This is a genomic window from Nocardia gipuzkoensis (genome assembly GCF_021183645.1).
Lineage (GTDB): Bacteria > Actinomycetota > Actinomycetes > Mycobacteriales > Mycobacteriaceae > Nocardia > Nocardia abscessus.
Genome location: NZ_CP089225.1, coordinates 2,626,951 through 2,742,293 on the forward strand (window position 1 = coordinate 2,626,951; position 115,343 = coordinate 2,742,293).

114 protein-coding genes and 4 pseudogenes (1 of these 118 running past the window's edge) are annotated in these 115,343 nt (G+C 66.5%); 54 read left to right on the top strand and 64 right to left on the bottom strand.

Features of this window, described 5'->3' with window-relative positions; all coding sequences use genetic code 11:
- The 21 genes from LTT66_RS12020 to LTT66_RS12120 all read left to right on the top strand — a co-directional run.
- On the top strand, positions 1-51 hold the final stretch of the coding sequence (locus LTT66_RS12020) for a hypothetical protein (protein WP_233066827.1). The gene continues 1,044 nt to the left of window position 1, outside the view; only the last 51 of its 1,095 coding nucleotides appear in the window; its start codon lies beyond the left edge, outside the window; the stop codon is at positions 49-51.
- Between the two features lie 44 nt (positions 52-95).
- Positions 96-1,973: a type IV secretory system conjugative DNA transfer family protein gene (locus LTT66_RS12025; protein ID WP_233066829.1), complete on the top strand. Its 1,878-nt coding sequence runs from the start codon at positions 96-98 to the stop codon at positions 1,971-1,973.
- Positions 1,970-2,866, top strand: a complete 897-nt coding sequence (locus tag LTT66_RS12030; protein WP_233066831.1) for a DUF4913 domain-containing protein — start codon at positions 1,970-1,972, stop codon at positions 2,864-2,866. The genes LTT66_RS12025 and LTT66_RS12030 overlap by 4 nt, the downstream gene beginning before the upstream one ends.
- Positions 2,863-3,807 (top strand): hypothetical protein, encoded by a 945-nt coding sequence (locus LTT66_RS12035; protein WP_233066833.1) that lies wholly within the window; start codon positions 2,863-2,865, stop codon positions 3,805-3,807. The genes LTT66_RS12030 and LTT66_RS12035 overlap by 4 nt, the downstream gene beginning before the upstream one ends.
- A complete protein-coding gene (locus tag LTT66_RS12040) occupies positions 3,804-4,733 on the top strand; it encodes a hypothetical protein (protein WP_233066835.1) in 930 nt (309 codons plus the stop codon). The genes LTT66_RS12035 and LTT66_RS12040 overlap by 4 nt, the downstream gene beginning before the upstream one ends.
- 251 nt (positions 4,734-4,984) lie before the next feature.
- Positions 4,985-5,848: an MBL fold metallo-hydrolase gene (locus tag LTT66_RS12045; protein WP_233066838.1), complete on the top strand. Its 864-nt coding sequence runs from the start codon at positions 4,985-4,987 to the stop codon at positions 5,846-5,848.
- A gap of 60 nt (positions 5,849-5,908) precedes the next feature.
- Positions 5,909-6,574, top strand: a complete 666-nt coding sequence (locus tag LTT66_RS12050) for a GNAT family N-acetyltransferase (RefSeq protein ID WP_233066842.1) — start codon at positions 5,909-5,911, stop codon at positions 6,572-6,574.
- 80 nt (positions 6,575-6,654) lie between these two features.
- Entirely contained in the window at positions 6,655-8,148 is a 1,494-nt protein-coding gene (locus LTT66_RS12055) for a flavin-containing monooxygenase (RefSeq protein ID WP_233066844.1), read from the top strand.
- 424 nt (positions 8,149-8,572) lie between these two features.
- On the top strand, positions 8,573-9,370 hold the full coding sequence (locus LTT66_RS12060; RefSeq protein ID WP_233066846.1) for an SAM-dependent methyltransferase: 798 nt from the start codon (positions 8,573-8,575) through the stop codon (positions 9,368-9,370).
- A 24-nt stretch (positions 9,371-9,394) separates the two neighbouring features.
- Entirely contained in the window at positions 9,395-10,987 is a 1,593-nt protein-coding gene (locus tag LTT66_RS12065; protein WP_233066848.1) for an FAD-dependent monooxygenase, read from the top strand.
- Between the two features lie 168 nt (positions 10,988-11,155).
- Positions 11,156-12,475: a cytochrome P450 gene (locus LTT66_RS12070; protein ID WP_233066850.1), complete on the top strand. Its 1,320-nt coding sequence runs from the start codon at positions 11,156-11,158 to the stop codon at positions 12,473-12,475.
- Positions 12,476-12,563: 88 nt separating this feature from the next.
- The gene (locus tag LTT66_RS12075) at positions 12,564-13,535 is read left to right on the top strand and encodes an NAD-dependent epimerase/dehydratase family protein (RefSeq protein WP_051047557.1); all 972 of its coding nucleotides are present in this window, start codon (positions 12,564-12,566) and stop codon (positions 13,533-13,535) included.
- Complete coding sequence (locus LTT66_RS12080) at positions 13,532-14,497, top strand: thymidylate synthase (RefSeq protein ID WP_233066852.1); 966 nt, start codon at positions 13,532-13,534, stop codon at positions 14,495-14,497. The genes LTT66_RS12075 and LTT66_RS12080 overlap by 4 nt, the downstream gene beginning before the upstream one ends.
- Entirely contained in the window at positions 14,494-16,221 is a 1,728-nt protein-coding gene (locus LTT66_RS12085) for a carbamoyltransferase family protein (RefSeq protein WP_233066854.1), read from the top strand. The genes LTT66_RS12080 and LTT66_RS12085 overlap by 4 nt, the downstream gene beginning before the upstream one ends.
- Positions 16,203-17,291, top strand: a complete 1,089-nt coding sequence (locus tag LTT66_RS12090) for a glycosyltransferase family protein (RefSeq protein ID WP_233066857.1) — start codon at positions 16,203-16,205, stop codon at positions 17,289-17,291. Before LTT66_RS12085 ends, LTT66_RS12090 begins: the two co-directional genes overlap by 19 nt.
- 11 nt (positions 17,292-17,302) lie before the next feature.
- A complete protein-coding gene (locus tag LTT66_RS12095; protein WP_233066859.1) occupies positions 17,303-17,821 on the top strand; it encodes a P-loop NTPase family protein in 519 nt (172 codons plus the stop codon).
- A 28-nt stretch (positions 17,822-17,849) separates the two neighbouring features.
- The gene (locus tag LTT66_RS12100) at positions 17,850-18,665 is read left to right on the top strand and encodes a class I SAM-dependent methyltransferase (protein WP_233066861.1); all 816 of its coding nucleotides are present in this window, start codon (positions 17,850-17,852) and stop codon (positions 18,663-18,665) included.
- Positions 18,662-19,357, top strand: coding sequence for a phosphotransferase (locus tag LTT66_RS12105; RefSeq protein WP_233066863.1), 696 nt, complete (start codon positions 18,662-18,664; stop codon positions 19,355-19,357). Before LTT66_RS12100 ends, LTT66_RS12105 begins: the two co-directional genes overlap by 4 nt.
- Positions 19,358-19,503: 146 nt before the next feature.
- Complete coding sequence (locus tag LTT66_RS12110; RefSeq protein ID WP_233066865.1) at positions 19,504-20,157, top strand: histidine phosphatase family protein; 654 nt, start codon at positions 19,504-19,506, stop codon at positions 20,155-20,157.
- Entirely contained in the window at positions 20,154-20,987 is an 834-nt protein-coding gene (locus LTT66_RS12115; RefSeq protein WP_233066867.1) for a phosphotransferase enzyme family protein, read from the top strand. The genes LTT66_RS12110 and LTT66_RS12115 overlap by 4 nt, the downstream gene beginning before the upstream one ends.
- Entirely contained in the window at positions 20,984-22,285 is a 1,302-nt protein-coding gene (locus tag LTT66_RS12120) for a UDP-glucose dehydrogenase family protein (protein WP_233066871.1), read from the top strand. Before LTT66_RS12115 ends, LTT66_RS12120 begins: the two co-directional genes overlap by 4 nt.
- 310 nt (positions 22,286-22,595) lie before the next feature.
- On the opposite strand, the gene LTT66_RS12125 is transcribed toward LTT66_RS12120, so the two are convergent.
- A complete protein-coding gene (locus tag LTT66_RS12125; protein ID WP_233066873.1) occupies positions 22,596-22,916 on the bottom strand; it encodes a DUF6907 domain-containing protein in 321 nt (106 codons plus the stop codon).
- Positions 22,917-23,285: 369 nt separating this feature from the next.
- Between LTT66_RS12125 and LTT66_RS37380 the strand changes: the two are divergent.
- The 3 genes and pseudogenes from LTT66_RS37380 to LTT66_RS12135 form a co-directional block, all read left to right on the top strand.
- Positions 23,286-23,390, top strand: a pseudogene (locus LTT66_RS37380) (helix-turn-helix domain-containing protein); the annotation flags it as partial.
- Between the two features lie 405 nt (positions 23,391-23,795).
- Positions 23,796-24,653, top strand: a complete 858-nt coding sequence (locus LTT66_RS12130; RefSeq protein ID WP_233066875.1) for a hypothetical protein — start codon at positions 23,796-23,798, stop codon at positions 24,651-24,653.
- Between the two features lie 21 nt (positions 24,654-24,674).
- Positions 24,675-25,778 (top strand): hypothetical protein, encoded by a 1,104-nt coding sequence (locus tag LTT66_RS12135; protein WP_233066878.1) that lies wholly within the window; start codon positions 24,675-24,677, stop codon positions 25,776-25,778.
- 82 nt (positions 25,779-25,860) lie between these two features.
- Here LTT66_RS12135 and LTT66_RS12140 read toward each other — a convergent pair whose 3' ends face one another.
- The 11 genes from LTT66_RS12140 to LTT66_RS12190 all read right to left on the bottom strand — a co-directional run bounded on the left by LTT66_RS12140 (position 25,861) and on the right by LTT66_RS12190 (position 32,644).
- Positions 25,861-26,733 carry an SAM-dependent methyltransferase gene (locus tag LTT66_RS12140; protein ID WP_051047311.1) on the bottom strand — a complete coding sequence of 291 codons (873 nt, stop codon included), beginning with the start codon at positions 26,731-26,733 and terminating at the stop codon, positions 25,861-25,863.
- Between the two features lie 203 nt (positions 26,734-26,936).
- The gene (locus LTT66_RS12145; RefSeq protein ID WP_233066880.1) at positions 26,937-27,554 is read right to left on the bottom strand and encodes a TetR/AcrR family transcriptional regulator; all 618 of its coding nucleotides are present in this window, start codon (positions 27,552-27,554) and stop codon (positions 26,937-26,939) included.
- Positions 27,551-27,754: a cold-shock protein gene (locus tag LTT66_RS12150; RefSeq protein ID WP_043737126.1), complete on the bottom strand. Its 204-nt coding sequence runs from the start codon at positions 27,752-27,754 to the stop codon at positions 27,551-27,553. The genes LTT66_RS12145 and LTT66_RS12150 overlap by 4 nt, the downstream gene beginning before the upstream one ends.
- Before the next feature lie 97 nt (positions 27,755-27,851).
- Positions 27,852-28,022 (bottom strand): hypothetical protein, encoded by a 171-nt coding sequence (locus LTT66_RS12155; RefSeq protein ID WP_157227649.1) that lies wholly within the window; start codon positions 28,020-28,022, stop codon positions 27,852-27,854.
- Positions 28,023-28,072: 50 nt separating this feature from the next.
- Complete coding sequence (locus LTT66_RS12160; protein WP_233066882.1) at positions 28,073-28,945, bottom strand: nucleoside hydrolase; 873 nt, start codon at positions 28,943-28,945, stop codon at positions 28,073-28,075.
- 167 nt (positions 28,946-29,112) lie between these two features.
- Entirely contained in the window at positions 29,113-29,706 is a 594-nt protein-coding gene (locus LTT66_RS12165; RefSeq protein ID WP_233066887.1) for a hypothetical protein, read from the bottom strand.
- Positions 29,703-30,119 (bottom strand): hypothetical protein, encoded by a 417-nt coding sequence (locus LTT66_RS12170; protein WP_157227651.1) that lies wholly within the window; start codon positions 30,117-30,119, stop codon positions 29,703-29,705. The genes LTT66_RS12165 and LTT66_RS12170 overlap by 4 nt, the downstream gene beginning before the upstream one ends.
- Positions 30,116-30,652, bottom strand: a complete 537-nt coding sequence (locus LTT66_RS12175; RefSeq protein ID WP_233066890.1) for a hypothetical protein — start codon at positions 30,650-30,652, stop codon at positions 30,116-30,118. Before LTT66_RS12175 ends, LTT66_RS12170 begins: the two co-directional genes overlap by 4 nt.
- Positions 30,649-31,197 carry a hypothetical protein gene (locus LTT66_RS12180; protein WP_233066893.1) on the bottom strand — a complete coding sequence of 183 codons (549 nt, stop codon included), beginning with the start codon at positions 31,195-31,197 and terminating at the stop codon, positions 30,649-30,651. Before LTT66_RS12180 ends, LTT66_RS12175 begins: the two co-directional genes overlap by 4 nt.
- A complete protein-coding gene (locus LTT66_RS12185; protein ID WP_233066895.1) occupies positions 31,194-31,655 on the bottom strand; it encodes a hypothetical protein in 462 nt (153 codons plus the stop codon). The genes LTT66_RS12180 and LTT66_RS12185 overlap by 4 nt, the downstream gene beginning before the upstream one ends.
- A gap of 71 nt (positions 31,656-31,726) precedes the next feature.
- Entirely contained in the window at positions 31,727-32,644 is a 918-nt protein-coding gene (locus LTT66_RS12190; RefSeq protein WP_233066897.1) for a hypothetical protein, read from the bottom strand.
- Positions 32,645-33,362: 718 nt separating this feature from the next.
- Between LTT66_RS12190 and LTT66_RS12195 the strand changes: the two genes are divergently transcribed.
- The 3 genes from LTT66_RS12195 (at position 33,363) to LTT66_RS12205 (ending at position 36,483) form a co-directional block, all read left to right on the top strand.
- A complete protein-coding gene (locus LTT66_RS12195) occupies positions 33,363-34,649 on the top strand; it encodes a helix-turn-helix domain-containing protein (RefSeq protein WP_233066900.1) in 1,287 nt (428 codons plus the stop codon).
- Complete coding sequence (locus tag LTT66_RS12200) at positions 34,646-34,969, top strand: hypothetical protein (protein WP_043737145.1); 324 nt, start codon at positions 34,646-34,648, stop codon at positions 34,967-34,969. Before LTT66_RS12195 ends, LTT66_RS12200 begins: the two co-directional genes overlap by 4 nt.
- Before the next feature lie 206 nt (positions 34,970-35,175).
- Positions 35,176-36,483 (top strand): serine hydrolase domain-containing protein, encoded by a 1,308-nt coding sequence (locus LTT66_RS12205; RefSeq protein WP_233066902.1) that lies wholly within the window; start codon positions 35,176-35,178, stop codon positions 36,481-36,483.
- On the opposite strand, the gene LTT66_RS12210 is transcribed toward LTT66_RS12205, so the two are convergent.
- From LTT66_RS12210 to ssb, 5 genes and pseudogenes are all read right to left on the bottom strand, one after another.
- Entirely contained in the window at positions 36,464-37,546 is a 1,083-nt protein-coding gene (locus tag LTT66_RS12210) for a hypothetical protein (RefSeq protein WP_233066904.1), read from the bottom strand. The genes LTT66_RS12205 and LTT66_RS12210 overlap by 20 nt on opposite strands.
- Positions 37,547-37,762: 216 nt before the next feature.
- Positions 37,763-43,789 (bottom strand): MobF family relaxase, encoded by a 6,027-nt coding sequence (gene mobF, locus LTT66_RS12215; RefSeq protein WP_233066906.1) that lies wholly within the window; start codon positions 43,787-43,789, stop codon positions 37,763-37,765.
- A gap of 331 nt (positions 43,790-44,120) precedes the next feature.
- Positions 44,121-44,519: a hypothetical protein gene (locus tag LTT66_RS12220; protein WP_233066909.1), complete on the bottom strand. Its 399-nt coding sequence runs from the start codon at positions 44,517-44,519 to the stop codon at positions 44,121-44,123.
- A gap of 91 nt (positions 44,520-44,610) precedes the next feature.
- Positions 44,611-46,134: a hypothetical protein gene (locus LTT66_RS12225; RefSeq protein WP_233066911.1), complete on the bottom strand. Its 1,524-nt coding sequence runs from the start codon at positions 46,132-46,134 to the stop codon at positions 44,611-44,613.
- A gap of 348 nt (positions 46,135-46,482) precedes the next feature.
- Positions 46,483-46,950, bottom strand: a pseudogene (gene ssb / locus LTT66_RS12230) (single-stranded DNA-binding protein); the annotation flags it as partial.
- A gap of 219 nt (positions 46,951-47,169) precedes the next feature.
- Between ssb and LTT66_RS12235 the strand changes: the two are divergent.
- The 5 genes from LTT66_RS12235 (at position 47,170) to LTT66_RS12255 (ending at position 51,948) form a co-directional block, all read left to right on the top strand.
- Complete coding sequence (locus LTT66_RS12235) at positions 47,170-48,207, top strand: tyrosine-type recombinase/integrase (protein ID WP_233069156.1); 1,038 nt, start codon at positions 47,170-47,172, stop codon at positions 48,205-48,207.
- Positions 48,208-48,211: 4 nt separating this feature from the next.
- Positions 48,212-48,529 carry a helix-turn-helix domain-containing protein gene (locus tag LTT66_RS12240; RefSeq protein WP_233066914.1) on the top strand — a complete coding sequence of 106 codons (318 nt, stop codon included), beginning with the start codon at positions 48,212-48,214 and terminating at the stop codon, positions 48,527-48,529.
- Between the two features lie 314 nt (positions 48,530-48,843).
- Entirely contained in the window at positions 48,844-50,253 is a 1,410-nt protein-coding gene (locus tag LTT66_RS12245) for a hypothetical protein (RefSeq protein WP_233066917.1), read from the top strand.
- Between the two features lie 667 nt (positions 50,254-50,920).
- Entirely contained in the window at positions 50,921-51,433 is a 513-nt protein-coding gene (locus LTT66_RS12250; protein ID WP_233066920.1) for a toll/interleukin-1 receptor domain-containing protein, read from the top strand.
- Positions 51,434-51,501: 68 nt separating this feature from the next.
- Positions 51,502-51,948, top strand: coding sequence for a DUF4231 domain-containing protein (locus LTT66_RS12255; protein WP_233066922.1), 447 nt, complete (start codon positions 51,502-51,504; stop codon positions 51,946-51,948).
- Positions 51,949-52,157: 209 nt separating this feature from the next.
- Here the strand turns inward: LTT66_RS12255 and LTT66_RS12260 are convergent, their stop codons facing one another.
- From LTT66_RS12260 to LTT66_RS12355, 20 genes and pseudogenes are all read right to left on the bottom strand, one after another.
- A complete protein-coding gene (locus LTT66_RS12260; protein WP_233066924.1) occupies positions 52,158-52,667 on the bottom strand; it encodes a single-stranded DNA-binding protein in 510 nt (169 codons plus the stop codon).
- A 145-nt stretch (positions 52,668-52,812) separates the two neighbouring features.
- Positions 52,813-52,911 (bottom strand): annotated as a pseudogene (locus LTT66_RS37580) (single-stranded DNA-binding protein); the annotation flags it as partial.
- A gap of 133 nt (positions 52,912-53,044) precedes the next feature.
- Positions 53,045-54,733 (bottom strand): ParB/RepB/Spo0J family partition protein, encoded by a 1,689-nt coding sequence (locus tag LTT66_RS12270; RefSeq protein ID WP_233066926.1) that lies wholly within the window; start codon positions 54,731-54,733, stop codon positions 53,045-53,047.
- 116 nt (positions 54,734-54,849) lie between these two features.
- Positions 54,850-55,086: a hypothetical protein gene (locus LTT66_RS12275; RefSeq protein ID WP_233066928.1), complete on the bottom strand. Its 237-nt coding sequence runs from the start codon at positions 55,084-55,086 to the stop codon at positions 54,850-54,852.
- 139 nt (positions 55,087-55,225) lie between these two features.
- A complete protein-coding gene (dprA, locus tag LTT66_RS12280; protein ID WP_233066930.1) occupies positions 55,226-56,134 on the bottom strand; it encodes a DNA-processing protein DprA in 909 nt (302 codons plus the stop codon).
- Positions 56,135-56,166: 32 nt separating this feature from the next.
- Positions 56,167-57,156 (bottom strand): DUF4192 family protein, encoded by a 990-nt coding sequence (locus tag LTT66_RS12285; RefSeq protein WP_233066932.1) that lies wholly within the window; start codon positions 57,154-57,156, stop codon positions 56,167-56,169.
- Between the two features lie 387 nt (positions 57,157-57,543).
- A complete protein-coding gene (locus tag LTT66_RS12290) occupies positions 57,544-58,506 on the bottom strand; it encodes a bifunctional DNA primase/polymerase (protein ID WP_332909677.1) in 963 nt (320 codons plus the stop codon).
- A gap of 97 nt (positions 58,507-58,603) precedes the next feature.
- Positions 58,604-59,284 (bottom strand): hypothetical protein, encoded by a 681-nt coding sequence (locus tag LTT66_RS12295; RefSeq protein ID WP_233066938.1) that lies wholly within the window; start codon positions 59,282-59,284, stop codon positions 58,604-58,606.
- Between the two features lie 60 nt (positions 59,285-59,344).
- Entirely contained in the window at positions 59,345-59,557 is a 213-nt protein-coding gene (locus LTT66_RS12300) for a hypothetical protein (RefSeq protein WP_233066941.1), read from the bottom strand.
- On the bottom strand, positions 59,551-60,051 hold the full coding sequence (locus LTT66_RS12305) for a hypothetical protein (RefSeq protein ID WP_233066944.1): 501 nt from the start codon (positions 60,049-60,051) through the stop codon (positions 59,551-59,553). Before LTT66_RS12305 ends, LTT66_RS12300 begins: the two co-directional genes overlap by 7 nt.
- A 5-nt stretch (positions 60,052-60,056) precedes the next feature.
- A complete protein-coding gene (locus LTT66_RS12310) occupies positions 60,057-60,533 on the bottom strand; it encodes a DUF3085 domain-containing protein (protein WP_233066946.1) in 477 nt (158 codons plus the stop codon).
- Positions 60,534-60,535: 2 nt separating this feature from the next.
- Positions 60,536-60,994: a hypothetical protein gene (locus tag LTT66_RS12315; protein ID WP_233066949.1), complete on the bottom strand. Its 459-nt coding sequence runs from the start codon at positions 60,992-60,994 to the stop codon at positions 60,536-60,538.
- Positions 60,991-61,296 (bottom strand): hypothetical protein, encoded by a 306-nt coding sequence (locus LTT66_RS12320; protein WP_233066951.1) that lies wholly within the window; start codon positions 61,294-61,296, stop codon positions 60,991-60,993. The genes LTT66_RS12315 and LTT66_RS12320 overlap by 4 nt, the downstream gene beginning before the upstream one ends.
- Before the next feature lie 22 nt (positions 61,297-61,318).
- Positions 61,319-62,074, bottom strand: a complete 756-nt coding sequence (locus LTT66_RS12325; protein ID WP_233066953.1) for a class II glutamine amidotransferase domain-containing protein — start codon at positions 62,072-62,074, stop codon at positions 61,319-61,321.
- Positions 62,062-63,282, bottom strand: a complete 1,221-nt coding sequence (locus tag LTT66_RS12330; protein WP_233066955.1) for an amidoligase family protein — start codon at positions 63,280-63,282, stop codon at positions 62,062-62,064. The genes LTT66_RS12325 and LTT66_RS12330 overlap by 13 nt, the downstream gene beginning before the upstream one ends.
- Before the next feature lie 117 nt (positions 63,283-63,399).
- Positions 63,400-63,948: a hypothetical protein gene (locus LTT66_RS12335; protein ID WP_233066957.1), complete on the bottom strand. Its 549-nt coding sequence runs from the start codon at positions 63,946-63,948 to the stop codon at positions 63,400-63,402.
- Between the two features lie 66 nt (positions 63,949-64,014).
- On the bottom strand, positions 64,015-64,359 hold the full coding sequence (locus LTT66_RS12340; RefSeq protein WP_233066959.1) for a hypothetical protein: 345 nt from the start codon (positions 64,357-64,359) through the stop codon (positions 64,015-64,017).
- Positions 64,360-64,470: 111 nt separating this feature from the next.
- Positions 64,471-65,262 carry a class II glutamine amidotransferase gene (locus LTT66_RS12345; protein ID WP_233066962.1) on the bottom strand — a complete coding sequence of 264 codons (792 nt, stop codon included), beginning with the start codon at positions 65,260-65,262 and terminating at the stop codon, positions 64,471-64,473.
- Complete coding sequence (locus LTT66_RS12350; RefSeq protein WP_233066965.1) at positions 65,250-66,203, bottom strand: amidoligase family protein; 954 nt, start codon at positions 66,201-66,203, stop codon at positions 65,250-65,252. Before LTT66_RS12350 ends, LTT66_RS12345 begins: the two co-directional genes overlap by 13 nt.
- Positions 66,204-66,656: 453 nt before the next feature.
- On the bottom strand, positions 66,657-67,910 hold the full coding sequence (locus LTT66_RS12355) for a hypothetical protein (protein WP_233066967.1): 1,254 nt from the start codon (positions 67,908-67,910) through the stop codon (positions 66,657-66,659).
- Between the two features lie 290 nt (positions 67,911-68,200).
- On the opposite strand from LTT66_RS12355, the gene LTT66_RS12360 reads away from it, so the two are divergent.
- Positions 68,201-68,638 carry a hypothetical protein gene (locus LTT66_RS12360; protein ID WP_233066969.1) on the top strand — a complete coding sequence of 146 codons (438 nt, stop codon included), beginning with the start codon at positions 68,201-68,203 and terminating at the stop codon, positions 68,636-68,638.
- A gap of 641 nt (positions 68,639-69,279) precedes the next feature.
- Positions 69,280-70,242: a ferritin-like domain-containing protein gene (locus tag LTT66_RS12365; protein WP_233066971.1), complete on the top strand. Its 963-nt coding sequence runs from the start codon at positions 69,280-69,282 to the stop codon at positions 70,240-70,242.
- A gap of 426 nt (positions 70,243-70,668) precedes the next feature.
- Here LTT66_RS12365 and LTT66_RS12370 read toward each other — a convergent pair whose 3' ends face one another.
- Positions 70,669-70,851: a hypothetical protein gene (locus tag LTT66_RS12370; RefSeq protein ID WP_233066973.1), complete on the bottom strand. Its 183-nt coding sequence runs from the start codon at positions 70,849-70,851 to the stop codon at positions 70,669-70,671.
- Positions 70,852-71,017: 166 nt separating this feature from the next.
- Here LTT66_RS12370 and LTT66_RS12375 point away from each other — a divergent pair, with 166 nt between their 5' ends.
- Positions 71,018-71,458 carry an ATP-dependent DNA ligase gene (locus tag LTT66_RS12375; protein WP_233066975.1) on the top strand — a complete coding sequence of 147 codons (441 nt, stop codon included), beginning with the start codon at positions 71,018-71,020 and terminating at the stop codon, positions 71,456-71,458.
- Between the two features lie 830 nt (positions 71,459-72,288).
- On the opposite strand, the gene LTT66_RS12380 is transcribed toward LTT66_RS12375, so the two are convergent.
- Together LTT66_RS12380 and LTT66_RS12385 are read right to left on the bottom strand one after the other, a co-directional pair.
- Positions 72,289-72,516 (bottom strand): hypothetical protein, encoded by a 228-nt coding sequence (locus LTT66_RS12380; RefSeq protein ID WP_233066977.1) that lies wholly within the window; start codon positions 72,514-72,516, stop codon positions 72,289-72,291.
- Positions 72,517-72,773: 257 nt separating this feature from the next.
- On the bottom strand, positions 72,774-73,139 hold the full coding sequence (locus LTT66_RS12385; RefSeq protein ID WP_233066979.1) for a hypothetical protein: 366 nt from the start codon (positions 73,137-73,139) through the stop codon (positions 72,774-72,776).
- A 699-nt stretch (positions 73,140-73,838) separates the two neighbouring features.
- On the opposite strand from LTT66_RS12385, the gene LTT66_RS12390 reads away from it, so the two are divergent.
- Complete coding sequence (locus LTT66_RS12390) at positions 73,839-74,981, top strand: IS110 family RNA-guided transposase (RefSeq protein WP_233069157.1); 1,143 nt, start codon at positions 73,839-73,841, stop codon at positions 74,979-74,981.
- A gap of 42 nt (positions 74,982-75,023) precedes the next feature.
- On the opposite strand, the gene LTT66_RS37060 is transcribed toward LTT66_RS12390, so the two are convergent.
- Both LTT66_RS37060 and LTT66_RS37065 read right to left on the bottom strand, forming a co-directional pair.
- The gene (locus LTT66_RS37060) at positions 75,024-75,689 is read right to left on the bottom strand and encodes an ATP dependent DNA ligase (protein WP_269822018.1); all 666 of its coding nucleotides are present in this window, start codon (positions 75,687-75,689) and stop codon (positions 75,024-75,026) included.
- Positions 75,689-75,985 (bottom strand): ATP-dependent DNA ligase, encoded by a 297-nt coding sequence (locus tag LTT66_RS37065; protein WP_269822003.1) that lies wholly within the window; start codon positions 75,983-75,985, stop codon positions 75,689-75,691. The genes LTT66_RS37060 and LTT66_RS37065 overlap by 1 nt, the downstream gene beginning before the upstream one ends.
- Before the next feature lie 429 nt (positions 75,986-76,414).
- Here LTT66_RS37065 and LTT66_RS12405 point away from each other — a divergent pair, with 429 nt between their 5' ends.
- Both LTT66_RS12405 and LTT66_RS37385 read left to right on the top strand, forming a co-directional pair.
- The gene (locus LTT66_RS12405; RefSeq protein WP_233066981.1) at positions 76,415-76,663 is read left to right on the top strand and encodes an ATP dependent DNA ligase; all 249 of its coding nucleotides are present in this window, start codon (positions 76,415-76,417) and stop codon (positions 76,661-76,663) included.
- Positions 76,664-76,692: 29 nt separating this feature from the next.
- Positions 76,693-76,797: a hypothetical protein gene (locus tag LTT66_RS37385; protein ID WP_408638840.1), complete on the top strand. Its 105-nt coding sequence runs from the start codon at positions 76,693-76,695 to the stop codon at positions 76,795-76,797.
- A gap of 67 nt (positions 76,798-76,864) precedes the next feature.
- On the opposite strand, the gene LTT66_RS12410 is transcribed toward LTT66_RS37385, so the two are convergent.
- A complete protein-coding gene (locus tag LTT66_RS12410) occupies positions 76,865-77,473 on the bottom strand; it encodes a hypothetical protein (RefSeq protein ID WP_233066983.1) in 609 nt (202 codons plus the stop codon).
- Positions 77,474-77,942: 469 nt separating this feature from the next.
- On the opposite strand from LTT66_RS12410, the gene LTT66_RS12415 reads away from it, so the two are divergent.
- Positions 77,943-78,527 carry an IPT/TIG domain-containing protein gene (locus LTT66_RS12415; RefSeq protein ID WP_233066985.1) on the top strand — a complete coding sequence of 195 codons (585 nt, stop codon included), beginning with the start codon at positions 77,943-77,945 and terminating at the stop codon, positions 78,525-78,527.
- A 735-nt stretch (positions 78,528-79,262) separates the two neighbouring features.
- Here the strand turns inward: LTT66_RS12415 and LTT66_RS12420 are convergent.
- The 3 genes from LTT66_RS12420 to lpqS (LTT66_RS12430) form a co-directional block, all read right to left on the bottom strand.
- Positions 79,263-79,859, bottom strand: a complete 597-nt coding sequence (locus LTT66_RS12420; RefSeq protein ID WP_233066987.1) for a sigma factor-like helix-turn-helix DNA-binding protein — start codon at positions 79,857-79,859, stop codon at positions 79,263-79,265.
- Between the two features lie 2 nt (positions 79,860-79,861).
- Positions 79,862-80,860, bottom strand: coding sequence for a PLP-dependent cysteine synthase family protein (locus tag LTT66_RS12425; protein WP_233069162.1), 999 nt, complete (start codon positions 80,858-80,860; stop codon positions 79,862-79,864).
- A gap of 202 nt (positions 80,861-81,062) precedes the next feature.
- Entirely contained in the window at positions 81,063-81,479 is a 417-nt protein-coding gene (gene lpqS, locus LTT66_RS12430) for a putative copper homeostasis (lipo)protein LpqS (protein ID WP_233066989.1), read from the bottom strand.
- 824 nt (positions 81,480-82,303) lie between these two features.
- On the opposite strand from lpqS (LTT66_RS12430), the gene LTT66_RS12435 reads away from it, so the two are divergent.
- Positions 82,304-82,720: a heavy metal-responsive transcriptional regulator gene (locus tag LTT66_RS12435; protein ID WP_233066991.1), complete on the top strand. Its 417-nt coding sequence runs from the start codon at positions 82,304-82,306 to the stop codon at positions 82,718-82,720.
- Here LTT66_RS12435 and LTT66_RS12440 read toward each other — a convergent pair.
- On the bottom strand, positions 82,705-83,346 hold the full coding sequence (locus LTT66_RS12440; RefSeq protein ID WP_233066993.1) for a tRNA-dependent cyclodipeptide synthase: 642 nt from the start codon (positions 83,344-83,346) through the stop codon (positions 82,705-82,707). The two genes, LTT66_RS12435 and LTT66_RS12440, sit on opposite strands and share 16 nt — an antisense overlap.
- A gap of 271 nt (positions 83,347-83,617) precedes the next feature.
- Here LTT66_RS12440 and LTT66_RS12445 point away from each other — a divergent pair, with 271 nt between their 5' ends.
- The 3 genes from LTT66_RS12445 (at position 83,618) to LTT66_RS12455 (ending at position 85,407) form a co-directional block, all read left to right on the top strand.
- Positions 83,618-84,001 carry a hypothetical protein gene (locus LTT66_RS12445; protein ID WP_233066995.1) on the top strand — a complete coding sequence of 128 codons (384 nt, stop codon included), beginning with the start codon at positions 83,618-83,620 and terminating at the stop codon, positions 83,999-84,001.
- An 89-nt stretch (positions 84,002-84,090) separates the two neighbouring features.
- A complete protein-coding gene (locus LTT66_RS12450; RefSeq protein WP_233066997.1) occupies positions 84,091-85,170 on the top strand; it encodes a sulfite exporter TauE/SafE family protein in 1,080 nt (359 codons plus the stop codon).
- 15 nt (positions 85,171-85,185) lie between these two features.
- Positions 85,186-85,407 (top strand): heavy-metal-associated domain-containing protein, encoded by a 222-nt coding sequence (locus tag LTT66_RS12455; RefSeq protein ID WP_233066999.1) that lies wholly within the window; start codon positions 85,186-85,188, stop codon positions 85,405-85,407.
- A 96-nt stretch (positions 85,408-85,503) separates the two neighbouring features.
- Here the strand turns inward: LTT66_RS12455 and LTT66_RS12460 are convergent, their stop codons facing one another.
- The 3 genes from LTT66_RS12460 to lpqS (LTT66_RS12470) form a co-directional block, all read right to left on the bottom strand.
- Complete coding sequence (locus LTT66_RS12460; protein WP_233067001.1) at positions 85,504-86,874, bottom strand: MFS transporter; 1,371 nt, start codon at positions 86,872-86,874, stop codon at positions 85,504-85,506.
- Positions 86,871-87,998 carry a PLP-dependent cysteine synthase family protein gene (locus LTT66_RS12465; protein WP_233067003.1) on the bottom strand — a complete coding sequence of 376 codons (1,128 nt, stop codon included), beginning with the start codon at positions 87,996-87,998 and terminating at the stop codon, positions 86,871-86,873. Before LTT66_RS12465 ends, LTT66_RS12460 begins: the two co-directional genes overlap by 4 nt.
- 103 nt (positions 87,999-88,101) lie before the next feature.
- Positions 88,102-88,494 carry a putative copper homeostasis (lipo)protein LpqS gene (gene lpqS / locus LTT66_RS12470; protein WP_233067005.1) on the bottom strand — a complete coding sequence of 131 codons (393 nt, stop codon included), beginning with the start codon at positions 88,492-88,494 and terminating at the stop codon, positions 88,102-88,104.
- Positions 88,495-89,078: 584 nt separating this feature from the next.
- Between lpqS (LTT66_RS12470) and LTT66_RS12475 the strand changes: the two genes are divergently transcribed.
- Positions 89,079-89,417, top strand: coding sequence for an NADH-quinone oxidoreductase subunit A (locus LTT66_RS12475; RefSeq protein WP_233067007.1), 339 nt, complete (start codon positions 89,079-89,081; stop codon positions 89,415-89,417).
- 281 nt (positions 89,418-89,698) lie between these two features.
- On the opposite strand, the gene LTT66_RS12480 is transcribed toward LTT66_RS12475, so the two are convergent.
- Positions 89,699-89,926 (bottom strand): hypothetical protein, encoded by a 228-nt coding sequence (locus LTT66_RS12480; RefSeq protein ID WP_233067009.1) that lies wholly within the window; start codon positions 89,924-89,926, stop codon positions 89,699-89,701.
- A 174-nt stretch (positions 89,927-90,100) separates the two neighbouring features.
- Between LTT66_RS12480 and LTT66_RS12485 the strand changes: the two genes are divergently transcribed.
- The 7 genes from LTT66_RS12485 to LTT66_RS12515 are packed head-to-tail and all read left to right on the top strand — an operon-like array spanning position 90,101 to position 97,503.
- Positions 90,101-90,856, top strand: coding sequence for a hypothetical protein (locus tag LTT66_RS12485; RefSeq protein WP_233067011.1), 756 nt, complete (start codon positions 90,101-90,103; stop codon positions 90,854-90,856).
- Entirely contained in the window at positions 90,849-91,772 is a 924-nt protein-coding gene (locus LTT66_RS12490) for an NADH-quinone oxidoreductase subunit H (RefSeq protein ID WP_233067013.1), read from the top strand. Before LTT66_RS12485 ends, LTT66_RS12490 begins: the two co-directional genes overlap by 8 nt.
- Before the next feature lie 16 nt (positions 91,773-91,788).
- Positions 91,789-92,349, top strand: coding sequence for an NADH-quinone oxidoreductase subunit J (locus LTT66_RS12495; protein ID WP_332909678.1), 561 nt, complete (start codon positions 91,789-91,791; stop codon positions 92,347-92,349).
- A complete protein-coding gene (nuoK, locus tag LTT66_RS12500; RefSeq protein ID WP_233067017.1) occupies positions 92,346-92,648 on the top strand; it encodes an NADH-quinone oxidoreductase subunit NuoK in 303 nt (100 codons plus the stop codon). The genes LTT66_RS12495 and nuoK overlap by 4 nt, the downstream gene beginning before the upstream one ends.
- Before the next feature lie 14 nt (positions 92,649-92,662).
- On the top strand, positions 92,663-94,507 hold the full coding sequence (locus tag LTT66_RS12505; protein ID WP_233067019.1) for a proton-conducting transporter transmembrane domain-containing protein: 1,845 nt from the start codon (positions 92,663-92,665) through the stop codon (positions 94,505-94,507).
- Positions 94,508-94,556: 49 nt separating this feature from the next.
- Positions 94,557-96,050 carry a complex I subunit 4 family protein gene (locus tag LTT66_RS12510; protein WP_233067022.1) on the top strand — a complete coding sequence of 498 codons (1,494 nt, stop codon included), beginning with the start codon at positions 94,557-94,559 and terminating at the stop codon, positions 96,048-96,050.
- Position 96,051: 1 nt separating this feature from the next.
- On the top strand, positions 96,052-97,503 hold the full coding sequence (locus LTT66_RS12515; RefSeq protein ID WP_233067024.1) for an NADH-quinone oxidoreductase subunit N: 1,452 nt from the start codon (positions 96,052-96,054) through the stop codon (positions 97,501-97,503).
- A gap of 19 nt (positions 97,504-97,522) precedes the next feature.
- On the opposite strand, the gene LTT66_RS12520 is transcribed toward LTT66_RS12515, so the two are convergent.
- The 3 genes from LTT66_RS12520 to serA all read right to left on the bottom strand — a co-directional run bounded on the left by LTT66_RS12520 (position 97,523) and on the right by serA (position 101,624).
- Positions 97,523-99,082, bottom strand: a complete 1,560-nt coding sequence (locus LTT66_RS12520) for a multicopper oxidase family protein (protein WP_233067026.1) — start codon at positions 99,080-99,082, stop codon at positions 97,523-97,525.
- A 286-nt stretch (positions 99,083-99,368) separates the two neighbouring features.
- Positions 99,369-99,905 (bottom strand): DUF6153 family protein, encoded by a 537-nt coding sequence (locus tag LTT66_RS12525; protein WP_233067028.1) that lies wholly within the window; start codon positions 99,903-99,905, stop codon positions 99,369-99,371.
- 120 nt (positions 99,906-100,025) lie between these two features.
- Positions 100,026-101,624 carry a phosphoglycerate dehydrogenase gene (gene serA / locus LTT66_RS12530; protein ID WP_233067031.1) on the bottom strand — a complete coding sequence of 533 codons (1,599 nt, stop codon included), beginning with the start codon at positions 101,622-101,624 and terminating at the stop codon, positions 100,026-100,028.
- Positions 101,625-102,361: 737 nt separating this feature from the next.
- Between serA and LTT66_RS12535 the strand changes: the two genes are divergently transcribed.
- Complete coding sequence (locus tag LTT66_RS12535) at positions 102,362-103,009, top strand: DUF305 domain-containing protein (RefSeq protein WP_233067033.1); 648 nt, start codon at positions 102,362-102,364, stop codon at positions 103,007-103,009.
- Positions 103,010-103,787: 778 nt separating this feature from the next.
- Here the strand turns inward: LTT66_RS12535 and LTT66_RS12540 are convergent.
- Entirely contained in the window at positions 103,788-104,399 is a 612-nt protein-coding gene (locus LTT66_RS12540) for a TetR/AcrR family transcriptional regulator (protein ID WP_233067035.1), read from the bottom strand.
- Positions 104,400-104,455: 56 nt separating this feature from the next.
- Here LTT66_RS12540 and LTT66_RS12545 point away from each other — a divergent pair, with 56 nt between their 5' ends.
- Positions 104,456-105,874, top strand: a complete 1,419-nt coding sequence (locus LTT66_RS12545) for a hypothetical protein (protein WP_233067037.1) — start codon at positions 104,456-104,458, stop codon at positions 105,872-105,874.
- Between the two features lie 20 nt (positions 105,875-105,894).
- On the opposite strand, the gene LTT66_RS12550 is transcribed toward LTT66_RS12545, so the two are convergent.
- The 7 genes from LTT66_RS12550 to LTT66_RS37390 all read right to left on the bottom strand — a co-directional run bounded on the left by LTT66_RS12550 (position 105,895) and on the right by LTT66_RS37390 (position 112,102).
- The gene (locus LTT66_RS12550; RefSeq protein ID WP_233067039.1) at positions 105,895-106,848 is read right to left on the bottom strand and encodes a M56 family metallopeptidase; all 954 of its coding nucleotides are present in this window, start codon (positions 106,846-106,848) and stop codon (positions 105,895-105,897) included.
- Positions 106,849-107,360: 512 nt separating this feature from the next.
- Positions 107,361-108,059, bottom strand: coding sequence for an MspA family porin (locus LTT66_RS12555; RefSeq protein WP_233067041.1), 699 nt, complete (start codon positions 108,057-108,059; stop codon positions 107,361-107,363).
- A 587-nt stretch (positions 108,060-108,646) separates the two neighbouring features.
- Positions 108,647-109,042, bottom strand: coding sequence for a transposase (locus LTT66_RS12560; RefSeq protein WP_233067043.1), 396 nt, complete (start codon positions 109,040-109,042; stop codon positions 108,647-108,649).
- A gap of 29 nt (positions 109,043-109,071) precedes the next feature.
- Positions 109,072-109,407, bottom strand: a complete 336-nt coding sequence (locus tag LTT66_RS12565) for a transposase family protein (protein ID WP_233069164.1) — start codon at positions 109,405-109,407, stop codon at positions 109,072-109,074.
- A gap of 386 nt (positions 109,408-109,793) precedes the next feature.
- A protein-coding gene (locus tag LTT66_RS12570; protein ID WP_408638841.1) for an IS5 family transposase occupies positions 109,794-110,605 on the bottom strand; the annotation gives its coding sequence in 2 pieces (ribosomal slippage) (positions 109,794-110,269 and positions 110,269-110,605; 813 coding nt in all).
- A 260-nt stretch (positions 110,606-110,865) separates the two neighbouring features.
- Complete coding sequence (locus LTT66_RS12575) at positions 110,866-111,099, bottom strand: hypothetical protein (protein WP_233069549.1); 234 nt, start codon at positions 111,097-111,099, stop codon at positions 110,866-110,868.
- 595 nt (positions 111,100-111,694) lie between these two features.
- Positions 111,695-112,102, bottom strand: coding sequence for a DUF2752 domain-containing protein (locus tag LTT66_RS37390; protein ID WP_408638842.1), 408 nt, complete (start codon positions 112,100-112,102; stop codon positions 111,695-111,697).
- Between the two features lie 137 nt (positions 112,103-112,239).
- Here LTT66_RS37390 and LTT66_RS37070 point away from each other — a divergent pair, with 137 nt between their 5' ends.
- Positions 112,240-112,362: a hypothetical protein gene (locus tag LTT66_RS37070; RefSeq protein ID WP_269822004.1), complete on the top strand. Its 123-nt coding sequence runs from the start codon at positions 112,240-112,242 to the stop codon at positions 112,360-112,362.
- Positions 112,363-112,620: 258 nt separating this feature from the next.
- Here the strand turns inward: LTT66_RS37070 and LTT66_RS12580 are convergent.
- Together LTT66_RS12580 and LTT66_RS12585 are read right to left on the bottom strand one after the other, a co-directional pair.
- Positions 112,621-114,157 (bottom strand): annotated as a pseudogene (locus LTT66_RS12580) (MFS transporter).
- Positions 114,154-115,233, bottom strand: coding sequence for a PLP-dependent cysteine synthase family protein (locus tag LTT66_RS12585; RefSeq protein ID WP_233069169.1), 1,080 nt, complete (start codon positions 115,231-115,233; stop codon positions 114,154-114,156). The pseudogene LTT66_RS12580 and the gene LTT66_RS12585 overlap by 4 nt, the downstream one beginning before the upstream one ends.
- Positions 115,234-115,343: the final 110 nt, after the last annotated feature.

A 115,343-nucleotide genomic window follows, 5' to 3' on the forward strand; every position in this document is an offset into this window, starting at 1 on the left:
CAGCCCGCGCCGTCGCTTGAGGTCGGTGCCGAGGCCGACCTTACGGCGTGAACCCCTCCGTCGCCGCTCGTCACACCCTTCGAAAGGACCGCATCATGTTCTCGACCCGAGAAACCCGCCGCCGCACCAAACGCGGACTCGGCGAGGAAACCAGCCTCCTGCTGCTGCTTCTCGTAGTGGCGCTGATGGCGCTGGCAGCGTGGTCAGCGCTGAGCCTGGGCAGCCGCTGGGCCGGACTGCCCGTCACCCGCCACCCCGTCGGTGCCCTGCTGGAGGTCGCCACCAGGCAACACCCATGGCCGTGGCAAGCCACCCTCATCGCTGTCGTCTACCTGCTGGCCGGCAGCGGGCTGGCTGTGTTCGGGTGGCGGACATTCGGATCGGGCAGTGAGATCGACGCCGCCGCGCGCACCATGCAACGGCCCCGCGACATTCGGATGGCGCGGAGGCGAGACATCCTGCGCGCCAACAAGCGATTGCTGCGCGACGCGCCCCCGGAAATCCAAGCCCTCAAAGGACCACCGCTGGGCAAGACCGTCATCGGCGGGGTGGAACTATTCGTGCCTGCCGAGTTGGGGGTGACGATCGCCGCAGGCACACGCACCGGCAAAACGATGGCGTGGGCGATCCCGGCTGTGCTCTCAGCGTGGGGCCCGTGCTTGGCAACCAGCAACAAACCAGACCTCTACCGGCACACCGTGTATGGGCGTGAACAGCGCGGCCAGATTTGGTTGTGCGACCTGCAAGCGGTGACCGGGAAGGTGGAATGCGGGTTCTGGGTCGACTTGTTGGCTCAGGTCACCAGCTTGCCCAAGGCGCGGAAGCTGGCCGGGTTCTTCGTCTCCGCCGCCTCCGGGTCGGCGGCGCAAGCTGCCAACGCCAAGGTCGACTCCTACTTCGACGGCGGCGCCCAAGAACTGCTCAGCTTGTATCTGTACGCCGCGGCCTGCGCAGGCGGGGATCTGCTGCACGTGGCCGAATGGCTCGGGCGTGATCAGGACCAGACCCCGGCGCTGATCCTGCGCCACTACAGACACCACCGCTCCGCCGAACGCATCCTCGAATCCCAAGCGCTCTACAGCCGCCAACGCGACGGCTTGTTCGACATGGCCAGGCGATTCCTGAACGTCCTCACCGACGAGGGCTACGCCCGCATGGTCACACCCCAACGGCGGGTGCGGATAGCGGTCCGCGAGGCGGTCGACCAGAAGACCCGCAAGAGCGAAGTCGTCATCGACCGGACCGAACAAGACCCCACCCATGACCTGCCGCAGTTCGAACCCGCGCGGTTCGTGGAGTCGGCCGACACGTTGTATGCACTGTCGATGGCTGGCCCCGACGGCGCCACACCCCTGACCTCCGCGCTGGTCGGGCAGATCCTGGAGGCCGCGCTGGATGCGGCGCGTGCTCGCCCGGATGGGCGGTTGGCGGTGCCGTTGCTGTCGGTGCTGGACGAGGCCGCCAACTGCGCGCGCATCGCCGAACTGCCGGCCTACTACACCTACGCCGGTGGTTGCGGGATCGTGTTGATGACCATCCTTCAGGTCCTCGAGCAAGGCGAAGATCTATGGGGCGCGAACGGGTTGAAGACGATGCGCGCCCAGTCGATCGAGGTCTACGGCGGCGGGATCGCCGCGACCGACTATCTGGAGCACTGGTCGGCGATGACCGGACCGCACGACGTCGCCGATCGTTCCCGCAGCCGCGGCGCCCAAGGCACCAACCGCACCGTGTCCTGGCGCGCTGAACCCATCCTCGACACCGCGTTGCTGGCAGCCCTGCCGAAAGACCGCGCCCTGGTCCGGCTTCCGAACCACGGACCGGTCGTGGTGCGCAAAATCTGGTGGTCGGACACCGAATACGCGCCCCTGATCCGGAAGTCGCTCGAGCGGTTCCGGAAAGCGGCGGATCAGAGCACGGCGCCAGTCATTGGTTCCGAGGGGGATCCGGCCGACGGAGGTGAGCGCTCGTGAGCGCGCCAACCTCGGCGACGGGGAACCCTGCGGCGGGGAAGAACGTGCCGAACAAGCCGGTGCCGCCGTCGTATCAGCATTTCACCGAGTTCGCCGAGAAGTGGTTCTGGCCGTTCATCAGCGTCCGGTTGGCCGAAGCCAACCGGGAGAACACCTACACCTGGTGCAGCCGGTGGTGGGCACACCGCGCGGTCGCGGTGCGCATCGCGCACCTGCACGCCGCGTTCGAAGCGCAGAAACGCGCCCGTACCGGTAACGGCTTCAGCACCTTCGTGCTCTCCCACGTCGATGCCCACTTCAAAGTCATCCTCGACGCCGCCAACGGCCCCCTGCACCGCTGCACCCGCACCACCCACATCGCCACACCCAGCCTGCCATTCGAGCCGGTCCCCACCCGGTACTTCACACCCTCCCAGCCCACCACCAACGGAGACGGCCAGGAGCAGAAGGGACCGCCGCCGCTGTTCGAGCACTGGAGTCTGTTCGTGCAGCAGTGGCTGCTGCCGGTGACCTCGGTGCGGATCGCGGCCAACAACCGCGAAGGCCAATACACGTGGTGTCGCCGGTGGTGGGAGCATCGCGCCGTGGCGGTCCGTTTCGCCGGGCTGCACCGGGGGTTCGAAGCCGCCCGCGTGGCGCAAGACAAATCCGCGATGAGCACGCTGTTCACCCGCCACATCGACCCGCACATGCGCTACATCCTCGATGCCGCCAACGGCCCCCTGCACCGCTGCACCCCCGACCAGCACATCGACACCCCCGGCCTCCCGGCCGAACCGGTCCCGGCCGCGTGGTTCGGGGCGCCCGGAGCGAGCACCCCGATCGAGCGGCTCGGGTTCGGTCCCGACTTCCGCGCCTTCGGCGACGGCCTCACCCCGGGGGCGGGGCCGTGAGGGCACCGACACGGGCGCAGGCGGCGGTGCTGAAAGCTCTGCAGAACCAAACGGTGTTCCTCAACCGGATGGTGGCTACCGCCACCGAACGCCAGCGGCAGACCGGGCAAACCCCGCCGCAGTCCTGGTATGAGGACTATCAAGGCCGCGCGCTCCTGCGTGAGGCATTGATCGATGCCGCCTCCGCGGGTGGGGTGCCGCGCGTGTGGATCGACCACGTGCGTGAACGCGGTGACCGCGGCACCCACTGGCGCGCCGACCTCTACCTGCGCACCCCCGAACCCACCGACTGGGACCGCGTCCTCGGCGATCTGTCCGCCGACGTGCACCAGCTGCGCGAGTGGACCGCCCTGCACACCGTAAACGACCGGATCAACCCATCCAGCGACGCCACGATCGTCGCCGAAGTCGAGGGCAACCTGCGTGCCCTGCGCTACCGAACCGCAGCGGTGGCCAACCTGCTCGGCCTCACCAGCGAGGAAGGCCACGACCTGTGGGGTGACGCGGGGGAGTGGGCTCACGCCGCACTCGCGTCCGTCGACGGCCTTCCCGCCGAACAGGTGGCACAGCGTTGGCAGCAGGTCGCCCGCACCGACACTCGTTCCTACGCGTTGCAAGCCACCGCATTGAACAATGCCGGAATCGCGATCGACACCGCGGCGGCGTTGTGCGCCCACGAAGAGCTGGTACACGCGATCACGATAGGGCTGACGCTCCCGCCGCCTCTGTTCCAGTCCGCTAACACCACCGGCGCCGACATCGCCGCCGCGGTCGACGCCGCGATTCCCACCGGCACAGCCGTCCACGACACCGAAACCGACCGCGCCAAAGCGGTGTTCAGCCACGCCGCCGACACCCAGGCATGGGTGAACGACCCCACGACCGACCACGACATCGGCGCGCCGCAGTTCTCCTCACCAGGCGAGGGATACGAACAATGACCCACCCACAACCGGGCATCCGCAGCGGAGACATCCCACCCGAACACGCGACTCTTCTGCGCCGCATCCACCAGCTGGCCGCCGACGCCAACGAGTTGCGCGCCACCCTCCTGACCACCGATACGGAGGCCGCCGCGACAACGGCGGTGTTCGAGCAGATCGCCGCGGTCGACCGGCAACGCAGTCTGGCGGAGATCCAAGCCCGTAATCGTGGTGTGCCGGCCGATTGGATTGGGGTTGTGCGGCGGCTCGCCGAATCCGGCCGCGCATGGAACGACGACCACCTGCTCCCGGCGCCACGCCCGGCGCCCGGACGACGAAACACTCCCCGCGTCGCGGACGACATGCGTCAGCTCACCGACATGGCCGCCCTCACCGTCGCCCGCGACCATCTCCTCGGCATCAACACCGCCGACGCCGAGCCGGACCCTGCCGCCGCCCAACAGCTGCGGCGCAACATGGAAGCGCTGTGGACCCGCGCTGATCGCACCGCCACCTCGATCGGCCTCGGCGCACGCTCCCGCGCCCGAGCATTCAACACCACCACGGACCTCGCCGAGCGGGTCGAGGGCTACTTGCGCTATAGCCGCGAGGACCTCGATATCCACTGGCGCAGCTACACCAGCACCGCCATCGCCGATGGGGTGCGGCGCTCGCTGAAAAGCCTCCGTCGCATCGACCGCGACATCACCACCGTAGACCCCGATGCTGAGCAGCCTCCGACACCGAAAGCGCTCATCGAACAAGCCCGCCACGCCCTCGACACCGCGATCCGGGGGCAATCCGAGGCCGGGGCTCAGATCAATGCCGCAGTCGACGCCGCGATCCCTGAGGCCGCGACCGACAGCTGGGACAGCACCACCGGCGTCGACGCAGGCGAGACCGCCGCGGTCGCGGCGTACCCGGACACCGGGCCCGATCCGTAACCGGACGCCGCAAGACCTCCCTTGCCCGCATTCGATCCCACCTGCGAGAAGCCCATGCCGTTTTCCGAATCCGCGGAGCCCGCAACAGAACACCGGGCGCGCGCACCCACACGCGAGGTCGCGCCGTGACCCGACCGCCCAGCCGCCGCGACTCCACCCGCCCCCCAGCACACCGACCCACTGCCCTACAGGGCCGCGCGTCGCGGCGGCGACCACACCCACCCCGAAACCCGACATCAGGAGACCCGATCATGACTCTCAGCCTCGACCACTACACCCGCCCCGCCACCCTCCATCACCACCAGCTCGGCGACCACCGCATCACCTACCTCCCCGACGGCGTCGCCCTGCTCGAACCCCACACGTGGCTGCCGGACGCCGACGACCACATCTGGGCCGAGCACGCGCATCTGATCAACCCCGACGGCTACCTCATCGCCAGCATCGGCGCCCTGCTGATCGAACACGGCAACCGAGCCATGCTCATCGACGCCGGCTTCGGACCGCTGGCCGTCCCCACCGAGTTCGGTTTGATGCGCGGCGGGCAACTGCTCGACAGCCTCTCCGCCGCGCGCAAAACCCTGGCCGACATCGAACTCGTCGCCATCACCCACCTGCATCTCGATCACATCGGCTGGCTCTGGCAGGCCGCCCCCGACGCCGCGACCAGCCCGTTCGCTGACATCCCCGTCCTGATCGGCGACACCGAATGGCAGCACCGCCGCCTCGCCGCCGCGACCGGCGCCAGCACCGAGATGCTCGACATCTTCACCGCCCAAGTCCGCACCATCACCGACGGTGAGGAAATCTTCCCCGGCGTCCACGCCCTGGCCCTCCCAGGCCACAGCTTCGGGCACCTCGGCTACATGATCACCTCACCCGGGCACCGGTTGCTCGTGTTCGGCGACGCGATGCAAACCCCCCTGCAAATCACCCACCCAGAACTCACCGCGGCCATCGACGACGACCCTGCCCAATCCGTCATCACCAGTCGCGCCGTCATCGACCAACTCGCCACCCCCGGCACCCTCGGCTTCGGCCTGCACTTCGCCGACGTCCAACTCGGCCGAGTCACCACAGCCCACACAGGCCAGCTGCTCTGGCAGCCCGAATAGCGCACACCCACTCGGACGCCGTCTGCCCAGTTCACCTCAACTCTCGATCGGAGACATCCCGTGCAACCCGCTACCGAAACAACTCCCGCTCACGCCATCGTGCAGGTCCGCCCCGCTAGTGCCCGCGCCGAACTGCTGGACTTCACCCAATGGCATCACCTCGCTGGTGTGCCGCAATCACGCCCGGCCGGACGCAACCTCGTCGAGGTCGCCGACGCAGGCATCCTTTCCACCGGCCTCACCCGCAGCTACGCCGCGGAGAAGGTGAACGACCCGAGCATCCCCGGCGGCATCCCCACGCTGCTGGCCGCGCGCACGATGGCTCTGGTCGCCGTCGCCGACAACCGCCCCATCGGCGGCCTGGCAGCGGGACCGTCGTTCTTCCTCTGCGCACAACTGGCGATGCTGGGCCCCGCGACCGTCCTGCAAGCGGCGCTGGCGACGATCAAGATCCACGCCCTTGCGGTTAAGCCCGGCTGGCGCCGCTGCGGTATCGGTACCGCGCTGCTGAGCCACGCTCTCACCACCGCCCGCGATGCGGGAGCGAGCGTGGTTTACGGCCAGTTCAACACCGACGCACCAGGATTGGCCGAGTTCTACCACCGCAACGGCATGAACGTGTCCGAACCGGATGCACCGCTGCAGATGAACGCACTCATCGATCTGCCCGCCTACGTCGCGCCCCTGCCGGGGGAAACGCTGTTTCATCGGGTGGTGAACCAGTGAACGCCACACCCGAACGGCACTCTTCGCCGTCACCCGTTTGCGTCGTGCCTCCGAGCGGTGCCGAACCCGAGGACGTGCAGGTGGCTGTCATCGGTGCGGGTTTCGGCGGGATCGGTATGGGTGTAGCGCTGCGCCGCGCGGGCATCGACCGCTTCGCCATCTACGAGAAAGCCGACGACGTCGGCGGCGTCTGGCGCGACAACACCTACCCCGGCTGCAACTGCGACGTCCCGGCGCACCTGTACTCGTTTTCCTTCGCGCCCTACCGCAACCGGCACACCCGCTACCCCGGGCAACCGCGGATTCTCGACTACCTCCGACAGGTCGTCAGCGAACACCAGCTCACCGCACATCTGCGGCTGGGCACCGCGATCAGCGAGGCAACCTACCTCGATGATCGGGGTCGCTGGCGACTCACGACCGTGTCCGGGCAGCAGATAGTGGCTGAGGTTGTGGTTTTCGCGGTCGGGCAATTGCACCGACCGAACATCCCCGACTATCCCGGGCGGGCGCAGTTCACCGGGCCGGTGTTCCACACCGCGAGATGGGATCACGACATCGACTTGTCCGGCCTGGATGTCGCGGTGATCGGCACAGGATCCAGCGCCGCCCAAATACTGCCCACCCTTGCCGCGACCGCGCGGCATGTGGGCGTGTACCAACGGACACCGCAGTGGGTCCTGCCCAAACCCGCCACGGACTTCGGGCCGCTGGCGCGTGCCGTGCTGCGCCTGCCCGGCGCCCACCACCGCTACCGGCAGGCCCTGCATCGCGGCGCGGACGCTGTCCTCGCGCCCATCATGCGCCGCGGCTGGTCGGCACGCCCGGCCGAAACCTTTGCCCGCTGGCATCTGCACCGGCAGATTCCCGATCCGGTGCTGCGCGCGCAACTGACTCCCGACTATCCGATCGGCGGCAAACGCATCATCCTCGACAGCCACTACTACCCGGCGCTGACCCGGCCCAACGTCGAACTCATCACCGCCGCGATCACCCGGTTCACCAGCGACGGACTCGACACCGCCGACGGCAGCCACCACCGAGCCGACGCGATCATCTACGCGACCGGATTCCGGGCACCGGAATTCCTCGTACCGGTCGCTGTCCGCGGCCGGAACGGCTTGGTGCTGCACGAACACTGGTCCTCGGGTGCCTGCGCGTTCCTCGGAGTGGCGGTGCCAGGGTTCCCGAACGCGTTCCTCATCGCCGGACCGAACACCTTCAACCCGGCAGGCAGCAACCCGGTGATGAAGGAACACCAAATTGACTACATCATCCGCTGCTTGCGCTGGCGCGAACACATCGGCGCCGAAGCGGTCGAAATCGACGCGAACGCAATGCGGCGCTATCAACGATGGCTCGACCACGCCATCGACCACACAGTGTGGCCGCTCGCCGGGCCGAGCTGGTTCAAGCATCCCACCGGACGGGTCACCAACCCGTGGCCGGCCTCAGCGAGGGCGTTCGAACAATTCACGCGCCACGCACCGGAAACGGTCTTCACCACCGTCCCACCGCAGACCCACCGCGAAAACCGAACGCGTCCCCCGATGTCCACTCGAGCAGCGTCTTAGACCCTTCAAGTAAGGAGAACACAACGATGTCCATCACAACCGAGCGTTGTACAACACTGCGTTGTTAGCGCCGATGATGTCGTGCGCGCGACGCTAGCTGCTATGAGAAGTGAGGACAGCGGCTGACGTCGCGGCTACCAGCCGTGTGGAACGGCTACCGTCAAGTCCTCCGCAGCTGCCGACCGGTTGAGTTGATAGGTGACGGTGGGATTCTTTCCGCCCGAATAAACGGCTATGCCGTTTCGGGCGTGGGTTGCAGCCACGCCCGGCACCCATCCAACGACGGCGACCACCGGCGTCACACCGAATGCCGCCTCATAGGCAACGGCACCTGCGGCTGAGCTGCGGACCCCAATTCAGTGGCGAATCCGGCGTATCGCCGCGCCTATCACCGCGGACTACCCGCACCAATAGGAGCCAATCCATGTGCGAAGACGACAGCCCTCTCCTCCGGACCGACATCCCGCATTCGGCGCGGATCTGGAACTACTGGATGGGCGGCAAGGACTACTACGAGATCGATCGCATCGCAGGTGATGCCGGTATCGGAGTGGACCCCGACATCACCACCATGGCCGTGCAGTCACGGCAGTTCCTCATCCGCGTCGTGCGCTACCTCGTCCAAGAGGCGGGAGTGCGGCAATTCCTCGACGTCGGAACGGGTTTGCCGACGATGCAGAACACCCACGAGGTCGCCCAAGCCGTCGCGCCCGAGGCCCGGATCGTCTACATCGACAACGACCCTCTCGTGCTCACCCACGCGCGGGCGCTGCTCACCTCCACCACCGCCGAAGGTGTGGTCACCTACATCGACGCCGACTACCACGATCCCGAACGGATCATTTCCGACGCCAAGCATGTCCTGGACTTCCACGAGCCGGTCGCCGTGATGTTCATGGGCGTGCTCGGCCACGCCAAAACCTACGACGAGCTGTTGCGGATCGTGCACACCGTCATGGACGCCATGCCCTCCGGCAGCTACCTGGCGCTGTGGGACGGCACCGATGACAGCAGGGCGTACGTCACCCTGTGCCAGAACTACACCGGCACCGGCGGCACACCCTATGTTCCGCGCCCGCAGGCGCAGCTGAAAGCCGTCTTCGAGGGGCTGCAACTGGTCGAGCCCGGCTTCGTATCCATCACCCAATGGCGCTGCGGCACCACCGAGGTCGGTGAAACCCGCCCGATCTCCGCCTACGGCGCCCTCGCCCGCAAACCGTAGCCCTCGACCAGGAAGGCCGAATCGATGTCTCATCATTCCGAAGAAAGCAACCGCATCCTCATCGTCGGCGCGGGACCGGTCGGGTCGCTGGCCGCCATCATCTTGCGGCGCTGGGGAGTGGCGTGCCGCGCGATCGATAGGGCGGTCGGTTCGGCGACGACCTCGAACGCGTGTGTGGTGCATGCGCGTTTGATGGAATTGCTCGCCCACTTGGGTATGACTGACCGATTGGTTACGCGGGGACGCCGTGCCCGCCGGATGAACTATCACTTCCTGGGCACAGGCGAAATAGCGCGACTGGACTTCACCCAACTCGACAGCAGCTATCCCTTCATGCTCAACATCAGCCAGGCCGAGACCGAGCGGATCCTGCACGAGGAACACGCCTCACTCGGAGGCACGATCGAGTGGAATACCGAACTGCTGTCCGTCAGCACCGACAGTGCCGGGCGCATCACCGCGCGGGTGGTGAACAAGGCCGATGGTCGGGAGGAGATCCTGCATCCCGAGTGGCTGATCGGGTGCGATGGAGTGCACAGCACCGTCCGCCAGCAGATGGGTATGACCGTCGTCGGCGGCGAGTACTACGCCGACCAGATGAGAATGACCGACGCGCCCATATCCGGGCTCCCGCTGTCTGCGGAAGACCTCGATTACCTCGTCGAACCCGACCGAATGACGCTGCTCATACCCTTGCCAGGGGTCATCCATCGGCTGCTGGTCAGCGATATGAGCGCCAATCCCGAAACCGAAATCTCGCAGGCTGCGTTCCAGGCGGTGCTCGACCGCTGCTTCGACGGTACGGTCACCCTCGGCCGGCCAGAATGGGCGTCGAACTTCACCATCCGCATCGGCATCAGCGACTATCGGCGCGGCAACGTTTTCCTGGCGGGGGACGCCGCCCACCACCACTCACCCGCCGGTGCGCAAGGGATGAATCTGGGCATGCAGGATGCCTACAACCTCGCCTGGAAGCTCGCCCTGGTCACCAAGGGAGAAGCCCGCGAGACGCTCCTCGACACCTACGAGCCGCAGCGACGCCCGGCAGCCGAACAGGTCATCGCAAGGACGCAAAAGCTGCATGACCTGCTCATGGCGCACGGCACGCCGATCGCAGAGCGTTTGGCGATCATTCGAGAACCGGGATTCATCGAGCAAGCGGTGAACGGAATATCCGGTATCGGCACCACCTATCGGCACACAGTCTCCCAAGCGCCGGGGATCACGCCGCTCGGTGGCCTGGCCGCTGGTGACCGCGCACCCGACGTTGCCCTGACCGCACGGCAGCGGCTGCACTCCCTGTTGCACCATCCCGGACATACGCTGCTCGTATTCCAGTGCGACGCCCACTCGGCATCCGCAGTGAAAGCATTGGAAAGCCGGGTCGCGCGGCGTTTCGGCGATCGAGTGCGGTGCACAGTGATCGCTTCGCCTGATCAGCGTGCCGCCGCGCCCGACGGTGCCATCGTCGCCGACAGCTTCGCCGCTCACAAACTGTACGGCGCCGAGGACACCGACACCCTGTGCCTGTTGCACCCCGACGGCCACATCCATGCACTGTGCGGATTGCCTGAGCAGGAAGCACTACTCACCTCCCTCGGCGCTGTCTTGACCTAGCCGCGCACATCGCGACACACGCCGCAGTCGTTCACCGCCCACAGCGGGCTCGCCCTGTCCGCGCACAACGACGCTGTGCCGCGCTTCGCGGAACCTCGCCTTCTCGACGGCCTCCGGGCCTGCCCCGAGTCTTGCCTGCCCACCCTGCATACCTCTGGAGTTACGTCAATGACCATCCCGCCGAACCCGATGGTGCCTGGCAGATGCCCCGCCGGGCACAGGACACCCTACGACACTGGCGACGGCCACCGGGTATCTCTGTACAGCCCGGAGTTCGCCGCTGACCCGCACGGCACCTACCAGTCCATGCGTCAGCGGTTCGGGCCGTTGGCGCCGGTCGAGCTGGCAGCTGGTGTCCCGGCGACACTGGTGCTCGGCTACCGCACGGCCGTGAACATCCTGCACGACCCAGCACGGTTCCCGGCCGACCCGCGCAAGTGGGAGAAAACAATCCCGCAGGACTCACCGATTCGCGCGATGCTGGGGTGGCAGCCCGCCGCCCGATTCCACGACGGATCGGCGCACGACCGCTACCGGGAAGCCTCGTCGGATCCCATCGCGCAGATCGATCTGCATGGCCTGCAGGACTTGGTCGAAGCGCTCGCGATCCCGCGGATCAACACCTTCTGCGGTCGCGGGAGCGCCGACCTGGCCGCCGACTACGCGTTCCCGCTCGTCTTCGATGTCCTCAACCACATGATCGGCTGTTCACCCGAGATCGGCAACGAAGTCGCGGCCGGCATGTCCGCGCGGTTCGACTCCGGCCCCGACGCCGCCGCGGGGATGGCCAGGGCCAGCGCGGCGCTGATCGAGCTGATCCGGCACAAGCGCGCCGACCCTGGCGACGACATCACCTCCCGGCTGGTGCTGCACCACGCCAATTTCACCGATCGCGAGTTGCTCGCTCAGCTGCTGAGCTTCTACGGCGCGGGCATCGAACCGATACGCAACCTCATAACCAACACCCTGCTGCTGATGCTCACCGATGGGCGATTCGGCGGCGGCCTGCTCAGCGGATCGTTGATGACCCGCGACGCCCTCGACGAGGTGCTGTTCGCCGACCCGCCGATGGCGAACTTCTGCGCCACCTACCCACGCCAACCGATCATGCTCGACCAAACCTGGGTACCCGCTGATCAGCCCGTCCTCATCGGCATCGCCGCCTGTCATCGTGACCCCGACATCGCCGGTGGTGAACTGACCGGCAACCGCTCCCATCTGGCATTCGGCGCTGGACCGCACGTCTGCCCAGCCAAGGACGTGGCCTACCTCGTCGCACACCAGGCCATCGACCAACTCCTGGACGCCCTGTCAGACATACGGCTGGCCGTACCCGCGAACGAGCTGACCTGGCGGCCCGGCCCCTTCCACCGAGCTCTCCAACAACTGCCGGTGATCTTCCCCGAAATCCCTCAACTCACCACCGGGTCCCAATCCCAGCCGGACAGCTATCGAACACGGTGTAGCGAGGCTTACGTTGTCAAATAACGCTCAGCGGCATCTCCCGACGCCGCCCGATGGGACGAGTCTTTCCGGTCCGGGAACAAACAGTCGCGTCTCTACGAGGCGCCTGGCAGTGACCGGCGCGGCTGGTTTCATTGGTTCTCACCTCGTAGACGTTCTTTTGGAGCAGGGGCACGAGGTGGTCGCCCTGGATCGCCGTGACGATCGAAATCCCATAGTCGCAGCGAACCTAGCTCGCGCAGTGCAACATTCGGGGCTGCAACTGCACCAGCTCGACCTCGCCGACGCCGAGTTGGGTGGGCTGCTTTCGGGTGTCGACGTGGTCTTCCACTTGGCGGGCGTGCCTGGTGTTCGGGACTCATGGGGTCGGCGGTTCGACGACTACGTCCGATCGAACATCACTGCGACCCAGCGTCTGCTGAACGCGAGTGAGCAAGCTGGGGTCCGGCGGTTGGTACTTGCGTCGTCCTCGAGTGTCTACGGCGACGCCGGTCGCCCCAGTAGCGAATTCGATCCGACCACTCCGATCTCGCCGTATGGAGTGAGCAAGCTCGCGGCCGAACAGTTGTCCCTGGCACACGCGACGCGGGCGGACACAACATTGAGCGTCGTTGCATTGCGGTATTTCACGGTATTCGGGCCACGGCAGCGGCCAGGAATGGCTATCAACCAGGCACTATTGAGTTGCATCTTCGGTGTGCCGATCCCGCTGTTCGGCGACGGTAGCCAGCATCGAGAGTTCACTTATATCGATGACGTCATCGCGGCGACGTTGGCCGCCGACTCCGTCGAGGTCGACGGCCAAGTTTTCAACGTCGGAGGCGGGGTGAGTACCTCCATGCAGGAGGTTTTTGAGCTCGCCAAGGCGGTCACCGGGCGGACGGTCCCGGTTGAGCGCATGCCCGAGCAGGCCGGAGACGTCTCCTCTACCCGCGCGGATCTCCGGCGAGCTCGCGAGTTCCTCGGATATCGACCATCGGTTGAGCTGGAAGAAGGGATGCGTCGGCAGGCCAGCTGGCTCGTCGAGCTACCGGCAGCTGTACGAGATGGCCTGCTTCTCAGAAGATTCAAGGAGATCCGATGATCGATGTGACCGCCGACTCGGCAAACGAGTTGTTCGCCGCAGCCTGCCGAGCGGTGCGGCGTGACGGCACGAAGGTGAGTCCTCGGGGGATGCCAACGATGGAGGTCCTCGGAGCCCACCTGCATCTAACAAATCCACGCCGCCGACTGGTCAACCTCCCACCGACGCGAGTGATCAATCCAGCGTTCGCGGTGGCCGAAACGCTGTGGATCTTGTCAGGGTCCGACGATCCGTGGATTTTCCGCTACAACCGTAACCTGACCCGTTACACCGACGACGGACGACTGCAAGGCGCGTATGGTCCGCGAATGCGTCGCTGGCATGGACGGATCGACCAGCTGGACCAGGTACGAGCCATCCTCACCCGCGACCGCGACTCCCGCCAAGCAGTCGTCCAATTATTCGATCCCGAGCGGGACACACGCGGACACCGCGACGTGCCCTGCACGCTGAGTTACCGGTTTTTCATCCGGGACGGCCGGTTACATATGCACACCACGATGCGCAGCCAGGATCTGTGGCTGGGCTTCCCGTACGACATCTTCGCGACCACCATCTTGCAGGAACTGCTCGCCGGATGGCTGCGGGTCGAGGTCGGCGAATACCACCACTTCGTAGACTCGTTGCACCTCTACGACAACCACATCACCGCCGCGGCCGACATCCCCCTGAAGCCACCAGCGTCTGCCGCCATGCCGGCGCTGGCGGTGGCCTGGGATCGGTTCGACACTGTCCTGGGTGCCACCATCGTGGGGAACGTATCGGACACCGAGTGCCCGATATGGGCGACGTTCGCCGGTGTGATGAGCAGCTACGGGCAGTGGAGCGACGGTGCCCGCGCCGACGCCCGCGCGATTGCGCGCCAAGTGCCCGGTGAACTGGGGCGTGCCCTCGAATCCTGGTACCAGCATCTGGACGCCTCTCGTGTGCTGGCAGCCGGTGCGCCAGGAGCGATCCAGTGACCGCGCGCACGCCGACGTCAGCTCCGGGCCGGATTCTGGGATTGTGCGCGTTTACCCACGACTCGGCGGCAACACTGTTGATCGACGGTCGGCTGGCAGGATTCGTGGAGGAGGAACGCCTCACCGGTGACAAGCACACCAACGCCTATCCTGCCCGCGGCGTGAACTGGCTGCTGAAGGAAAATGGGCTCTCAGCTGCGGACATCGACGTCGTGGCCTACAACTTCCAGCCGCACCGCTATCTCACTGCTCTGCAGCAATTTCCGGGCCATCTGTTGGGACCGGACAGCCGTACACGCGCACTGCCGCGGGCTGTGAGTTTCGCGAAGGTCGCTGCCCGTACGCGGGCGCGCGTTCAGCAGATCTCGCAACGGTTTCCGTACGCACAGACTCGGCCGGTGTCACATCACCGTGCTCACGGCCTATATGCCTTCGCCTCCTCCGGTTATGACGACGCGGCGGTGCTCATCGTGGACAGCCTCGGAGAATCGCACACCACCACCATCGGCCACGCCAGCGGCCACCCGGCTCGATACCGCATCGTCGAGGCCATCGCCGACCCGGCGTCCCTCGGCTATGTCTACGGGGCGGTCACCGAACACCTCGGCTGGCGCCGTGGCGACGAGGAAGGCACCGTCATGGCGCTGGCCGCCCTCGGTGACCCGACCAGATTCGCAGGACTGTTCGCCGACGCAATGCCCCTGACTGACACCGGGTTCACTCTCGACCCGGCTCTGGTCCCGTTACGGGTGATGTCAAGCCGCTACCGGCGCCTGAGCGAAGCGTTCATCAGAATGAGCTGCCCACCCCGGAGCGACGGCGAGCCGGTGAGCCAGGTACACCGAGATCTGGCTGCCGCTTTGCAGCAGCGCACCGAGCAGATCCTGCTGCACCTGGCCCGCCGGGCACGGACACTGACCGGGTCGCGGCTGCTGTGTGTTGGTGGTGGTGTGGCCGCCAACTGCGTCGCCGTGGCGAAGATCATCGGCAGCGGCCTGTTCGATGAAGTCCACGTTCCCCCGGCACCTGGTGACTCCGGCACCGCCATCGGCGCGGCGATCGAACTGCACACCCGACGCCAACCCACTCTGCCGACCGGCATCGATCACCGCTGCTACCTGGGTCCGACCTACCCCCAGCTGCGCATGCCGCCCACACCACGGAGCGGGACGACAGCCGAGCGCCGCGAAGACCCCGCGCGGTACCTCGCCCGGCAGCTGGCCGACGGGCGCATCGTCGGACTGTTCCACGGGCGGCTGGAAGCGGGACCGCGAGCGCTAGGCAACCGCTCGATTCTCGCCTCACCGCTGCTGCCGGATGTCGTCGACCGCCTCAACGACACAGTGAAGTTCCGCGAACCGTTCCGGCCGTTCGCGCCGGTAGTGCTGGCGTCGGCCGCCGCGCAGTACTTCACCCTCGGTCAGCCCGCACCGTTCATGTCGTTCGCATCCGGCGTCACCGAGCTGACCCGCAACAAGATCCCCGCCGTCATCCACGCCAACGACACCGCACGAGTGCAAACCGTCACCACCGAGCAGAACCCATTTCTGGCTGCGGTGCTCACCGAATTTGCCGGACTCACAGGCATTCCGGTGCTGATCAACACTTCACTCAACGTCAAAGGCAAACCCATCTGCGGCACACCCGATATGGCGTTGGACTGCCTGCTCGGTAGCGGCCTCGACGCGTTGATGATGGAAGGCTGGTGGATCACGAAATGTTGATCGGCTACAGCTTCTGGGGCTTCCTCGGCCCTGGAATCCTCGACACTCCCGACGGCGGCCGCAGCCACCGCCGCATCCTTATCGACGGCCTCTGTCAGCGAGGGCATCAACCGGTGTTCCTGCAAGCCAACCGTGACCACCGCGAAGCTGGGCTGGACTTGTCTGACACCTATCGGTGGGACAGCGGATTCCCCGACATCGACGTGTTATTCCTGGAATGGCGCTGGCCGATCCCCGGCCGCAACACCACGACCTGCGCCAGCCCCGGCCACACCTGCGACCTGCACCGCCAACATCGGCTGCTCGCCCACTACACCCGCCGCGGTGTGCGCACCATCATCTGGGACAAAGACCGCCGTCTGCCCATCAACGATCCACTGCGCGCTCAGCACAACGTCGTGATCTGCGAGGCGGCACTGCACCCCACCCGCGGAGCGGTGTCGCTGCTGTTTCCAGTCGAGGACACCGTGCTCGACAACGCCGATGCCGCGAAGCTGTGCGCCCGGCCTCGGGATCTGGCGCTGGCCTACGTCGGCAACCAGTACGACCGCGACGACGCCTTCGACATCTACTTCGCACCGGCCGCCGCTGTCCATCCACACCTGGTCGCCGGGAAATGGACCGATACCGCAGCCTGGCCGCATGTGCGGTTCATCGGACGGGTGCCGTTCACCCAGGTCGCCACCATCTACGGTCGCGCGCTGACCACGATCTTGCTGCTTCCCGACCGTTACGGCGCGGTCGGGCAGATGACTCAGCGGATCATCGAGGCCGTCACCGCCGGATGCCTGCCACTCACACCAGCCTCGATCCGCAGCGCCAACACCTTCACCCCAACCTCGCTGCACATCGACGACGGCGCGGCCGCAGCCCAACGCATCAGTGAGTTACACGCGACGGCTGGTGGCCCGCGTCACACCGAACTGCTCGAAGAATGTCTGGACCAGCTGTCGGTATTCCGGCTCTCGAGGCAACTCGACCTGCTCGACACGGTGCTGACCAGCCGACACGCGCCCGTTGGCGGTGCCATGACCGGGCCGCCTGCCCCTGCGGCAACCGGTGGGACATAGGGTCTGCACGCATGGACAGGATCGCCATCCTCGGCTGCGGCGGCTCCGGCAAAACCTACCTTGCCAACCAGATCGCCGCCTTGCTTGAACTACCGGTGACCCACCTCGACAGCATCTATTACGACGCCGACTGGAACCCGATGCAGCCCAACGAGTTCGCCGCGCGGCAACAAGCGTTGGTCGCGCAACCACGCTGGCTGCTGGAAGGCAACTACGCGAGCACTCTGCCGATCCGGTTGCAGGCCGCCGACACCGTGATCTTCCTCGATCTACCCGCTCTCACATGTCTGCTCGGCATCCTGCAACGCCGCCTGCGCTACCGCGGCGGACAACACACCAACGGCGTCTACGACCGCATCACCTGGAACTTCGTGCGCTACATCTGGGGCTACCGCAAAACCATGCGCCCCAAAATTCACGTGTTACTCGCCGAGCACGGCGTCCACGTCCACCTGATCACCCTCCGCAGCCGCCGACACAGCGCACGGTTTCTGCGGTCCATGCACGCGGAGTATTCCGCACGGCGCTAACTCCACTCGCCAGGGAGGCGACCTGTCCATGCCCGCCACCCCCTTCACCGACCCCCACCTCCTCACCAGCCACCTCTACGGCTCGGCGACGCGACTGACCCAACGCACCAGCGCGCTGCACGCGGCGAAGGTCAGCGGCGCCGCCGCCGCCGACACCATCGTCGATCTCGCTGCCCGAGCCGCCACGCTTCCCCGCGTCGTGGGCGACATCGGCTGCGGGCGCGGCACCAGCACTCTGCATCTGGCCACGGCACTGCGACCCAGGAGGCTCATCGCGCTCGACCGTTCGCAGCCGCTACTGGACATCGCCGCAAGCCGTGTCCGCGACGCCGGGCACGTCGTCATCCCGGTGGTCGCGGACTTCCACAGCCTGCCGCTGGCCGAAGAATGCCTCGACCTGGCCGTGGCCGCGTTCTGCCTCTACCACTCACCGCGCCCACAGACCGTGCTCGCCGAAATCAACCGCAGCCTCGCACCCGGCGGGCGCGCCGTCCTGGCCACCAAATCAGCCGACAGCTACGCCGAACTCGACGACGTGATCGCCAGTATCGAACTCGACCCGCACGCGACCGCACGCCCCAGCCTGTACCAGGCATTCCACAGCGGCAACGCAGCCGACATCGTTGCCGAGACCCTCCTCGTCGAGGACGTCGTGCACCAACGTCACGAATTCTGCTTCGATAGCCCCGACGCTCTGGCCTCCTACGTAGCAACCTCGCCGAAATACTCGATGTCCCAAATCTTCCGGGACACATCACGACTGGCCGCGCAGCTTCGTCGGCTGCCGCACTGGCCTGTCCTGGCGACATCTACCGTCACCTACGTCTTGGCGAGAACACCATGACCGGCTCGGTCTACGTCAAGCACTATGCCGATCCGGCGCGGGCTGCCGCAGCAGCGGCCCACCACGCATGGATGCGAGACCTGGGCGCAGTACGTGTCCCGGCCTTACTCGAATCCCGCAGCCACTGCTTGGTCTTCGAGCACCTCGGCCACCACCAGCCAGGCCCCAACGACTTGATCAGACTCGCCGACGCGGTCGGCCGCACCCATCACATCGCACACCAGCGGCACTTTTTCGATGCCCGCCTCGACCGGCCCGTCCGCATGGGTGATCTGCTCATCAAAGACTTTGTGTCCTCCCGCCGCAACGTTCTCGCCCAAGCCGCTGCACCGCTGCCGCTTCGGCCGGTGGCGTTCTATAAGGACTCGAACATCCGCAACTTCCTGCTCATCGACGAGGGTGTCGCGGTCATCGACTTCGACGACCTGACCCTCGCACCGTTCGGTTACGACCTGGCCAAACTCATCGTCAGCACCGCTATGACACACGGCCGGCTCCACCCCGCCACCGTCGAGCACGCCCTGGGCTCCTACAACAGCCATCTACCGTACGAGGCTCGCTGCTCACTGCCGAGTTTGCAGCGGTACGCAGAGATTCACCATCACCTCACCGCCCCATACCTGCATCGCAACGGCTACCGCCACAGTTGGGTCGATGTCCGACCGTGGCCGCCAAGGACCTCGACCCGGTAACCGCAACGCTCAACCTGACTCAACCGATTCCCGGCGACAGACCAGGCGTCCCGTCTCGACCAGCTCCTCGTGGACAACAGCGGGACGGTGCCGCCCAGCGGCAATAGCCAGCGACTACCCGCACCCTCGACCTGGAGGACACTCCGATGCCGTTTACGACCGAACTGCTCATCGCTCGCCACGGCGAAGCAATCTGCAACGTCCACGGAATAGTCGGCGGCGACCGTGGCTGCACCGGCCTCACCGATCACGGGCGCCGCCAAGCCCACCAGCTCGCCGCCCGCCTCGCGCGGGAACACGCAGCCCGCGCCTTCGACATCGTCTACACCACGCCACGGCGGCGGGTCCGCGAAACCGCGGCGATCGTCACCGAAGTCCTCGATGTCGCCGTGGTCATCGACGTTGAGCTGCGCGGAGCCGACCACGGCGACGCCGATGGGCAGCTGTGGCGCAGCGTGAAAGACTCCTTCGGCGGCCCACCCCAGCACGACCCCGACCACGCCTACGCCGAGAACTCCGAGACCTGGTCAAGCTACCTGCATCGCGCCACCAACGCTCTCCGTCGCATCATCGACCAGCACCCACAGCAACGCATCCTCATACTCGCCCACGGCGAAACGATCGAAGCCGCCAACACCCTGCTTCTCGGCCTTCCACCGGGCACCTGTCGCCACGCTCGGTTCACCACCGACCACGCGTGTGTAACCCGCTGGCAGCTGCACACCAACCGACTCGGGCAGTCGGTATGGATGCTCATCACCCACAACGACACCAGCCACCTCACCCCAGAACTGGCATGACCTCCGCGACTGAGCTGCTGCAGCTGTGCCGGCGCCACCTCGACCCGAACAGTCGACCCGTCGAGAAACACCGTGGCCACGAAAACACCACCGTGCTACGTGCCACCACAACCCACGGCGAGGTCATCGTCAAAGCACACCGCGGCCGAGACCGCCACAGCAACGAGCTCTACGCCTACGAGCATTGGACGCCGACGATCGTCGACCGGGCGCCTCGGCTGCTCGCGCACATCCAGGATCCGCCTGCCATCATCATCACCGCGATCCCCGGCCGCCCGCTCGCCGAACTCACCACACCCACAGCCAGCGAACACGCCGCCTATCAGCAGGCTGGTGCGCTGCTGGCCGCATGGCACAACGCCCAACCCGCCACCGACGAAATCGAGATCACCGCACAACTGGCAGACCGCGGCGAGCGATGGCTACACCTCGCCGGCTCCCTGCTGTCTGCCGCAGAGCGCAGCACCATCCGCGCACACCTGCGGGCCCTTGCCGCACTCACCGGAATCCCCGCGGTGCCATGCCATCTCGACTTCACTCCCCGCAACCTCCTCTACACCCCGGGCGGATCCGTACATCTCATCGACTTCGAACACTCACGTCTGGACTTAGCCGCCCGCGACCTGGTTCGGCTGGCCGATCGGTACTGGCGGCAGCGACCCGACCTCGAAGCAGCGTTCCTCACCACCTACGGCCCGCTTACTGAGCTCGATCACCAGGTCATCGAGCACTGCATCCACCTCGACAGGCTCACCACCGCAGTGAGGGCGACCGGCCGCAGCCTGCCGCCCACCGACCCTCGCCAGCCAAACACCCGGAGAACGCCATGACCTCCCAGCATCGCATCACCGTTCTCGGAGCCGGCTACGTCGGTCTCACCACTGGCGCCTGCCTGGCCTCCCTGGGCCACAATGTCGTCTGCGTCGACAGCGACCCATCCGTCGTCGCCGCCCTGCGGAGCGGCCACACACACCTTGCCGAACCCGACTTGAACGCCCTGGTCAGGGCCGGACTTGCCGCCGGAACCCTCGGCTTCGACACCGAACCCATCCCCGCGATCAGCCATGCACAGATAGTGATCCTGTGCCTGCCCACGCCGGATCGCCCGGACGGGTCAGCCGACTTGACCGCGATCGACACCACAATCGCCTACCTACGTCACGAACTACGACCCAGCACCGTAATCGTCATCAAATCCACCGTCCCCGTCGGCACACACCATCGGATCACGGCCGCCCTGGACCGCGACGACGTCGCGGTGGTCTCCAACCCCGAGTTCCTGCGCGAAGGCCACGCGGTCTACGACTTCCTGCACCCAACCCGCATCGTCCTCGGCAACAACGACCCGGCAGCGTGCAAACGTGTCGCCAGCCTCTACGACGCGATACGCACCGAAATCATCACCACCGACCCGGCCTCGGCCGAACTGGCGAAATATGCCGCCAATGCCTTCCTGGCCACGAAACTGTCATTCATCAACTCCATCGCGGCGCTATGCGACCGACTCGGTGCCGACATAACCGACATCACTCATATCCTCGGAGCAGACCCTCGTATCGGCACCGACTACCTCAAACCCGGCCCCGGCTGGGGCGGGCCCTGCCTACCAAAAGACACGACTGCACTCCTGCATCAAACGCACGCCGCAGGACAGCGCTTCGATGTTCTCGACGCCGCGATCCGCGCCAACCGCACACACCAACAGCACATCGTCGATCGGCTCCGCAACGAACTCGGCGGCCTGCACGACGCCCGAATCGGCACCCTCGGGACCAGTTTCAAAGCCGGGACTAATGACCATCGCCGCTCGCCCGCATTGCGGATCATCCATGCCCTGCTCGCTGATGGCGCCACCATCGCGGCACACGACCCGACAGCACAACCACGCGACACGGACGGGATACAGCTATGCCGAGATCCCCACGACGTCGCCCATTCCGCAGACGCGATTCTCCTTCTGACCGACTGGATCGACTATCACACGCTCGACTGGCGACAGATTGCTTCCTCAATGGCCGGAGACCTCGTCTTCGACACACGCAACACTCTCAATGTGGCCGGGCCGCTCGAAGCCGGGCTTCGTTGTCTCGTCCTCGGGCGGCCGAACACTGGGAAGAACACTGGCTAGGCGCTTTCGCCAGGTGCCGCGCTCCCGGGGAGCGCCTGTGGCGTTCGGCAAACCCCACCGGTCTGGCCAGGGAATCGTCGTACATGCTGCAGCAGCACTCCAAGGACTGCGACATCGAACTGAAGGAGTCGCCAATCCGTCACCGCCGCCACGCCTAATCCCCGACGGACGGGCGACAACCCGTCGAAGCACCCAAACGTCCACGCATACGGGTGACTGCACGGTGATGATGCCCTGACCGCGAGCGCAAGGGCAACAAAGTTCCCCTTTCCGCACGACGGGTAGGTTCGTGGCGTCGGAGGTCGTTGGTTCAGTCCCGTACTTGGTTGATCAGCGTGCGCATGGCGTCGAGAAAATCGTCGGTTTCCTCTAGCTTCCACGCGACCTTCTCCATCCCCGAAATTCGGAGGCTGATCTCGTGCTGGCGTGCGCTACCGTCTGGATAGTCGTAGGCGACAAGAACGAGCGACGCGCGTCCTTCAAGACGTTGGTCCGCAAGTTCGAAATCGATAGGCGTGCCATAGTGCGCGTGGGAGGCATCGGGCTCGTCGGGGTCCCGGTGCCGAGTACACCATGCTGGGCAGTTTCGCGCCCGCGCCAGTTCGTCGTTCACCTGATCTTGCGTCGTCATCCACACTCCTTCACTAACTTCCTGAAAGCTCCGCATCTCGACGGTAGCCATTGATCGTGCGCACGGCGAGGACGTTGGGACTGGTGTGGCGCTGGTCGGAATCCGGGCGAGTCCGCGTTGTGGAGCACCATGGAGCTGAGTCAACGAGTATGAAGCGCCGCCGCTTTCGCGACATCGGGTGGACTGTCTGGCGTCGTCCTTGCCATGGCGGCGGTCCACAAGGTCGTATTGCCGTGACATCTGCTCGAATGATCCTGCATCCGTGATGGCGGTTATTCCGGGAGGGAGTAGAACGTGGATGGGAAACATGCCCCCACGTGGTTGCGGCGTGAAGTCGAGCCTGGCCGTGTCCGCAATGTTGGCGATGTAGTGCGTGAGTACCGTCTGGCCATCGGGCTGAGCCAGGCCGCTGTCGCGAGTGCGATGGGGATTACCCAGCAGTTCCTCAGTCAAGTGGAAACGGGTACCCGCAATCCGGATGTCGACAACCGGCAGAGTTTGGCATCGGTTCTCGGGATCCCCCTGGAAGAACTCGGGATGGCGGGTCGGCGTCGAAGGCCATCGGTATCGGCGGCCGCGCCGGCAGGTGTGGTAGCCAGCCGAGGCCGGTGGCGTGTGCAACGGCATTGGCTGAACCGGCATCGCGCAGAACTCGGTCGGCTAGCGGCCCAGTGGTACCCCAGCGAGAACAGAGTGCCCAGAACCTCGCTGATCGCCGGTGAGGGTTGGCTGCCGACTCGGCCGGTGGACCTGGGATCGCTGCGGCTTCGCTTACACGAGGGACCGCAGTCGCTGCAGGTTGGAGGAACCGAGCCCCAGACGTCGGCGGTGCGGCCGCTGCGAACGGCCGATGCTGCGTTCGATAGTTACTCGGCTGCGGTGAAACATCTGGACCCACCACGGCTGTTCGACTCGCGTCCGAGCTACCGGTTGCTGGCAGGTTCGATCTCCTCCGGAGTGCTGGACTTCGGATTGGCTTCCTATTTCGACAAGGTCGATGTCTGCGAGGCGCTGGCACATGAGTTGGCCGCGGCGTGCATGGAACACTGGCCCGACCGGGTATCGGAACTCAAGGGACGGTTGCCGTTTCGTGAGCTGGTAGGCGACCCGTTCGATCTGGCGCGGCGCGCGGTGATTCCGGCGATCACCACACTGACGCTCCGGTTGCGCCGGTATCCGGCCAAGCCGTCGTTTCTACTACATTGGCGTGACCCGGCTCGGGTGGCGACCGCCGCTGGGATGTATGACGTGATCCCGGCCGGAGAATTCCAGCCCTCGAGTGTCGCGCTATGGGATCGGCGCAACGATTTCTCGCTGTGGCGCAACATGGTTCGCGAGTATGCCGAAGAACTGCTGGGCCTACCAGAGCACGACGGCAGCCGCAGCGCGGCAATCGATTACGAACGGTGGCCGCTGTATCAGCGGTTGAGTGCGGCACGGGAGGAAGGCAAGCTGCGCGCCCATATTCTGGGCCTTGGAGTGGATGCGCTGACGTTGGCAGCGACCATCTTGACGGTGGTCGTGATCGATGACGATGTCTTCGACGAGGTGTTCGGCACAACGGTGCAGTTCAACGATGAAGGCGAAGTTGTCGGCGTCGAGGGCGGCCGGGCGGCTGACGGTGTGCCGTTCACCGCTGCGGCGGTGGAGCGATTGTTGGAGGATGAGCCTCTCGCCGCGCCGGGTGCTGCGTGTTTGGCGCTGGCGTGGCAGCATCGCGACAGCCTGATCAGCTAGTGACGAGCATGCGGAGGACGGATGGGCACGGACACCTCGACATTGACAGCAAGCGAACTCACTTGGCTAGATACCCGTGCCTACCTGCGAGAACACCGAACCGTACTCGACGCCGCCGCAGCGGCGAGCTACCCCGATGCTCACCGGATCATCGACACCCCGTTGTTGACGCGCTCAGCGTGGATCCCGTCCGCGCCGCTCTTGCTGGAGGACATCGGTATCGAATGGTCGGCAGACGACCGCCCACCCGCCGTGCCGCTGAGGAGTTCTGTGCTGCCTGTGCGCGCAAGTGGCCAGCCGTATGAGACCTACGCCGAAGTAGTCGGTGAAATCGCTGCCCCGGCGGTGTTCGAGAATCGGCCGACCTATCGACTGCTGGACGCTGATCTGGCCAGCGGTGCACCGAAATTGAGATTTGGTTCGGGCTGCTACTTCGACAGCATCAATGTCGGCGAAGCCGCTGCCCACGAATTCACCACCGCGCACCTCACGCAAAATGTTGCCGATGGTGTTCGCGCGGCAATCACCGACCCCTGTGATCCGCGTCAGCGGCCGGTCAACCTCGCGATCAGCACTTTGACTATCCGCCGGGACCCTGCCACCGGCGTGCAGTCATTCCTGCTGCACTGGCGTGATCCCCGCAAGGTCGGGCACGCCGGAGGCATGTACCAAGTCGTGCCAGTGGGCATTTTCCAGCCTTCCGGATACGCCGACTGGAACCTCGGCAACGATTTCTCACTGTGGCGCAATATGATCCGCGAGTTCGCCGAGGAACTGCGAGGAGAAAGCGAAGATCACGGCAGCGACATCGCGCCCATCGACTACGAATCATGGGAGTTCGCCGCCCACATCGAACGAGCCCGCCGAGACGGCGCACTGACCGCCTACTGCCTCGGACTGGGAGTCGATCCCCTCAGCTTTGCCACCGACCTGCTGACTGCCGTCGTCATCGACGCCCAGGTCTTCGACGAGCTGTTCGCAGCGGATATCACCAGCAACTCCGAAGGCCGCGTCCTCGATATGCAGCCGTTCACTCAGCAGCAGGTGCATCGTGTGCTCAGCGAGCATCCGATGCAGGCTGCGGGTATCGCGGCGCTGCGCCTGGCTGTCGCACAGCTGGGTTGAACAACTCCGGCACGCAGGAGTCCGCCGCAGACGACGACATCTCTCGTCCGACGTGCGGGCGCACTATATATTTGTGCGCTGCTTACCGGACGACCATCGGCACGAGCCGCTCGGGACGTGGTTTGTAGGCGAGGCCGCCGAGGATGAGCCGCTCCTCGAGCAGGCGGGGTCGCACGGCGGGACCCGCTGGCCACCAGTCGTCGAGCTCGACCAGCCCGGGTGCAACGATCTCCAGGTCGCTGAAGTAGTCGAGGATCTGGCGGCGGGTGCGGTACCAGCCGGAGCCCAACCCCGTTTCGGTGAACTTGCGTTGCAGTTCCCGCGCCAGGTGGTGGGCGTCGGAGCCGTCGTCGGGATCCCAGAAGTGGGTGATCGCCAGGAACGAGCCGGGCACGAGAGAGTCGATGTAGCGGCGGGTGATAGCAGCGGGGTTCAGTCCGTCGTCGACGTGGTGGAGGATCCCGCACAGGATCAGTGCGATCGGGCGGTTGAGATCCAGATGATTCGTGATGTCGGGGTGCCGTAACAGGGCCTCGGGTTTGGTGAGGTCAGCGAGGACGTAGCGGGTGTTGGGGTTGGTTTCGAGCAGGACTCGGCCGTGGATGTGGCAGACCGGATCGTTGTCGACGTAGACGACACGAGCTTCGGGGTTTTCTCGTTGGGCGACGGTGTGGGTGTTGAGGGCGGTGGGAAGGCCCGCGCCGAGGTCGAGGAACTGGTCGATGCCCGCCTCGGTGGTGAGGTAGCGCACGACGCGGTGTAGCCAGCGGCGGTTCATGTGGGAGACGTCGGCTTGGCGGGGTGCGACTTCGCAGAGCTTGTGGAAGACGTAGCGGTCGACTTCGTAGTTGTCCTTGCCGCCGAGGCTGTAGTCGTACACGCGAGAGATGCTCGCGCGGGTGGTGTCGACACCGACCGGTGTGCGAACACCGGTGTCAGGTACGGGATCGGGCATACGGAACTCCCCCGGGGGATTGCGGTAGTGGTCGGCGAGTTCGTGCGTCTGCTGGAACTCGATTGCGTGTGCTCTGCGGTGATGACGATGTCGTATTGCGGAGATCGTTCGGTTGGCGCGCCGATCGGCGTCTGGCTGGGCGGCGGCGCAGCCGTGATCGGGATCTCGTGCCCGCGGGTGAACGGCCGGGCGCAGTGGTGGTTTCAGGCGATTCCGGCGCTGCGCAGGACGAGGTCGACCTTGTTGCGGGTGGTGGCCGGGGATGCGAGGAGGTCGCCGGTGTGTGGGGTGGCCATGCCGAAGATCATCGAGAGCAGAAGCGAGATCGTGAGGTCGAGATCGATACTCGGGTCATGTGGGCCGGTGCTGCTGTTGAGCAGATCACGGACCTCATCGCGCAGCTGGCTGCGCCGCCAGATGACTTGGGTGCGACTGGATGGGTCGAGTGCCGCGAGGTCGAGTTCCAGCCGGATCCATCCGGGTCTGGTGATGAGGATGGACGCCCACCTGGCCAGGGTGGCGATGAGCTGGTCGCTGTCACGGGGCTGGAAGTAGCCGATCCTTCGGATGGCATGGCGGGTCAGCGTGTCAGCGACGTCGTGGGCGATCTGCTGCAGGTGGTCGAAGTGGGTGAAGAACTCACCCTTGGTGTATCCGGCGTGCTCGGTGATGCGGTCGATGGAGGTGGCGGTGTAGCCGTCGGTGAGCAACAACTTCGTGGCTGACTGCAGCAAGCGTTGGCGGGTGCGGTGCTTGCGCACCGCGCGCGGTGGCGGCGTGATGGTCTCGGTGCTGGGATGGGGTGTGCTGGTGGTGGTCACAGCGGTCGAACCTGCTGCGCGGTGGGTCCTTTGCGGCCTTGTCCGATCGAGAACTGGACGCGCTGCTCGGCGTCGAGGCTGCGGAAGCCGTCGGCGATGATGTCGGAGTGGTGGACGAAGACGTCATCACCGCCGTTGTCGCGGGCGATGAACCCGTAGCCCTTGGTGTTGTCGAACCATTTCACGGTTCCGTGTTCCATCATCGGATTCCTTGACGTTGAGAGTCTTTGGCGGGTGGGTGGTTGTTTTGATCCAGCCCCAGGTGTATGGCCGGCGACGCCGCGACGGCCTGGGGTTTCAGTTGTGGGGGACGCCGGGGGTGGTGTCGTGGTGGTCGGTGCCGTAGTGGGTGAGCACGTCGTGGGTCGCGGCGGCAGTGCGTCGACGAGCAAGGCTGGTGATGGCCTCGTAGAGGAAAAGCGCGGTGAGGGAGTAGAACAGGGTGGTGAGGGCGGTGCGCAGGGGCATGGTCTCGGGATTCCTTTCCGGGCAGTCGTCGCTGTTTTCCGGTGGCCGGATTACTGCGGTGGCGGTTTGAGGGGCAGGACTTCGGACAGCCAGGTGACGGCGGCGGGGTAGTCGATGCCGGTGGAGACCTCGATGACGCGCCCATCCGGGTGGCGGGAGATGCGGCCGTCGGCGGCGATCCGCACGGTCTCGGTGCCGAATTCGGCGACAGGAACGCCGAGGGCGGCGGCGAGGGTGACCGGGTCGTTCATCCAACTCGAGGGCCGGTGGGCGAACCATTCGGTGGCGTTGGCGGCGACGAGTTCGGCCCACGGCGGCGCATCGGGGGCGGTCAGCCAGGTGTAGAGGGGGGAGTCGGGGCCGACGGCGAGTTCGGGGGTGTTGGTGTGGGTGGACAGCACGCAGCGGGGCCGGTGGGCGGCGCGCAGGACGAGCCCGAAGGCGGCGGGGTCCATACGCGGGTTGTGTGAAGCTTTGCTGGGGTTGCGGTAGTGGTCGAGCCAGCCGCCCTGCATGGTGAAATCCATCTGCTCGATGTGGTGTGGGCAGGCGATGAAGAACTCGGCGACGTTGGAGACAGGTCCGCACCCGACCCAGATGATGGTGTCGGTGGAGGTTTCGCACACGTGGGAGAGGAAGTTCACGACGTCGGTGGGCACCGGCCGGGTCTCAGGGAGGTGGCCGTGCATGACGAACCGGTCTTCGGAGCCGTCGAGTGTGCTGCCGGCTACGACGGGGACGTCCCGGCGGCCGATCCGGTCGAGGAATGCGCGGGCGTAGCGGGCGCGGTCGTGGTGGGGGGTTTCGTCGTTGGTGACCACAATCAGGTTCGCCACGAGTTCGGCCGCGACCCACAGCGCCAGCGCGTCATCGAGGTCGTGACCGATATCGGTGTCGAACACGACCGTGTGGCGATCGAACACCGCAGGACCAGTCGGCTGCGCTGCGGACCGAGACGATGGTGCATCCAGACAGCCGTGGTGAGGTGACGTGCGCAAAGAGAATCCTTTCGAATGTGCTGAGGGCGTGACTTGCTGGCGGTGCCTGCGCAGGCGCCGCTGAGGTCGGTGATGGGTTGGGAGGTGGCCGATCAGGGTGGGTCAGACCTGGGCGAACACGGAGCGAATGACCGTCCGCTGCCGTCGCGGCGGGGAATGGCTCTCAGTTCGATGCGTCGAGGTCGCCCGACCGGCGGCATACCGTCAGTGCGGCGGCGAGGCTGACGGCGAATACCTGAAACCAAGCCCTTGACTAGCGCGTCGTAGCGTCGACCGAACTCCGCGATGGCGGGATCGAACGGGCACGGCCCCAGGCTGGGAGACCATTTGGAGGAGAGCACGATCCACATGGAGAGTCGATCGATCAGTTCCCCGGCGGTCAGGATCTCCGGGAAGTCGTCATCGACAAGGACGACCGATTCCGGCCGGATCCCCAGAGACCAGGTCACTTCATCATCGATCACACGGGCGATGGTGCGGTCCGGATCAGCTCCTGCCCCCCTGAGCAGTCGTTCCTGCAAGTCGTTGGGGTTCGAGAAATCCACACGATCGAGACAGGTCATCCACAACGTGACCGCGACTCGAGCGACGTGCTCGAGGTTCGTCACTGGGTCCGCTACGCCGTCCCAGAGCGCGACGAGACGGTTCATGTCGGGCAACGGCGGCGTTTCCGGGTGCCTGCTCACAGGAGTCCTTCGAATGTGTCCTCGCGCGTGGTGCGGGTGAGGAGGGCGGCTATAGAGACACCGGGAATAGGGGTGGGGCGGAGCAGGGTGGCACCGTCGTCGGTGTCCGCGGTGACGATGCGGATGACCATGGTGGCGGTGGTCAGCAGCCGACGACCACCGGGTAGGTGGGTGGCGTCGGGGACGACGATCAGCCAGACATCGGGCTCGCGGCTGACGTGCCGAGCGAGGGCGGCGATCGTGCCGCCGTGGGTGTGATGGTCCAGATGTGTTCCGCCCCAGCGGTAACCCCAGCTGTGCGCGCGGTGTCGCATGAGCGCACCGATACGGTCGGGTTCTGCCAGCAGCGGGACCTGCATGTAGCCGAGCGCGATCGGCGCATCGGGAGTCAATGGGTGGGGCAGGCGTGTCATCGGGCGCTCCCGGCGAGGGAGGTGGGGTGGGGAAGGTGCACCCGGCCGCTGACGATGCGCGCGACGAGCCGGTTGTAGTCGTGCGCTTGGTCGATCAACTCGTTCGCCGCGACCGTGCTGGGAAGAAAGTCGCGGTCGGCGGTCACTTCGCGCGCCCAAAACCGGGTGTGGCGCGAGAGCGCCTCACCGAGGCCATGCGGATGCGGACGAGCGTGGGTGAAGTCGATGGCGTGCTCGATGAGCAGGTCGTGCACGTGCAGATCGATCCGCGCCATCAGCTCGTGGATCTCGCGGGTTGTCTGGGCGAAATCCTCACCGGCCACTCCCCAGTCCGGCCGGGCGGCCTTGCGTTCGATCAGTGTCTCGATCTGCCCGAACACTGTCAGCTGCCGCTGGTGGGCCTGCAGTAATCCCACTGCGGCGGTGAGGATTTCCGGGTGGGCGTAGTCGCTGGGATCGAGTACCGGGGCACGCAGTGCCCGCCACACGGTCCGGGCGCTGGGAATGCTGATATGCCAGTCGGGTCGGGTCACGATGGCCCTCCGCGTGACAGCGGAAAAAGCTGCTCGACCCGGGCGCTGTAGGCGCGCTGCGCGGCGAGCACACCCGTTATGGCAGTTCCGTCTTGCGGCTGTCGTGCGTAGGTCACCCACTGCTGCGCCATCTCCGACACCAGTCGCCCGACATCGACCTGTCCGGCGGGCACGTCGAGGAGCACAGCGATTTTCGCGTCCACCGTCCTGACACACCAAGCGATCTCGCGATCGATCACAGCTGTGTCCGGCTCGCTGACCCGGACCCGGCGCCGATGCGCATCCACCATCGAGGCGGACAGCATCGCCACCCACTCCTGCCCGTGGCTGCCCGCAGCGGCAGTACCGTTCCTGAACGCTCGATCGCGTAACCACGCTCTCGCGCGCAGCCCCGCCGCAGCGAGGACAGCCCGCAGATGGTGGGGTTTATGCTGCACGGGCAGCTGCGCGGCGAAGTGGGTGATCCACTCGCTCGCGGGCGGCAGCCCAGCCAGGGTCGGGACATGCGCGTGCACCGGTCGTGTCGCTCCTGTTCTCAAGGTCATGGTGTGGAGTGGATGCCGCGCCAACCCAGGGGCAGCTCCACACGACGGGCATGGATATCGGCCAGCAGATCGGCGTAGCCCTCCCGCATCTGGGCGAGGTGGAACCACGCCTCGTGACGCAGCTGTTCGTCATCGGTGTGGCGGACGGTCCACCACGCGGCGGCGTACGTCGCGGCGACATGACTGATCACCTCACCGAGAGAATGGGTGTGCCTACGCGCCCCGGTCGGACGTGGCAGGTGAAACACCGCCCACGAATTGATGCGCTCGACTATGTCCGCGATCTCCGTGCGCACGGTCGCTTCATCGGCATCAGCCGACGGTCGCGGTGAATCCGCACCTCCGGGCAGCAGCACAGCATGCAGATCACCGAGCTCTCGCGCCCACCCGATCAACGGCGCTTCATCCTTGAGGTGTCCCGCGATCGCGGCGAGCAGCTGCTCCGGCGCCAACAACATCGCCGAACCCGACACACCGTGCCCGCCAGCGTGCGACGACACCACCGCCTGCCCCGGCCGCGTCGCGCCGTTCACAATCGGCCCTCTGAACGTGCGGCGGGCACTGTAACTGGTCGGGCGTACTCCGAAGACAGCGTGCAGCGGGTGACGGTGCGACCACCGTGGGCGAACCGCTCGATGCGCGCGCACAGCGCCGCCAGCGTTTCGGCTGGCGGGTCGTCGCGGCGACGAGATTCCTGGAGTTCAACCACCAACCGACCGTCCTCGCGCTGAAGCAGCCGAATGGTGCCCTGGTGGCCGAAGGGGCTGATGCCGAGCTCACCAGCAGCCTTCGCCGCAGAGTTGGCGTCATCAGCCAACGCCACATACAGCCTGTCCACCGGATCCATCAACTCCGGCCAGCCCCGCCGAGTCAGCTCCTCGATGATGTCGAACCGCGTCACCGTCGGTATCGCCCCAACCGTCGACTCCGCCAGCACCCGATCGCCCATCCGAGATGGCTCTCCGGGAACAACGGCATCGGGTGCCTCCCCGCTGGCGCGGTCGCGGGAGACAGCAGTCTGCAGATAGTAGATGCGCGCTCGCGGCATGTACGTCAGCCGCCGAATTACCGCCTTGCCGGACGGCCCGAGACCGGACAAGTGCTCGCGTGACGGCACAATCAGATGACCGCCACCGCAGCCTTCAATCTCCTCCATCACCTGCCACAGCAACTGCGTGCGAGGCGAACCCACATCCAACAGCTGCTCCAAAGGCAGGTTCCGAGCCGCAGCCGCATACTCCAACCGCCGCATCATCGCGAGCGCAGGCTCAGCGCGATCGACATCCTCCACGATCGCCCGCAACAGCCGCTCCGGAGCAGTCGGCTCGATGACAACCCGCCCCGAACCGAACGCGAAGGCAGCCGCATAGTCATGCATGGCCCGTACGACTGCATTGCGCGCCTGAGCAGTGGGCAGTAGTTCCGACTGTGCGTATCCGAACCACATGGCGTTGACTCCTTGGTAGTTGTCGGTCTAGGCCGGTGGAGGCGACGCAGCCCGCCATCACTGTTGCGACGGTGCACCGAATTGGCTTTGACCACGGCACGAGCCGCCTTCTGGATGAGCACTGCGGGCGGTACGGCGCGTCGCGTCGGTGGGCGGCCGACGCACCCGGCGTCGACAATCGTTGTGGGCTCCGGCGGCTCGGTTGTATGCGTGTTCTGCATTCCAGGGCCTCCCTGATGGGTGCACTCCAAGAACGGCCGACTGAGTCCCGATCGGGAAGCCAGCTCGCCCCGCCGTCAAGGTTCTGTGGGGAAACTGGGACAGCGCGCTGGGTGCTGGTCCTACCCTGGCCTGCGGGAATGCGCTGTGGAAGGCTTCTTCTGTTGACAAATTGGTTGTCCACAGAGCGTGCTCGAAGTCCGGGCACCGCACCCGCGACAGCGGCCCATATGGCGTGCCGTCGCTGGTTTCCCACTGCCCGAGTTCCGACAGACGGACCTTGTCTGCCTCTCCCATCCCGCGCTTCCCATCTCAACAGTGATTGGAAGGCCACCCGGCGCAGGGGATTCCACCCGCGAGTTGGGTCACAGACGCAGGTGGAGTGCCCGGATGAGGTAACGGGCTCACCCCCGCGCCGGGGGCCGTTAGTACCTTCGCAACGAGAGGGGTGGCGCTTCGGTGGCGCTTTGGTGGACCAGCGGGGGCGGTGTGGTGCACAGTGGGCCTCAGCCACTACCTCCTGGGAGACAGCATGGTTAGCGTCAGAGAGTGGACTGGCAAGGAAAGCCGCGCCCTGCGTGACGCCTTTCGCATGAGCCAGGCAGCTTGGGCACGCAAGTTGGGTGCGAATGAGCGCACCGTCAAGCGCTGGGAAGCCGGGGGAGCGATGCGCCCGGCATATCAAGCCGTGCTCGATACGACGCTGTCCATGGCCCCGGCGGAAGTCGTAGCAGCGTTCCGTGCGCGGCTACACCCAACACAGGAGGATGACGTGGATCGGCGGCAGTTGTTCAAGGTGAGCGCGCTCGGCGCCGGTGGGCTGGCAATGCTCGGCATCGGCGATGCCGATCGTGCGCGCTGGTTGATGTCCGGTGCCGGCCAGCCGGACGCCGCGGCTGTCGAGGTGGTGCGGAACACTCTCTACTCGGCGATGCAGCTCGACGACACACTCGGCTCCCCTGCCGCGCAAGGCGTCGTGATCGCTCAGCAGCAACTCACCGAGGCGATGCTGCGAGAGTGTCCAGTTCAGCTGCGGCCCGCCGTCCTGTCGCTGTACGCCGAATGGACCGGGTTCGCGGGGTGCCTGGCGTGGGACTCAGGCGAGTACGACAGCGCCGCGCGGCTGTACAAGCTCGCGCGCGAGACAGCGCACGAGGCCGAGGACGCGGACCTCGGCGCGTACATGCTGTGCCATCTTTCCCAGCTCGCTATCTGGCAGCGTCGACCGCGCGTCGCCGTAGATCACGCCGTGGCCGCGCGGAGTTGGGTCGCCCAGAGCGAGGATGCGCCGCTGCGTGCCTATGTTGCGATGCGCGCGGCCGAGGCCGCTGCGGTCGCAGGGCAGCGGCAGGCGTGCCTCGTGGCGCTGGACGAGGCCGACCAGGCTATCGCTGGAGTGGAGCCCTGCCATCCCTCGCGGTCGCGCGCCTACTTCGTGTCCGAGGCGATGATGCACTCTTACCGTGGCAACTGCCTGTCGATCCTCGGCGAAGCCCGGAGTGGGGCAGCGGCGACTCGACAGGCGCTGACCCTCATGCAGCCGCAGTACGTGCGCGACCGCGCGATATCGCTGCTCGAGCTGGAGCGGTCCCTCATCCAACTTGGCGAGGTGGACGAGGCCGCGACTGCCGTCGGCGACGCGGCCGACCTCACCGCGCAATGCCGGTCACCCCGCTTGGCTGCCGCGATCCGGGACGGCCGCCGCGTCCTGTCCCCTTGGGCAGGGTCACGACCGGTCCGGAACCTGGACGCGCGGCTGGCGGCTCGGGATATCGTGATGGTATGAGCGCGGAGCGGGAAGCCGAGGTGCTGGCGCAGATCGAGCGCGCCAAGGCCGCGCTTCTCGGCACCGGCGAGCAATTCGCGCGATCCGAGGGCGGTCGGCCTCCGGCGCGGTCCGACCAGTTCAAGCGGGCCCGCGAACAGGTACAAGCTGCGGAGCAGGCGCGTAACCGGTTGCTGGTCGAACTCGTCGGCGACGCCGACACCGTGCCGGTCGAACTGGCGCAACGCCTCGGGCTGACCGGCCGCGAGGCCGTGAATATCGTGCATACGGCGCGCAGCGGTTCCTCGCGCATGAAGGACTACCTGCTCGGCCAGCCGTAGGCGCTCGAAGAGCGGCTCAGCGTTCGTTGTCAGTCGATGGCGAGGGCACTACCGACTTCTCATCGTTTACGCGCGGACTCCTCGGCGGGTGGACCGCTGTTCAGTGGAGGCTCGGGGTCCGCCGGGGGCGCGTAGTCCTCCCCATCAGTCAGCGACTCCTCGGGGGGTCCGGCTTGTGGGATGCTGTGCTTGAGGGAGAGGAGTTCATGGATAGCGACTTCCAAGCGGCATTGTCGGCACGTGTAGTCGAGGTGCAGTCCACTGCGCGAGTCCCAAGCCTGACGGTGGGTGTCGGTGTTGAGGGCGTTCCGCTCGCTGTCGCCTCTGTCGGGTACGCAGACGTCGAGAATTCGATTTCCGCCACTGGCGAGAGCAGCTACCGCATCGGGTCGATCACGAAGACTTTCACCGCAGCGCTAGCCTTGGTGCTCGTCGAGCAGGCGGAGCTACATTTGGATAGCCCGGTGAGTCGATATCTCCCGGGCACACCCTTTGGTCGCCTTCCAGTTCGCATGCTGCTGTCCCACAGCAGTGGCTTACAACGCGAAGCGCCCACCGACATGTGGCAGAGCATGCAGGGACCGTCACGAACTGAACTCAGGGAGTTGTTCCAGCATGCCGAACTAGTTGCCGATCCGGGGGAGCGCTGGCATTACTCGAATCTCGGCTACGCCGTCCTCGGTCAGATCATCGAAGAAATTACCGGTCAACCGTGCGACACCTCGATCACGGAAACTTTGCTGAACCCGCTCGGGCTGAGCCGAACCAGCTGGACTCCACCGTCGAATGCCGTGGTCGGCTACAGGCTCGATCCGCACCTTGATGCCGTGCATCGCGAGCCGGTTATGGATCAGGCTGCAATCGGTGTTGGGGGCCAGATGTGGTCCACACCAGATGATCTACTTCGCTGGGGACATGTGCTGGGGGGAGGCGACGCGACCGTGTTACCCGTGGCGGTAGTGGAGAAGATGCACACGCTTCAGGTCATGGTGGACACGGTTGGCTGGACAAGGGGTTGGGGGCTGGGCCTGATATTGGAGCGGCGACATGGCCGGATCGTCGCCGGACACACCGGCGCGATGCCGGGCTTTCAGTCCGCACTGATGCTGGACCGTGGCGCCGAGCTCGCAGTGGTGGTCTTGGCAAATGTCACCCGAGGAATCAAGGTCGCAGACCTCGCTCTGGAGGTTTTGGAAATGGCCGCAGCAGCGCGACAGCGGAAACCGACGCAGCCCTGGCACCCGGCCCAGCCCTGCCCACAGCACATTCAACCGGTACTCGGTAGCTGGTGGTCGGAAGCTGATGAAGTGATACTGCGATGGGAGCGGGACGGGCTACATGCGACGCTCGTCAGTGATCCCGTCGCTGGTCGTACTCGTTTCATTGAAGAAGCGCCAGGGCGATTCCGTGCTGTGGAAGGCAGATTGCAGGGCGAGCTGCTAGAGATCGATCAAACGTCAGGCGGGGTCGAGATGCGTTGGGCCACCTATCCGCTCACCCGCACTCCGCGATGAATCTCGCCAAGCGTTCCTTTACGTTCGTGACCGAGGTGCCGTCACAGGCGCGCAGTTTCAGATCAGCAGACCGAAACATGTGCAAGACCCGTGGCGTGACCGAACCTGCGGCGACCCCGTTCATGGCCTCTTCGACTGACGATTCGGCGGCTTCCTGGTCACCGATCCGCAGCTGGGCTTCGGCTTGTTCGAGCAGCCAGATAGTTCGATTGCGCACGAAGACTGCTGGGCTGGCTGAATCCTGCTCGCGCAGCGATTTGATCGCGGGCTGGAGTTGACCGAGGTCGAGAAGGGCTGATCCTCGATGTCCAGCCAGAGCGGCATCATCGAACACCTCTAGCCAGACAGGATCGGGCTCACTCGGATGATGTCGAGACAACTCGGCTTCAGCGGTGGCCAGCATTTGTCTGCACAGGTCAGCCTCGCCCAGCCTGGCGTGAGCGCGCGCTGCCATCGTCGAGACGAATGCGTTCAAGCGCCGGTTACCGCTTCGCCGTGCCCACGCAAGGGACGCGTAGGCTCGCTCGGCACCGCGTGCAGGATCGCCCGTCCACGTGCTCATGAAGCCTGCGTTCGGCCCCCCGATAAACGCGAGTAAGTCCAATGCGCCGGCCTGCTCGGCGACACGTTTGGCCGCAATGAAGGATTTGTCGGCCAGCGCGACACTGCCGCGGTCGAACAGCATCCAACCCACCAGCTGGTGAGCCTCAGCGATGACGCGTAGCAAGGAACTGCGATGCGCATGACTCAGCCGTGAGACGACCGGTTTTGCTGCCTCGGCGTATGCGACGACCTCATCGAGGCGTTCAGCGGCCATCGTGTGATCCGCTGCGCGCACCCGCGTGATGAGATCGCGAAGTGCGACCTCTGCTGAGTCTGGCTCCAGCACGACGCGGCGTGCCGACAGGCGAGCAGGCTCGACAAACGGGGCAGCGAGACGACTCAACTGGCCGTCTGTCTTCAGGACAGCGTCAAGACGATCCACCAGATCAGGTTGCGGGCGCCGCTCCGCTTTCTCGATCCGCGCCAGCAGGTCATGGCTGACAAGTACCAGTGGTGCCAATTGCCGCAGCGAAAACCCAGCAGCGACCCGCCGAGCGCGAAGTTCAGCACCGAACAGTGCTTCCGCTGTGGCGCGCGGTTCGAATGAGCGAGGGGTTATTCCCACCGGGTGATTATTGCGCCTGGCGATACCGGCACACCAGTGAAGGAACCGGTCTAATCGACCGCTACCGGGCCCCACGCCGCTTGTTTGAAAAGATGCCCTGCGCGCGGGATCTCACAAACCCAGGTCGTCATCGGGCTGTTGATGAGGTTCGGCCCGTGCATTGGTTAGTTCTTGATCGATGTCGTCGGTCGGCTGAGCAGGTGGGCGAAGTCGTCGTTCTCGCGCGAGTTGAGTCGGGTCGAGGATGCGGCGCCGGTGTTGTTCGGCGCGGTACTCATCGAGCTGTCGATGGATGTCCGTTGTGCGCGTCCAAGCTTCGGCCTCGGTGTCGGCGCGCGTGTCGATGGCGGGGCGGTAATCGAGAGCCTCTGCTGGATCAATCTGCAGAAGGTTGTCCCAGTTGTCCGCGGTTCCGGCGAGCAGGACGGCTTCGCGGTTGGCTTGGCGTGCGTCATCGCGTGCGGTGTTGTGGTCGCGGCTGCGGTTGATTTGTTCGCCGACGAGGGTGTCGATTCGGGTTTGGAGTGTGCGTCGTTGGCTGCGGCGGTGGCGGGGTGTGGCTTCGAGGGCGGCGCGTGCGTCGGTGAGTTGGGTCGCGACGGCGTGGAAGGCTTTCGCGGCGGTGTGGAGTTGTTCGTCGGCGGTGCGGGCGTCGTGGATGGCTTGTTGTGCTGCGGTGTGGCGGCGGATGCGTTGGTCGGTGTCGTGTTCGTGGTCGAGGTTGTGTTGCTGGGCGGGGCCGTAGAGGAAGGTGTCGGTGTCGGCGAGTGCGAGGCTCTGGTGGAGCTGGTCGATGCGCTCGTCGAGTTGTGCGTCGGTGAGCACGAACAGCGGATTGTCGGCCGGGTCGGCAGTGGTGGCGCCGTTGGTACGTGGGTGGGTGGTTTGGAGTGGCGGGTGGTCGTGGATCCAGGCTTCGATCGCGGCGCGATGGGCCGGGTTTCCGGTGGCGCGCCAGTCGCGGCGCAGCATCGCGAGGGCGGCGGGTGCGGGGTAGGTGCTGGTGATGTGGGTGCAGCGGGCGGTGATGTGGTCGGCGGGATCGTGGTCGGGGATGCCTGGTTCGCCCGTGTCGCGGCATTCGCCGCACAGCCCGTCGTCGGCGCGGCGTGGGGGTACGGGGCTACTGTCGGTGAGGGTGCGTTCGAGACCGCAGGCCACGCACCCGAGCCCGCGGGTGTCAGGGACGGCGGCGAGGTCGTAGTCCAGCGTGTGGTTCTTCGGGCGGTCGTCGGGGAGCACTTCCCGGTAGTAGTGATGCACGACGCCGTCGGGAATGCGGCGGTCGTAGGGCTGGTCGTCGACATCGGAGCGTGTGTCGACATAGTCCTGTTCGGCGCGGCGGGCGTCGATCTGTTTGTCGGTGAGCGGTTCGCGGCGCACAGCAGGGTTGATGTAGTGGTGGTGGTCGCGTGCGGCTTCGTGGCGTCGCTCGCGCTGATACGCCGGTTCGGTACGCCGGGTGCCGGGTTGGTAGATGTGCGGGTCGGTGTCTGGTGTGCAGGCGTCGATGAGCGCGCGATGCTGGGGGTAGCGGTCGGCGGCCCAGCGCAGTCGTGCGCGGGCGACGGGGAAGCTGTTGCGGTACAGCGTTTCGGTGATGTCGGTGAGGATGGCGCGTTGTTTGTCGGTCGCGAAATCGGTGAGGTCGGCAAACCTTTCCATCGCGGCGGCGATTTGGCCGGTCTGGATCAGCTGCGCCACGGTGCGGAGGCGTTCGGGAAGCCCGGTCCCGAGTGTGTCAGCGGCTGCAGGCTCGCTGACGGGACTGGGAGTTGGTGCCGCTTCGGGGACGGCTGGGTGGTCGTTTCGGGCGGGCGCGGGGTCGGAATTGCGCTGGCGGATAGGGTCATTTGTGGGTTCGGACATGGTGGTGTGGCGGGGTTCGTGGTTGCTGGTGGTGTCGTTGGTTGGGGTGGGGGTGTGGTGGAGGAGGGCGTCGATGCGCCAGGCCAGGGCACTGGCGAGTTGGTCGTCGCGTAGGCCGGAGGCGTGGTCGGGTTGGGCGGCGAGGAGTAGTTCGTGGGCGGTGGCCAGTAGTTGGTGTGGTGTCCAGTCGGTGCTGGTGGCGCGGTCGATGGCGGCGACGACGCGCGGCCAGGCCGGGTCGGTGAGGACGCGCTCGGCGGCTTGATCACCGAGCACGGTGTGCAGGTCGGTGATCCAGTCCGGGCGCAGATTGCGGTGGCCGATCCCGGTGTCGAGGGCGGAGGGTTCCAGTTCCAGGCGTGACCACAGCGCGGCCGCGGGCATCTCATCGGGCAGCGGCCGCCCGGCGGCGGCCTCGGTGAGCAGGTTTTCGATGTCGAGGCCGGCGCGGTCGGCGACGTCGATCTTGTCGGCGAGGATGGGCCAGTACGGGTCCGCCACGACCCGGCGATCGAGGCGTTCGAGGGTTGGCGCCCATCGGTTGACCGGTCGATGGATGTCTCCGAGTGTGTCGGTAACTCGGGTGTCGAGCAGCTGCTGGTGCTCGCGTTCGAGGCTGCTGTAGCGGGGCGGGCCGGTGGGTCGCATGTCGCGGTCGTCGACGTGCAGGCTCGCGCGCCAGACCACCAGTTCACCGAGCAGGGCGGGGGCGGCGCCGACGAGGGGACGCGCCCAGTGCGGTGCGGTACTCGGAGTCCACGCCTGGATGTCGGTGCGGATCTGGGCGGCGAGGTCGGTGACGATGCGGGCGCGGGCGCCCAGGTGGGTGGCGTCGAGGTCGTCGAGCAGACCGCGGGGGATGCCGTGTGCCCAGGGGAGGGGGCTGGTGCCGGTGGAGTGGGTGCCGGTGGGATCCAGGCGCCAGTCCAGGACGGCGGCGATGTCGTCGGCGGTGTCGAGTTCGCGGGCACCAGCGGCGGTTTGCAGGGCGGCGACGGGATCGCGCCCGGACAGGGCGATCGTGGCCAGGTGTTGGCGCAGCACGGGGTAGGCGGGGCTGTCGGTCAGGTGCGGACGCAACGCTTCGGCCGCTTGATCGAGGCGATCGAGCACCTCTGTGCCGAGCGCGTGTTCGGCCGCGACACCGATGGCGTCGAGGTAGATGTCGAGCGCGCGGCCGATGCGGTTGTGTGGGTCGAGTGCGTCGCGCAGGTGGGTGTGTGCGGATTTCTGGGCGCCGTCGCGGCCCAGAATGCGTGTCATGCCCTCTACGGCGGTGCGTGGGAAGACCGCTGGTTCGCTCCAGAACGAGCCCTCCGAGCCGTCCAACGCTGTCGGGATGTAGGCGTGGTTGGCGTGCACGCCGCGCGTCATCGCGACATACAACTGTTGCCGGGATTCACCTCCGGTGAGCGCGACATGACAGGTATCGGCGGTGATTCCTTGCGCGGAATCGATCGTCGCCGCGTACCCCAGACGCACATGCGCGGAGACATAGTCGGCGGGCAGCCGCACAGTTTCGCCCGGTTCTCCGCGACCGGAAAGCTGGTGTGTGGCGGTCAAACTGCCGTCGTCGTGCACGGCGGTGACGGTCCAGGTGTAGCCGTTGCGCACCCAATCGTGCGCGCCCAGGCGCAGGCGAGGGTTGTTGCGGCGCGTGCGGATCGTGTCACCCACCGACGCGGCGAGCCCGTCGGCGAGGGCGCATTCCGCTCCCACCACTGCGCTGGCGCGGGCGATCCGGTCGGCGCGAGCGCGGGCATTCAATGGGGTCACGACCTCGTGGGTGGCGGCCAGCATGATCGCCTGGCGCCCGGCGAGGTGATCGGTCCTCCACGCGGTGTAGGCGCCGTCATGGGTCGCGCCGTGATGGCCGCCGTGTACGCGTGCGTTGTCCAGATACCAGCCCAAAGCGGCCGGATCGCCCTCCCGTAGTTGCAAACTGGCGGTCGCTTCCGCCGAGGAGGCGAACCGCACCACGTGGGTCAGGGTCAGGGTTTGGTCGGGGGCGGCGGCGTGCATGTCGGCGTCGGCGCCGCCGGCTTCGATCGCGGGCAGTTGGTGATCGTCGCCGATGCACCGCACCGTCGCCCCGCGTCGGGCCAAGAATTGCAGTAGGCGTAGGCGTTTGTGGTTGCCGAGTTTGACGTGCTCGTCGACGATCACCAACGTGTCGGCGTCGATTTGCAGCACCCATTCCGGCAACGCGGGCGGTGCGTCCCGCTCGAACGCGGGGTTGTCCGGATGCGGGGTATGGCGGGTGAGGACGTCGAGGAGTTTGTCGACGGTCTCCACCCGGGCACCGATCGACATGCCCAGTTCTGCGGCGGCCGCAGCGGTGGGCGCCAAACCGAGGACGTGTCCGCCGCTGGTGTGCCAGGCGTCGGCAAGCACCCGCATAGCGGTGGTCTTCCCGGTTCCGGCGGGGGCGTTGGCGGTGTGCACCCGCAAGCCGGAGGTGGCGAACCCGTCGATCACACCGACCTGCCCGGCGTTGAGCGGCCGATCCGGATGCGCGGTGTTGTAGGCGCGCACCGCATCGGTGACCGTCTGCGGCGTGAGCTGGCGGGCGCCGGACCGCACCGACAGCTCGATCAACGCTTGTTCCACCGACAGAACCCGCGTCGAGGTGTACAGCTGCGAGCCCGCTGCGGTGTAGACGCTGGTGCCGTCACGGCGGCACAGCACTTCGGGCACGTCACCGAGTTCGGGCGCATCCGCGGTGTCGGGATCACCGAGTGCGATCGAGTGCGGGGACGAGAGCGCTTCGGTGACTACGGCTTCGGTGACCTGTTCCCAGTCCGTCGCCGGCACGCGACCGCGGAGCTGCCGTTCGGCTTCGGCGCGAATATTGGTGGCCCGCCACGTGGTGCGATGCTCTGACACCACCTCCAGCACTCGATCAGCGGTGCGCGTAATCCACTGCGGCGAAGGCGCGATCCGGGGTAGTCGGGGCGGGTTCAAGGCCGTGGAGACCATCTGGGCGAGTGCGTCGCGGCTGCCGAGCAGCGCGATCGCCTCGGCGCGCCAGGTCGCGCGTTGCTCGGCCAGGGAGCGTAGTTCGTGCTTGGCGGGGCGGGTTTCCAGCGTGGCGCGCTCAGCGAGGTCGAACATCTCGGTGGGGATGGGTTCACGCCCGAACCGCTGCTGGAATTCTGCGGCGAGTTCGCCCAGCCGCACGGTGATCGCGGTGTCACGCCGCGACCATGCCTCGATCAACTGTCCCGGGATTCCGTGGATTTCGCGGATCGGACGTTTGGACGGATCGGCGGTGGGGCGTTCGGTGAACTCGACGCCGACGAGCCGGTCGAGGTGATGCTCCAGACGGGTGTTGTAGATCTCGGAAACGGTGACCAGCGCCTGGTAGATCGCCGTGCCGTCCAGGGTGCGCCACTTGCCGTCCAGGGTGCGAACCCGGTTGGGGATAACGACGTGGGTGTGCAGGTCCGGGTCCCCGGCGCGGGAGTCGCGGTGGGTGAACCGCCCCGCGACGATGCCCTCGACATCGACCTGGCGCACTCCGTTGCGACCCAGCCGGGTGAAGATCCCGTGCCGCTCCAACCACTTGAGAGCGTCATCGATCGCGGCCTGGTGGGCGGCTTCGATCTTCTCCGCGATGCCCCGTGGCGCGAGTGCCCACAGCACCGACACCGACTTCACCGGCGAAAAGGTGATGTCGAAACCCGCGACGGCGGTGCTGTTCGGGCGCGAGTTCTTCGCCACCCACCCCGACAACTCCCGCGCGTCTTGCGGCGCGCGACCGTACTCGTCGGTGAACATATCGAACGCGACATGGGTCCGAACCCGCGCCCGTTCCGCATCAGGAATAGGCGCGTGCGGGTCTGATCCGTGCGATGAATTGTGTTCTTCGAATGCCTTCCTGCATCGTTTTCGGAACTCGGACAGCTCCGTATAAACCCGAAACGGGTGACCCAAACGCGACGCTTTATCGGCCGCGCGCGTCGCATCTTTGAGCTTCGCGCCCAACGAAACCTGCTTGTCGAACACCGCAGTTTCGATCTGCTTGGCGTTAGGGTGGCGACCCAGTCCGAACAGGGATTTCATCTGTTCTTCGGTCACTTCCTCCCCGGCAGTGAGGCCGAGCGCGGTCAATCCTGTGCCGTACCAACGCCCCGGATACTCACCTTCAGCGGAGTAGTAATCGGCCAAACTCGACCGGCCGCGGGACGTGACGTCATACGCGGCGACATTTCGCAGGTAGTACTGGAAGCCATTGCCTGCGACGACTTTATGAATCGTCGCGGTCATACATCCATCAAGGCACGTAATAGCGTTCAGCGCTAGGGCTGGATTTGACTATTTTTCTGTCAAACTCAACAAAAACCCAGGTCGTTACCAAAACGTTACCCTCGATGCAAGAGGTCTGCTTGAGAAAAGAGAGAAGAAGAGGGAGAAGGTGAGCTGTGGAGGGCGTAGTAGAAGTGAGCAGGATGGCGTGTGTATGGATGTGGATAAGCGGGATGGGCGTGGATGGGCGAGGGGATGTGCGTGGGCGGCAGGGTGGTCCTGTGAGGGTGGGAAGCTGGTGAAGGCCGGGACCATGGGGATCCCGGCCCTCGGGCTTCGGTCGCGCGGACTCTCAGGCGCGCGGGGCGGTGACGAGCCTCCATCCGAACGACTCACATGCGTAGTGGCGGTCGTCGATCGCGACGACGTCGCCCACCGAGAGCGATCGATGCCCCGCGGCGGCCCAGGCGTCGGCGTGCGCGTCGTCGTCGGGAAACTTGGGGTATCCGTTGAACGCGGCGAAGGCGCGGTCGAGCATGAGCTGGTCGGACCAAACTTTGGCGGCGGGGACTGTGTACTCGTAAGCGGCTACGAGCGGTGCCCCTCTGTGGTAGCGGTAGGGCGTGGAGGGGCGGTCGGCGTTGAGGAACACCGTGATCGTGGCGGCCGGGCGAAGCCACGTCGGCAGGTAGAGCTGCCAGGTGACGTCGCGGAAGTGGATGCGCAGGCGGCGCGCCAATCGGCGGTACATGGGGTTGTTGACTCCTGTCTGGTAGGCCGGTCCGCCGTGGGCGCGAGGCAGCCACGGCGGACCGGTGATCAGGGGGAAGTGAGATGTCGGGTCAGGCCGCGCGGGCGCGGGTGCGGTGTGGGGTGATGCCGAGTTGGATGCGGCAGGTGGTGCAGTAGCCGTCGGTGTGGATGACGGTCAGCTGGGTGCAGCCGTCGCAGCGGCCGTGGCGCTGGTCGGCACCCAACTGCGGTCGCCGCCGCGAGGCGCGGCGCGCCGGTCCGGTGGCGGTCCGCCGCAACGGAGCGGGCGTGGACGCGGAGGCGGGGGCCAGCTCGGGGTGCTGGTGGAGGAAGCGGGTGATGATCCGGCAGATCGGGTGTGGTGCGGCGCGATGCCACACCTCGGTGAGGATTCCGTGCGCGGCGCGCGGGTAGGCGGCGGCGAGGAACTCACACCGCGACAACACGAACTGTTCGAGGGTGAACTGCTCGGGCAGCGGCGGGATGCCGGGCCGGTTGTCCGCGCGGCAGAGGTCGCACAGCCCGTCGTCGGAGACGAGGCGGCCGTCGCGGGCGTGGGTCGGGCGCTGGTCGGTCATGGCGCGTTCGATGAAGCAGGACACGCACCGCCACCCGGTGACCGCGACCATCGCGGCGTGGTCGTAGTCCAACCCGTTGCCCTGGTCAGGGATTTCGGGCCGGACATCGTCGCGTACCCGCAGGGTGGTGCGGGCGGCGGCGAAGGCGAAGCGTTCCTCCTCGCTGATGCGGCTGCGCCGCCGACGCGGCCCGCGCGGGGCGCGTCGGCGGGGCTCGACTTCGTGGTGGTCGGCGGCGTCGAGGTAGTCGCGGGCGAGCTGGGCGAGGGAGGACTCGTAGTCGCGGTCGGTGCGTTCGGCTGCGCGGAACCGCTGTTCGTCCCAGGCGGCGCGCAGCTCGTCGTCGTACTGTCCGGCGACGTAGGCGAGGTAGACACGGTCCCACAGGAGCGCGGCTTCCTCGGCGTCGCGCGGCTGGTCTGGGTAGCGGACCCGCGTGTCGGGATCCACGGGCTCCACCGCAGCGGTGGTGAGCGGGTCGTCGGGGTCGATCACACCGAGGTCGGTGAACAGCAGGGTGTGGGCGTAGTCGGTGCTGAGTGCGTCGTGCAGGTGGTCGCGGGTGAGGACGGGGCCGCGGTGGTCACCGACGAGGACAGTGCGCGCCGCCGCTCGTGCGGCGATGCGGGCGGGGTCGAGGCGTACGGTGTCGACCCGCCGGGTCGGCGTGGCGCGGGTGATGATGGGCCGGTAGCGCTCGCGCACCGGAATCGGCGGCAGCTCGGCGGCGGCGAGGGAGATCTCGAACATCTCGGGCAGACCGCGGTGGTGCAGGCCGGGATCGGTGTCCGGCGCGCAGACGCTGATGCGGTCGCGGTGCTCGGGGTGGTATTTCCAGACTGCGTCGAGGCGACGCTGCGCGGTGGCGAAGTCGTAGCGGGTGAAGGTGTCGGCCAGGCCGGTGAGGAACGCGCGGTCCTCGGGTGTCGCCAGCTCGAGCACGGCCGGGAAAGCGCGGCGGGCCGCGCGCGGGTCGGTGGTGAACAGGTATTCGATGTGGGTGATGGCGTCGAGGAAGGCACTGCGTTCGGTCATGACGAAATGTCCTGTCTCGCGAAAGGGAAAGGACCCACCCCGCGATGCGCGCCTTCTGCGACACGAGGGGTGGGCGGCTGGTCGGGCGACCCGCCTGAGGGCGATCGGCCAGGGTGGTGAGCGACGCGGCGGAGGGAACGCGCCCACTGCGGGCGGGAACGAATTCCCCTGCGCACAACCACGCGAGCCGTGCGTGGCCGGCGGACGCCGCGCGAGTGGGGAATTCGTTCACGATCCGGGCGCGGGCCCGCAGCCGCGGCGGGCGCCACCCTGGTAGCCCTCAGGAAGGCGGGGCGACCGGCCAGACGAACACCCCGGCCCCCCCGGACCTTCCCTTCAGGCTTCAGTTCAGAACGTCGGCTCGTCGCCCGATGCCTCGCCGAACGACCCCGCGCCCGTGACCGCCCACGAGTCCGCCGACCACGCGTCACCACCACTGCCGGTGGAGGTGGCGGCACCGACCAGCTCGCGGGAGCGCGACCGGTCTCCGCCGAAGCCGCCCGTGCTTCCGCTGCCGGAACGGGTGATGCGGTTGACTTTCGCGGTGGCGTATCGCAGCGACGGCCCGATCTCCTCGACCTCGAGTTCGACCCGGCTGCGCTTGTCACCCTCGGCGGTCTGCCAGCTGCGCTGCCGCAACCGCCCGGACACGATCACCCGCGCACCCCGGGTCAACGACTCCGCGACGTTCTCCGCGGCTTCGCGCCAGATGCTGCACGGCAGGAACAGCGCCTCGGCGTCTTTCCACTCGTTGGCGTTGCGATCGAAATACCGCGGGGTGGACGCGACAGTGAAATTCACGACCGCGTGACCAGCTATCGCAACTGCCGCGGGTTCCTTGGCGTCCTACCTTCCCTGCTCAGGTGATCGTCCAGGCCAGCGCGGGTTCGTTTGCGCTAGATCGAAGTTCGACGGTTTGTCGGAATTCCTGAAGGTTCTCTGGTATCTATGACCGATGATCTTGGCCAGTGAACCCGCGGTGGCGGGGTGGTGAGGCTTGCTGCGGTTCGTTCGTCGGTAGCGGTGCGGCGGTTGGTGTTGCCGCAGGAGCTCAATGACTTCGAACAGGAGCTCGTGGATCAATACGCGTTGGCGTTCGCGGCCGCCGGAGTGACCGATGACCATATCGCGCAGGAGCGTTCGGTGATCTTTGCGTTCATCAGGTTCCTTGGCCGGTATGTGTGGACGGCTCAACCGCAGGACGCGGATCGGTTTCTGGAGCAGCAGCGTCGGGAACGGGCCCGGAGCACCGTGCATAGCAAGGCTGGGACTGTGGCCCGGTTCTTCGAGTTCCTGATCAGCCGCTATCAGGGTGAGATTCATTCGCTGACCGGTCATGTGGTGGTTCAGCCCGTGGATGAGTTCAACCGTCCGGCCAAGGCTGATTACGGCGGCGTGATTCGTGTGCCGCCGACTGAGGATGAGGTGGACGCGTTGTTCCGTCGGTGGCGTGAGGCGTTGCCGGAGGCGAGGAAGTTCCTGCCGGCTGCTCGTGACTATCTGGCTGCGTCGTTGTGGCGTCGAGTCGGTTTGCGGATCAGTGAGACGGTCGGTCTCGATATCCGTGACTGGCGGCAGGATTTGGGGCAGCACGGTAAGCTGCATGTTCGATTCGGCAAGGGCAGTATGGGGCGCGGGCCCAAACCGAGGCTGGTGCCGACGATCAACTCCTCCGGTGATCTGCTGGAGTGGTGGCTGACCGACATTCGACATCAGTTCGGCGATGACTGGATGGATCCGGATGCGCCGTTGCTGCCCAGCGAGCGTCGGGACCGCCAGAGTGGTCGTTGCCTTCGTGTCGGTGACGACGGGTTGCGTAGCGGACTGGCTGGGGCGGTGAGTCTGTGGCTGCCCGAGTGGGAGGGCCGGTTGACTCCTCATGGCCTGCGGCACTTCTGCGCATCGTCGTTGTATTCGCGCGGTATGGATTTGAAGGCCATCGGGGAACTGCTCGGCCACGCGTGGTTGTCCACGACGACCCGATATATCCATGTCCATGACGATCACGTCGAGACCGCCTGGGCCAGTGCCAACGATCGTGTTGCTGCCCGACTGATCACCGGAACGGAGTGAGCGCATGCGCTGGAACATGCGAATGAAAGCTGCCGAGCAAGGTATCTGGAAATCGACGGAGTTGCGGCGCCGACTGGCCGAGGCCGGCTTGGAGATCAGCGCTGGGAAGATGTCGGCGCTGTGGACTGGCACTCCGACCACGATCCGGCTCGACGACCTCGATGTGATCTGCCAAGTGTTGGGTTGTGAGGCAAATGATCTGCTGATCCGCGAACCGGACAAGGTCGCCGCCCGTCGACCGCGCAAGGCAGCCGACAACAGTACGGGCGTAGCGACGATCACTCCACGCCTCGGACGTAACCGGACCCTGCCACCGGCATGACAGCGCCCCGAACCTGTATCGGCTGCCTGGACCGTCCCGTCGCCACGCCCCAAGACCAGCACTGCTATCACTGCATGCCCGGTGGGCCTTTCGTGCCGCTGCCGTGTCGCAAATGCGGGTCGAGCCACGACTACTACTCCGGCGGGTTGTGCCAGCGCTGCCATCGGTTCGCCCCGCAGGTGGTCGACAGCTGCCGAGATTGCCTCGGCTGGGGGGTCACACGCCATACGACCTGGTTATGTGAGGCCTGCCGCGGGTTGCGGCGACGATTCCCGGTTGCGACGCCGTGTGGCTCGTGTCGTCGCGTGATCGCCGTGAACGCTGAGGGGTTCTGCCGATTGTGCTGGCGGCAGGTGGCGGGCAAACGCCCCCACGGCATTGGGCCGAGCGTGCTGGACGCGAACCGTCACGGCCAGCAGTTGTTCCTGGTGGATCTGTTCCGGGAGAAACGTCGACCGGCTCGCCCGATCACCCGCGACCGGCGGAGCCATGTCGACCTTCCAGTCGCTTACCGGCAACTGACCGTGGTGGATCTGCCGCGAGACTTGGTGCGAGGACATGAGTGCGGGTTCGCCGATCCGCCTGATGCGGGGATTGCTCAGCAGCTCGACGAGGTCGCGTGCGAGCATGCCCGCAGGCACGGGTGGAGCAAATCCAGGTTGGTCGACGCCCGCAAGGGAATCCGGATCCTGCTGTCGTTGCAAGACACTCCCGGTGCGAGGATCACCGCCAGCGAGGTCGCTCAGCTCGACCAGATTTCACTTGCGCTGCAACCGATCCGGGAGATCCTCGCGACAGCAGGCTTGCTCGAGGACAACCGGGAACCCAGCGTTGTCGCGTGGTTCACCCGCCAGCTCGAAGGCCTTCCCGAACAGATGCGCAACGAACTGTCCACCTGGTTCGAGATCCTGCGCCGGGGCAGCACCACGCCACCGCGGTCCAAGCCTCGCGCAGAAGGCACCGTGCGCGGCCAGATCTACCACGCCATGCCGGCAGTGCGTGGCTGGGCTGCTGCCGGACACGAGACGCTGCGGGAGATAACCCGTGACCACATCAAGCAAGCGCTACCCGCCAGCGGCACGCCACGTTCGCTGGTCGGGCAGTCGCTGCGGTCGCTGTTTCGGGTGCTCAAAGCCCGGCGCATGGTGTTCTCCAACCCGACGACGCACTTTCGCACCGGCCGACCGGAAACCCGTGTGCCACTACCGGTCCCCGTGGCCGGGCTGCAAGAAGCCCTGATCTCCGAGAACCCGGCTCGCGCGGTTATCGCCGGACTCGTCGGATTCCACGCACTTCGCAGTGCCCAACTTCGATCACTGTTGCTGACCGATGTCCGCGACGGACGCCTGCATCTGCCGGATCGAACTGTGTTGCTCGCGCCACCGGTGCGGCAGCGACTGTCGGCGTGGCTCGACTATCGCACTCGACGATGGCCCGAGACCGTGAACCCCCATCTTCTGATCAATCTGAAGTCCGGTGTGCGAACAGGATCGGTGAGCAACGTGTGGATCAACACGACTCTCGGCATGGCTTGTCAAGCCATTCGTGAGGACCGGATCCTCTACGAGGCCATCGCCACCGGCGGCGATATCCGCCGACTGTGTGACCTGTTCGGGCTCAGTGTCAGAGGCGCCGAACGCTATACCGACGTTCTCAACCGCCAGGCTCTGCTGCGGTCCGACGGCGATGGAGCCGCGGCTGACCGCCCTCACCCCGCCGTCTAGTGCCGTGCCGGGAAGGTTGGTGTGGCAGTCGGGGCCGCGGGCTGATCCGTGGACCGGCGACCGGTGATGTTGCCAGTGGAGGTGGTGCCGGTGGCTCACAAGCCGGAAGAGCGGCGTCCTCGGAGGAGAGCCGCGAGCTGGCTCGGATCGCGCGGCGTAGTAAGCAGCCGGTCCGGCGGCGATCGCGGTGATGGCCTCGGCTGTGCATCAGCCGGTGTCGACAGTCGCGAAGTTGATGCAGATGTCAGAATCTTATGTACGGCAACTGATTCACGACTTCAACGAGAAGGTGTTCGACGCACTGGACCCAAATGTAGCGTGGAGTTACCGTCGGCGAACGAGCCGCCGCTGACGAGTCACGCCGATGGTGAGCGGTCACGGAGCCGTAAGGCGTGTGTCGGGTCGTTCGGATCGCCCCGGCCGGACCGAGGCCGACTATCATATGACCGTGAGTTCATGCACTGCCCCGGTCCGGGGCCATCGGACCGCCAGCGGACGCGCAGCGTGCCCTGCATGCGGCGGCCGACGCTACGGTTACTCATCACCTCAGCCCTACTACTCGTCGCCGGCCTATACGCCGCGGAGCAGCGGCGCGGGCGGCGCGGGCAGTGGGAGCGGGTCCATCAGCGGCAGGGTGCGCCCGCGTTGGTCGCCGAGCACCTCCTCCGTGACCTACACGCCTGCCGAGGTTCGGGCGTTGACTCCAGTTCGCCGCACGGTCGAGTTGCGGGCGCGTCAGGAGCCCGATCTTCGCGACGTTTTCCTTTGCCATGCGTGGGATGATCGGCTCGGTGCTCCTACGGAGTTGCGCGAGTTGCTCGTAGCCAGGGGCGTGTCTGTCTGGTTCAGCGGGAAGGACATTGCGCTCGGCCTGCCGTTCATGCGGGAGATCGACAGGGGCCTGGCGAAGTCTCGTACGGGTCTCGTTCTGGTCACCCCTGCGCTGCTGAAGCGCGTCGAAGGCGGGGGCGTCTCGGACAAGGAGCTCTCGGAGCTGCTTGCACGCGATGTGTTGATTCCTGTCGTGCACGAGACGACCTTCGAGGAGCTCCGAAAGATCAGCCCCTTGCTTGCATCCCGAAACGGGCTGAGCACGGCGGATGATTCGATGGCAGACATTGCCACCAAGATCGCCGAGCTGGTCGCCGTTGAGGACGACTTAGTTAGCAACCTTCGGTAGGAAATCGGGTAGCTGGATCGTGGAGTTCGCGGAGAACTCGGCGTTTTGATCGCGGGGCGGGAGGTTGGATGACGAGCGATGCTACGGATGTGTCGTACGCTCTGGAACTGGCGAACTCGTCGTACGAGTGGTATCGCCGTGCTGCGATCAAGGCGCGGCGTTACCATCGGCTGACGGAAGTCCTGCAGTTGGTGTGCTCAGCCGCGATACCGGTGTCTGCGGTGTTGATCGATGGAAACACCGCCGTACCCGCGGTTCTCGGCGCGGTGGTCGTCGTCGTCACAGGTTTGCGGTCGTCGTTTCATTGGCATGACGACTATCTGCGCTTCAACCAAGCTCGCGAGGCGGTGGAAGCACAACGCCGCCTTTTCCGGACGGGCGCGCACCCCTACAACAGCGACACACGCGAGGAGGTTCTAGCCAAAGCGGTGACCGAGATCGAGCAGAACGAGATGGGTGCCTGGTTGAAGATCGCCCAACCGGAGGACGAGTCACGCCCCCGGCAGCATGAATGAGTTGTATTCCCCGCAGCCCAGGCGATAGATTGCGCTCCATTTTGGGCCAGTGCGTCGAACACCTTCTCGTTGAAGTCGTGAATCAGGTGCCCGCACATACGATTCCGACACCTGCATCAGCTTCGCGATTATCGACACCGGCTCCCCGATAACCGCACCAACCCATCTGGACGCGGTACTAGCAGGCTAAAGCGGCACCGCGACGCCGATTAGAAGTTCGGCGCGTTGTCGGCTGCTCCAGCGTTCGGGGCCGCGAACGCTGACTCACCGGCGAAAGTGCTACCCCAGGGATCGTCTGCGGCATTGCTGGTGAAACCGTTGGAGTTACCGTTGCTTCGGTTTCCATGGCCATTACGGTTGACCCTGGTGACTTTCGCCGTCGCATAGCGCAGCGAGGGGCCCACCTCGTCGACCTCGAGCTCCACAACCTGGCGCTTCTCACCCTCGCGGGTTTCATAGGACCGTTGCTTCAATCTTCCGCTCACGATCACACGCGAGCCCCGTTCCAGGCTTTCTGCGGCGTTTTCTGCGGCCTCTCGCCAGATGTTGCAACGCAAGAAGAGTGCTTCGGCGTCTTTCCATTCGTTGGTGTTACGGTCGAACACGCGAGGAGTCGAAGCGACGGTGAAATTTGCCACTGCCACGCCTGCGGGAGTGAATCTCAGCTCTGGCGCGGTTGTCAGATTGCCTTTGACAGTAATGACCGTGTCTCCGGACATGATGATCCTCCAAAGATCGTAGTGGACAGTGTGCTTCCCGGTTGCCCAGGGCGGCAGGAGATTTGAGTAACGCCCGCGGGTTCCAGAACTCGCGGGTCAGATAGCCTCGTAGGAGGCAGTGCACGCTTCAGTTCTGCGCAACAGGCACTTCGGAATTCGTGAACCCACGGGAAACGGGGGTGAACCTCAACTCCGGATCGGCAGTCAGGTTCCCGATCACAGTCAGCGGGGTGTCTCCGGCCATGAGCATGCTCCTTCACAAGATGTGGACAGATGGGGATGAATCGGGGATCGTGCTGCCACCGAGGTAGTGGCCTCGGTGGCAGCACCGACAGCCGGATCGCCTCACCTGTCCTGGCGAATCGGATGTGGTGGTGTCAGGAGGCGAGGTCGATGTCGTGATAGTCGATGTCTCCGGCGGCTGCCTGTTCGACATCGAGCAGCGCGAAGTCCAGCTCGGTTCCGGCTGCGGCCTCGGCGAGAAAATGCAGATACCGTTTCGTGGCCGCGGAGCTGTCGCGCCAGAAGCTTTTGCCGATCGGTGCCTCGGCGGCGGCGATCTGCATGGCGAGCACGATCATCCACGCCCGCGACGGTGTCGCGGCGTGGATCGCGTCGACCAGCTGCTGCGTGGAACCCCCGATACCGAGCAGCGTGGTCACCTTCCGCAGATCGGCCGGATCCAGGGTGTGGGCCATGGATTCGGCGACGAACGCCGCCGCCTGCCTCGGCGGGGTGCGCCCGGCCAGCAGACGCGGCAGGAACTCCTGCCGCCGCGCGTTGGCCGCATCCCCGCGCTTGTTCAGCTCGATCACCCGCCGCCGGTCCTGGCGCGCCTGCTCCCGCTCAGCCGCCGCCTTCGCGGCGGCTTCTTCGGAGTCGTCACCAGTGTCGGGGACGATCTGCTGCAGGCCGCTGTCGACCAGCGCGCTGGTGGGCAGGAAGTAGGACGGGATCCAGCGGTCGCGCCACTGCACCCGCTCGGCATGCACCCGCCCGTCGGCGGGTTCGGCGGACAAGTCGCCGCGAGTGCTCCAGTCGACAGTGCCCGCGTCGACGATCGCGCCGGTGTCCCTGTCCACCAGCAGTCCGTTCTCCTGCACCTCGAGATACACCACCCACCGGGCCGGGTCGGCGTAGATCGACTCCTCGCTGACCGGCTCACCGGCAGTGGTGACCAGCTCGCTGGCCGGAATGTAGGCCGCGTCCGGCTCGCTGGTATCGGGTTCGGTGGTGAGGATCCCGAACCCGTACGCGCCGTAGAGAAGCGATTCGTGGAGGCGGGCTCGGGTTTCGGCGCGGTCGTGCTCGATCCTCTTCGCGGTGGAGGCGAAGCTCCACCGGCCCGCCGTCGCCAAGCGCTGCACCGCGTCGGTGTCGCCGAGGTTCTCGTAGTGGGCGATCACCGCGAGCTGATCGAGGCCGTACTGGCGCTGCTCCAGCAGCCGCTTGGCCGTGTCGGAGGCACCGACCGCGGCGGTCTTCTGAATCTCCGACCGCTTGCGCTGCAACCCTTTCGCGACCCGGGTCGCGGACGCTCCGAGGTCGAGCATCAACGCGATGCCGGTGGCGCGGTCGGCGTCGGTGAGCGGGATACGGCGGTCGTTGAGGTTGATCTGGGTCAACGTCCGCGCGATCCGCCGCTCCTTCGCGTCGACGTCGGTGGGGGCGTCGATGACCCACACCGGCACCCGCGCCAACCCGACCTCCCGGGCGATCAGCGTGCGGATCTGCCCGTCGACAACATGAACGGAGCCGTCGGGCTCACGTTCGGCACGGATCGGGTTGCAGACACCGAACTCCCGGAACGACGCCGCTTCCTCCGGGTGCGCGGTGAGATCGAAACTCTTGCGGACATTTTCGGCGATCACCAACTCTGCCGGATCCAGGTACTCCGCCTTGGCCTCGGGCAGATCCGGCACCGGCATGTCTTCGATGACGGTGGGCTCCTCGACCACGGGGGCGGGCTGCGCGGCAGGCACGGTTTCCTCGACGGCCACCGGGTCGGTGTCAGGACCGGGATCGGTGGCCGGGTCGGCAACGGCGGTCAGGGTGGAAGTAGTCAACACGGCTCCTCACGACAAGCGGCGCGGCGACCTCACCGGCTACGGGTGAGGCCGCCGCGCCGGAAGACGGAAACGGGGGCAACAGGACACGGGCGAGCGCCCGCGCGCATGAGAGGTCAGGCGGCTCGCTGAGCGGTTTGGCGAGCGAGGTTGATCGGGCGCAGGCGTAGCACGCCGTGCTCGTCGTCGAGGAACGCCCAGTAGCGGCCACGCCAGCCGGGGTAGTCGCCGCGCCAGCGATCCAGCACCGCCGAGTCAGTGATGGCGGGCGTGGCTCCGGCGTAGCCGAGATGTTCGAGACGCTCGTAGTCGCCACGAGCAAGGGACTGCACGGCAAGGCTGGACGCGGACATGAACAAACCTCCTGAGATCGGTGGGGCGGACTGAACGCCGCCGGAGCGGGGTGGGTCGAATACGGACACAAAGTGCTGCCGCCAGGTCAGCGATGCCTGCGGGCGGTTACGTGGTGACAGCCCGCGGATGCCCCCTTAGTCAGCCGCGCGTGGCGGGGTCGGCGTGGAGGTCGTCGATGACCTGGTGGGCATCGGTGACCAGGCGGGCGTGACCGTCACGGATCAGGTCGTGGCAGCCCCTCGATGCTGTGGAGTAGATAGGACCAGGAATCGCGAATACCGGGCGGTTGAGCCGGCGCGCCCAGCTGGCGGTATTGCGGGTGCCGCCACGGATTGCGGATTCCGGGATGACCAGCGCCCGCGCCAGCGCGGCCACCAGCCGGTTGCGTTGCAGGAACTGGTGTTTGGCCGCCGGAGTGTCAGGCGGGTACTCCGAGATGAGCAACCCGGACTCGGCGATCCGGTCGAACAGCTCACGATGCGCGACCGGGTAGGCGCGACCCAACCCGGTCGCGACCACCGCGATCGTGCGACCACTACGATTGAGTGCCGCACGATGGGCGGCGGCGTCGATACCGAACGCACCGCCGCTGATGACCGTCCAGCCACGCTCGGCCAGATCACCGGCGAGGTCATGGGTGACGTGCACCCCGTATTCGGAGGCCGCGCGGCAACCGACGACCGCGACGGTGAACTGCGACAGCGGACTGTGCCGCGGTGCGCCGCGCATCCACAACGCCACCGGGCTCCCTGCGGCCACGCCGGGCGCGTCGAGGTCGGCCACTGCCCTATGCCACCACTCGGCGTCATCGCGAGTGACCAGCCGAACGCCGAGCTCGTCGGCGCGGTCGAGATCCTGGGCAGCCTGACCACGCAGGTCACGCGGGACAGCCGCCGCGACATCGCCAGTGGCCAGCCGGGCGGCGGCCTCCTCGACCTCGAGCGTGCGCATCAGCTCACGCACCACCGGCGCGGCGGTCAGCGCGGCGCGAGCCAGAATCGCCCACGCCAGCCGGCGCGAGAGGGCTTGCGGTGCGGCGGGATTCATACAACCTCCATGGGGTCGATGCGGTGCGGGGTTCAGTCGATGTCGATGTCGATGCCGAGGTGAGCGGCGTTGGCGCGCCCGGCACTCAGAGCGGCGCGGAACAGCGCGACCGGGACGGTGCGGTGGATTCCGGCGGCCACCGCCTGCACTGTCGGGTTGTGGGGGTCATCGGAGACTGCGATTCCGATCGCCGCACCGGCCCGGTCACGGTCGCCGTGGACATAGGCGGTGACCGCGCACAGCATCGCCGCTGCGGTGCGGTGTGGTGAGGGCAGCGCCCGCACCAGCAGCGCCCACAACCGATGTCCGCGTGATCCTTTCGCGCTGACGGCGAAGGCATACAGGCTGTCGCGGACCAGGCCGTCGGTGAGTGCGTCGGCGAGTTCGGCGACCTCCGCGGCCGACAGCACACCCTCGGCGCGGACCGCCTTCACCTGCATCAGGGCCAGCCGCAGCCGTTCCCGCGACAGCTCACGATCGCCGCCACGCACCGTCACCAGCGCCGCGACCTCGGCAGCCAGCTCGGCATCTGGCGCGAGGTCGTGTGGAAGGTTCTCGACGCTGTCGTCGCGTGGTGGGGCGTAGGGCAGCAGGCCGTGCGCGCTGCCGAACAGGCTCGCCCACGGGTGGCCAGGGTCGCGGTCGGTTACTGCCCACGCCGCGAACGCCCCGACTCCCAGTTCGAGGAGTTGATCGCGGAACTGGGCTACGAGCTCGCGGTATTCGTCGCGGGGAAACGGTGTGCCGGGGGTCGGGCCGTCGACAACGACCACGACCACGGTGACGGCGTCCGGGCGGTGCTGGGCGCACCAGCGGCGGGTGCAGGCCAGGATCGGACTGGTGGCCAGGTACTGGCAGGTCCTGTCCAGGTCTTCGTGGCGGATGCGTTCCACTCCGACATACCCGTCCGGCCCGGACGCCGGTTCCCGCAATGTCATCACCACCAGTGACCGGTGTGGCGGTTCCGGCAACCTGGCCAACGCCTCGGCGATGAATCGGCCGGGATCATCAACAAACGACACGACAAGCCTCCTCGATCACTAGGACAGGGGCGTGCCTCACCCACAGCGGGTGAGACGCAGCGAGGAACGGGCGCGCACAGAGCGGCGGGGGTCGCGCGACGGTGGCTCAATCACCAGAAAGCGCGGGGCGGGGACGGTGGATGTGCCCTGGAGGGGGACGGGCGCATCCACCATCGCGCCTCGGCGCGGGGTGAAGCAGCGGGCAACAGCCCAGCGCGGGCAGCATCGGGCTTCGACCGACGGAAAAGCGAAAGTGACTATCCCCCCGGCGAACCCCGAACCCCGGCAGGCAGCCTAACCCCGCCACCCACCCGAACCACCGGCGGCGCCCATATCGAAAACACGCACCACGTGGGAGATACGGGCGGCCACCGCGAGTGTTCTGCGTCAGTGCCAGCCGGTGGTGCGGGTGGCGGCGTAGGTCAACCCGTCGGTGATGGTGCGGTCGGCCTCCGCCGCGGTGAACCCGTCGACGCCGACGTGGATGTGCGCGGCGTCGGTGAGCACCGCGTGGGCGTGGTCGCGGTCGAGCAGCCCGGCGCCGACGAGCCGCCCCAGGGAGTTGGCCGCCAACAGCAGCGTGCGATGCCGCACCCCCGGGTAGGCGTTACGAACCCGGGCGCTCTGATTGACCAACGCCGCCCGCACGTAAGCGTCGGGATGCCCGATCCCCGCACTGTTGCCGGGAACAGGGAGCGGTGTGGCGGGGCTCAACAGATCGACCAGCCACGGCGGCAACGGGATCGGTGCCCGGTCGTCGAGGCGGCGGTAGGGGCCCTCGGGGAGTCGGGATCCTGCGGCGACGACGTAGCCGCCGTGGCCGCGGCTGTCGATGCGCCAGCCGAGGCGGGCGATGGTGTTGCGTAGCGGTGGTGTGCGTGGTGCCCGGTAGTACAGGTGCATTCCGCCCGACGGTGTGCCCACCGCGTATGTCGGCACCGGCACGGGATGGCCGGTGTCGGCGGCGAGCCGGGCCAGCACGTCGCGGCCGTCGCGGGCCGGACTCCACTGCGGTGGCGGGGCGTGGCCGTGGCTGGTGTCGAGATCCAGCACATGCACGCCGGAGGGCCCGCATGCGACGGCGACGTTGTCGGCCGGTCGCCGCCGCCACCACGCCCGGATCTGGCTCCGGTCGCGGGTGGCTGCCTGATCCCAGTGTCTGATCACGGGCACCTTTGTTCCCGGATGCAATGGGAAAACGTGGAAACCGCGCTCGGCGTTGTCCAGCGCCGCGCCCAGCAGAGCAACCGTGCTGCCCGAATGAGACCGCTGTCCTGGACCGTGACGCGAACTGCCGTGCGCAGATGTGTCCGGGGTGCGGTTCGGTGCGGCGGTGGCTGATCCGGTCACACGACACCCGGGAGTTTTCTCGCCGGAATCGGGCTACACCGATCTTCGGGCGTGCGCGGCAGCGCGCCGATGCGGACGAGCATCTTGTGCGAGGGCGTCACAGCCGCAACCCTCCGTAGCCGAACATGGCCGCGAACGCGAGATGAGCATGCAGCAGGTCGACTGGGTGAGATGTCCCGTCGGCGGCGGGTGCGGCGTCGCGGACTTTGCGGATTTTCAGCAGTTTCGCCCCACGAAGCTTGATACCAGTGACGGGTGTGGTGGCGTCGGTGCCGGGATCGTGGACGACGGTGTAGTCCGAGATCGGAATCCAGACCTCGTACCAGGCGTCGGCGGGCTGGCCTTCGCGCGGAGCCTCGCGGGGATCACGCTCGTTGGGCTGCCACCAGCGGCAGGCGCAGGTGGGGTCGTCGCAGCGGGCGAACTTTTCGGGCGGGTGCGGGTTGTAGCGGGCTTGGCGCCCCGCCAGCATCGGGCACGCCTGACGGGAGTAGTGCCCGCATTCGGGATGCACGCCCGGCTCTGGGGCGATCCCACGCAGATGGTCGGCGGGTCGAATGTAGAGCACGACCCGGTCCTCGAGCGGCTGCCCGCAGACCTGACACAGCCTGCGCGACAGCGTGTCTCGCAGTCGTCGGTGGTCGAGTTTGCCCCAGACTGGGCGGCTGCGGTCGCGGTGGGCGAGGGTGATGTGCGGGACCACCAGCCCTTGCGACAGTGGCGCGTGCGCCAACCGCGCAGGGATCGGCGGCCGCGCCGGTGGTACGGGTTCAGTCAACGATGATCACCTCGAATCGTTCGGAGGATGTGCCACATGAAGTGGCGGAGGGGCGGAGTGTCAGGACTCGGTGGACTGGATCGGTGCGGCCGACACCTCGAGACGGAGCACCCGCTCGGCGACGCCGGGGGTGCGGATGCGGATCTCGATTACCGCGTGTAGGCCGCCCGGGATCGGTGGTTCGACGACCCAGGGTTCGAACCGGTCGGGATCGAGAGCGGGCAGGTTGGCTTCCATCCAGGCCACGATGTCGGCGGCGTGGGTGATCACCACGGCCAGCGCCGCCCGGTGTGCGGGTCGACATCGTGCACCGCGACAACGATGGGTGCGCCGGGCACCTGCATGCTCACCGACCGCGGCAGCAACGCCTGCAAGCCACCGGCAGCAAGGTTGCCGCGCGCGATCACCCACCGCCCGCGGTGGTCGAGTTGGGCGGGCAGCAGCCGCCACCCGTACCCGGTCGGCAACCGATCGAACAGCTGCCGCTGCCAGCCACTTCGGCAGCCACCGTCATTGTCGAGGGTCTCGACTTGCGTGGCGTATTCGATGCGCACCAACGCCATCACCGCCGCAATCCCCGCCACGGCGGGGAAGGGGTCGACGCCGGGGAACACACCGATCGAGGTGCCGGACTGGGGCGGGGTCGCGAACGCGGCGTGATACCCCGCGACGAGCACCCGCGCGGTGGGAGCAATGTCGGGCAGGACCGACCGATAGTAGGGGTCGGTCTGCAGGCGGGCGATGTAGCGGCCGGAATCGATTCCCACCACAGTCACCCCGAACCCGGGGAAGTGGGCCGGTGAGTGCCAGAACTCGGATTGAGGGTGGGCGCGGTTGGGCTGAACATCATTGCGAAGCTGCTGGGGGAGACGGTGATGGACAACCAGCCGCCCGCTGCGGCGTAGGTGCGGATCAGCTCGATGAGCGTGTGGCCGTCGAAGTCCTCGGTGAGATCGAGGTATTCGACGAAGTCGTGACCGAGCGGTTCATCGTGAATCCAGTGCGTTCCGGGCCCGTGGTCGAGGGCATAGACGACGCGAGCGCTGCCTGCGGGGCTGCCGGTCTCGCAGGGCTGGCGCGGGATGCCGTTGCTCATCAAATAGATGCCGTGGTCTTTGACCCAGATCAGCGACGGCACCGCCGGGCCGGGATCTGCGTACGGGGAGCGGGAATGCTCATTGGCCGCCATCGCGTGCTCGGCGAGGACGATCACCTGCGACATCGGGAACCACAGTGCGACCGATGTCATGCTCAGAACTCCTTCCGGTGGGAGAACGCGGCCGACGCCGCTTCGGCTGTGCCGCCGCCGAGTGGGGTGACGGATTCGATGAACCTCAGCGGCAGCAGCACCCCGGCCTGCTCGCCGGCGCGGACGAGCACGGTGTGGTGGCGGTGCACGACCTGGACGCGGACGTGGTCGTGGGTGTAGCCGCCGCGGGTGATCACCGTGGCCGCCACCCGGGCGTGGCGAAGTCGGTGCAGTTCGGTCGCGATGAGCGCGACCACCGGATCATCGCTGTCGACGTCATCGCGGGCGCCGGCCGAGACGGCACTGGCCAAGCGCTGGCGCAGCAGGTCGCGGGCGTCATCGAGGTCGTCGAGGTTGGCGTCGTCGTCGAACCAGCGGTCGATGCGAGCGAGGACCTGGCGAAGGAACTCGGACTCGCATGCGTCAGCGACTGGTGCTGGCGGGGTGTGGTGGTCGCTCATCGGCGGCCGCCTCGCAGACGGTGCCACCACCCGCCACGCCGCTGCAGGCGACGCCGGGCGTGGTCGGCCAGTGCGGTGGCGAGGGTGCCGGCTGTGTTCGGGCTCAGGTCGGCGAAGCGCCAGTCGGTGACGGGGTTGTCGCGGTCGCGCAGCAGCAGCCGCACGTGGTGGCCGTCGGTGCTGGCGATGACGCTGTGGCCGTCGACGTCGTGCAGTCGGATGAGGATCGTGGCCAGGTTCGGGTGGTAGGGCACAGCGAAGTTCCCCCTTCCTGGGGTGGAGTCGTGGCTGGAGGTCGCCAACGACGAACTGACGCCGGTGGTGTCAGGCGTTTTCGAGTTCGATCAGGTCGGCGTAGCGTTCGAGGCCATCGAGCGCCTCGCATTCGCAGCGTGGGAACGGTTGCAGGCACTCGGCGCAGAAGCCGCATGCGGTGCAGTGCGGGCCGGGCTGCTCGTAGTCGAGTTCACCGCAGCCCAGGCAGTACTCCCAGTCCGCGGCGGAGTAGCCCCAAGAGTGGGTCTGGTAGGTGTGGTTGGAGTACCAGATCCCGGCGTCCCAGTGCCCGTAGTGTTCGTTGAAAATGTAGGCGGAATGCTTGTAGCCAGGGTCGACCGTCAGCAGCACCATCTTGTCGCTGCCCAGCCACCGCTCCAGGTGCGTGCGGCCTGCCCAGGAATCCAGTGACCCGAACGGCTGGGTCGGTAGGAAGTCTTCGGCGGCGATGCGGGTGTCGCTTCGCTCGTCGCCGATGTGGGGGTGGACGTTGCTGGGCAGGATCCCGTTGTGCGCGAGCACGGTCCGCTCGTCACCGCCGACGAGGAAGGGATGACAGTTGTCCACGCCGGGGTAGCCGTGGGTGGCCAGCCGGGAATGGAACAACGCCGCACGCTCGGGATGACGCTCTCGCACTCCTGCGAACTCGCTGATCACCTTCTCGGCGTTCATGCCGCGGCCGACGATGATGCCGGTGTCGGTGAGTACGGCGTAGCCGTGGCCGTGCGGGTTGGCCAACGCCCCGTTGGCCAGGGCGTCGAGGTCGGGGTTGATGCCGGGTTTGACGAAGGTCAGGATGCACACGCGAGGGCCTCCATTTCAGCCAGCAGCGGGGAGTACTCCGGGCGCGAGCGCACCCAGGTGGTGAAGGCGGTCCACTCCCAACCGCGCCGGCGCGCGATATCCGCCGCCGACAGCTCGCGGGTGTATTCGACCGACGCCGCCGCGAAGGCGAGGGCAGCTTGAACTTGTTGAGGATGAAGGGAACTCGCGAAGACCCGCAGCTCGAAAGTGTCTTCCGGACAGACGTTGATGGCCTGGTAGCGGCCGTAGCCGCCCTGGCTGCCCTTGGCGTAGTCCTGAGCGCTGGAGCGCTGTTGTGGGGAGAACTCCGCCCACGATGAGGCCCGCCGCGCCAGCGTCGTGACCGGGTCTTCGTTGCGGTAGACGAACTTCAACCATCGGTAGGCGTGTGCGGGGGAGGAGAACCCGGCGCGGGAGAGGTGGACGTGGATGCCGACGCCCTCATCGGTGTAGCAGCCCAGCAACCGCAGCCGGTTGAGCAACTGCCAGGGAAACCGCGCGAGCGCGTACTCATACGACATCGGATGCGTTACGAGTTCGAATCCGCAGGAGATCGAACCGTCTTCCTTCAGATACGCGAGGTCTTTGACGTGGGCCAGGGCGGTGTCGACCGCGTCGCGATAGCTGCGGTCGGGGGTTTTGAGTTCCAGCTCCATGCCGAGGAACACAGGACCTTCGCCGTGGAAGTGCAGCTCGGGGGTGTAGTACGAGTCGTGGACCCCGTCATGAGTCGAAGACGAGTGCGCGCAGCTGTCGCAGTAGCCCTGGTCACGCGGGACGAGGGTGAAGCAGTCGAAGCACTCGCGGTAGTCCTCGTCCTCGCACCGCTCACACACCTGGCTACCGCCGTCGACGCGGTACACCTCGGTGGCGAGTTCACCGCAGTCGTCACAGGTCTCGTAACTCGAAGCGCAGTCGGCACACACGTCCGCCACGGCGCCGATGACGGTGCGGATGTCGCGGGTGTAGATGTCGCATTCCCCGCACTGCTGCCAGCCGGTCAAGCATTCGCGGCACAGCAGGGTGTCTTCGACGGTGCGGGCCAGGGTGTCAGCGCGGGCGTGGACGGCGCACTCATCGCAGCGCGACAACCCGGCCGCGCAGTCCGCGCACACACGATCGCCGCCGATGGTGGAGATCAGGTGCCCGGCGGTGACGCGGGCAGAGCATTCCTCGCACACGGGGTCGGCCAGGGTGGATGCGGGCATGACGAATCGGGTCCCTTTCTCTGGAATGGAAAGAACCCCGCACCCAGCCCGAGAGACGGGCCAGATGCGGGGCTCTGTAGGGGGAGGGTCAGCGGCGGAGGGTGCCGCGCGGTCGCGTCACGGCGGTGTGGCCTGCGAGGGGGTGGGTCGATTAGCCGCAGTCCGCCTGTGGAGCAGCCCGCGGTGGCGCGAGGTGGTGGCGGTGCGGGATTGTGAGGTGATGCAGGTGCAGTCGGGGAAGGCGGTTTCGCAGTCGAAGCACCAGCCGCAGTCGCCGCAGTAGCGGCCGGTTCGGTCGAGGTCGAGTTTCTGGCAGTATCCGCACAGGTAGCGGCGTTGCTTGGGCCAGCGCAGCGTCGGGGGCAGGTAGCTGGTGTTGGAGTACCAGACCCCGTTCTGCCAGTCCCCGTGGTGGTGGCCGAGCAGGTAGGCGTGATGCTCGTAGGCCGGGTCGACGGCGAGGATCAGCAGTTTGCTCGAGCCCAGCCACGACGCCAGCCTCCGCGCCCCTCGGTGGGTGTCGATCGATCCGAACGGCTGCTGCGCCAAGTACTCCTGCGCCGCGATCCGGGTGTCCGAGCGCGGGTCGTGGGCGCCGGGATGCACCCGCTTGGGCAGGGTTCCGGTGTGGGGCAGTGGCAGTCGCCGGGCGGCACCGGCAGCCATGGGCCGATCCACACGGTCCGTTCTCCGGTCATCATGGCACTGCGACGGCCTGGCCGTCATAGGTGCTCACGGATGAGCCTGCCCTTCCGCGCGGTCCGGCATCGTCGGCTCCGGCATGGGACGGACGACCCAGTTGAACTCGGCAAGCACCAGGCAAAGCACGAGGCAGCCCAGCAGGCTATTCCACCCTGCGCCTCCCACGATGGTGGCGATGCTGCCCGCGAGCAGCATCGGGAGGGACAACACCAACTCCCCTAATGCGACCTGCAACAGTTTTGCCACTGTGACATTTCCTATTCCAATTTTGGGACCTTGCATCTGATACCCGTCGGTGGTTGTGATCAGGTCGTCGCTGCGGACGGGGCAGGAGCATTCCTCGCACGGCGGGTCGGCCAAGGTGGAGGCGGGCATGAGGGACCGAATCCTTTCCGGTGAATGAAAGGACCCCGCACCGAGCGCGGGAAGAGGCGGTGTTCGGGGTTCTGAATGGGATGGATCAGGGGGTGGTGCCGCGCTGCTGGTTCATGGGGCGCTGGCCTGCTGGTGGGGATGGTGATGCGCCGGCAGCGGTGCGCGCGGCCGACGTTGGGGTGAGGTGGTGTTGGCGGTGTGGCAGGTGCAGTCGGGGAAGGTGGTTTCGCAGTCGAAGCACCAGCCGCAGTCGCCGCAGTAGCGGCTGGCGCGGTCGAGGTCGATTTTCTGGCAGTAGCCGCACAGGTACCGACGTCGCCGTGTCGGCCAGCGCAACGCGGGGGGCAGGTAGCTGGTGTTGGAGTACCAGACTCCGTCCTCCCAATACCCGGCTCGTTGGCCGAACAGGTAGGCGTGATGCTCATAGGCTGGGTCGACGGTCAGGATCAGCAGCTTGCTCGAGCCCAGCCACGACGCCAGCCCTCGCGCGCCGCGGTGGGTGTCGATCGACCCGAACGGCCGCTTGGGCAGGTACTCCTCCGCCGCGATCCGGGTATCCGACCGCCGGTCGTAGGGGCCCGGGTGGACCCGTTTGGGTAGGGTTCCGTTGTGGGCGAGCACGGTTCGAGCATCGCCGCCGAGCAGGAACGGGTGACAGTTCCGCAGGCCGATGGTTCCGTGGGTGGCGTAGCGGGAATGAAACAACGCCGGACCCTCCGGATACTCGGTGCGGGCCTTCGTGAACTCCGCGATCACCCGCTCGGCATTCATGCCCCGCCCGACCAGGATCCGCCGCTGGTCGACGATCGCGAACCCGTGGCCGTGCGGGTTGGCCCGCGCACCGATCGCCAACGCCACCGGGTCCGGGGCGACGTTGCCGGGGATGTACGTCAACAAGCACATGCCAGGTCCTCCATCTCGGCCCACAGGGGCTGGTAGTCGGGGTGGTCAGCGACCCAGGCGGCGAAGCGGCCCCATTCCCAGCCACCGGCCCGGACATCGGTGACGCGCAGGCGGCGGGTGTAGTCGATGGAGGCGGCGGTGAAGGCGAGCGCTGCTTGTACTTCCCGGGCATCGAGAGAGCTGGCGAACACGCGCAGCTCGAGGGTTTTGCGGGGGTGGGGGTTGATCGCCTGATACCGCTCCAGGCCCAAGGCGTGCTGCGGGCCCTTGGCGGTGTCGCGTGCCCGGGCCCGCGCTGCCCGGTCGAACGGGGCGTAATGCGAGCGCCGCCGTGCGATGGTGGAAACAGCGGTTTCGTTGCGGTACAACAACTTCATCCACCGGTAGATGTGGGCGGGGGAGTCGAACCCGTCGCGGCTGGCATGCACGTGCAGCCCCACCGTGGAGTCGGTTTCGCAGTCGAGGTCTTCCAGCGCCGCCAGCAGCGTCCACGGGAACCGCTCGATCGCATACCGGTAGCTCATGGGGTGGGTGACCAGCTCGAATCCGGTCGGGCGGATCGAGGAATCCTGCTTCAGATAACCCAACTGCCCCAGGTGCGCGGCGGCGACGGAGACGCATTCGCCGTAGCGGTAGCCGGGGACGATGATCTCCAGTTCCAGGCCCAGGAACAGTGGCCCGTCGCCGTGGAAGCGGGGGTCGGGTTTGTAGCTGTAGTGCCAGACATGCTCGCGGCGGGTGCGGCAGTCACAGCTACGGCCGCGGCGGGTGAGGGTGCCGCAGTGCGCGCAGGTGTCGAACCGCTCGACGCAGCGGGGGCAGCTGCGGTGCCCGCCGGAGACGTAGCGGCTGTCGGCGGTGTAACGACTGCACTCGAAGCAGAGGTCGAACAACACTGTCGCGCAGCGCAGGCACACCGGATCGCCGGTGTCGGTGCGCACCCCAGGGCTGGTGGGTTTGCGGCAGCACACGCACGGCACAAACCTGGAGACGCACCGGGTGCAGAGCCGATAGTCGTCGGCAGTTTCGGTCACCGCGAGCGAGGGCTCGCGACAGTGATCACACAGCGATATCCGCGATGCGCAACGGCGACAGACGAACTGTGCCTCGACCGGAAACCGGTCACCCGGATCACAACTGCCGCAGGCCGCGCACGGCGGAACAGAAAGGGTATCGGGCATGACGGGCCACCTTCCAGAAACGACGGAACGCCAGCCCGGACGACGTTCTCCGGTCTGGCGTTCAAGGGGCAACAGGATGTTGGTGATGTGGTGAAGGGCAGACCGCAAGCCCGCGCGCCCGCGGGCTGGCTCGGTCGGCCGCCACCGCGTTCGTCGGTGACGACAGGACTCGGCCGACCAGTCCGCGGACTGCGACCGTGGTGAGGGAGGTGGCTATGCCGCGCCGCGGACTGTCACGGCGGTGTGCGCGGCGTGCTCGAGAGCGAGCAGGCGGTTATCGGCATGGCCGTGCCAGCGGGCTTCGAAACCACCTCGCTGCTTGGGCATCACGGAATCGGGTGCGGCGACGAAGAACTCTTCCAGCCGCGGATAGGTCGTCGCGTGCTCGGTCAGCCACACGCGGGTGTGGTCACCGTCGAGCGCGCACGGGATCCGCAACTCTGCGGCGATCCGACCCAACACGTCCCCAGTCTCGGCGCGGCTGCCGCGGGCCACGGTGTCGACCGAGCGCCAGGCGCGGGCGGGTGCGGTGTAGCAGCGGCGGACCCGGTACACCGCCCACCGGCAGCGATCCAACTCCGCCTCCGCCAAGGCGAGGACGTCGTGGGCGCCGTCGCGGCGCAGCCGATCAGTCAACGACTTGCCCGGCCCGAACAGCCCGGAATTGCGGTTGAGCGCGACAGCGACATACTCATCCACCACATGCTTGAACGCCTCCGCCGGCGCGGCCTGGAACCGCGCCAGCTGCTCAGGCCACCCGGGCAGGGAAACGAAGCAGCATTGGCGGCAGCAGGATTTCGGCCACCACACCCCGAACAACCCGAACAGATACCCCTGACAGCGGGCACGGGACCAGCCCTCGGCGTGCAGCGGGTAGATCGGGTGACGTTGCCCACCCAAGGTCACCGAGGAATCCGTGGCGATTCGGCGGGTTTCCTCGGCGTTGTAGCCGACCGCGTGCACGTACGGCGCGAGCCCCAGTTGGGTTGCGCGCCAAGTGTCGAGGGGTACTCCTTTCGCTTTGGCCGAACAGGTGCGGTTGCCGCCGAGGGTGGGCAGTACGCCGTTGCCGCGGTGTTCGTCGCTGAGCGCGTAGAAGCCGTACTTTTCTGGATCGGGGTGTAGCCGCACCGGTTGCCGGGTGTCCTGCAACACCACGATTCCGTCCGCGGCCGAGGGACCCTTGCGGGCCACTTCGACGAGGCGGACATCGTGCTGTCGCAGTAACGGCAGGACGTGGGCGGCGACCAGGTCGCAGGTGCTGGTCCACTCGTCACCGGTTTGGGCGACCAACACGATCAGGTTCGACAGGTCGCCTCGCAGTTCTGCGGGCCGGAATTGTGGCTCGAGTAGCGTGCGTACGACGCCGCATGTGCTTTCCACTCCCATGCCGTAGGACCAGCACACTGCCACCGCGCCGCCGAAAAGGTCCGGCGCGGCGAACAACCCCTCGGCGGCATCAGCCATACGTGAATTCCTCTCTGACGAAGGGGCGGGACGAGGTGGTGTCATCGATGCGCCGGGTGCGTCGGCGAGATTCACCAAGGTGCAGACAGTCGAGGCCGGTAAGATCGTGCGCGGAGAATCAGCAGGCGGGCCCAGAATTTAGGAGGCCGGCCATGTCGTCGCGTCGCCCACCGCGCTCCCCGCGCACGGCTCGATCCCCCGAAGTAGTTGCACGACTGGAACGCTCACGCGCCCGCAGCAAACAACGCCGTGAACTGGCACGCCAGCGGGAGCGTGCTATCCATGAGGCGGTGAAGCGGTACCTCACCGACTGGGCGGCGATCACCGCGTGCGAAACCACGCGCGATGAACACATCGCGGCGCTACACAAGCAGATCAGCGACGTCGAGGCAGCCGCCGCGCAGGAGATCGCCCGTCACCGCGCCGACCAAGCCGAGGCCGCCGCCGTGATACGTGACCACGGCGCCTCCGACGACGAGCTCGCGGACCTGCTCGAGATCAGCACCAAGCAAGCCCGGCAACTGATCACCACCGCCCGCGCCCACCGCGACACCACCTCACCGGAGGAAGCACCAGCGCCGACCGTCGCACCGACCGGGCGCCTCGAGCGTGCTGGCCACGCCATCACGGATTCCGGTCACTCGACAGAGCAGATCACCGAAGCAGTCGACACCGTAGAGTCACCCGTGCCGGACTACTCCAGGAAGGACGGTGAGCACGCGAGGTGATCCGGCGGTGTGTCCAGGCTGGGAAGGTGAGCGTGCGCTGCTACGGATGTTCGGCGGGCACGGCGTAGGTGAGATCGGTCGGCAACGAGTAGGGGTTGGGCGTGTCGGCGACCGCTTGCACGATCCGAGTTGGGTGTCGGATAACCGGGGCTGGTCACCAGCCGCAGCCCAAATGGGTTGTCGTGGCCGCAGTGTCGAGGGGTGCAGCCGACACGGAAAGACACGTGTGACGTGAGGTTTCATGCACGACGGTGGGATATCGATCTAGCATTTCCGCCGTCTCGGGCGCTGCATCCGTGCCCCGCGACCCGCATGAGGACGGAACTGTTCGGCAGCGATGCGTAGTAAGCACAGCCGCCGGGCGCGACCGACCAGCGCACCCCGTGATCCACATATCTCCACGGTGATGGCAGGCCCGCCTATCCACAGCGAACCCTTCCGGGGCGGGTCTTCACCTTTCCGCGCCTTCGCTGCCAGGTCGTCCCAGCTCAGCACTCGCCTGAGCATCCCCTCATGAACCTCCGGTCGCACATTCGCAGCAAGCGAAGAGGTGTTACTGGCTGGTAGGGCTGGGTAACGCCGGCAGTGGTGCACCTTTGCGCCGATCTGATGCTGTCGACACCGGAGGGACGAGATCCGCAATGAGCACTCCAGACACCACGACTTTGCTCGCGCAGCTCCGCGCTGTGCTGTCGCTGACCAACACCGAGATCCAGGTCGCCGAGACCCGCATCGCTCAGGCCCGCACCGAAGCGGTGCGCCGAGAGTTGTCGGAGAACGCCGATAATGCCCGCGCCCGCGCCGAGGCCATCGAGGCCACCATCCGCGAGCTGGGTGATGTGCCGGAACTGGTTGGTCCGTTCCTCGGCCAGGCTGCCGCCGCGGTCAAGGCGATGGTCGAGCAGGCTTTGCCGTTCGACGAGGCCCTGCTCGGTGACCTGGCTCTCGAACACCAACTGGTCGATCGCGCCCGCTACATCAAGGCTCTGGCCACCGCCGCGCAGCTGCCGGAGGTGGTGGCGTTGGCGCAGCGGCTGATCACCGCGCATTCGGCGACCGTCGACTGGCTGACCACCGTCTTGGCCGAGGACGCTCTTGGTGGGCCGGCGGCGCTGCGCCGCACCCCCTTGCAGGCCGCTGCCGGGACGGCGGTGAAGCTGTTCAACCTCCCGGTCACCTGGTCGACCCGCGGGCTGGACCGGGCGCTGGACACCGTGCGCGCCACCCCACCCGCCCTGGGCGGGTTGCTCGCTCAGGGGGCACGTGCCGGGGATGTCGCTGTCAAGACACTGTCGGCTTCCCGCGATGCCGCGTTGGAGACCGCGGAGCAGGTCACTCGCCGCGAAGGCGCCGACATAGCCGCCGACGCGCTGCGGTCGATCCGCAGCAGCACCGGCGTGCTGGAACCCGACGAGCTGCCGATCGCGGACTATGACGAGCTGAACGTCTCCCAAGCCGTCGCCGAGGTCAAAGAACTCACCGACCCCGCCGACATCCGGGCGATCGTCGCCTACGAGGAAGCCCACAAAAACCGCCACGGCGTCGTGTCCGCCGCCCAAACCCGGCTGGCGGCCATCGCCCAAGAAGTCGCCGGACTCACCTGAACATCGTCTCGACCCGTCCGGCAGACCGGGCGTGGTGCGGACCCAGCCGCCTCACCCGCGATCTCGTCGCGCCAGTTGGGAGCCGGGCGTGACCGGCGAGCGTCGATCGCTGCGTGGCTTGTAGCTGTTTGACAGCGTCCAGCCGTCACCGAGCGACCGGCTTCGCCGCTACTCGCAGGCGATGCCGTTGTTGCGGTCGAGGTCTGGTCTGTAGCCGGCCGGTGCCATGTGCTGCGGAGGTGTCGATGTGTCCGGGCTCGCTGTGGTGGTTGTCGTCGCGCTGGGTCCGCGGGCGTGGAGGGTGCCGGGCTGTTTTCGGTGCCGCACGCCGCGACTGCGCGCGCGGCGGCCGCGAGAGTACCTCACATGCCGAGACCGCGACCGGGCTACGCGAGCGCACCGACACCGATTCGCGTCGGTGCGCGGCTAGGGCTGTCCGGCGGGCACCGCGCGGGTCAGATCAGTCGTCCACGGGTAGGTGCCGGGGGTCTCATCGACTGCTTGAACCAGAGCGTTGGTCGGATCACCGTCGACGCCGATCTCGACGATGCGGAACACACTCACCCCACCCGCGACCAGGTGGATCAGGGAGCCTTCCTCGAACTGCACGGATCCGAGACTAGCGAACAACACTACAGAGTCTGTATTTGCCAGCGATATGCTGATTGGTGTGTCCGTGCCTGCGCCGATGCTGGCGACGCCCGGTCGGCCGCCCGATGTGCCAGGCCGTTGGGCGATCGAAATGAAGTGGGATGGGATGCGCGCGGTTTGCCGTGTGACGCGTACGCGGGTGGAACCGTACAGCCGCAACCGCAAGAACGTCACCGCGTCCTACCCGGAACTGAGCGCCGCGCTCGCGGAGTGTGCGCAGGGCACCGACATGATCCTCGATGGAGAGATCGTTGCCCCCGACCCGGCCACCGGCGCGCCGTCGTTCCCACGGTTGCAGCAGCGCATGCACCTGACCCGGCCCACCCGGGACATGGTCGAGACAGTGCCGGTGCAGCTGTTCGTGTTCGACCTGCTCGAACTCGACGGCGCCAGCACCATGGCTCTGCCCTATGTCGAGCGACGCGCCCGCTTGGGCGAACTCGACCTCACCGGTGCCGGTATGCGCGTCCCGCCGTTCTGGACCGACATCCCGGTCGACACCATGCTCGATACCGCCGCCTCCCACAGCCTCGAAGGTGTGGTCAGCAAACGTATCGACTCTTAACCGGATTACGCCCCGCGGGTTGGCGAACGAGTATTTGAACGCGTCGTCCTGCGGGAACCCCAGCGGGATGGCCCGCCTCAGGGGGTTCAGCAACGGATCGACGAACGCGTCGACACGTAGACCCTGCCGGTGCCTGGTCATCCGGCTGCACAACACCCCGCCGGCGACGCGCCCTGGCCGGGCACCGCACTCGCCCGGCCAGGGGTGTGTATTCGGGACCCACCGAGTGGGATTTCGCAGCGAGCGCAGACCCGGCAACAACGCGCAGACGCAGCTGATCGGCACCGATCAGGCCGCCCGGTCAGCTCTCCGGCTCCGGCGCCCGGAGTGGCGGATGTGCAGTATTCGGAAGTGTCATATTCGCCAGCTCATCGGATACGTTGCGCTGCACGCATCCGATGAGGCGAGCCCCGTGCCTAGGTGGCTCGAATCGAGCGATAAGCGACATTATCGGACGTACTGTCACGAGGCTATTCGCCACCGTATGAGCCGTCGAGTCGATCTAGATGTCAAGAGTTATGGGGCAATCGTGATGGGTTCCGACGGCTGCGACCTATTGTCGTGGTAGCGCGCTGCGATTACGGACCAGGTACCGGTCGGCAGTGGAGTATCCATTACCCAGTTGCCGCTCGAATCGGAAACCCCCTCGGCGAGCACCTGCCCGCTGTTGACCAAGCAGACAGTTATGGGCTGACCGGGCTCGGCGGTTCCCGAGACCCGAGGATTTTGGCCGAGGTCCTTCGTGCCGTTCGCTGGTTAGGTGATCTTGGGGACTGTTGTCATGTCTCTCTCCGTACGTCAAGGCCAGCGATCTCACTCATCACCAGCGGTCAAGGAAGACGTGATGTCCTGCCGCAGAGCACTTTTGGTGTCGTCCCAATTTTCGCATGCATCGCGCCCGCCAAGTAGCGGAACGCGATCATCGGCATTTTCGTGCATTGCTCGGACTCGTCGCCCGCAAAGCGGGCGACGAACTCGTGCAGCAGCCGATGACTTTGTGGCACCTCGTCTCTTGTCCTCGGGCCGGCATTCTTCGACGGAATCGCTGTCGTCGTCACCGTCCGATCCGAGGTCGGATAGGTTGAGACCCGGCTGAGTCTCGTCCTCGTCCTCGTCTGTCCACCGATCGAAGTCCGTCATGACAAAGGGGAGCTGCTTCCTCTCCTTCGACAGATGTGGCCACCATCGGTCGGTCCAGTGATGGCGGAATCCCGACTCAGCGCGCCCGACAACAGTCGCCGCTACCTTCAAACCCGCTGCGGCCTAAGCTGCTCCACCAGCGGGCTCGGTGTCGCCCGCCGTCGGTCGCTGAGCGTCAGATGAATCGGCTGATGTTGGTCGTACCGGCTGGCATGCGCGCATAGACTTCGTAGTGGAGCGTCCAGCCGGTCGAGCCCACAGGTCCGTATTCGAATGAGATGTGGTAGTCGAATCTCCTGATGCGCGAGAGGTACATCTCGTCGGTTTCCCACCAATCCGCCTCGGTGGTGCTGCCGGGAGCCAAGGTGCACAGGGAACGGTACTTTCCACCGGATTTCCGGCCAACCACGATGGGGTAGGAGCGATCGTTGTACAGCCTGCCGTAGGACAGACCAGTGGGGCGTGGTTCCTCCGGCTCGTCATTGGTCATCTCCGAAAACGGCACGAACAGTTCCTTGACTTCCATGTCGATCTCAGTCACTTGCGCCTCCCACGGTTGTGTGTGCTCGAACAACGAATCAGCGGCGCGAACGCTGGCCGGATAGCGTTATACCGCTCCAGCTTGGTTGTGAAGACCCGGCCGAACAAGTATGAGCCCGGTTTCGCAACCGCAGCGGCCGTTTCGGTCAAACGGGACACCGGACCAGCTACAGCCGGTATTACCGACGATCCTCCTGCGAAATTGTCGTCAAATCGGACACCGACCCTGTTCGGTCTGGCCAACTACCTGAACGTGCAGCAGGCCGGGACCGTCGCTGCGGAAAGATCCCGGGCGGCATCGAAATATTCGAGAAGTTAGGCACCGGTTCCGGGCGGTTATGGTCGCGGAGTTCGCCGGCCATCGGGTTGCCGGGTTGCCGTTCTTCGCCCCGTCATGTCAATGCCACCGTCTCCTTGAGGAGACGTACTGCGGACGTTTGTGAGCGCACGGTATGCGGCTACTTAAGACTGGTGGTAGGACGTGATCCCGGCCAGGATCAGTCCCAGGTACCCGGTGGGAAGCTCTCTAATCGGCTGCCCGCCAGCATTATCGGTGTGGCTCGCTAATGGCTTGCGTCCTACCGGGTTACCGTGCGGGTGTGGCTGGAAAGGGGTCTGCTCTGGCTCGAAGTAGCGGTGCCTTCTCGCACGGATACCCCTCCGTCGATCTGGAAGGATACCGATGCCGGTCATCATCGGAATGGACCCGCACAAACGCTCGGCCACCATCGAAATCATCGATTCGAACTCGAAGATCCTCGCTACCGGCCGTTACGGCACCGATACCGCCGGATACAACGAAATGCTCGCCGCCGCACAACGATTCCCGCAGCGTGTGTGGGCGATCGAGGGATGCAACGGGGTCGGTCGGCATGTGGCGCACCGGCTGATCGCCGACGGCGAGACCGTGATTGACGTGCCCGCGAAACTGTCGGCGCAGGTGCGGGTGTTCGCTACCGGCAATGGCCGTAAAACCGACCCGGTCGATGCCCATTCTGTCGCGCTGGCAGCATTGCGGTCACCGAATCTGCGTCGTGTACAGGCGGATCCGGAGCTGGTCGCGTTGGGTCTGCTGGTCGATCGTCGTGACGAGCTCGGTCGTGCCCGCACCGAACTGGTGAACCGGATACACCGGCTGCTGTTGGAGTTGATACCCGGTGGTGCGAAGAGGTTCCTGTCGGCGATGCAGGCCCGCGCCCTGGCCGAGGCCCTCGAACCGGGCGATGCCGCGGCCAGAGTCCGGCTGCGGCTGGTGACAGAGTTGATCGACGATCTCGAGGTCGTCGACCGGAAAACCAAAGCCGCGGACAAAGAACTCAAACAGTTGGTGATCGCGTGCGGGTCGACCCTGATGGACCTGCACGGCATCGGCCCCTCCGGTGCGGCACGGCTTCTCGCCGATACCGACAACATCCACCGTTTCGCCTCCCGGGACCGGTTCGCGTCCTGGAACGGCACCGCACCCTTGGACGCCTCCTCCGGTCAGCAGCAGCGACACCGGCTCTCCCGCGCCGGCAACCGGAAAATCAACCACGTCCTGCACATCATGGCCGTGGTCCAACTACGTAACCCGACCGCAGGCCGGGTTTACTACGACAGCAAGAAAGCCGCTGGGAAGACCTCCATGGAAGCGATGCGCGCGTTGAAACGGCGGCTGTCCAATATCGTCTACCAGCGGATGCTCACCGACCAGCGACGACGAGAAGCGGCGAGCCCGGGAGGGCACCTGGGGGCGACTACTGACTCCAGCGCGACCGGCTTCACCCCGACCACCGATCCTTCGGACAAGCCACAACCCGGACTCACCACCACCCAGCCTAATCAATTACAAACCGTCTCTTGACATAAAGGGGAGCCATTATCGTGCGTTGCGAGCACGAGCTGCTCAGTTATCTGGAGCGGGCAGTTTTACCTCGTGCACCTCTCGGTCCGGGCGCAAACCCCGCCAGCTGGGATGCCGCAAGCTCGAAGCGGTCCGCTCCCGGTAGGCGACCTCACCTACCAGCCGCGGATTCACCCAGCGCGCGGCGCCGACCAGTGAGGCGGGCGCGACGCCGGTGACCGGCGGAGTCGGGGTGGACAGGCCCAGCAACTCGCGGTGCAGCGCGCGGCGGGCGCTGCTGCTGAACCCGCTCCCGACCCCACCCAGCAGGATCAGCCGTTGGTCGGCGTCGTGGGCGGCGATGAGCAGGGAACCGAACAGCGGATTCGCGCGGGTGGGCAGCCAGCCGACCACCACCACCTCGGTGGTGCGCCGCAACGGCAGTTTGAGCCAGGCCTGGGATCTCCCACTGCGATACGACGCGTCGATGCGTTTGGCGACAACACCCTCGAGCCGGTGCTCGGCGGCGACTTCGAGCATCCGCGAGACCGGGATGTCGAGGTAGAAGGGGCTGATTCGGATCAGGCCGTGCGGCAACTCCAGCTGCGCCAGCTGCGCGCGGCGAGCCAAATACGGCAGGTCCCGCAGGTCGCGGCCGTCGACGTGCAGCAGATCGAAGACGTAGGCCTGGGCCGGAACCGTGCGCAGCAGGGTGCGGCTGGGCCACATCACCCCAGGCGCTGGCTCATCAGCGCGGACCGCGGGATCCCGGCGCGGTCGGGGGTAACGATCTCGCTGTCGAGGACCAGCTCCCTGCCCGCCGCCAGGGCGATCAACTCTTCGGCGATCTCCGGAAAACTGTGCGTGATCGTGTTGCCGTTGCGGGTGATCAGACGGCAGGTATCGCCGGCGATCCGGGCAAGGCACCTGATGCCGTCGTATTTGAATTCATAGGCGTACCGCAGGTCGTCATCGGCGGGAACCCGGCCTGCCGTCGCGAGCATCGGCGCCGGAACACGCGCCACGAGCGGTAGCCTACCGGTATAACAAACCAAGCGGTCTTTAGGGGTGGGTCGGCACCGGTAGGCGTGGCAGCGGCGTCCAGGTGCGAACACCGGGTAGCCCGAGACTTGGCAGCGACGGAGCCCGCGCGCTGCGTTCCTCCGGTGTGTGACAGCATCGGGTCGGCGCCACGATGCACCACTCGCGGAACTGCCCCGCCCTACGAACCGGCAACGAATCTGCGGTTGTTCGCCCAGGTGAATATGCGCCGCTGTCTATCGCCACGGCGTGCAGTTCTCCTTACTCGGCCGGGATGAGATCCTGGCCCGACCTCTTCGCCGCTGCCCGACCGCAGTCAGCTGACCCCGACGGGTCGCCTCACCATCGGCGTGTTGCCCGTTAGTTCGGTCAATAGATCCGTTTACCGCCCTGGTACACGGTCTCGGCTGTGGTTGAAGACGGCGATCCGGCAGACGACGGAGGTGATCGTCGCAGGCTGGGTTCCCAGCAGCGGTGGTGGAGAGGGTGGAGCGCTCGGCTCCCTGATCCTTGGTGCCTACGACGAGTCGGGCCGGTTGGTCTACGTCGGGCACGTCGGCACGGGCTTCACCATGGCAGCGCGCCGTGCACTGCTCGAGCGGCTGATGGCCTTGACCACAACCGACAGTCCGTTCGACCGACCGGCACCATCTGGCGGGTGAGGGCGGCGCGCTGGGTGCAACCACAACTGGTGGGCACGGTCGAATATCGAGAGTTCGTCGGCGCGCTGCGGCATCCGAGCTGGCGAGGATTGCGGACTGAGATCAATGCCCGCGACGTCCGGCCTCCAGCCTGACATGGTGGCGGCCATTCAAGCCCTGTATTCAAGACCGCCCCCGGCAGCGTTCGCGGGGCCGTCGCGCTCAGGCGTTCGCGTAGCCCCCGGCATTCCAGACGAACCAACGGAAGTGCTGTGGCGCGAACGCCTGCCGAGCAGGGACACCTGGCGCCGGAGAGTACGGCCAGAACGCGAGACCGCACCGATGGCAGTAGAAACCGGCCTGCCACACGGTGTGCGCGGTGGGCCGGCCCTTGATGATCCTGCCGTTGCGGCGGATACGTGGAATGGCAACGCTGAGCACGAGCGCGCCCGGTATGGACAGCGCGACGGAGAAGTAGAGGGTGGAGAGTAAGGCGACTATGCGGGAATGCCCAGGATCTGGCTGAACGATCGAGGCGATAGCCGGAATGAGCCAGCACATTACGGGGAAGAGCAGCACCAGACCGAAGAAGGTCAGCCACCCGGCCGGGGTACGGGCGGGCTCGCGAGCCAGACTCTGTGCGAGCGTGCTGGTGTGCGTGCGCGCGACGGTGGCGGAGCCGATTACCGGGACCAGGCCAGTCGACGCTACTCCGACCCCGGTATAGATATCCGTTCCCGAACTGGTTGATACGCCCTCGGCGTGCACGGCAGGCACGCTCTGCACTAGGTCGAGTTGATGGCAGTGTGGACATGTCAGGTCGATGTCCATGCGGGAAACCCCCTCCCAAGCCGTTGCGCTGGAGCGGCGCGCCTGTGGTGCTGGTACCTGCAACGAAAGCCTTGTCGGGTATCCAACACCTTCGACCATCAGCTGTCGAGACATACTAAAGGCTTCTGCATTGGTGAGCCCCTTCCTGGTCCTCGTGCTTCGGTGATACTGCTGTCAGTAGCCAGGCCGCGTCGTCGGCGCGGCTTCGGCATGCTCGCTTGGCGCGATGCAGACCAGAGCCGTAACACTTTCGTGGGAACTTGTTTTCGCCGTCTGTGACGGTCCGGACGATCATCTGCCGCAAGACGGTGGCGATGCGGTCATCAGTGGCGGGTTCGATGGTCACCGTGTCGGTGCCGACGTAGCAGCCGTCAGGTCATGACTCGTCGGCTGATGTTGCGGTGCCTCGACACCCGCACGCCCGGCGCGCCGGGTCCGGTCACGGAGCAGGTCGGGGTGTGCTGGCACGGTGACGGGTGTGGATGGCGATTTCCAGTCGGCGACCGACATGGCGGCCCAAGAGCTGTGCACCGCACCACGAGATGACCACGCCGATCCTGTCGAACTGGTCACGCTAGTGCGGTTCGCGGCCGGCGACGATGCGCTCATATTCGGATCCAAGGCCGCGGCCCAGCGGGTGTCCGCGTTGCTCGCTGGGCAGCTGAGGGCAGCGGGACGGGTGGTAGTGGTCGGGCCGCGGGCGCGGCCGCGGTGGCAGGTGCGAGTGGCGGATGCGACCGGGGTACGGATCCGGCTGGGGCTGCTCGACACCCGCCGACACACCTACGCCGCGACGCCGTCACTCAGCGCCGTGAGCCCCACCCAGGGACCCACCACCGGCGGCAACACCGTCACCGTCACCGGTGCCAACCTTGCCCAAACAACCTCGGTGCTGTTCGGCGCCACACCCGCGGCGTTCACCGTCATCTCCAACACCCAAATCGTCGCCACCGCGCCTGCAGGAGCCGCCGGAGGGACCAACCACACCGTCACCACACCCGGTGGCACCAGCCCCGCGGCGGTCTACACCCGAGTTTCCCCACCCGCTATCTGAATCCACAGCAAGCCCTCGCAGTCTCAGCACAGCGGTCCAAGCCAACAGCAGCGGCGTGTCGTCGTCTAGTCCGGTCAGTTGGTCTATGTTCGGTCGCCAGGTCGGGCTGGTGAGCTGCGGGCGGCACCGGCCCCTGTGAAGATCTGCACTCCGCTGGGCCCGATCCGGTGATGACGCCGTCATCACCGGAGCATCGAATCGTTGTGTTCACCTGGTGATGACCGTTTCATCACCACAGCTGGTATGGTCTGTCGTGAAATGTAGTGACGCGTCGTGAAACGGCAGTCGAGCGGCAGTGTTACGCAAGGATCAGCTCGCTGACCTGGTGAAACGCCGAGTGTCCCAACGAGGTTCAAGTCCTTCTAGGCCCACCATTTCAATCTGCTATAACACCAGGTAGGGGGCTGTTTTCGCCTATTTGATGTCCCTTTAGCCCGGTTTTGGTGATGGCACAGTCATCGCTAATTGATGACATGAGGGCGCTTGTCAACTTCACGTACCGGCCCTGGCCTGGCCTTTTGTTTTGTGTGATATGAGGATTCGATCCTTCGACCCCCGGTTTACAGCAGAGGAGCCGTATCGGTGGGCGCGCCGAGATGGCTCATAGCGCCAGGTGATCGACTCACCCGTGTGCGAATCCAACTGATCGTTGTCAATGACAATCGTTGGCAGCCTCTCCGGATCGTGTGCGTCCAAATCCTGCAGGCTTGCGCTGCGCGGGTCGCAGTTGTCGCTTCACGTCATCTCCTTCCGGAGTCGGTTCAGTGCTCGATGCGCATACCGTTGGACTTCGGGTGCGGAAAGTCCCAGGGCGTGGCCGGTCTGCTGTGATGTCAGACCGACGACCACGCGCAGGAGGAGTGTCTCCCGTTCAAGGCCGCAGAGCGACTGCATCAGAGGCCGTGAGCGTGGCGGGCCCGGCGCGTGCGGCCCGCGGATCGCCTCGTCTACCCTGCTGGCGGTCGCCGGGTACACGACCTCGAGAAAGGGCAGGCTCCCTGCGCCGTTGCGGAAAAGTCCGGCAAGCACGTCCAGGCATACCTGCGTCGCAACCGTGTCTGCTGCGCGGAATCCGCAGTCCCCGCGCAGCCGAGCTCTGCAATAGGGCACCGCGAACCGCTGGATCGCCCTGGCTACCTCGGCCAGCGCGTCCCGCTCACCGCGTGCCGCGGCGTTCAGTGTCTCGATGCCGGGAGTCGAGACCTGCCACCCTTGCGCCTTTTCACCGGCTCGGCCGAGGTAGCCGAGTCGGTTCGGGATCGGTGCACCGCCCCCACGGCGAACCGGCGCCGCGTTTCCGGCATCCCGCGAGCCCGAGTACCGCCGGGTCATCGTCAGCCTGCTGTCGGGTCTACCACGGTCGTGCAGCGGGTCCAGGACTGCACCACACGCTCGCCGGGATGGGAAATCGTGGCGGGTTCGATCGGGGGAGGCACGTCGAGCAGACCGTGGCGGCGGCAGTACTCATCGTTGTAGACGGTGTCGAAGTACCGGTGGGGACCGTCGGGAAACACCGTGGCAATCCGGGTGCCCGGCGCACTGTTGCGCGCGACCCAGCCCGATGTCAAGGCGACCGCTCCGACACTCCATCCGCCGCTGGCCAGGTGGGTCGAGGCAAGGGCACGGCAGGACCAAACGGCCTCGGCCGGCGCGACCCAATGGACCTCATCGAACGCGCCGTAGTCCACGTTGCGCGGGTAGATGCTCGATCCCAGGCCACGCATCAGCCGAGTACTCGCCGGCTGGCCGAAGATGGTGGAGTTTATGGTGTCGACCCCGATCAATGTCAGCTCGGGATTGAAACGACGCAGCGTCCGGGCCACCCCGGCGGAATGTCCTCCAGTCCCGACTGAGCACACCAGCACATCGATGTGGCCGAGCTGATCGATCAGCTCCAACCCCAGCGACTCGTAAGCATCGACGTTATCTGGGTTCTGATACTGATCCGGGCACCACGAGTGCGGTGTCGCCAACTGCAGTTCGCGCACACGCGCCCGCCGGGCTTCTTGCCAGCCCCCGGTCGTATGTGGCTCGGTCACGAAGTCCACCGACGCACCGTAGGCGCGCAACATGTGGACCATCATCGGTTCCATCCCCGGGTCCGTGACGAGGGTGACGGGATGGTGATACACCATTCCCGCCAACGCCAAGCCGAGACCGAGGGTGCCGCTGGTCGACTCGATGATCGTTGCCCCCGGAGCGAGATCGCCTCGCGCCTTGGCGCGTGCCACCATGTGCAGGGCCGGGCGATCTTTCATTCCGCCCGGATTCGCACCCTCGAGTTTGGCCCAAAAGCCCCGCCTGTCGTCGGCAAATGGTTCGCCGATCCACATCACAGGCGTATTACCCACCAACCCCGAAGGCGATTCGACAGGTGCCGGGGACGCAGCGGGAGATCGCTTGATCGACGATACAACAGGTAGTACAGAGACAGCATTCACGTTCGAATCCGATCTGAGTCAGCCGCCCATGGGCGGAATTAGGTGAAACAGCACGAACAGGCTCGCGAGAAGGCTCGACGCCTATTCGTGCCGATCAGCACCTACTGACACAGATTTCGTTCAAAATGAACCGCGAACGCGCGGCAAACAAGACGGTGGAAGGCGGGCCCCGCACCGTCAATTGCGAAGGGAGGACAGCGCTCGCCGCGATGGCGCCCCCTGCGGCCAGCACCGCCAGCAGACGCCCGTGATCACCAACCCGTGGCGGCAGCGCAACGAGGATCGCGTCACCGGACAGGTCGGGCCCGGCGTGATGCACATGCGAGTGCCCGAAACCACTCGAATCGGTTCGCGCCGACACGGGCGCCGATCCGTCGACCGCGGACGCAACCGCGACAGTCGCTTCGGCATGCCGATGCGGCCCGTGCGCCTCGTCCGCCGAGAGCAGCGACCAGTGGACCAAGCCCACACCAATCAGGGCCAGGGCACCTACCACCAGGGCCGCCACCACTCGGTGACGCCTCAGTCGATACCTGAGCCCTAACACACTCGACAACTTACCACTAACTACTAGGCAGAATAGTAGCAGCTATCGTAAATTCTTAGCATCCGCGAATTCTCCGACAATCCCGGGCGGCTGTCCCGGCCTGCATCCGAAGCGATCTTCAAGCGCCGCAACTATTGCCTTGTATTCGAGGATCCCGTGGCGTCGAATAACGACAGCTGGTGCAGGGGGCTGGTCTGCAACGAACTCTGCGGTTGTCGGGACTCATAGCTGCCTACCCGATGTTCGGCGGGTAGGTTCAGTGCGGCGGCGGTGGGGGGCGACGAATCCGAGCGTGCGTACCGAGGGCAGTGGTGCCGCAACCAGCGCCGCGCGGACCCGCGCCTGGGATCGGCCGCGGGGTCACCGACACCTCCGCATGCGGCAGATCGCTGATCGGGCCGGAGTCGCTGTTCGCGCGTGTGCCGTGCCCGCGCATCATGAACGGCATCATCGCCGATGCCGATCGGGCAGGCGGGCACGGCGGAGTATCCCCAGCGGTTTTCACCGCCACCTCTTGCTACTGCATCATGCGGCACATGCCGCAGTCGGCGAGGCCCAGCATCATCAGCTGGCAGTTCCACCAGGACTGCAGGTTGGTGAGTAGGTTGGGTACCATCAGCTGTCTCCTTGACCAGTTCAGGGAATGTGTTCGGGACGTGTATACCGACCGGTCTACTTGTTGCTGTTTCGGGTTGCTCGGCGAGCGCTCCGCCACCAGTGTGAACCTTCCAGTAGGATGGAAGGTCAAGCGTGGATTCCGGCGAACCATCCTGTGAACAGGAGGCGCGATGCGGATAGGCGAGCTGGCCGCGGCCAGCGGGATCAGCTCGAAGACCATTCGCTTCTATGAGCAGGAAGGGCTCATGCCCGAGCCCGCGCGCACCACCAGTGGCTACCGCGACTACAGCGACGACCACATCACCCGGCTGCAATTCATCCGCCGCGCGCAAGCCGCCGGACTCTCGCTGGCCGAGGCCCGCCAGATACTGACCATCGTGGACAGCGGAGAGGCGCCCTGCAGTCACGTCGAACACGTGCTCAGCAGGCGACTGGACCAGGTCCGTGCCCAGATCGCCGAACTCGTCACCCTCGAAACTCATCTGGAAGCCTTGCTCGCTACTGCCCGACGCGGGCCGAGCCGCCGCGAGCACGACCACGCCGCGGTGTGCTGGATCATCGAATCCGATGCTCAGCCCTCGGCGTAGGCAGGCTCGGTGACCACACCGAACCCCTGGCCCTCGACCGGCCGCCAGGTCAGCTCACCGCCGTAGAGCCGCCGCAGGAACGCGACGTCCTGGTGGTAGCAGAACGCCGAGGACGCGACACCGACGATGCCGCCGGTGTCGGTGAACAAAGGAAGCTCGGCGAGCAGGTATCGCACCGCCGAGCGCAGTTGGTCGGTGGTGGCCGAAATGCCCGCTGGCAGGCGGTTTTCCAGAACCCATCGCGATGCGTCCAGGCATTCGGCCCGGAATTCCGGATCACTGTCGAACTGGCACTGTGCTTGCTCGAGGAGATGCCGGTAGCGACTGTTCGAGTCGAGCTCCGACCAGCCGAGGACCAAACCCTCCGGTTCGCCCACACCCACTTCGGTGAGCGCCCGAATTATCTTGTTGCGCACGTACTGGCCCTGACGGCGGGCCTTGTGCGCGGCCCGCGCCTGCGGATAGCCCAGCGCCTCCAGCGTGTAGGCCGCGGGCAGGTCCGGAACGAAGAAATGCGCGCCGTCGAACTCGGCGAAGCCCCAGCGGGCCAGGTCGGTGATCCGCTCGGTGGTGAAGTAGCTGCTGAACGGGCTGATCCCGAAGCAGGCATGGGTGCGACGGGCCAACGGCGCCCGGCATCGGCTCGACGATGGCTGAACGTGAAACGACAAGATCTAAGCCTTTCGGTCGACGACGGATACGGGCGCCACCTGGACCAACGGGTGCGGGTCGGGGCCATCTCGCCTCACAGGATCAACCTTCCAGCGAAGGGGGAAGGTCAAGGTCGGATCCCTTGCGTACCGCCTCCTACTACAAGCGCCGTAGTCGGTGGGTACTATCGCGCGGATGAACGCCACCTCGCCCTCGCGCCGCGTGTCTGCGCGACTTCTCGTGGTGTTGGCGGCGCTCGCGGGCATCGCGCTGAGGCACGGCCTCCAGTGCCAGGAGCGGATGCCGATGTCCATCTCGATGCCGCACATGGGCATGCACTCCGCGACGGCGGCCGAAAATGTCGGCATCGGTGACCTCGTGAACCTGGCTGCCGGCACGCTCGAGATCATGACGACCGTCGCCGATGCGGCCGACGATCCGACGATGCTCGGTGGCATCCTCGCCGCCTGCCTGGTCGGTGTCCTCAGCTGGTTTGCGGCCTCGATCCTGCGCCTGCGCCGAACCGTGGTGACGGTCGTGTGCCCGATCCGGGCCGGACCCACCTATGCGGCCAGCACGGCGTTACCGCGAGCACCCACCCTCGCGCAGCTCTGCGTGCTCCGGACATAGGAACCCAACACCTTCGATCGATCCGCATCGCGGCCGGTCGGTGGTATCCGCGCGTCTTCCCATGTCCACCCTTGCCCTCAGGAACTCACGTGAACCTCCTCGCCGTCCTCACCACCGGCCTGTTCGCCGGTGGCATCTCATGTGCCGCCGTACAGGGCGGACTGCTCACCGGATTGATCAGCCGCCAGCGCGCCGACGCACAGGCCACTACGGTCGCACCCGCGACCGCCGTGGCGGGCCGCAGCACCGTCTACGACGTGCCCGTCCGGTGGTCGACCCGATTGGCCGACGACCTCACCCCCGTCGGCGGATTCCTCGCCGGGAAACTCCTGTCCCATACCCTGTTCGGTGCTCTGCTCGGGACACTCGGTGGTGCCGTCCAGCTTTCTCTCGGGGTGCGTACCTGGCTGCAGATCGGCGCCGGACTGCTCATCGTGACCTTCGGGCTCGCCCAGCTCGGCGCCCCCGGTTTCCGCCGGATCGTGATCGAACCACCCGCCGCTTGGACGCGGCTGGTCCGTAAACAGGCCCGTTCCCAGGCCGCCGTCGCGCCCGCGCTGCTGGGCCTGGTGACCGTCCTCATCCCATGCGGGGTGACCCTGTCGGTCGCCGCGCTCGCGCTCGCCTCCGGTTCTGCCGTACAGGGCGCGGCGATCATGGCCGTGTTCGTACTCGGCACCGGACCGCTATTTGCGGTCCTCGGATACGCCGCCCGCCTGGCCGCCACCGCCTGGCGCGGCAGGCTCGGCCTGGCCACAGGATTGGTCGTGCTCGCCATGGGCCTCTACACCCTCAACGGCGGACTGGAACTGGCGGGGTCCCCGCTCGCGGCCAGCAGCATCACACAGTCGCTCACACCAGCGGGCCCGGCGCCGGACGCGCCGGCCGCCTCCGTGACCGAGGGAACCCAAACGGTCACGATCACCGCCCGCACCGGCTCCTACACCCCCCACACCATCGCAGCCGAAGCCGGCGTCCCGACCACCCTGGTGATCAAGTCCGACAACGCATCCGGTTGCGTCCGCTATTTCGTCATTCCCGACCGCAATATCGAGAAGATCCTGCCCGTCAAGGGAGAAACCCGCGTCGACCTCGGCGTGCTGCAACCCGGCCGACTCGCCTACACCTGCGGCATGGGCATGTACTCCGGCGTCATCACCATCGCCTGAAAGGACCGAACCGACATGGCCACCAGCACCCACGAACTCCGCATCGAGGGCATGCACTGCGGTAGCTGCGCATTGCTCATCGACGACACCCTCGAAGACCTCCCCGGCGTCCACAGGGCACGCACGACGATGAAGAACCGTCGCAGCATCGTCGAACTCGATCCCAGCACCACTGACATCGCCGACATCCTCGCAGCTGTCGAAAAGCTCGGCTATACGGCCACTCTCGCATCCTGAACCCCATACATCACCACACCCGGCGACCGCCGGTCCGTCAACAGGTCGGCATGGACCTGCTTACGGACCAACAGCACCAACACCGTGTGTGGTCGGTCAGCGTCGCCCCGCGGGGGTCTTTGTTGGCCAGTGGCCGCGTCCGGTGTACTCGAATTCCTGCTCGGCTGGTGCTGGGCCGATGGTGTGTTTTTCGGGCATGCGGTGGCGCCCGCGCGCGCCCGTCGACTGCGAACGGCCCGTTTCCTCTGCGCGCTGCGGGCGGTCGAGAAGATGGAGGGCGAATGCGGCGATACCACCGATCACGGTCAGACCGGCCCAGACCGCCCAGTCCGTGCCGGCGGCGCGGGCGGCGCCGACCACGGCGCCGGTGGCGAGGTTGCCGGTGAGGATGCCGACGCCGACGACGGTGTTGTAGAACCCGTAGTGCGTGGCGACGAGCTTCCCACCGGACAAGGACACGACGGTGTCCATTTCGAATGGGAACACCGCTGCGGTCCCCACGGCCAGCAATGCCGCCGACACGAGCAACGCGGCGGCCGCGGCGGGGACACCGAACCGATCAGGGGCCGGGATGGCCACCAGCGGGACGAACGAGGCCGCGAGTATGCCCAGCCCGACGACCAGGCTTCGGCCGGTGCCCCACCTGTTGCGGAACCAGGTGGTGATGCGCAGTTGTCCGGCGACCGCGACCACGCCGGAGATGACGAACAGCGCCGAGACCAGCGCCTGCGACCGCGCTCCCGCGACGAACTCCGCCTGCAGCGGCAGGGCGAGGTAAACCTGGAACGACAGCACGTAGGAGCCGGTCATCGCCACCGCGAACCACACGAACCGGCGGTTCGCGACCACGGTGCGCCAGTCGTCGAGCACAGAGGTGCGCTCGGCGGGGGTCTCGGCTCGCCGTGTGGGCAGGGCGAACAATTGCGCCACGGTCAGGATCGCGAACACCACCGCCGCAACAGCGGCGGTCAGCCGGAAGTCGAGGGCCATCAACGCCAGCCCGACCAGTGGACCGGCGAGTATGCCCGCCTGATAGAAGATGTTGAACACCGCGAACGCCTCGACTCGGCGGTCACCGGCGTCGGCGGCCAGGTAGGCGCGCACGGCCGGGTTGAACAGCGCTCCGGCGAACCCGGTCGCTGCCGAGGCGATTAGTAGTCCCGGCAGGGAGGTGGCGAACACCAGCAGCGCGAAGCCGCCGGTGCGTAGCAGGCAGCCCGCGACGATCAGCGGCTTGTAGCCCAACCGGTCGGCCAGGGTGCCGCCGATGAGGAACATGCCCTGCTGGGAGAAGTTCCGGACACCCAGCACCAGCCCGACCGCCCAGGCCGCCAGCCCGAGCGGGCCGGCCAGGTAGCCGGCCAGGTAGGGCATCAGCATGTAGAAGCCGAGGTTGATGCCGAACTGGTTGATCATCAACAGCCGGGCGGGCAGGTCGAAGTTGCGGAATTTCGCCAGGACGTTCACGAGGCCAACTCCCGGTTGTGGATGAACTGCCGCGGATCGATGACGGTGGTGGTTCGAGTCCACGACCGCACCACCCGCTCGGCGGGATGGGTGATCGTGTCCGGTTCCACCGGCGGGTCCGCGTCGAGCAGGCCGTGCTGCTCGCAGTAGGCGTCGTTGTAGATGGTGTCGAAGTAGCGGTGCGGCCCGTCGGGGAACACCGCGGCGATCCGGGTGTCGGTGTCGTGGGTGCGGGCCGCCCAGCCCGCGACCAGCGCCACCGCGCCGACGCTCCAACCGCCGCTCGCGTGATGGGTCGCCGCCAGGGTGCGGCACGCCCAGACCGCCTCCGACGGCGCGACCCAGTGCACCTCATCGAATGCGTCGTAGTCGACGTTGATCGGGTAGATGCTCGATCCGAGTCCCCGCATCAGCCGTGGCCCCGCGGGCTGGCCGAAGTTCGTGGACGCCACCGTGTCGACTCCGATCAGCTTCATATCTGGATTGAACCGGCGCAGCACCCGCGCCACCCCCGCCGAGTGCCCTCCGGTGCCGACCGCGCACACCAGCACGTCCACACCGCCGAACTGCTCGACCAACTCGAGCGCCAGCGATTCATAGCCGTCGACATTGTCGGGGTTGCTGTACTGATCCGGGCACCACGCATCGGGCTCACCAGCCAGCAGCTGCGCGACCCGGTCACGGCGGGCCTGCTGCCAGCCGCCCGTGGGATGTGCCTCGGTGACGACGTCGACCTGGGTGCCGTAGGCGGTGAGCATCCGCGCGACGATCGGCTCCAGACCCGGATCCGTGACCACCGTCACCGGGTGACGAGTGGCGATCCCCGCCAGCGCCAATCCCAAACCAAGAGTGCCGCTGGTGGATTCGACGATCCGCGCCCCCGGCGCCAGATCACCGCGCTGCTCGGCCTTGCGCACCATATGCAGCGCGGGCCGGTCCTTCATCCCGCCAGGATTGAATCCTTCGAGCTTCGCCCAGAATCCCCGGCCCTCAGGCGCCAGCGGCGCACCGACCCACAACACCGGCGTATTGCCGATCAGCGAGTGCGGGGACCGAACCGGCGCGGGCGCGCCCACCAGGGCCGCGGAACGATCGGTGCGCGCATCGAGCACGAGCTTGTCCATGACTGTCGCTTTCTGTATCGAACCGCCCGGGAGGCGGTGCAGACGTGAGCAGGCAGCACACACCGGCCGGCGGAAAACAACACGCCGGCCTGGCGCTGACCTGTCAGCGTCGAGCGATACAGAACTGCGTCAGAGTTGCCCGTCCACCAACGACGGGCACCCGCGAGATCGGCGGACCACGCACCCCTCCGGGCGCGATACCCCGGGCGGCAACAACAACGAGCAGCGCCGACACCAGGGCGAACAGCAGTTGCTGCGGCGGAAGATTCTCTGCGGCGCCACGCACCACCGACTTGGCGATGCAGTGATCGAGATGCGCCCAGCAATGACCGTCCACCGAATCGACGATCACCGCGTGGACATGACCGCCCACCGACGATGACGTGAGGTGATGGCCGGGCCCCTCGGGCGCCGAAGCGTGGATGTGCACCTCACCGCGAGCCGCCGAGCAGTCGATCATCGGCACGACCAACAAGACCGCGGCCAGCAGCGCCACGACCGGGCCACCGCATCGCAACCGATCCACGAGCCTCACAACACCATTTATAGAGCAAGAAGGTGCCGAACTGGTCGAACTGTAGCCGGTTGGCGCCGGGCGGTAGTCGTGATCGCTCCATCGGCGACTTCGCCCGCGGATGGCCCTGGGGTCAACGCGCCGCCAGCGACGGCTGACGTCCCGGCGTACCGCCCGGTCAGCCTCTGCTGAGGAACTCGGTTGATCCCGCATCATTCAGGCCAGATTCTCCCGCCCGCAGGCCTCGGACAGCTCGTGATCTACACCCGGAGTGGGGCGGCGAACACGGTGTTATTCCAACGGCAACAATCTACTGCCCAGGTACGTAACAATGCTGTGGTTGTGACAGAATCCACGGTACCGGGTCGGGAGAAAGACGCCGACACGCTCTGCGGATGCCCCGGTCACCGCGCCTGCATGGGATGGCAGAAGACGCAGGTCCTTGACCGGCAAGGGGACGACAGCTCGGCTCCTACCGGAGCCGGGTCATATGTTCGACGGCCATGACTATCGGGCGGGCGCTGTGTAGTGTCTCCGGAGGAGCGAACGGGAGGTGACCGGCGCGGATGAATCTACTCCTGGTTCTGGTCGTCGTGGTCGCTTCGCTGGTGGTCATCTACACCGCGGCCTCAGCTGTGGCGTCGACACCGGCGGGGCCGGGCAACGGACCTTTCTTGTCGGGCTCAGCGGCCGTTGAGCATGCGATGTCGCGGTACCACGTGCGCTGGTACACGATCGCGATGGTCTTCTTGGCGTTCGATATGGAGATGGCGTTCATGTATCCGTGGGCGGTTGTGGTCGCCGATATCGGAATGATGGCCGTCGCCGAGATGTTCGGATTCCTGGCAGTGTTGATGGTCGGTGTCCTGTACGCCTGGCGGGAAGGGGCGCTGCGGTGGGTCTGAGCGGATGGCTGCGCCGGCGAGCAGCGATCGCGCCCTTCGTGGCGGTCGCACCCGGGGCAACCAGTGCACGCTTGGCGGTGGAGCGGGCTATCCGCGAATTCGGATGGTATCCGGTCGACAGCCCCGCTGTCGCTGAGCTGCTGGTAGTCGCCGGAACTGTCGAGAAGGAATTCGCCGCAGATGTGGCACGAATCCAGGACGTGCTACCGGCGCCGCGAATCCGTATCGATATCACCGATACCAGCAACGCTGCCGCCGACCTCGAGTCCGCCGCGGCGCGATTACGTGCCGGGCTCGGCGACGTTTTCCCCCGGGTAACTCAGCAACATGGCGGGCGCGAGCCTGCCGCAACTCCCGACGGCATGCACTCGACAAATGGCCGCGAATCCGCGGAGCATCACGACCATGCGGCAGCGGATGCGCAGAATTCCGGCGCGCAAGGTCTCCATGATCGTCCCGGTGGCATAGGCAGCGACCCCATACACGGCCATCCTCGCGACAGCGAACACGAGAATAGCGTGAGCGGGCATGGAACGGGCGCGTCCGGGCACCACGACTCGCCGGAACCCCGGCGCGGCACACACTCGACAGGCCACCAAGGAAGTAGCCACGCAAGTCACAAGCATGGTGGTCATGAAACCCATGCGCCGGGTGGCCATGAGCACGGCGACCACGGTATGGGGATGATGCTGCCTGGTGGGCTGGCGATGGCGGATCGAGCACCGGATCGTGACGGACTGTCTCTGGACGTACTAACCGTTCCCCTGGGGCCGGTGTTGGCGTGGTGGCCCGCCGGGCTGGTGGTCACCACTCGGCTGCAGGGTGACGTGATTTCCGGGGCGACGGTGTCGGTACTGCCGACTCCGGCCGGTAGCGAGCCGTTCTGGGTGCGGCCGTGGATACAGGCCGACCGGGGAACGCCGGTAACCGTGGGAGAGGCCGGGCGATGGGGCACTGCACGCCGGCTCGATTCGGCGGCGACGCTGCTGGCCGTTGCCGGGTGGGAGGACCAGGCTGTCGCCGCACGGCGGTTGCGGGACGAGGTGCTTGCCGACGAGCAGGACATCGACTTCGAGGTCAGACTCGATCGATGGGGCCGCCGGGTCGCGGGCTCGCGACTATTGCGCTGGTCGTTGCGGGAGGTGGGGCGTATCGCGGACGAAACGAGCGCAGCTTTCGGGCTGATGGGAGATACACACGACCGGCTGCTCGCCTTGCTCGCCGAGATCCGCGACACCGACCGAGGGGATCGAAGCCGCCTGCAGCCGGGCGCGTACCTCGAGGCTCAGCTACGCCGAGATCGGTGGATAATCGACGCGCTGCCCGCACTGCTCACCGGAACCGAATTATCGGAGGCGCGATTGATCGTAGCCAGCCTGGACCCTGACGCCGAACTGCTGGCGTGGGCGTCGCCAGTCACCGAGGCGGCACATGATTGACACCGCCCCCTGGTGGCTGGCGCTGATCCTGCCGGTGGTCGTCTTGGCATTGGTGTGGGCAGTCGAAGTCGCCGATTCCGTGCTGCGAGCGCGCATCGCCGATGCCCGCGCCACAGGCGCGGTGTCGGCTCCGCTGCAATCGGCCACCCTGTTGGTCGGGCAGCAACGCCGCCGTACGCTGGCGGCCGACACATTGCTCTGGCGCTCAGGGGGTTTGGCGCTGCTGATCGCGGCGGTGCTTGCTGCGGCTCTGGTGCCGATCGGCACCAGTGTGGTGGTGGACAGCAGCGTGTCCCTGGTCTGGTTCAACACCCTCGAAGTGGTGGCGTGGGCGGCGGTGTGGCTGGCCGGATGGGGTGCGAATTCCGCATACTCACTGGTCGGCGCATACCGATTCGTCGCACAGGGCCTGGCCTATGAGCTGCCGCATATGTTCGCGCTCATCTGCGCCGCTGTCGGAGCCGGATCATTGCGTATCACAGATATCGTTGCCGAGCAAGACGATCTGTGGTTCGCGGTGATCATGCCGGTGGCGTTCGCGGTGTATCTGCTGTCGGTGCCCGCCATGTCCTTCTCCCCGCCGTTCGCCACGGCGACCGGCGGAGATATCGCGGGTGGCGTGTTCGCCGAGGTGTCGGGCGTCGACCGGCTTGTGCTGGTGGTCGGCCGTCGAGCGTTGTTCGTCGCGGCCGCGGCGATGGCGGTGCCGTTGTTCCTGGGCGGCGGGGCAGGCCCCTGGCTGCCGGGGTGGCTGTGGTCGCTGATCAAGACGTTGGCCGTGCTGGCGGTGCTGATCTGGATGGGGCGGCGCTGGCCTGCGATCCGGATGTCGCGCTATATGGAGGTCGCGTGGGTGGTTTTGCTGCCGCTGATTTTGCTACAGGCACTGGTGGTTTCGATCGTGATGGTTCGCTGAGACGAAAGGTGCCGTGGTGGCACAGGTGATCTTCTGGGTGTGCGCGGTCGGCGCGGTCACGTCCGGAATCGCGGTGTTCCGACTGGATTCGATGGCACGCGCTACCTTCGCTCTCCTGCTCTCTTTTGTGTTCGCGGCCGGGACGGTATTCCTGGTCGACTTGGACTACCTCGCGGTGCTCGTCGTGCTGATGATGATCATGGAGATGGTCGTCATGGTGGTCTTCATGATCATGTACATGATGAACCCGGGCGGTTTGATGCCCATGACCATGGTGCACAACCAGAAAGGGGCCGCGGCGATTTCGGCTGTCGTGTTCGTCGCTTTGACGAGTGTCGCGCTGCTGGCCGACTGGCCCGAACGCGACGATCCGCACCCCGCCGACCCGACCACCTCGCTCGGCGAGGCGATCATGGGTTCGAAGATGCTGGTGATGATCGTCGTGGGGCTGGTGCTGTTCACCACGATCGTGGCGACGGTGGTGCTGGCCACCCACCGTGGCCGATACGACCGCTATGGCGAGCGGCTCGAACGCCGCAGACCCGACGATCCCGTGGAAGGGGGTGTGAGCGGATGAGTCTGCCGCAGTTCCTGGTACTGGCCGCGGCACTGTTCAGCGTGGGCCTGTACGGCGTGCTGTCCCAGCAATCCATTGTCATGATCATGATGGGCCTCGAGCTGATGATCAATGCGGTCATCGTGGCCGCCGCCGCATTCTGGTACTTCATCTGGCCGTCGGCCGACGCTCAAGTGCTCGTGCTGGTTGCGGTCACGGCCATGGCCGTGGAGATGGCGGCCGGATTCGCGGTGACCACGGCCATCTTCCGAGCCCGTGATGTGGACATGGTCGACATGGCCGCGGATCTGAAGGGCTGACCATGCTGTGGGCCATGATCGCGCTACCGGCGCTGGCGGGTGCGGCCTTGCTGCTGTGCGGGCGGCGCGCCGACCGCGTCGCAACGCTGCTCGCCATCGCTGCCGCCGCGGTGACAACGGTTCTCGCAGTGCTGAATGCTGTGGACCAATCCACCGTCTCGGCTCCATTCCTGGCTGGTATCCCGATGACGCTGCGGGTGGACGGATTGTCGTCGGTGATGATCGTGACCGTCGCAGGTGTCGTGACCGCCGTACTCGTCTTCGCAGCGGGCGATACTGGATCGAAACAGGCGCCGGCGCGTTTCCACGGCCTGATGCTCATGTTCGCCGCGGCAATGCTGGCCACGGTGACCGCGCAAACACTGGTCACACTGCTGTTCGCCTGGGAGCTCATGGGAGCGGCGTCCTATGCGCTCATCGGATTCCACTGGCGCGACGAATACCGTGCCGCATCCGGCACAGTGGCGTTCCTGACCACACGCACCGGCGACGTGGGCATGTACCTCGCGGCGGGCGCGACATTGGGCGGAGGTTCGGCCACACTCGCACTGGACGCCATGCCCGGACTGGACGGTGGCTGGCGCGACGCCGCGGCAGCGGGCATCCTGATTGCCGCACTCGGCAAATCAGCACAGCTGCCGTTCAGCTTCTGGCTCTCACGCGCCATGGCAGGACCGAGCCCCGTGTCGGCGCTGCTGCATTCGGCAACCATGGTAGCCGCCGGAGCCTATCTGCTGCTGCGTCTCGAACCGCTTCTGGTCGCTACGGGGTGGGCGGCTACCGCCGCTGCGTGGATCGGGGCCCTCACCGCTATCGCCCTGGGCGCGGTTGCGGTGTGCCAGAGCGACCTGAAGCAGCTGCTCGCCGCCTCGACCTGCGCCCAAGTCGCCCTGATGGTGCTGGCCGCCGGTGCGGGCGGCGTTACCGCGGGCACCGGACATCTGGTCGCGCACGCCGTCACCAAGAGCCTGCTCTTTCTCGGGGCAGGCGCCTGGCTGACCGCGCTCGGCACAAAGAACCTCACCGGCCTGCGCGGGGCCGCGCGGGCATACCCCATTGTGGGAGTGACGTTCACGATCGGCGCGTTCAGCCTGGCCGGCGTGCCACCTTTCGCGCTGTGGCCCAGCAAGGACGCTGTCCTCGCGGCCGCTCGTGAATCCTCGAACGCGCTGTTCCTGGCCGGGTTCGCCGCGGCGATACTCAGTGCCCTGTACGCCGGACGAGCCCTTGCCCTGGTGTGGTCACCGCCCGCCACCGACACCGAAAAGCACTGGGACAGCGAAGAGATCGGTACTCGCCGCGTCAACCGCCTACAGTCGTTCCCACTGGTGATGCTCGCGCTCGCCACCGTCGGCGCGGGCGCGGGCGTGACTCCCGCCGTGCACAACGGATTCGTGAGTTTGGTCGATGCCGGACTCATACCCGCGACCACATGGTGGGAGCTGGCGCTGTCCGGCGTCGTGGCCGTGGCCGCGATCGCCATGGTCGGCACCGTGATCCGCAGGCGCGGCGATCTGCCCGCTCCGGCCATTCTGGCCGACTGGCTCGGCTTGGAGCGGGCGGCGCACGTCCTGGTGACCATGCCGACGCTCACCACAGCCCGCTGGCTGGCAACCTTCGACGACCGGGTGCTCGACGGCGGTGTATCCGTCGCCGCTCGTACGACCGTGGCACTGGCCGACGCCCTCGATCGGCGAGTCGAACGCGCGATCGACGGCACGGTGCAGGGTGTCGCCACCGCAGCGCGCGACCTCGGCCGGTTGGCGCGACGGCCGGAAACGGGCCTGGTGCACCAGTACTACGCCCAGGCGGTGGTAGGCATTGTCGTGCTGGCCCTCGTCCTGCTGGTACTGCGATGAGTCCGGACCCGGCCGCGAGTAATTCGCGACGACGAGAGGTGAAGTGAGCGTGCTCAGCGTTCTGGTATTTCTGCCGCTTGCCGCGGCCGCGGCGCTCGTAGCCATGCCTGGCATCGGTGATCGCATGGTCCGATGGGCGTGGGTTGCGGTGAGCGCGGTCGAGGTCGCGCTGGTGGTTGTGCTGTGGGTGCGCTACCGGCGCAACCCTCCGGCCGAGGGCGAGTTCGCCTTCGAGATGCGGCGCACCTGGATTTCCAGCCTGCGCTCCGGATATCACATCGGGGTCGACGGATTCAGCCTGCCGCTGATCGCGATGACTGTCGTGCTGTTTCTCGCCTGCGCGATCTACTCACTGCGGGAGACGCGGCGGATCCGATGGTATGCCGCGCTTTTCCTGTTCCTGGAAACCGTGTGCCTGGGTGTGTTCGTTTCCCTGGACTTGGTGCTGTTCTTCGTCTTCTTTGACCTGTCGATCGTCGGCATGTACTTCGTGATCAACGGATGGGGACACGCGCAGGCGAAACGGGCAGCTCTGCAGTTCTTCCTCTACACCTTCATCGGTTCGCTGGCGCTGCTGCTCGGCTTCATCGTGCTATACCTGGCCGCCAACCCGCACACCTTCGACATGGTGGAGCTGATCGAGGCGAACCCCTTGGAGGGCAACGTCGCCCGCGGCGCGCTCGCCTTAGCGGCCATCACGGTTGGTTTGGCCATCAAGACGCCTACAGTGCCGTTTCACACCTGGCTGCCGCCCGCCCACACCGAAGCCCCGGCCGCCGGGTCGGCGATCCTGGCCGCCGTGTTGCTGAAGCTGGGCGCCTACGGCTTCGTGCGGATCGCCATGCCCATGCTGCCGGAGTCGTGGCGGCGCTACGCCCTGGTTATCGTGATCGTCGGCGTGATCAGCGTCCTCTACGGTGCCCTGGTCGCCCTGGCGCAGAAGAATTTCAAACGCATGATCGCCTACACGTCGGTCAACCACATGGGCTATATCGTCTTGGCGATCGGCGCGGCTGGACTCGTCGCGGGCAATAGCGAGCAGGCCCGCGCCCTGGCCGTCACCGGCGCGCTCACCCAGATGGTGAGTCACGGCCTCATTACCGGCGCGCTGTTCCTGCTGGCCGGTGTGCTCTACGACCGCGGCCACACCTACGATATGGACGCATACGGTGGATTGGCCGCCCAGGCTCCGGTCTTCGCCGGCGTCACGGCCGCGGCGGCCTTCGCCTCGCTCGGCTTGCCCGGCTTCTCCGGCTTCATCGCCGAGTTCCAGATATTCACCGGCTCTTTCTCCCCGGCACCGGTCTACACCGCACTCGCCTTTCCCGGCATCCTGATCACCGCGGCCCTCCTGCTGCGCGCCTATCAGCGGCTGTTTCTCGGGGCGCGGCGCTCCGGCGAATTCTCCGATCTCCGTCCGCACGAGTCGATTTCGATCATTCCGCTGATGGCCGGATCTCTCGTGCTCGGAATCTTCCCGCGCCTCGTCCTGGACGTGATCGAACCCGCCGCACGGGTCCTCGGCGTGCTGGTGGAGCGCTGAGATGGGCGAGATGGGAGGAATGACCGAAGACATGATGCTCCGGGATTTGCTGGCGCTGCTTCCCGAAGCGTCCCTCGCCGCGGTCGCAGTCCTCGGCCTGCTGCTCGGTTCGTTCCTGCCGCGCACGCGGCAGTGGCCGGTCCGGCTGCTGGCCGCCACTGGCGCCGTCACCGTGATCGCGACGACCGTGCCTGTGTGGAATCACGACGTCTACACCCTGTTGGACGGCAGCTACGGCATCGACACCGCGACCAACACCGTGCGCTTGGTGGCGGCCGGTTCGATCCTGTTGCTGCTCGCGTTGTCGGTGCCCGCCACTCGAGGCGAGGCACGAGAGTCGGAATTCGTCGTGCTGGTGGTGCTGGGTGGGCTCGGCGCTGTGCTCCTCGCCGGAGCGAACGACCTGCTGGTCCTGCTGGTCGCCTATCTGCTCGCCAGCATCCCGCTCTACGCGCTGACGGCTTTCGCCAAGGATGCACCAGGTACCGAGGCCGCTCTCAAGTACTACCTGTTCGGTGCGCTATTCGGTACCACGATGCTGTTCGGCGCGGCATTGATCCTGGGCGCGGGTGGCGCGACCGCCTACCCGATGCTGGCCAACGAGACCTATGCCGCGCCCCGTGCGGCACTCGCCCTCGGCGCCGTCGCGGTGCTGGGCGGACTGCTGTTCAAGGCCGGCGCGGTACCCGCTCACTTCTGGGTACCTGACGTCACTCAAGGCACCCGCCCCGAGGTTGCGGCCCTAGTGACCACCGTGCCGAAACTCGGTGCAATCGTCGCAATCTACCGGCTCAGCGCGATAGTCGTAGACCCCAGCGGCCTGAACTGGCGACTGCTGCTGGCAGTGGTCGCCGCCGCCACAATGACCTTGGGCAACTTCGCCGCGTTCTTCCAAACCGATGTCCGTCGCCTGCTCGCCTATTCGACCATCAGTCAGGTCGGATACTTGCTCGTCGGCGTCGTCGCCGCGGACCGCAGCAACCTCGCCCTGCCCGGTGTGCTGCTGTACCTGGCCGCCTACGCACTGACCAACCTCGGTGCGTTCGCGGTGGTGTGCGCCCAGCCCCGGTTGCGCACCCTCACCGACTACACGGGCCTACTGCGTCGCCGCCCTGGGCTGGTGATCAGCCTCGTCGTCTGCCTGCTCGGCCTGATCGGCACGCCTCCGACCGGCGTCTTCGTGGGCAAGCTGACGGTTTTCACCGCCGCATTCGATACCGGGCTCGGCTGGCTGGTGGTCCTCGCGATCGCGAATACCGTCGCCAGCGTCTTCTATTACCTGCGCTGGATCGGTCCGACCCTGCGAGAACAGTCGGCGGCCGACCAGGCGCACGATCGAGCGCTGGCGGTGCCCTGCGCCGTCGCCTACGCGGCGGCGGCCGGGGCGGTTGTGACCGGTCTGCTTGCCGGACCGATCATGAACGCGGCCGAGGGATCGCTTGCTGTGCCCTGAACCGCCCCGGAACGCCAGGTCAGCGCACGTACGACAGGACGGCCATCATCCCCGCTTCACCGTGATAGACGTTGTGGCAGTGCACCATCCACTGGCCGGGGTTGTCGGTGTCGAAATCGACCTCGACGGTTTGCATGGGCAGCACGATCGAGGTGTCCTTACGCGGGCCGGTGCCGGAGGGCGTGACGACCTGGAAGGTGTGCCCATGCAGGTGCATCGGGTGGAACATCATCGTCTTGTTGATGAATCGCAGCCGAACCCGCTGTCCCTCGGTCACATCCAGCGGAGCATGATCGGGAAACTCCTTGCCGTTGATCGTCCAGATGTACTTCTTCTCATCCGAACCGAGGGTGACATCGAGGGTCTTGTTCGGCTTGCGGCTGGGCAGCCGCACCGACTCGGCGGCGGTGAGTCGCTCGGCGGTGACTGGCGGGGCGGCGAGTTCGGCCGGGCGCACATCGGCCCGGGGCGGCGTGCCGCCGCCGGTGCGGATGAGCGCGAAGCCCTGCGGTCCGCTCTTGCCCTCGGGGACGGCGACGAGCGGGAAAATGCCGTCGGCGAGGTCGATGATGGCGTCGTAGCGCTCGCCCATGCTGATCAGCACACTGTCGGCGGGTTGCGGCTGCACCGGGAATCCGTCGGTGTGCGTGATCCGCAGCCGATGCCCGCCGACGGCGACGCGGAAGGCGGTGTCGCCCGCAGCGTTGATGATGCGCAGCCGCATGCGCTGGCCTGGACGGCCGGCGAAGGTTACCGGATCGGTGCCGAGTCGGCCGTTGATCAGATAGTAGGGGTAGATCACGTCGCCTACGTCCGACCCCAGAGGCTGGTTCGGGTCGGTGGGCATCGACATCGACGTGGAACCGCCCATGTCCATGCCACCGTGATCCATGCCGCCGCCCATATCCATACCGCTCATGCCCTTCTCGCGCAGCCGCTGCAGTTCCTTGTCGGGATCGCGGCCGTCGACGCCATCGAGCCAGTCGTCCAGCACGACGACCGCTTCCACGTCGTAGTCCTTGCCGTCGGCCGGATCCTCGATAATCAGCGGCGCGTACAGGCCACGGTCGAGCTGCACCCCGACGTGGGGATGGAAAAAGTACGTCCCTGCATCCGGCACGCTGAACTCGTACCGGTAGTTACCACCAGAGGCGATTTCGGGTTGGGTGACTCCCGGTGCGCCGTCCATATCGTTGCGCAGTGCGATCCCGTGCCAGTGGATCGTCGACGGAGCGGGCAGCGCGTTGGTGAAGTCCGCGCGCAGCACTTCACCCTTGACAAGCCGGATCTCAGGCCCAGGTACCTTGCCACCGAAGGCCCAGGTCCGCACCTGAACCCCACCTAGATCCACGGCGGCGGGTTCGGCACGCAACCTCACCTCACGCACCGTCGCGGTGGCAGCACGGCGTTTGTTCTCCGCTGCGAGGACCGCCTCCGAGTTCGGACCGACCAGGGTGCGCGAGCCCGGGGAGGTATTGGAGCAGGCGGCGAGGACGGCGGCCGCTGCAGCTCCGGTGCCGAGGGCGAGAAATCCGCGCCGGTTCAGCGGCTGGGAATGTGGTGACTGGTTGGACGACATGGGGTGCTCCCTAGTTCGTGACAGCCCGGGTTCATCACACCCACAGGAAGAAATGCGAGTGGGCGAAGCCTCGGGGGCAGGCGGCGATGTCCGCCCGGTGGTTGATGACCGGTTCTGCAGCCGAGCCGACCGAAAAACTCACAGATTTCGTGCCGACACCCGGCTGCTGCGGCGCAGGGGCCGCGAAAGCACGTGCCGGACGTGGCCGCGCGATGGGGTTGCGACCGCGATCCGGGCCGGTGAATGCGCGCCTCCGACCACAAGAAATACGGAGGCGACGAATCTGTCAGATTCGCAGAATCGACAATTCGGACAGGCTGGGAGCAGTCCACGGCGGTGGTCGCCCACGCTGGGCTCGCCAGCGATGGTAGGTCGGCATCTGCCCGTTTCCGGAGTCGATTCCCGCGCGGTACAGCAGCACCAAGCCGACGACGAATGCGAACGTTGACAGGATGAACACGCATGCGTGCGCTGCGGTATGCGCAACGGCCGAGTCGTGGCTCACACTCACCGGCGCGAACACCCCGTGATCGCCTGCGTGTTCGGCCATCACGACGGAATGGTCGCGATCAGCCATATGCGGGACCGCGACGACACCCGGATGCATGGCGGCTATGCCGAACAGCAGCGCCAGCAGCACCAGCGCCCGGCGGATGCCGGGTACCCGAAGCGGTAGGCGCTGGTCGACCACGCCGCCATCATAGGCCGGGCACGGTTTGTCTGCCCGATAACATCCCTGGCGGCCCCGTTCATCAGGTTCGAAGGCGGCGGCGCGGCCGACATTGCTGGTGAAGGCTTGCCGGTAGGGCCATTCGATCCGCACGCGGCGCGGACCACACCCGGCATAACGTCTACCCAGCTGTTCGAAACCCGGTATGCACATGATCTCCCCATACAGGACAGTCCAGCCGTTCCCCGTGTCGGATCCGGCCGATAGGTGCACTCAAGTCAGGTCGACCTGGACGACCTTGGCCGCGCCGACGGACTCGGCGATCGCGGCCTGCACGTCGGCGGGCACCTCGCGGGCCACGCGCAGCACGACGGTGGCGCCTTCCTTGTCGACGTCCTGGGTCAGCTGCGCGGCCAGGATGTCGACCTCGGCCTCGCCGAGCTTGGTGCCGATCCTGCCCAGCGCGCCCGGCCGGTCCTCGTAGTTCAGGATGGCCAGGTTGAGGCCCTCGGCGCGCATGTCGTAGTTGCGGCCGTTGATGTTGACGATCTTCTCCACCAGCTGCGGCTCGGTCAGCGTGCCCGCGACGTTCAGGGTGCTGCCGTCGCCGAACACGGCGCGCAGGTCGACGACGCTGCGGTGGCTCGGGCTCTCCGAGGCCGTGGTGACCTGGGCGCTGATGCCGCGGTCCTTGGCCAGCGCCGGCGCGTTGACGAAGGTGACCTGGTCCTCGACCAGCGCGGAGAAGATGCCGCGCAGCGCGGACAGCTCCAGCACCCCGACCTCCTGCGCGGCCAGCTCGCCGCGCACCTGGATCTCCACGCTGACCGGCAGTTCGTTGGACAGCGCGCCGAGCAGGGCGCCCTGCTTGCGGACGATGTCCAGCCAGGGGGCGACCTCTTCGCCGACGGTGCCGCCGGTGACGTTCACCGCGCCGGGCACGAACTCGCCCGCCAGCGCCAGCAGCACCGACTTGGCGACGTCGGTGCCCGCGCGGTCCTGGGCCTCGGAGGTGGACGCGCCGAGGTGCGGAGTGACCACGACCTGCGGCAGGTCGAACAGCGGGCTGTCGGTGCACGGCTCGGTCTCGAACACGTCCAGGCCCGCGGCGCGCACGTGGCCGGACTTGATCGCCTCCGCCAGCGCGGCCTCGTCGACCAGGCCACCGCGGGCGGCGTTGACGATGATCACGCCCGGCTTGGTCTTGGCGATGGCCTCCTTGCCGATGATGCCCTTGGTCTCCGGGGTCTTCGGCAGGTGGATCGAGATCAGGTCGGCGCGCTCGAGCAGCTCGTCGAGGCTGAGCAGCTCGATGCCGAGCTGCGCGGCGCGCGCGGGCGACACGTACGGGTCGTAGGCGACGATCTTGGTCTCGAACGCCGCCAGGCGCGCGGCGAACAGCTGGCCGATGCGGCCGAGGCCGACGACGCCGACGGTCTTGTCGAAGATCTCGACGCCGTTGAACTTGCTGCGCTGCCAGGTGTGCTCGCGCAGGGTGGCGTCGGCGGCGGGGATCTGGCGGGCGGCGGCCAGCAGCAGGGTGACCGCGTGTTCGGCGGCGGTGTGGATGTTCGAGGTGGGCGCGTTGACGACCATGACGCCGCGCTCGGTGGCGGCGGGCACGTCGACGTTGTCCAGGCCGACGCCCGCGCGGGCGACGATCTTCAGGTTCTTCCCGGCTTCCAGGACCTCGGCGTCGACCGTGGTCGCCGACCGCACCAGCAGTGCGTCGGCCTCGGGCACCGCGGCCAGCAGGGCCGGGCGGTCGGGTCCGTCTACCCACCGGACCTCGACACCGTCACCGAGCGCGTCGACGGTCGACTGGGCGAGCTTGTCGGCGATCAGAACTACAGGACGGCCTGCTTGGCTCACGTGGAGTACTCCTCTGCGAGGCGCCCGGCCCGAAATACCGGGCTAGGCACGCTGGATCTACGTACACGAATAGTAGGTGTGGTGCTCGATTGCGGCAAATAGAGGTGATCTGCGCCTACTCGGGCGGCGTATGGTCCCGGCTGAGGATGTCGTGCCCGCCCTGCGTCCTGCGGTGCGTTCTTCCTTCGTCATCCCGTCGGATCGGCGGTCGGCCCCAGGGTAGGTGATCGACGTGGACACCGTCGTCCGCATCGCTGTCACTCCACACGTCGCTCCGCAGCCTGTGGGAAAGGGGCGGCCTCGGCGCACTGCCTGACTCCTCAGGGGATATCCCGGGCTTGCCACCGCCTGCAGACCTACGTAGTATCTACGCACACTCGGCCTTCGGATCGAGAAGAGCTTGCGTCGAAAGACCATCTCGACGCAAGGCGCCACCCGGCAGTGGCGTTGAGGAGGCGGAGGCGCGGCCCCCCCTCATCGTCGCGTCTGCGTCTCCCTCCTGGAAGTATTCGGACGACGCAACGACGATGGAGTCTCGCGAGGATGTCGCGGTGTTATCAACCGCGAGGCGTCAATTCGGAGCCGCCTGCTGGTTTGCCTGGTCTGCCCGCCAGTGATTGAGAATCCTCGCTCGAGGTACACCCCACTCGAGGTGCCCGCGCAACAAGACGTGCATGGCGTCGCGTACAGCTCTTGATTCGACATATCGGCTACTCAACCGATCGCAAGGAGTTCTCATGCCCACCCGATCGACTGGACCACGTTGGTTTGCTGCAGTGGCAGGCGCGGTGATGCTTGCGCTGACCGGCTGTGGCGATGACCAGGAAGACCACGGCGACATGCCTGGAATGACCTCCGCGACGGCTATGTCGGAGATGCCCGGGATGTCGGGCACGGCCCATCCCCAAACAGGCACCAGGTCGGACTACAACGACGCCGACGTCACCTTTTTGCAGATGATGTATCCACACCACGCGCAGGCCATGCAGATGGCCGAACTGGTTGCGACCCGCTCGCAGGACACTCAGGTGCAGGAGTTGGCGCAGCAGATCAGGACTGCGCAAGAACCGGAGATGCAGCAAATCAGTTCGTTGCTGCAGCAATTCGGGAAGCAGGCGCCGTCTGCCCATCCCGGCACAATGGGCGCCGAGATGCCCGGAATGGCAGCGCCCCAGGCGCTCACCGAATTACAGGGGATGTCCGGCAAAGAGTTCGATCGCATGTTTCTGACGATGATGATCGAGCACCACACCGGGGCGATCGAGATGGCCCGAACCGAACAGGCCAACGGGGTGAACCCCGAGGCACGCAAGATCGCCGATTCCGTCGTTTCCACCCAGCAGGCTGAGATCGACCGGATGCGGGCGATGCTCGCCCAACCCTAAGCGCGCCTGCTGACGAAGGGTCGACACCGATGCCCGCGCCATACGGAACGCCTCGGTCCTCTGTTGTGACACATGTTCAGGGGCGTGGCGAGAGCCGCTCGTCCACTACGATCGCGATCAGTAGGTAGTCGTCGGAGCGGCGGCAATCACGATATGCGGCGATCCCGGCGGACGAGCCGCGGCCCGCAGCGCGCACGACGCGGTGAGAACGCACCCGCCACCACGATGGCCGAGTTCGCTACCGGAGATTGCGGGGGAGCAGCGGGTCGTGGCTGTCTTGGTGGGTGGTGTTGCCGCCGCGGTGCCTCGAACTATGGGAGCCCCTGCCATCATGGCCTCGGCTGTCATTGTGACTACGGCTGCCATGGTCCGCGGCCAGCACGGCAGGGGGGTCGGCGGGCGCGGCGGTGGCCGTGATGGTCGTCCATGCTGCTGCGGCGAGTGCCCCAGCAACGACGGTTAGGCGCAGAGCGCGTCGGAGATACCGACCTGGCTCGTTGTCTCCCATGGGTGAGGTTCCTCTCGGATCGGTTGCCGCAATGAACTGCTGTGCCCCGGAGCCTCTCGAGATCTGCCGGACGAGCTGATCGCGGCGTCGCTGTGACGAGACGATACCGAGAGACTGTGTTGCTCCGTTGCCGGCGATGCGTCCACGGACGGTGTCGAACTATCTACTATCTATGTACAGAGATAGTAGATCACTGGAGGCGGTTGTCAATCAGGTCCTCGCCGCCATGAGCCTGGCCCATGGCGCGCATGGTGATTCGCGCTGCGCTCATCATTCGGGGGACACATGCGCTGCGTCCACAGTATCGGGTAACAGCCCTCTCAGGACGAGATCCAGCACTGATTCGCGGGCGCGGTCGGAGCTCCAGTCGTGGCTCGCGCGGAGGTGGATGTAGCCCCAGCCCACCGTGTTGAACAGCACCGTCGCGGTGACGGTCGGCGGCACGGTGCGCAGGCTGCCGTCTGCGGCGCCGTCGCGCAGCAGCCGTTCGAGCGGTTCGGCGAAGATGTCCACCGCCAGCGCGTCCGGGCCGGGCCGGTGGAACACCTCGCCGTGGGCGAGGAACATGCCGGCCAGCACGGGCAGGTGCTTGTCGGCTGTAGCGCACATTGCTTCCAGCGCCGCGCGCAGGCGCTCCGCGGCGGTGCCGGGCGCGGTCAGAGCCGGCCAGATCTCGGAGCGAAAGGTGTCCGCGGCTCGCTCGGTCAGTGCGGCCACGAGATGTTCGCGTGTCACGCCCCGCCGGTACATGGTCGCTCGCGACATCCCTGCCTCCTCGGCCACCCGCTCCAGAGTGATCTCGCCGAGTCCCCACCGGGCAACAGCCTTTTCAGTGGCGTCGACCAATTCGGGCGTGATCATGACATCTTGACTTCGCGACATACACTAATCATAGTTGATACATGAGTGTCTCATATGTGAATTATGATCGTCTTAAGGTGGGTGCGTCGGCGGGTGCGGTGATCGCTGTGGCCGGGTTCGTCTCGTTGTTCGCGACGTATTGGGACGATGCATGGCACACCGATGTCGGCCGGGATGACGCGGCGATCCCGCCGCACCTACTGTTGTACGGATCGGTGGCGGTGGCCGGTGTGGTAGTGCTGTGGTGGGGGCTGCGGATTCTGCTGGCGACACGGTCGCTGCCTGCCGTGCTGCGCACGGCTCCCGTGATGGTGGCGGCAGCCGGTGGTGCCGCGACGTTGGCCGCCGCACCGCTGGACGCTGCCTGGCACGCCGCTTTCGGCCGGGATGCGGTGTTGTGGAGCCCGCCGCACATGCTGGTCGTCTTCGCCTCGACGGCCATGGTGCTCGGAGTCATCGCCGGAACGCGTGCCACGCGGCACGGCGTGGTGGAGGCGCTGCTGGGGGGTCTACTGCTGGGTGGGCTGGCGATGGTGGTGCTCGAGTACGAGACCGATGTGCCGCAATTCTCCGAGGCACTGTACCTGCCTGTACTGGTGGCGGTCGCGTTGCCGGCCGGGGCGGTGGCTGGCCGGTTCGTACCGTTACGGCTGCCGGTCACCGCGGTGGTCGGGGTCTATGTGGTTGTGCGGTTGGTCACGACCGGGGTGCTGACGCTGTTGGATCGCAGCACCCCGGAGTTGCCGCTGGCGATCCTAGGTCTGTGTGTGCTCGATCTGCCCCGGCGCACCGCCGTCGCGCGCTACAGCGCCGCGGCCGCCGCTGTTGCGGCGTTGGCGTGGCTGGCGGCCGCCAGCGGGCTGGTGGAGCGCTCACCATCGGCGGTGGCGGTCGTCGCGGTTCCGGTGATCGCGGTGTTCGCGATCGTTCTGCTGGCGACGGCGCGGCGGGGCACGCCTGTCGCCCTCGCCGTGACGGTCGCGGTCGTCAGCGGGGGCTGGGTGATCGCCTCGGCACCCACGGCTTCGGCGCATGATCCGGGGCAGGGAGAAACAGTTGTCGATGCGCAGGTAGTGGGGGCCTCCGACGGAAGGGGCGCATTGACGATCGATGTGCGGGCGCGGAACTCATGTGAGGACATGCGCCCGATGCGCGTCGTGGCCCGCCGAGGAGGGCAGACGTTCACGGGCCCGCTGCGCGTTGTCGACGGCTGCCACTACACGGGCTTGGTGCAGGTGCCGGGGAAGGGGCGGTGGTTCGTTTACGCCGAACTGCGACACGGCGGGCAAGATCTCGAAGTGTGGCTGCCATTGCGAGCGGACCGGGCGGACACACTGGCGGAGGATCGAGACTTGTACCGGCCGACTGAGCCTACGGCGTCGAGCAGGCCCCTGCAGGTCGGAATCGGAGTTGTCGTCTACGCGGTCGGGCTGGCGCTTCTCTTGGTGGGGATCGCGGTGGTGGTGCGCGATGAACGTACCCGCGCGGCAGAATGAGAAGCTCGACTCCAAGGCGTTCACACCGGTATCGGAACACACAGCGCGATACCGACCGCTGGTGGTATGACCATCATGACCGCAGTGGCTGCGGTCGCCGCCATGATCACACGCGGGCGAGCCGTCGTCCGCGGCTCCGGCGCACCGGACGCTGTGAGCCGCTCGAGGCGGGCGTCGAGGTCGGCGCCGCCCGACCCGAGCGCCGGGGTGTTCGGCATTGCCTCCGTCATGGCGAAAAGTGCTCGCGCCACCGTGTGGCTGCCATGGATGCGGGCTGCCGCATCGTCGGCGCACATCTCGAGCAGCCGCGCTACCTCGACTGCTCCGGAAGCGAACAAATCGACCCGGGGGAGAACCGACGCCACGCCGCGAGTGAGCGCGAGCAGCAAGTGGTGGCGGCCGTCGAGGTGAGCGCGTTCGTGGGCCAAGACGGCGCTGAGCTCCCGACCATCGAGGGACTCGAGAGCACCGCTGGTGACGACGATGGCGTGCGGCCTTCCCGCGACGCAGTAGGCGGCCGGTGTGTGCAGATCGATGACAATGGCGTCGAGTTCGCTATCGTGACGGCCCGCGATGCGGACGCCCCGAGCGTGCTCATGCGTGCAGGAACGAGCACGCGCCAATGAGCGTCCCACCCGGATAGAGAGCACCGTGGCCGCGAGCGCAGCCAGTCCCACCAAAACGAGGAGTCCGGCCTGCGTGGCCGTACCGTAGCGGCCGATCGCGGCATCGTGCAGCTGGCTGAAACAGCTCGCGAGGACAGGCCGCCGCGGATCGAGCACGTCGCGTAGCAGGTCGATCAGCGCGATGACCACCGCCACCGACCAGGAACCGGCGACGGCGGCCATCGCTCCCAGCCAGGCGATCAGCTGCGAGCGCGGGCCGATCTGAGCCCGCGCAAGCCCCTTCAACACCAGCGGCGCAAGCACCATGATGGCGAACCCGTACAGCAGCAGGCAGACCGCCAGGCTCATGAAACACTCCTGCCGCGAGCCACCAACTGCCCGGTAGCGGGGGATTCTGGGCAGAATTCAGGGAGTCCAGGGCGTATGCGATCGCACGGATGTGCCACGGGTGGCCTTCTTCCCCTCAGTGGGAGGCGAGTTCGGATGCGATTCGCCAGGACGCGGTTTACACCAAGGAAATGTACTGCCTGTTGGACTGTGGAGTCACGGTGCTGGCGGTCGTAGTGCCGAATGTACGGGCGTCAGGGATCACCGGTCCACACTGGAGTGCGTAATTGGGTCGCTCCTGTCCTTGGCTGCCCCGGAGCCAGGCCGGTTCGGCAGTGAGCCCGCTCCATGCCCGGGCCAGCGAAAACTTACTGTCGGCGATGCGCTTCGGCGCGTCGATGGTGCACCAGGTGTGGGCGAACACCACCGCCAGCATGATCGCGGACTCGCCCACGCCAGCAGCTCGGCGACCGCGTCAGCCGTGAGCGGTGAGGTACGGGGACAGCACAGACGGCCGTCGGTTCGCCGCCGCTTCAGAACGCGAATTGGGCGCCGTAACCCGTCGTTTGCATAGTGTCAGTGGTGTCGGTGGTGTCGGCGCGGACGATTACGAACGGCACAGCCGAGGCCGGTGCGAGGCATCCGCTGACAGTCAGTCCGGTATTGGTGTGAGAGAAGGTGAAAGGGAACCTCGCGTCCTCGTCCAAATCTGCCACCCCGATCACTGCCGCGGTCAGCCCGCCCGGGGCCAGGGGCACCGCAATCCTACCGGCGAGGCCCCCTGCGACACCGTTCCCGGGCCGCACACCGACGTCGATACCGGGTGGAGCGTCTATCGCCAGATCGACGCCGGGCTCGACGCCGACAAAGGGCGAGACTCTGGCGGTGACACCGACGTTCGGGGCGAGACCTACCGAGATGGCATTGGAGAGGTCCACAGCGCAGCCGATCAGATATCCGGCAACCATCTGCCCGCCACGAAGTGATTCGGCTCCGTCAACGTCGACCGAATAGTCTCCGGCCACCGTGACCGCGTGCACGAACGGGATGCCGACCGCGACATCGCCACCAGCAGGTACGACATGAGTGGAATCCACCGACGCGACCAGGCGCAGCCCGCCGGAACTCACCTCCCCTGGCGCCGCCCCCGCCGCAGTATCGACGACAGCACCAGTGGTGGCCACCATCACCGCGGTGATCACTGCCAGGGTATGCGAATGCTTGCGGTTCATAACGCTCCAGTCGGGCAGTAGTCGAGACGGAACTTAACGAACGGACTCGCACACCCACTATCGTCGTGCATTCGGTTCGGCGTACGTGGACTGGAACCCTACCGTTCGGAGCAGCTCAGTCGTGGCAACCGCGCCTCAACAGCGTGTTGCCGACGCCAATGGGCACACGGTGTTCGTAGGAATCGCGCCGATCGCTGAGATCGGCTGACAACTGCTGGGCTTCTCTCGCTCACCCAGCACTTCAGGAACTCTTCACCGTGCCCCTGGAATGCGAAAACGCTGTCGCTTCCGCCTGAAGACTGGCTCTGGCCCGAATTTCGTGATCGTTGGGTCGCGTAAAATAGTCAGTGGCTGAGCAGGATGCGCTTGCGGAGCAGGTCGGGGTTCGCGCGGCCGAATATTGCCGTTTGAGCATTTTGATGCGGTTGACTTGGCCTTCGACGGCGCCGCTGTTCCAGGGCAGGCTCAGACCGGCGGTGACCGCGTCCTGGTCGCGGCGCACTCCGCGGACGAAGGAGTGCAGTGCGGGCTGGTCATCGGCGGTGACGGCGGCATCCAGCCTTCGAGGTCTGGGCCGCGTAGCTCGCTCATGATGGTGGCGAACGCGCGGACGTGTCCGGCGAGGGCATCGAGTTCGGGGCTGGTGGGCAGGATCGCGTCGAGTCGGCGTCGCCGAGATTGCTCCACAGACGCCAGCGATCAGCGACCTGGATCGCCTGCGGTGCGCCTTTGGCCGCTGCTTCGGCGTAGGCACCAGCTCGGTCACGGCAGATGATCTCGATGCTGGGACGGTCTCGAAGCCAGGCGGTCAGGCTCTCAGTGCTGCGGTCGGTGAGCATCTCGATCGGTCGGCGGGTCGCCATGTCGATCACGATCGTGCCGTAGCGGTGTCCGCGGCGCAGGGCGAAGTCGTCCACACCCAGGACCCGGGGCCGCACCGGTGCCGGATCAGGCAGCGCACGGATCTGGCGCAGCAGGGTCATGCGGCTGACCCTCGCTGCCAGGTGCCCGGTCAACCGTGCTCCGGCGCGGCCACCCAAGGCGAGGGCGACCGCGGACAACACCCGCTGCAGAAGCAACGTCCGCCGCCCGTAGCGGGCGGCGAGTCCGGGTACCTGTTCAGCGAAGTCCTTCGCCCGCAGTTGGCGTTGTCGCAGAACAGTCGCCGGACCCGCAGCACGATGACGACCTCGCGGCCGGTGATCGCGGTGTCGGCCAAACGGCGCCGGTAGCGGCTGTGCACCCGCTGTGACGGTGTCGAGCAGCTCGGGCAGGCCGCTGGCTCCTCGCGGGTGGCCGCGTCGATACGAACCGTGGAATCCGCAACACGAACCGCACCGATGACCATCCGGTCCAGATGCGGAAACAGAACCCTCAGCACCCGATGATCACAGCACCAGACAACCAGCCAAGCCCACTGTGCCCCAACACATCCCGATCTGGGTCAATCAACAACTCTGTGCCAGAGCTACGATTCAACCGAAGTTGACAAACGCTTGCCATGTCAACGGCACCCGGAAGCGGAGCACTTGTCGAAAGCTCTGGGCCGACGTCGTCATATCGTGTGACCGGGGCCGTTCTGGATGATGATTGAGAAAAGGTTCACCGTTACATTCCACGTCGGACCGAGATGCAACAAGAATTCCAGCACATTATTTTGCACTCCTCAGCACTCCTCTGCTCGGTGAATCACACGATTCAAGCGTCTGCAGTTTGTACCGTTAAGACCGTGTCTCATGTCGCTGATTTCGCTTTGGCCAGTTTCTTGTAGCAGGTCAGCGCGGCGGCAAGCGTCAGGAAGCCCAGGAAGTGGGTTCCTTTGCGGTCGTAGCGCAGGTTGAGCCGGTGGTAGCCGGTCAGCCACGAGATGGTTCTCTCGATCACCCAGCGGTGACGGCCAAGTCGTTCGGTGGACTCGATGCCTCTGCGGGCGATGCGCACCGACATGCCGCGGTGGCGAACCCACCGCCGCAGTTCGGGCTGGTCGTAGGCTTTGTCGGCGTGCAGTTTGTCCGGCCGGCGCCGCCGCGGGCCGCGGCGCGACCTCACCGCGGGGATCGCTTTCACCAAGGGTTTCAACGCTTGCGAGTCGTGCACGTTGGCCCCTGAAACCGCCACGGCCAGCGGAATACCCGCCGCATCGGACAACACGTGCAACTTCGAGCCGGGCTTGCCGCGGTCGACCGGGCTCGGACCGGTCATGTCGCCCCCTTTTTCGCTCGCACCGACGCCGCGTCGATCACCGCTCGCGACCAGTCGATCAAGCCTTGGTTGCCCAGCTCATCGAGCACGGCGCGGTGTAGCCGCCGCCAGACACCGGCCCTGGTCCACACGCTGAATCGACGATGAGCTGTCGGCACCGTCACCCCGAACGACGCAGGCAGCATCCGCCACGCGCAACCGCTGGTCAGCACGTACACCACCGCAGTGAACACCGCTCGCTGGTCGACCGGCGCGGTCCCGCCGCCCTGCGTGCGAGGGCTGAACTTCGGCAGCAGCGGCTCGGCCAACTCCCACAGCTCATCAGGAACCAGCCGCCTGGACAACTCATCGACCACGACGAGACATCATGCAACACAACACATCCCGATACACCGGATCGGGAGTCAGAGCGACATGAGACACGATCTAAGTGGAACCCCAGCGTGTCCAGTGTACCCCTCGGACCCGACGGTTGAACGTCATGCAGATGCCGTGGGTGAGATCGGTGTGTCGAGAAAGTGAATCATCGGCGGTCGCGGCGGCGGTGACCACGTTGCACCTCGATCGTGCGATATTCGGTTGTCGGCCGGTTCTCTCCCGGGCGTCATCGGATGCTGGATCGCAAGTGTCGCAGGCGCAGGCTGTTGCTGGCTACGAACACCGATGAGAACACCGTCGCCGCATTGGCAACATCGAGTTCGGCAGGCCCCGCCGTCGCCAGCGTCAGGGCGGCGATGTTGTAGGCGAAGGCCCAGAACGAGTTGGCTTTGATGACGCCAGTATCGCGCGGGACAACGGACCGAGTCTGCGGCGGCCGGCCGGGATCAGCGACAGCCACTGCCAGATCCGATCCCTACCAGGTGCTGTCGGGTGCTTGCCGAAGAGGGCGCGCCGCGGGCTGTCGGAACAGGCTCCGATCTCATAGGCAAGGAGCGGCCAGAGCTCGCCGCAAGCATTCGCGAAGTGTTGCGGGCCAAAGGGCTCAGTCGAAATTAATCGCACAGCTCACAGGGATGTCATGGGCGTCCGACGGCGACCCCTTCGCGCCACGTCCCTGGGCGGCGGATGGTTCGATGAGTTTCGCGTACGAGCGAGCCGACCTATCGGTGATCGAGCAGGCAGGTTCGGCTGGTGGCAGACGAAGGCGACAGGTAACTCTTTGTCGTGCCCGTCGCCACGCCGATGTGGTGCTTGGAGCGCCCTCGGCAGGTGGCTAGTTTGTGTGACGTCAATAAATTGACGCGTCGCATTGAGCCGCCCCCGGGTTCGGTACCCACCGGTTTATCTGTCTCCGGTCGGTTGTTCGGCGCGGTGTGCGTAGTATTCGGGCGTCCAGGCTGGAATAGGCGGGGATGCAAACTTCGATGAAGAAGGGCCGCGCAACCATCGACCTCGATACCGCGGTCACCACCCCGACGACGTGATCGCCGCGATCACCGAGCTCGGCTACACCGCGGTAGTCCACGGGTAGTCACGGGACCGGCTAGGGTTGCGTCAGCAGGTTCCGCGTTGATCTGCTGAAGCACCCACAACGCAAGCACCGCAACCACACCGACGATCCGCAACGCCCGGCCCAGGCCAGGGCGCAACGTGAACTGCAACCAACGGCCGGTGAGGGACCAGACCGCGCCGCGCGCCAGGGCAAGGACAACAACGACGGCGAGGACGAGGACGCCCGGGTTGTAGCGAAGAGACTCCGACACATCGCCGGCGAGCAACAGGTATGTCGCCCGGGTTCCGCCACAAAAGGGGTCCATGAGCCCGAGGTGATGCGTCGGTCCATGCAGGTCCAGTGACGGCACCCCGACCACTCGCAACGCGGTGCCGGCTAGCGCAACCATCACTGCGGACACCGTGAGCCACAGCAACCGGTCCCCGCCATGCCGAGCAGTCGACTCGGGGAGCACGGACCCGCCATCCACTATCTACTCCCTCGCTACATGGTTGATGTCACGAACGTCAGTTCACCAGGCACACCATGACCACAGTGACAACCCACATCCAGGCGCGCGGCTGGGCTACCTCCACCCGAGGAAAAGGATTCAACGTCGCCCCGGCGGCGCTGAGCATCGCAATCAAGCGGCTGGCGGGAGAACGCTGACCGGGCGACGCCCGACTCGTCGCCCCGCCTGTGATGACCGAGGCGGAGGCATCGCGAGATGAAGGGAATCGCACGCCTCCGCCCGAAGCCGGCCAGCGCGGTAGCGGCCGCAGCGGCACCGAGGGTGACGGCGAGGCGCCGCAGAACTGAAGTCATGTCATGTGTCCTTGAGTAGGTGGTGACAAACGGCCGCAAAGCCGGGACGCTGTGGGAGGGCTCCGGCGTTCGACGTCATCTGGCTGTGCAACCAGGTGGGCCTCACCGCCTGTTTTCCGGTCCGGCGGCGGGATAGCGCGAGCGCCGGTCCTCGGCAGAGGGGTGGATGCGTGGTGTGGGAGGTGGGACCCGGCGATGTCCGCGCCGGTCGGGTTCCGAGCCCGGCCACGGTGGTGGCGCGCCGGTCGGGATACGACGCCCGGGACCGAGACGGTCCTCACCGGTCGGCTGTCGCAGCCGGGGCGGCGAGGGTTGCCTGCGATAGGTGTGCTGGGGGGACTCCGGCGCGGGCCGGGGCTCGGTCGATGCCCTGTGCGGATTCACCGGTTCGACGCGATAGCCGGTGCGTCGGCGCAGTGGTGTGGTCACCGTATCCGCGCCCGCGAACGCGGGTTCGGTGAGCCGATGACGTCCACTGGGCAGACGATGACGTCCAGTGACATGTTGCTCAGGTGCGGCGGCGGCGCGGTCTGTGCGTTGCAATCGCAGCAACGCGTAGGCGGCGATGACACCGACGACTGTGTTGTAGAAGCCGTAATGGGTGGCTACCAGCTTGTTTCCGCACAGCAACACCACAGTGTCCATCTCGAACGGGAACACCGCCGCAGTGCCGATCGCGAGCAGTGTGGTCGTTACCAGTAGCGCAGTTACCGCGGCCAGGGTGCCGAATAGTCCCGGTGTGGGCACAACGATCAGCGGAATGAACGCCGCGGCCAGCACGGCCATGCCGGCGACCAGACTCTTGCCTGGTCCCCAGCGGGCACGCAACCAGGCGGTGATGCGGAGCTGCCCGGCCACGGCGACGACGCCGGAGACCACGAACAGTGCCGAGACAGGGTTTGCGACTGAGCTCCGGCGATGAATTCCGCTTGCAGCGGCAAGGCCAGATAGACCTGGAACGACAAGACGTACGAGCCGATCATCGCCACCGAGAACGCCAAAAACCGCTGGTTGGACATGACGCGGCGCCAGTCGTCGAGCACCGAGGTCTTCTCGGCCGGGGCCTCGCCCCGGCGGGCGGGTAGGGCGAACAGCTGGGCGATGGTCAAGGCGGCGAACACCGCCGCCGCGACACCGGCGGTGACGCGGAAATCGACCGCCATCAAGGCCAGTCCGATGAGTGGCCCGGCGAAGATGCCTGCCTGGTAGAACATGTTGAACACCGCCAATGCTTCGACGCGGCGATCTCCGGTGTCGGCGGCGAGATAGGCGCGCACCGCCGGGTTGAACAAGGCTCCCGCGAAGCCGGTTGCCGCGGAGGCGATCAGCACCGCGGGCAGGGACTCGGCGACGACCAGCAGCGCGAAACCGCCGGTGCAGCAAACATCCGGCCACGATCAACGGTTTGTAGCCGAGCCGATCAGCCAGGGTACCGCCGATGAGGAACATGCCCTGCTGGGAGAAGTTGCGCACACCCAGGACCAGACCGACTGCCCACGCCGCCAGCCCCAACGGACCGGCCAGGTAGCCGGCCAGATACGGCATCAGCATGTAGAAGCCGAGGTTGATGCCGAACTGGTTGATCATCAGCAGCCGTGCAGGCAGGTCGAAGCTTGCGGAACTTTGCGACCACTGTCATGAGGCGAGCTGCCCTTCGGTCGAAGCTTTCGGCGAAACGACCGTGGTACAGCGGGTCCACCGTTGCACGACCCGTTCTCGCGGGTGCTCGATCGCCTCAGGCGCCACCGGTGCCGCGATGTCGAGCAGCCCGTGCTCGGCGCAGTAGGCGTCGTTGTAGATGGTGTCGAAGTAGCGGTGGGGCCCGTCGGGGAACACCGCTGCGATCCGGGTCCCCGGCGCGGCGACGCGGGCGGCCCACCCGGCGACCAGCGCGACCGCGCCCACGCTCCACCCGCCGGTCGCGTGATGGGTGGCTGCCAGCCTGCGGCAGGCCCACACCGACTCCGCCGGCGCGACCCAGTGGACTTCATCGAAGGCCTCATAGTCGACGTTGGCGGGATAGATGCTCGATCCCAAGCCTCGCATCAGGCGCGGCCCAGCCGGTTGGCCGAAGATCGTCGAGGAGATCGTGTCGACACCGACCAATTTCATGTCGGGGTTGTACCGGCGCAGGACCCGCGCGGCACCGGCGGAGTGTCCGCCGGTGCCGACCGCGCAGACCAGGACATCGACGGTGCCGAGCTGCTCGATCAGCTCCAAGGCAAGGGACTGGTAGCCCTCGACGTTGTCAGGGTTGCTGTACTGATCCGGGCACCAGGCGTCGTCCTCGGCGACCAGTAGCTGGGCTACGCGCTCACGGCGGGCCTGCTGCCAGCCGCCGGCAGGATGAGGTTCGGTGACCAGGTCGACGGTGGCGCCGTAGGCGGCCAGCATCCGGGCGACGATCGGTTCCAGGCCCGGGTCGGTCACCACGGTCACCGGGTGCTGGTACACCATCCCTGCCAGCGCCAGTCCCAGGCCCAGGGTGCCGCTGGTTGATTCGATGATGCGCGCACCGGGCGCCAAGTCGCCGCGTTCGCGCGCCTTTTGCACCATATGCAGTGCGGGCCGGTCTTTCATCCCGCCGGGGTTGAATCCTTCCAGCTTGGCCCAGAATCCACGATCGGCGGCGGCCAGCGGCCCCCCGATCCACAGCACCGGAGTGTTGCCGACCAGGCCCCGTGGGGCGTCGGCGGCGTCGGGTGCACCGAGCATGCGGCGGGTGTGACCGATTTCAACAGTGGGGAGGGTGGTGTTCACGGTTGCTGTCTCTTCTCTGCACAGGCGCCCGCTTACGCGGTACGCCACGACGATGGGCAGCGAGC

Excerpts from the sequence above, each read along its gene's own strand:
- LTT66_RS12025 (WP_233066829.1), top strand. The coding sequence starts at position 96 with ATGTTCTCGACCCGAGAAACCCGCCGCCGCACCAAACGCGGACTCGGC.
- LTT66_RS12040 (WP_233066835.1), top strand. The coding sequence starts at position 3,804 with ATGACCCACCCACAACCGGGCATCCGCAGCGGAGACATCCCACCCGAA.
- LTT66_RS12045 (WP_233066838.1), top strand. The coding sequence starts at position 4,985 with ATGACTCTCAGCCTCGACCACTACACCCGCCCCGCCACCCTCCATCAC.
- LTT66_RS12060 (WP_233066846.1), top strand. The coding sequence starts at position 8,573 with ATGTGCGAAGACGACAGCCCTCTCCTCCGGACCGACATCCCGCATTCG.
- LTT66_RS12065 (WP_233066848.1), top strand. The coding sequence starts at position 9,395 with ATGTCTCATCATTCCGAAGAAAGCAACCGCATCCTCATCGTCGGCGCG.
- LTT66_RS12070 (WP_233066850.1), top strand. The coding sequence starts at position 11,156 with ATGACCATCCCGCCGAACCCGATGGTGCCTGGCAGATGCCCCGCCGGG.
- LTT66_RS12080 (WP_233066852.1), top strand. The coding sequence starts at position 13,532 with ATGATCGATGTGACCGCCGACTCGGCAAACGAGTTGTTCGCCGCAGCC.
- LTT66_RS12095 (WP_233066859.1), top strand. The coding sequence starts at position 17,303 with ATGGACAGGATCGCCATCCTCGGCTGCGGCGGCTCCGGCAAAACCTAC.
- LTT66_RS12100 (WP_233066861.1), top strand. The coding sequence starts at position 17,850 with ATGCCCGCCACCCCCTTCACCGACCCCCACCTCCTCACCAGCCACCTC.
- LTT66_RS12105 (WP_233066863.1), top strand. The coding sequence starts at position 18,662 with ATGACCGGCTCGGTCTACGTCAAGCACTATGCCGATCCGGCGCGGGCT.
- LTT66_RS12110 (WP_233066865.1), top strand. The coding sequence starts at position 19,504 with ATGCCGTTTACGACCGAACTGCTCATCGCTCGCCACGGCGAAGCAATC.
- LTT66_RS12115 (WP_233066867.1), top strand. The coding sequence starts at position 20,154 with ATGACCTCCGCGACTGAGCTGCTGCAGCTGTGCCGGCGCCACCTCGAC.
- LTT66_RS12120 (WP_233066871.1), top strand. The coding sequence starts at position 20,984 with ATGACCTCCCAGCATCGCATCACCGTTCTCGGAGCCGGCTACGTCGGT.
- LTT66_RS12125 (WP_233066873.1), bottom strand. The coding sequence starts at position 22,916 with ATGACGACGCAAGATCAGGTGAACGACGAACTGGCGCGGGCGCGAAAC.
- LTT66_RS12135 (WP_233066878.1), top strand. The coding sequence starts at position 24,675 with ATGGGCACGGACACCTCGACATTGACAGCAAGCGAACTCACTTGGCTA.
- LTT66_RS12140 (WP_051047311.1), bottom strand. The coding sequence starts at position 26,733 with ATGCCCGATCCCGTACCTGACACCGGTGTTCGCACACCGGTCGGTGTC.
- LTT66_RS12150 (WP_043737126.1), bottom strand. The coding sequence starts at position 27,754 with ATGGAACACGGAACCGTGAAATGGTTCGACAACACCAAGGGCTACGGG.
- LTT66_RS12155 (WP_157227649.1), bottom strand. The coding sequence starts at position 28,022 with ATGCCCCTGCGCACCGCCCTCACCACCCTGTTCTACTCCCTCACCGCG.
- LTT66_RS12170 (WP_157227651.1), bottom strand. The coding sequence starts at position 30,119 with ATGACACGCCTGCCCCACCCATTGACTCCCGATGCGCCGATCGCGCTC.
- LTT66_RS12180 (WP_233066893.1), bottom strand. The coding sequence starts at position 31,197 with ATGACCTTGAGAACAGGAGCGACACGACCGGTGCACGCGCATGTCCCG.
- LTT66_RS12185 (WP_233066895.1), bottom strand. The coding sequence starts at position 31,655 with ATGTTGTTGGCGCCGGAGCAGCTGCTCGCCGCGATCGCGGGACACCTC.
- LTT66_RS12190 (WP_233066897.1), bottom strand. The coding sequence starts at position 32,644 with ATGTGGTTCGGATACGCACAGTCGGAACTACTGCCCACTGCTCAGGCG.
- LTT66_RS12200 (WP_043737145.1), top strand. The coding sequence starts at position 34,646 with ATGAGCGCGGAGCGGGAAGCCGAGGTGCTGGCGCAGATCGAGCGCGCC.
- LTT66_RS12205 (WP_233066902.1), top strand. The coding sequence starts at position 35,176 with ATGGATAGCGACTTCCAAGCGGCATTGTCGGCACGTGTAGTCGAGGTG.
- mobF (WP_233066906.1), bottom strand. The coding sequence starts at position 43,789 with ATGACCGCGACGATTCATAAAGTCGTCGCAGGCAATGGCTTCCAGTAC.
- LTT66_RS12220 (WP_233066909.1), bottom strand. The coding sequence starts at position 44,519 with ATGTACCGCCGATTGGCGCGCCGCCTGCGCATCCACTTCCGCGACGTC.
- LTT66_RS12225 (WP_233066911.1), bottom strand. The coding sequence starts at position 46,134 with ATGACCGAACGCAGTGCCTTCCTCGACGCCATCACCCACATCGAATAC.
- LTT66_RS12240 (WP_233066914.1), top strand. The coding sequence starts at position 48,212 with ATGCGCTGGAACATGCGAATGAAAGCTGCCGAGCAAGGTATCTGGAAA.
- LTT66_RS12255 (WP_233066922.1), top strand. The coding sequence starts at position 51,502 with ATGACGAGCGATGCTACGGATGTGTCGTACGCTCTGGAACTGGCGAAC.
- LTT66_RS12260 (WP_233066924.1), bottom strand. The coding sequence starts at position 52,667 with ATGTCCGGAGACACGGTCATTACTGTCAAAGGCAATCTGACAACCGCG.
- LTT66_RS12275 (WP_233066928.1), bottom strand. The coding sequence starts at position 55,086 with ATGTCCGCGTCCAGCCTTGCCGTGCAGTCCCTTGCTCGTGGCGACTAC.
- dprA (WP_233066930.1), bottom strand. The coding sequence starts at position 56,134 with ATGAATCCCGCCGCACCGCAAGCCCTCTCGCGCCGGCTGGCGTGGGCG.
- LTT66_RS12310 (WP_233066946.1), bottom strand. The coding sequence starts at position 60,533 with ATGACATCGGTCGCACTGTGGTTCCCGATGTCGCAGGTGATCGTCCTC.
- LTT66_RS12315 (WP_233066949.1), bottom strand. The coding sequence starts at position 60,994 with ATGAGCGACCACCACACCCCGCCAGCACCAGTCGCTGACGCATGCGAG.
- LTT66_RS12330 (WP_233066955.1), bottom strand. The coding sequence starts at position 63,282 with ATGCCCGCATCCACCCTGGCCGACCCCGTGTGCGAGGAATGCTCTGCC.
- LTT66_RS12335 (WP_233066957.1), bottom strand. The coding sequence starts at position 63,948 with ATGGCTGCCGGTGCCGCCCGGCGACTGCCACTGCCCCACACCGGAACC.
- LTT66_RS12340 (WP_233066959.1), bottom strand. The coding sequence starts at position 64,359 with ATGCCCGCCTCCACCTTGGCCGACCCGCCGTGCGAGGAATGCTCCTGC.
- LTT66_RS12345 (WP_233066962.1), bottom strand. The coding sequence starts at position 65,262 with ATGTGCTTGTTGACGTACATCCCCGGCAACGTCGCCCCGGACCCGGTG.
- LTT66_RS12355 (WP_233066967.1), bottom strand. The coding sequence starts at position 67,910 with ATGGCTGATGCCGCCGAGGGGTTGTTCGCCGCGCCGGACCTTTTCGGC.
- LTT66_RS12365 (WP_233066971.1), top strand. The coding sequence starts at position 69,280 with ATGAGCACTCCAGACACCACGACTTTGCTCGCGCAGCTCCGCGCTGTG.
- LTT66_RS12390 (WP_233069157.1), top strand. The coding sequence starts at position 73,839 with ATGGACCCGCACAAACGCTCGGCCACCATCGAAATCATCGATTCGAAC.
- LTT66_RS37060 (WP_269822018.1), bottom strand. The coding sequence starts at position 75,689 with ATGTGGCCCAGCCGCACCCTGCTGCGCACGGTTCCGGCCCAGGCCTAC.
- LTT66_RS12410 (WP_233066983.1), bottom strand. The coding sequence starts at position 77,473 with ATGGACATCGACCTGACATGTCCACACTGCCATCAACTCGACCTAGTG.
- LTT66_RS12420 (WP_233066987.1), bottom strand. The coding sequence starts at position 79,859 with ATGACCCGGCGGTACTCGGGCTCGCGGGATGCCGGAAACGCGGCGCCG.
- LTT66_RS12425 (WP_233069162.1), bottom strand. The coding sequence starts at position 80,860 with ATGTGGATCGGCGAACCATTTGCCGACGACAGGCGGGGCTTTTGGGCC.
- LTT66_RS12435 (WP_233066991.1), top strand. The coding sequence starts at position 82,304 with ATGCGGATAGGCGAGCTGGCCGCGGCCAGCGGGATCAGCTCGAAGACC.
- LTT66_RS12455 (WP_233066999.1), top strand. The coding sequence starts at position 85,186 with ATGGCCACCAGCACCCACGAACTCCGCATCGAGGGCATGCACTGCGGT.
- LTT66_RS12465 (WP_233067003.1), bottom strand. The coding sequence starts at position 87,998 with ATGGACAAGCTCGTGCTCGATGCGCGCACCGATCGTTCCGCGGCCCTG.
- LTT66_RS12475 (WP_233067007.1), top strand. The coding sequence starts at position 89,079 with ATGAATCTACTCCTGGTTCTGGTCGTCGTGGTCGCTTCGCTGGTGGTC.
- LTT66_RS12485 (WP_233067011.1), top strand. The coding sequence starts at position 90,101 with ATGATGCTGCCTGGTGGGCTGGCGATGGCGGATCGAGCACCGGATCGT.
- LTT66_RS12490 (WP_233067013.1), top strand. The coding sequence starts at position 90,849 with ATGATTGACACCGCCCCCTGGTGGCTGGCGCTGATCCTGCCGGTGGTC.
- nuoK (WP_233067017.1), top strand. The coding sequence starts at position 92,346 with ATGAGTCTGCCGCAGTTCCTGGTACTGGCCGCGGCACTGTTCAGCGTG.
- LTT66_RS12505 (WP_233067019.1), top strand. The coding sequence starts at position 92,663 with ATGATCGCGCTACCGGCGCTGGCGGGTGCGGCCTTGCTGCTGTGCGGG.
- LTT66_RS12515 (WP_233067024.1), top strand. The coding sequence starts at position 96,052 with ATGGGCGAGATGGGAGGAATGACCGAAGACATGATGCTCCGGGATTTG.
- LTT66_RS12520 (WP_233067026.1), bottom strand. The coding sequence starts at position 99,082 with ATGTCGTCCAACCAGTCACCACATTCCCAGCCGCTGAACCGGCGCGGA.
- LTT66_RS12535 (WP_233067033.1), top strand. The coding sequence starts at position 102,362 with ATGCCCACCCGATCGACTGGACCACGTTGGTTTGCTGCAGTGGCAGGC.
- LTT66_RS12540 (WP_233067035.1), bottom strand. The coding sequence starts at position 104,399 with ATGTCGCGAAGTCAAGATGTCATGATCACGCCCGAATTGGTCGACGCC.
- LTT66_RS12550 (WP_233067039.1), bottom strand. The coding sequence starts at position 106,848 with ATGAGCCTGGCGGTCTGCCTGCTGCTGTACGGGTTCGCCATCATGGTG.
- LTT66_RS12555 (WP_233067041.1), bottom strand. The coding sequence starts at position 108,059 with ATGAACCGCAAGCATTCGCATACCCTGGCAGTGATCACCGCGGTGATG.
- LTT66_RS12560 (WP_233067043.1), bottom strand. The coding sequence starts at position 109,042 with ATGACCCTGCTGCGCCAGATCCGTGCGCTGCCTGATCCGGCACCGGTG.
- LTT66_RS12565 (WP_233069164.1), bottom strand. The coding sequence starts at position 109,407 with ATGGTCATCGGTGCGGTTCGTGTTGCGGATTCCACGGTTCGTATCGAC.
- LTT66_RS37390 (WP_408638842.1), bottom strand. The coding sequence starts at position 112,102 with ATGGTTGCGCTAGCCGGCACCGCGTTGCGAGTGGTCGGGGTGCCGTCA.
- LTT66_RS37070 (WP_269822004.1), top strand. The coding sequence starts at position 112,240 with ATGACCACAGTGACAACCCACATCCAGGCGCGCGGCTGGGCTACCTCC.
- LTT66_RS12585 (WP_233069169.1), bottom strand. The coding sequence starts at position 115,233 with ATGCTCGGTGCACCCGACGCCGCCGACGCCCCACGGGGCCTGGTCGGC.